The sequence below is a fragment of the Thalassomonas sp. RHCl1 genome, from assembly GCF_947387555.1.
In the GTDB taxonomy this organism is placed as follows: domain Bacteria; phylum Pseudomonadota; class Gammaproteobacteria; order Enterobacterales; family Alteromonadaceae; genus Thalassomonas.
This window is the reverse complement of sequence record NZ_CANDNZ010000010.1, coordinates 115343-230428: the sequence shown is the minus strand read 5'-3', so window position 1 is coordinate 230428 and position 115086 is coordinate 115343. Positions and strand designations below refer to the sequence as shown.

The following is a 115086-nucleotide window of genomic DNA, read 5'->3' as shown; positions in this document are numbered from 1 at the left end:
CACTGGAGAGGTGGCCGAGTGGCCGAAGGCGCTCCCCTGCTAAGGGAGTATAGGCTTTATACCCTATCGAGGGTTCGAATCCCTCCCTCTCCGCCATTGCGGACGCGTAGCTCAGCTGGATAGAGTACCTGGCTACGAACCAGGCGGTCGCAGGTTCGACTCCTGCCGCGTCCGCCACATTTTATGTGGTTATAAGAAAACCCGACCTATGGTCGGGTTTTTTTTCGCCTGAAATTTGTCTTTTTTGCCTCCTCAAAACGCATTGAATACTACCATACCTGTCTGTTGCTGCCTGCATCTGATAGGAGTTTTGTTAACCGCTTTAAAAAATATAAGTAGCCGCCTTTTGACAATTTTTAACTTTTATTAAAATTAATTTTTTTACTTTAAGAAAATTAATTTTATTATCCTATTGTTATGTATGGTTTTTATTGTTTTTGGCTTTGATGCCAAGAAGTTGACATTCAAATTGTTTTTATGTAGTTTTTATATCGAAAAATATAATAACAAAAAATTTACAATATCAGTTTCCCATCACACCCAGGAAAAGGATGGTAGTAGTTTTAATTATTTAGACTATCCGGATAAGTTGCAGTGGACGCAGCATCATTTTTATTCTTCCACGCTTCTTTTAGCACGAACAGTAGCCAGGCAATAGCGCCTTTCCGTTCAGCCTACCGATAAATCTTTTGCTCAGTCAGATAATTATTTTTACGCCGGTTTTAGGAAACTGATCTCAGTAGATTATTAGGCATAATTACAATAATAAATGGCATAACAAAGGTTTCTTTGTGACATAGGGATATATTGTCAAAGTGGGCTGTTGGGTATTAACGGTTCGCCATAAGGAAAGCATTATTGGCTTATATAATAAATACTTGCCCGGGTAAGGTAACAACAAACAACCTGAGTCACTGTATTTGTAGTTGTCATATAACCATTAAACAGGCTTTGATATGAAGTGGCAGAAAATTGTTAAAGATGAGCAGCAAGCAAAATGTAAATTGGCGCTTGAAAGCATTTTGCAGGAATTAACGGCAAAGCCCCTGGCCGAGAAGGATTTATCTTTATTTGGCGGTATTGGCGGAGAAGTGGTTTTCTTATGGCAGCTCGGATGCGCCTACCCTGAAATGCCGGCACAAGATGCGGTTGATGAAAGGCTTGATGCCATTCAAACAAACTTAGCGCAAATAGGCCACCAACCGGCGTTTAGCAGCGGACTTTCCGGTATCGGCTGGTTATTTGAATTTTTGCTGCAACAAGATGACTATAACGGTGAAATCAATGAAGAGCTGGAGCAGTTGCTTAAGCAGCATCTGAGCGAAAACTGGCAGGGAGAGTATGAATTTATCTCCGGTTTGCTGGGTTATATCACTTTTATCCAGCGGCGGGCACGGGGCACCCGGGATATAAGCCTGCTGCGACAAGCACTACAGCTGTTATTACAATATTCTACAGCCACCGCCGACGGTCATGCCTGGGAAACTTCTGTCGATTCTGTTTATAGCTTTAACAAGCAAGCCCCCGAGTTTAATTTAGGTCTCGCCCACGGCGTGCCCGGGGTCATTGCGGTATTAACTTGTGTGTGTCAGCACTACCCGGCTTTAAGGGCTGAGTTTGAACCTGTGCTGGCTTCTTGCTGTCAATGGCTGATGTCCCAGACTCGGGAAGAAAAAGAACCCGGCTCCCGTTATGCTTATTCCGCTTGCACCAACGGCCATACCCGATTGGGTTGGTGTTACGGTGACTTAAGCAATGCCCTGATCCTCGGCAGAGCCGGCAAATTATTAGCCGATGACGTACTCTTTCAATTCTCCCGCCAGTTGATGCTGGCTACCAGCAAACGTTTAGATGATGACTCGGGTGTGTTCGATGCCGGTATTTGCCATGGCAGTGCGGGAATATGTTTGATGTATCAGCAAGCCGGTGAACTGTTTGATGCGCCTGAACTTTTCATTACAGCCCAATATTGGCTGGATCATACTTTAGCGCGCTTTGAGCGCGATGGTCTCAACGGGTTTGATAAATACTCGGTGGCTGATGAATGTTATCTGCCCGAGTCAGGTTTACTTGAAGGATATACAGGCATAGGTTTATGCCTGTTATCAGCGTTAGGGCATTCATCCGACTGGTCGGAATGTCTGCTACTTCAATAAAGGATTTATACATGCAAAACAATTCGGTATACGCAGATAACTTTTTTCTTGCCCGCTCCCCTAAGTTTTCTTTTGAGACACTAACCCGGTGGCAAGGTGAACACAGTGAATTAGTACAAGCGTTAAAATCCTGGCTGGAGCAGCCGGGGGTGAAAGAGGCGCTTTATATTGCCAGTCCGTCATTATGCGAGCGGCTGCTGGAGTGGAAAGTCAAGCCCGGCAGTAAACAAGAGAAAAAGCTGATCCATTCGCTGGCGAAATATTTTATCCGCATGTGCTCGCGTCCGACACCGTTTGGCTTATTTTCCGGGATCTCCAATGGTGAAATAGCCGAAGAAAACCGGTTTGAATTACCTGCCGATTTAGCAAGCCGCCGCATTACCCGGCTGGATATGTTTTATCTGTCGTCAATTAAAGACTTGCTGGCGAAAAAGCTGGCGGACAAGCCCGGCCTTAAGGTGAAACTCAATACCAGCAGTTATCCGGTAGGGGATCAGCTTAGGTATATCGAAGCCTATCAGTCAAAAGATGCCCGTCATTACCGGCTGAGCTCGGTGGAAATCGATGACTGTATTACCTGGCTCCAGCAAAACTGTCAGCAGGTACAGCTATTAGGCCAGTTAAAAACAGACTTTAAAGCCTGCTTCCCGGAAGCCGACAGTGAAGATATCGATGAATACTTTGCTTCCCTGGTAGAAGAAGGGGTCTTGGTGCCGGAGCTGCTGTTATCGCTGACCGATCCCGAGCCGGCGGCCTTACTGGCGAAACAGCTGGTAGCGCTGGGAGAAGGTGAGCTGGCGGATGCGATAATGACGGCAGTACACAGGATAAATGAGATAGATAAGGCCAGCGGCGCCGAGATCGGTGACTATAAAGCTATTTATCAGCAACTCAAAGCACTGCCGTTTGAAGTGGAAGAAAGTAAGTTATTCCAGGTGGACTGGTTTAAAGGTGGTGAAAACCTGACCCTGTCTGAGTCGAGCACCCGGCAGTTGCTCGATAGCCTGACCTTGCTCCATAAGGCCAGTTACCGCAAAAACAATGCCCTGGAAACCTTTACCACGGAATTTAATAAACGCTTTGAAGGTCAGTTTGTTCCCTTAAGTTACCTGCTCGATGATGAATCGGGGATCTCCTATACCGATGATACCGGCTATGAAACGCCGTTGCTGGCAGGCTTGCAATTAATCGTCAATGGCGGCGAAGCTAAACTACCGGCAGCTAATGCCCTGGAGTCTTTATTGCTGGATAAAATTGCCCTGAGTGAGGGCAGTACTACCGAAGAGCTGAGACTCAGTAAAAAAGAACTGAAAAAATTGACCGCCGATATTAAAACCGTGCCGCAATTACCGGGCTCTTTTTCCGTGATGTGTTCTATGCATAACGATGAGCATGACCGGGAACAAATACATTTTCAGGGGATCTCAGGCCCGTCTGCCGGCAATCTGATGGGGCGCTTTTGTCATTTGGATGACAAACTGTATCAGAACGTGAAACAGCACTTAGAAAAAGAAGAAGCCCTACAGCCGGATGCGGTTTTTGCCGAAATTGTCCATTTACCCGAAGGCCGCCCCGGCAATGTTATTGCCCGGCCAAGGCTCAGGGAGCATGAGATTGTCTTCCTGGCGGATACCAGTTTAAGTTCGGATAAGCAGATCCCGGTCAGTGATCTTTATGTTTGTGTTGAAGGCAGTCTGGTGAAATTATGGTCCAAACGTTTAAACAAGCAAATCATTCCGCGCTTGTCTTCTGCCCATAATTATTCCAGCCGTAGCCTGGGGATCTACAAGTTCCTGTGCATGTTACAGCACCAGGAAGTCTCGGCGCCGAATTTTTCCTGGCCGGCAAGCCTGAATAATGTTGCCTACACGCCCAGGGTCAAACTCGATAATATCATTTTAGCGCCCCGCACCTGGCGCCTGGATAAAGCCGAGCTAGAGAAAATTAAGCCGGATAATGATTTTGCCGACAAGGTTCAGGCTTTGCTGAAGAAGTTTAATTTACCCCGGGTGGTGACCTATTCGGTTGCCGATAATGTCTTGACCCTGGATTTATTAAATCCCATCTGCTTTGAGATCTTACTCAGCGAAATTAAATATGCGCAGAAAGTGACGTTAAAAGAGTCCATCGTGCACGTTTTTCCGAGTCAGTTGCAGCAGCAGGGTCAGCATTTTGCCCATGAATTGCTGATCCCTTTTATCAATAAAAATACCCGGATCTCGCCCGTTTATGCCGATCATCCGGATCGCCAGCTGGACAGAAACGCCCGAAAGCGTAATTTTATGCCGGGATCGGAATGGCTGAGTATCAAAATATACGGCGGTAATAGCCAGGTCGAAAAGGCCCTGATTGAAAAGCTGGCGCCGGCCATGGCAGAGCTCAAGGCAAGCGGGGCATATGAGAAAAGCTTTTTTATCCGCTACGGCGATCCCGACTGGCATTTAAGGCTGCGCTTTTATGGCGCACCGGACAAGCTGATGCAGCTGGTATTACCCGCCTGTTACGCAGAACTTGATCCCCTGATCCAAAACGGTCAGTTAAAACGGATAGAGCTCTTTACCTATGACCGGGAAGTGGAACGTTATGGCGGGGCAACCTCAATGCCTTATGTTGAGAATATCTTTGCCGCCGACAGCATTACCGCGATAGAAACCGCCGACCTGACTGCGGAATATGATGAAACCGCGCGGGGTTACGCTGCAATTTTAGGCTGCGACCGCCTGCTTGATGATTTTGGCTTATCCATGCAGGAAAAGTATGAATTAATGGATGGCCTGCGCATAGGTTACGGTAAAGAATTTAATGAGAATGCCCGGTTAAGGAAACAGCTGGGAGAAAAATTCCGTGAACATGAACAAGTATTAAAAACAGCGCTGGTATCAGAAAACGATGATGCCCTGTTTAGTGAGATCAACAGCATACTCGAGCGAAGGAGTGAGCTGATAGCGCCGGATGTGGAAAGGATCCTGGCGCTGGACAAGGATGGAGTATTAGGCTGTGAAATTAAAACACTGCTTAATTCCATATTACATATGCATACGAACAGGATGTTTAAGGCTTACGGGCGACAACAGGAGTTGGTGGCATATGACTTTTTAAGGCGGTATTACCATTCAAGCCTTAAACACAGTTAGAAAACAACAATAAGGAAGAAAAAATGAAACTAACTTTGAAAAAAAAAGCAGTTAAGCAATTAAGCAATGACGTCAATCTGTTGCCTAAAAAAGAAACGGCCGCGATTGCCGGCGGTTTGGCTTCAGCGAACAAAACCATAGTGTCGGTTGTGCACAGTTGTGTTTGTAAGCCGAGTGAAGTTGACTGCTTTTAATTGATAATAAGGAATAAAAATGAAACTTACTTTAAAAAAGAAAAATTTAGCTAACCTTTCTAAAGACTTAAATGAATTGCCCAACGAGCAAACTAAAGACATTAATGGTGGGGCTGCGACCTTGAAGGATTGTGAGCATATTACCACCCATACCTATACCGTTGCCTGGGGAGATTGTGGGGTAGAGATGTAATCTTTACCTGAATGAGAAAAGCAGAAGCCTTTACCCGGCTTCTGCTTTTTTAATTAACCTTGGGCGTTTTCTTTTAAATAGCCGAACAGGTTTTTATAATGCTTGCCGGTTTTCTCGGCGGCTTTTTCTTTAGCGGCATGGCGTACCAGTTGACGCAACTTTTGTCGTTCCAACCCAGGATATTCTGCCAGCAGGGCTTCAATGGCATCTGCCCCTTGTTCAATTAATTCATCCCTGAGCTGTTCCAGGCGGACAAATTTGGCGGTTTCCTGCTGATGTTTGTTGGCCATCACGTCCATGGCCTGGTGGATGGGGGCCAGATCGGTTTCCGATAAGACTTTGGCAATATAACGGATGTGACGGCTTAAAGCTTCATGTTTATTCTGAATTTTATCCGCGAGCACCATGGCTTCCTGTAAAGTTTCCGTGAGCGGCAAGCGGCTGCGCTGATGTTTAGACATCTTTACCAGTTGCAGGGCAAATTCCTGCAACTGGTGCATTTCTCTTTTTATTTCAGATTTACTTTTCAGATCTTCATCTAATTCGTCGATATCGTGTGAAGAGTGGTGCATAATGTTTGTTATCAAAAGAAATAATGCCTCTAGTATACAACAAAGCGGTTAAGGCAAAAAACCTTAATCTTGGAATGCACTGTATGTTAGCGTGGCAGCAGGATAAAAATAACATCATGAGCGAATCAAACAGTCTTCTTGAACAAGTAGATCAGGTAAAAACACGTGTAGCTAAAGTGCTCGAACTCGCCAAGTCTTTAGGGGCTGACGGTGCCGAGGTTGCCATGAGCCGTCAGCAGGGATTAAGTGTCAGTACCCGCCTTGGCGATGTTGAAAATGTCGAGTTCACCAATGACGGTGCCCTGGGGATCACGGTTTATCAGGACGGCCGTAAAGGTAGTGCTTCAACCGCGGATTTATCCGAAGCTGCCCTGGCGAAATCGGTTCAGGCGGCGGTGGATATCGCCAAATATACTTCGGTAGATGATTGTGCCGGTTTGGCGGATAAAGAACTGCTGGCGATGGACCCGCCTGATCTGGATTTATATCATCCCCATGAAATGTCCACAGATCGGGCTATTGCCATCGCCAAAGAATGTGAAGATGCCGGCCTGAGCTTTGATAAGCGCATTACCAATTCTGACGGCGCGACTCTGGCAAGTTTTGAAGGCTTTAAGGTTTATGGTAACAGTCACGGTCAGCTGGTGGGTTACCCCAGCAGCCGCCACAGCCTCAGTTGCGTGATGATCGCCACTGACGGCGATGATATGCAGCGGGATTATGCCTATACCGTCAACCGTGACTTTGCCGACTTGGTGGACGGTAAAAGCATAGGCGAGCAGGCCTCAAAAGAGGTATTGTCGCGGCTGAACAGCCATAAGCTGTCAACGGCTAAAGTGCCGGTCATGTTCCGGGCGGATATTGCCAATACCGTTTTTGGCCATTTTATTGCCGCTAACAGCGGCGGTAATTTGTACCGTAAGTCTTCATTTTTGGTTGACGCCTTAGGACAGCAAATATTTCCCGAATTTTTATCTATCCATGAACGTCCGCACCTGGCCAAGGCCCTGGCGAGCAGTCCTTTCGACAGCGAAGGGGTGAAAACCACAGACAGGGATATTATTGTCAATGGCCAGCTGCAAAGCTACCTGTTAACCAGTTATTCCGCCCGGAAATTAGGTTTAACCACCACAGGCCATGCCGGCGGTATCCATAACTGGCTGGTAACGGCTAACGGCGGTGATTTCGATGCCATGCTTAAACAGTTGGGCACGGGTTTGCTGGTGACCGAATTGATGGGGCAGGGGGTGAATGTGGTCAACGGTGATTATTCCCGCGGCGCTGCCGGCTTCTGGGTAGAAAACGGCAAAATAGCCTATCCGGTGTCGGAAATCACCATAGCCGGCAATTTAAAAGACATGTTTAAAGGCCTGGTGGCGGTCGGCAGCGATACCGATATGAAAGGCAGCATACGCACGGGTTCATTGTTGATTGATGAAATGCAGGTTGCCGGTAATTAACCGTAAAGTTGCTCTTTGAACGCGCTTATATCGCAAAAGCCCTGAAGCATATGCTTCAGGGTTTTTTATTTACAGGATGTAATGTATGTCGTGATCGCATGGATGCGAGAGAGCGGTTCTGATTTTAAGCTTTATTGCAACAATAAGGTTGCGGTACCCAGGAAGGCAAAAATACCGACCACATCTGTGATTGTGGTCAAAATAACGCTGCCTGCCAACGCCGGATCTATGGAAAGTTTTTTCAACAGCAGGGGGATCACCACCCCGGCGATGCCAGCCACGGTTAAATTCATCAACATGGCGAAGGCTATTACGCCGCCGAGCATCAAATCCTGTTTCCACAGGGCAACAAAACTGGCAATAAGAAAGGCCCAAATGACTCCGTTTAAAAAGCCGACCGCCAGCTCCTTGTACAATAACGAGCGGGCGTTACTGTCGCCGACATGCCCCAGGGCAATACCGCGGATCACCAGGGTCAGGGTTTGGTTGCCCGCAACCCCGCCCATACTGGGTACCAGAGAATTGAGTATTGCCAGGATAGGTAAAATGCTGAGCAGTTCTTCAAACTGGCTGCTGACGGCGACGGCAAAAAGGGCGGTGATCAAGTTTACCCCGAGCCAGATTGAACGCTGGCTGGTACTTTTGATGACCGGGGCAAAGGTATCGGCCTCATCATCCAAACCCGCCATACTCATCATAGAATGTTCGGCATCTTCACGAATAATATCAATCACATCATCTATGGTGATCCGGCCGAGCAGGCGGCGATTTTCATCTACCACAGGGGCCGATAACCAGTCGTGGCGCTCGAACAGCTGGGCGACATCGGTTTCCGGCATATCGGCGGGCACGGCCTCTATTTCGGCGTCGATCAGGTTGGAAACCACGGTTTCGGTTTTGGCGGTGACCAGGGCCGACAGGGAAACGGCGCCGATAAACCTGTCATGGCGATCAACGACATAAAAGGAGTCGGTGGCTTCCGGCAAGGTGCCTTTGAGGCGCAGGTAACGCAAGATAACATCAACGGTGACATCGGGGCGTAAGGTGATGGTATCGGTATTCATAATACCGCCGGCGGTATCTTCGTCAAAAGATAACGCGGTTTCTACCCTGGCCCTGTCCTGGGAGTCCATCGAATTGAGCACTTCCCGGTAAACGCTGTCGGGCAGGGTACGTAATACTTCTGCCAGATCATCGACATCCATGCCTTCGGCAACGGCGGCGACTTTTTCCGGGCGCATGCTTTTGAGTATGCCCTTACGTACTTCCTCACTCAGCTCTTCAAGCACTTCCCCCTGGTTGTCGGGTTCGATCAGCTGCCATAATACCGGGCGGCTTTTGGCGGTGGAAGACTCTAAAATCAGCGCTAAATCATAGGGAGGCAGGTTGTGCAGTAATTTACGCACATAGACGAACATACCACTGCCAAGGGCCTCATTGACTTCTTGTAGCCGTTGCTGGTTAAATTCTTGCTCTGAAATTTCCGGCATATATCAACCCTGTGCCGTTTATGGAACGAATCTGAAAAATTATTAGATGAAAAATAGCATATAAATGAAGGGCTCTGGAAAAGCTTCAGTTTTGCTATTGCTGTGAAGTTTACCGTAATCGCGTTTTTTTTTCAGCTTTTTTATCGGTTTATCTTAAGTTGTCCGAGCAGAGTTACTCAGATTCGTCGAATTTATCCGTGATCAGCTGGCAAATACTCTGTAAAGCCTCTTTGGCCTGGCTGCCCCGGGTTTTTACCGTGATTTCTTTTCCCTGGCCGCCGGCAAGTAGCATCAGCGCCATAATGCTGCTGGCATCTGCCTGATTGTCTTCAAGCTCTAACATGACTTCGGCGTCAAACTCACTGCACAACTGTGCCAGTTTGCTGGCAGCCCTGGCATGTAAGCCGAGTTTATTGGTGATGGTGACTTTCTTCTCTAATACCGCCATTGTAGTCTCCTGGTTAGCGCTTACGCGGCTATTTCTTTGTTGGAGACGGGTGACAATAGCTCACCCGTTTTACATTGAATAATTAAGCGTTAGCTTGCTGTAGTACCGATATCCCCGTTGTCGAGGAAGGATTGCGCATCAAGCTGTTTTTGAGTGTTAGCTTGCTGTAATGCCAATATCCCTGTGGTGGGATTGCACATCATCCCGCTCTTTGCGAAAGTTATTCGCCAACAGCTCGGCAATATAGACAGATCTGTGCTTGCCGCCGGTACAGCCGATGGCAATGGTGACATAACTGCGGTTATTGCGTTCCAGATGAGGTAACCAGGTCAGCATAAAACTGTTGATTTGCCAGATAAATTTTGTCACCAGCGGCTGACTGCTGAGAAAGTCTTTTACCGGTTGCTCCAATCCGGTAAAACCTTTGAGATCTTTCTCCCAAAACGGGTTGGGTAAAAACCTGGCATCAAAAACATAATCGGCATCGGGGGGGATACCGTGCTTGAAACCAAAAGATTCAAACACCAGTACCATAGAGCCGGATTTCTTCCCTAAAATACGCTCCCTGACCAAGTCTGACAGCTGATGGGGAGAAAGCTGGCTGGTGTCGATAAATAAATCGGCCCGGCTCGATACCGGCTCCAGTAATTTTTTCTCCAGCGACAGCGCCTGATCCAGCGGGATATTGCGGCGGATCAGCGGGTGCAAACGCCGGGTTTCGCTAAAACGTTTGATCAAATCGGCGTCATTGGCATCCAGGTAAAGGAAATTCAGCTCCACCGATTTTGGCAGGTAATCGATCATTTCCGCGATATCGCCGGGTTCGTCCGGCAGGTTGCGGACATCCAGGCTGACGGCGACATTCTCGTAGTCGTTGATCACGGTATGGGTTAAGGCCGGCAACAGGTTAACCGGGATATTATCAACACAATAATAGCCCAAATCTTCCAGTACCCGCAGGGCGACGGTTTTTCCCGAACCGCTACGGCCACTGACGATAATCAGTTTCATCTTGGTATATTCTTATTTAGTGATTGGTGGCATGGCTGTTGAACAAACGCAAGCTTGTTGCCTGAGGCTAAGCAGGGGCGGGTACTGCTGATCATGACGTTCATGGATTAGTCCATTTGGCTGACAAGTTCAAAAAGCTCCTGATCACTCAGGCATTTCCTTACTTGTTTGGTAGTTTGCTTATTACTGAACAGTTTAGCAATACTTTGCAAGGTACTTAAATGATCTTTACAGCAATCTTCCGGGACAAATAAGGCAACAAAAATATCAACCGGCCGGTTGTCTATGGCATCAAAAGGGATGGGTTCTTGCGTGGTCAACAGCACAGCAACCGGGTGTTTGGCATTGACCAGACGGCCATGGGGGATGGCGATACCGTTGCCTATGCCGGTACTGCCCATCTTTTCCCGGTTCATCAGGCTTTCCAGTAATTCAAATTGACTGAAATCCGTCATCTTAACGGCCGCAACCGCAGAAATTTTTTCTAAAATGCGCTTTTTACTGCCAGCGGGGACTGCACACACCGTGCAGTCCAGGGTGAGGATATTTTGCAACTTCATAATGCTTAGTGATGGGTCATTTTACCTTTGTGTTTTAAGACTTGGCGATCGAGTTTATCAACCAGGTTATCGATAGCGGCATACATATCATCGTGCTGGGAAGAGGCATGGACTTCACCGCCGTTGAGATGTATGGTGGCCTCCGCTGTTTGATTTAATTTTTCAACGGTTAATACGACATAGACGTTGTTGATGTTGTCAAAATGTCGTTCCAGCTTTGCAAACTTAGTATTAACGTAATCACGTAATGAGGTGGTAACTTCTACATGGTGGCCTGAAAGATTAATTTGCATAAGCTTTATCCTTATAGATGAGGTTAATTAAAGTAAACTTTTACGTTGATTCGACGGCGGAATAGACAAAGACTCACGGTATTTGGCTATGGTGCGTCGGGCGACGTTAATGCCTTGTTCAGCCAGTAATTCGGCTATTTTGCTGTCACTCAAAGGTTTCGAGGGAACTTCAGCTGAGACGATTTTTTTAATCAGTGCCCTGATGGCGGTTGATGAACATTCACCTCCGTTTTCTGTGCTGACATGGCTGGAAAAGAAAAATTTCAGTTCAAAAATTCCTCTTGGGGTATGCATGTATTTTTGCGTGGTGACCCGGGAAATGGTCGACTCATGCATTTCCACGGCTTCGGCAATATCATTTAACACCATGGGACGCATGGCTTCCGGTCCGTATTCAAAAAAGCCCTGCTGCCTTTGTACGATACAGTTGGATACCTTAAGCAAGGTATCGTTGCGGCTTTCCAGGCTTTTGATAAACCACTTGGCTTCCTGCAGGTTCGAGCGGATAAACTGGTTATCATTGGATGACTTCATGGTACGGGACAAAGCTGCATATTGCTGGTTAATGGACAGCTTAGGTGCGGTATCCGGATTGAGCTCCACGACCCAGCGGCCATTTTTCTTCTCTACCGAGACATCCGGGATCACGTATTGGTCATCTCCCTGGATGATAGCATCGCCGGGGCGCGGGTTCAGTGACTGAATTAAGCGGATCACTTCCCTTAACTGATCTTCTTTTAACCGGGTTTTACGCATGATTTGGCGATAATCCCGGTTACCCAGTAAATCGATATAATCGCGCACCACCAGTTTGCTTTCTTCCAGCCAGGGAGTGGTTTTATCGAACTGATTTAATTGAATAAGCAGGCATTCCGAAATCGAGCGGGCGCCGACCCCGATAGGGTCGAACATATTAATACGTTTTAATACCGCTTCCACTTCGTCTAATTCAACATCTTCACCGCCGACGCTTTCCAGGACATCTTCGCTGCTGACGGTAAGGTAGCCGCTGTCGTCGATGGCATCTATGATGGCAGTGGCAATGGCTTCATCCGTGGGGGAAAACGGCGTTAAATCCATCTGCCAGCGTAAATGATCCTGTATCGAGTCCGTGGTTTCCCCCTGGTAGGTAAAGTCTTCCGACGGCGCACTGCTGGCGGGACCGGAAATGCCGGCGCTGAAGCTTTCTTCCCAGGTGGTATCCATGTTCAGTTCATCGGGAATATCGGATTTTTCCAGCGCTTCTGTGGTACTGATTTCATCTAGGGTCGGGGCCGCTTCTTCACTGCCGTCGCTGGGCGTCTGCTCTGTGCTCGCGCTTGTTTCGCTCTGGGTCGTAGCTGAATAGGCTTCTTCGAGATCATTGGATGAGGTCTCTTTTTCTGCTACCGGGGTTTCTTCCACTTCAAGCAGGGGATTGCTTTCAAGGGCTTCCTGAATTTCCTGTTGAAGATCTAGGGTTGACAGTTGCAATAGCTTTATCGCCTGCTGCAACTGAGGCGTCATGGTTAATTGTTGTCCGATTCGGAGCTGAAGTGTAGGGCGCATCTACGTCTTTTATCTTCCTGTTGTTTTAATCAAACGTTTGTTTTATTGGTCTTTAAGGAAAAAAGTCTCTGATAAAGAGGCAGTAACCCGGTAATATTCAACCAAAAATTCACGTCTAATCAAATAGTCTGTTAACTCATTAGCGGCATTGCCAATGTAGCGGCATAACTTATACCTAACTATAGCGTGAATTGCTCTCCTAGGTATACATCTCTTACCTGCTGATTTGCAAGTATTTGATCTGCATTCCCTTGTGCGATCAATTCTCCGTGGCTGACGATATAAGCATGTTCACATACATCCAGGGTTTCCCTGACATTGTGATCGGTAATTAATATGCCAATGCCGCGCTGTTTTAAATGTATTATTATCTTCTTTATATCACCTACAGAAATAGGGTCAACTCCGGCGAAGGGTTCATCAAGCAAAATAAATTTCGGATCCGCCGCCAGGGCCCTGGCTATTTCCACCCGGCGACGCTCGCCGCCGGACAGGCTCATACCGGTATTATCCTTGATATGGCCGATATTAAATTCTTCCAGCAGGTGCTCCAGTTTCTGCTCCCGCTCGACGGCGCTGAGATGTTTCTGGGTCTGCAGTATCGCCATGATATTGTCATAAACGGTTAACTTTCTGAAAATAGAAGCTTCCTGAGGCAAGTAACCTATGCCTTTGCGTGCCCGCTCATGCATAGGTGCTAAGGTCAGATCTTCGTCATTAAGGGTAATATTACCGCTGTCGTTAGTCACTAAGCCGACGATCATATAAAAAGACGTGGTTTTGCCTGCGCCGTTGGGGCCCAGTAAGCCGACGATTTGTCCGGAAGAGACCTCCAGGCTGACATTCTTCACCACTTTACGGCCTTTATAGGCCTTTGCCAGTCCTTGTGCGACTAAGGTTGCTTTGCTCATAGCTTAATTTTTATCTTTATCTTTGCTTTCGGGTTCTAATATCGTGGTCACACGTTCATTTTTATCACTTTCGGCGCTGAGCTGTTCGGTCAGGGTATTGTAGGTGATCCTGGAGCCGCTGACCTGGCTGTCTTGCTGGCGCAACAGGGCGTGACCGGAGATAGTGATCATATTCTTACCCGGCTCATATTTGATTTCGTCTGCCTGTAAATTGATCATGTTGCCGTCATCGAGCAACTGCTCGAAGGTGGCCGGGTTGCCTTTGGCCAGGTAGGTCTTTACGTCGCTGTCTTTTTCGCCGAATACCTGGACGATATCGGCATTGATCACCAAAGAGCCCTGGGTTATTTTGACATTATCCAGGTAGCTGGCGATCTTGTTTTTTAAGTCGGCGGCCTGGCGATCTGAGTCTATTTTTATTCTCTGCTCAAAATCCGCCTTGGCGGCGTTAACGCCCGGTACAGCGATTACCGAGCTCAGTAGCAGCAAACTAGCGGCTAGATTTTTCATAAATGGTCTGGACATGTTCAGTAAGTGTCATCTGTTTAGTGTTTAGGTCAATTATCAGCCCGGAGCCGTGCATAGTGAAATCTTTTCCTTTGATCACTACCGTTTGATCTGAGCTGATGATGTTGGTATTCAAATCTAATTCTAAGTATTTACAATGAATCTCTTTTACCAGACTTTCTGGTGCTGTTGCTAACAAGCGTACCCGATTTTCCAGAATAACCCTATTGTTATTATATAAAGTTGCTTCATTTGCACTGACTTTCCAGGGAGAAGATTCATTTTTCGGGTATAAGGTATAATCGGGGAATTCAAAATGGGTGAACTCCAGACTGGCATAATGCTCCATGCGTTGGGCATCGATTTTATGGGAGAGTTTACCGGAAATATCGTAAATATCGCTTTTCAGCGCTTCGGCGATAAAGTCCGGGATCAACTCGCTGTCGATGGCATCGGTTTGCTCCACCAGGGACGAGCGCCATTCGGCCACGCCATAGACTAAGACGCTTGATAAAAAAAAGATCAGCGCTAAAACCGATAATCGGCTCATACACTGGCACCTTTTGCCCCGGCCAGGCTGCCCTTGCTCAGCATGATGAGATCGCAGACTTCACGTACCGCGCCAAAGCCGCCGCGGGTAAAGGTGGTATAATCAGCGCCGTTCAGTACACTCGGATGGGCATCCTGTACTGCAATCCCCAGGCCGACATGTTCGATACAGGCCAGATCCGGAATGTCGTCGCCGATATAGGCGATTTCATCCAGGCCCAGTTCCTGTTGCTGTGCCAGGGCGGTTAATGCGGGAAATTTATCTTCTTCTCCCTGGATAATATGCCTGACATTTAACGCCTGCATGCGTTGGGTCACGATATTGGAACGCCTGCCGGTGATAATGGCAATGTCAACACCGCTTGCGCCTAATGCTTTGATGCCAAAACCGTCTTTAGTATGAAAAGCTTTCAGCTCTTCGCCGTCGTTGCCCAGATAGATACGGCCGTCGGAAAAGACCCCGTCGACATCACACACCAGTAATTTTATTTGCGCGGCTTTGTCCAGGATTTGTTTTTTTACCTGGCCGTATAAGGTATTCATTACAACACTCCCGATTTCAGTAAGTCATGCATATTCATGGCGCCGACAGGTTTATTGTTTTCATCGACGATGATCAGGCCGTTGATTTTTTTATCTTCCATTATCTTCAAGGCTTCTGCCGCCAGCATATCGCTTTGGGCGGTGGTCGGAGATATGGTCATCACAGAGGCGATATTATCTTGATGAATATCTATTTTATCATCAAGTATGCGCCGAAGATCGCCATCGGTAAATAACCCGGCCAACTGACCTTGTTTGTTGGTGACGGCGGTCATGCCTAAGCCTTTAAGGGACATTTCTACCAGGGCATCTTTAATAAAAGCTTTATCCGTGACCACGGGCAGGCGTTCATCCTGATGCATGATATCTCCCAGGCGCAGCAACAGACGTTTGCCTAAACTGCCGCCTGGGTGGGACAGGGCAAAGTCATCTGCGGTAAAACCGCGGGCGTTTAACAGCGCCACCGCCAGGGCATCACCCATTACCAGGGTTGCCGTGGTGCTGGAGGTCGGCGCCAGTCCCAGCGGACAGGCTTCCTGGGAAACCTTGATACAAACATGGGTGTCGGAAAGTTTTGCCAGGGTAGATAAGGGCTCGCCCGTCATGGCAATGAGTTTGCTGCCGATGCGTTTGATCACCGGGATAATGGCCAGGACTTCACTGGTTTCTCCGGAATTGGAAATACAAAGCACGACATCATCACTGGTGATCATGCCCAGGTCGCCGTGGCTGGCTTCTCCCGGGTGAACAAAAAAGGACGGGGTGCCGGTACTGGCCAAAGTTGCGGCTATTTTACCGCCGATATGGCCGGACTTGCCCATACCGATAACTATGACCCGGCCTTTGCAGTGATACATCAGCTGGCATGCCGTTTCAAAGCTGTCATCGATATATTGATCCAGTTCAGCCACGGCTTGCTGCTCTATTTTCAGGACATTTTTTGCTAATTGCTTAAAGTTTTTCATGGCACTTTTCTGGAGCCTGTTAGGGCTACGACTGTTATCAATGACTTAACTGGCTAAAAAGGATGTACTGGTAGGCAATAAAACAGCCCAGCAGTATGCCGCCTTTTGTCCGGCCTACCCTGAATGCCCCCCGCTGGCGGCTGAAACATAACAGGATCAGCAGCAGGGTGACGCCTAACATATAAGGGGCATCCCGGGTGGCGGCATGGCCATCAATGGCGCCGGGGGCAATGAGTCCCGGCAGGGACAATACCGCTAAAATGTTAAAAATATTTGAGCCGATAATATTACCCAGTGCCAGATCGTCTTCTTTTTTGATCAGGCTCATGATGCTGGCGGCTAATTCAGGTAAACTGGTGCCTATGGCAATAATGGTTAACCCTATCACCAGATCGCTGATGCCGAATGCTTTGGCAATAAATACCGAAGAATCCACCAGGAAATTGGCGCTTAACGGCAGTACCACGATGCCGACAACCAGCCATAAAATGGAACTGCCCAGGCTGACACCTTCAGGTACTTCCTGCTCGGCTTCGAGGATCATAGGGTCGTCTATCGGGTGATCTTTTCTTCTTTTTAAGGTGATCAGCAGTAAGGTGATGATGTAGGTGGCAAAACCTACCATTAAAATCAGGCCCTCGATAAAGCTAAGCTCATGGTCGTATAACATGGCATAAGCCAGGGCGGTAATGGCCAGTACCAAAGGGATTTCGCGTTTAATGGTTTTCGAAGACACTATCAGGGGCTGGAATAAAGCGGTGATCCCCAGCACCAGGGCGATATTGGTAATGTTTGAGCCGATGGCATTGCCTATGGCGGTATCCGGATTTCCTTGGAAGGATGCTGTGCCTGCCACCATCATTTCCGGTGCAGAGGAGCCCATAGCCACTATGGTCAGGCCGATCACCATAGGGGTAACCCCAAGATTTCTTGCTAATGAAGAAGCGCCAAAAACAAATTTGTCTGCGCTCCATACCAGGGCCACCAATGACCCCAGTAAGATAATTATTTGAACTAACATCTACGACTCCCGAATATCAGCCTAAATTGTCGCTGGTTGCAGTAAAAAAAAAAAGCAAAAATAGTGAATGAGGATAAAAAAATCCAATTATTAAAAGTTGTTAGTTAAAAAATAACCAATTATTGATGCTAACCGGGGATCTTACCCTGAAACCGCGGCAATTGTGACTTTTATTTTGTAACAACTGTCTTCGGGTGCCTATCAAACAAAACTTACAAAAATGAACAAAATCTTACATCAAAGCGACATATTTAATTACGATTTGCTGGTGCAGTAATTCTTGCTCTGGGGTAAAATGCCGCAAAAAATTTTTCACTAAGCTTGAAGTTAAGACCGAGAAGATGCCAAAAACTTTAGTTGATATTCAAAATATCACGTTTAAACGGGATGAACGTGTCATTTATGATGATATCAGTTTGTCGATCCCAAAAGGAAAAGTCACGGCGATAATGGGACCCAGCGGGATAGGAAAAACCACGCTGCTGCGCCTGATCGGCGGTCAGTTGAAACCGCAAAGCGGTAAGATTTTATTTGACGGCCAGAACATACCGGGGTTATCGCGTAATGCCTTGTATGAAACCCGTAAACGCATGAGCATGTTGTTTCAAAGTGGGGCCTTATTCAGCGATATGTCGGTTTATGAGAATATCGCCTTTCCGATGCGTGAGCACAGCCAGTTATCCGAGACCCTGATTGAAAAAATGGTGCTGATGAAGCTGGAAGCGGTTGGTCTGCGCGGCGCCCGGCATCTTAAACCCAGCGAATTATCCGGCGGTATGGCGCGCCGCGCCGCCCTGGCCCGGGCAATAGCCTTAGATCCCGAGCTTATCCTTTATGATGAGCCGTTTGCCGGACAAGATCCTATTTCCATGGGGGTCATTGTACGTTTGATCCGCTCTCTGGCGGATGCCCTGGGTTTAACCTCTGTAGTGGTTTCCCATGACGTGCCCGAGGTGATGAGTATTGCCGATTATATCTATATTATCGCCGAGAAAAAAATTATCGGTCATGGCACGCCGGAGCAGATTAACCGGCAAACATCGCCGTTAGTGCGCCAGTTTATTAACGGCGACTCCGATGGCCCGGTGCCGTTTCACTTCAATGCAGCCCCTTACCGGGAAGAGCTTATCGGCACAGGGGCGGGTAAATAATGAAACAAATACATTTTTTAGGACAACAAACGGTAAACCTTATCAGTGGCTTAGGTCGGGCAGTGATCATGCTTACCTCGGCCTTGATGCACAGACCAAATGTCAGAAAAGGTTTGCCCTTGCTGCTGACCCAGTTGTACGCCGTCGGGGTACAGTCACTGATTATAATCCTGGTCTCCGGGACTTTTATCGGTATGGTACTGGCGCTGCAGGGCTACACCATACTGGTGGGTTACGGCGCCGAGGCAAGTTTGGGGCCTATGGTGGCCTTGTCCTTGTTGCGGGAACTTGGACCTGTAGTGTCGGCGCTGCTGTTTGCCGGCCGGGCTGGTTCGGCGCTGACCGCGGAAATCGGTTTGATGAAAGCGACCGAGCAGTTATCCAGTTTGGAAATGATGGCGGTTGATCCGCTGCGCCGGGTGATTGCACCGCGCTTTTGGGCGGGCTTTATCAGTCTGCCGTTATTGGCGGCGATCTTCTCTATGGTCGGCATTTTAGGCGCCCATTTAGTCGGTGTTGACTGGCTCGGCGTAGATGGCGGTACTTTCTGGTCTGTGATGCAGGCGCAGGTGGACTTTCAGGGAGATATATTAAACGGGGTGATTAAAAGCCTGTTTTTTGCTTTTGTTGTGACCTGGATTGCGGTTTATAAAGGGTATAGCTGTGACCCGACCTCTGAAGGGATCAGCCGGGCGACAACCGCAACCGTAGTGCAGTCTTCTTTAGTGGTGTTGGGCTTAGATTTTATCCTGACGGCGCTGATGTTTGCAGGTTAATGGTCGCTTGATGCTTATTTGAAGAGCACTGGCTTGAGTTGATGAATTTTTAGAAAAACTTTTGGTTTATTGTTAAAAGAATTTGGGTGGATGACATGGTGTCAAAAAAAATAGAGTTAATGGTGGGCTTTTTCGTGGCCCTGGGCATAGTGGCGATATTGGTTTTGTCGTTAAAAGTGGCGGACAGCGGTATTTCCGGCAATGGCGAAACATATGATCTATACGCTAAATTTGATAATATCGGGGGCCTGAAAGTACGCTCTCCGATCAAAGTTGGCGGCGTAGTGGTTGGCCGGGTCAGTAATATTGTTTTGGATGAAGAAGATTATACGCCTGTGGTGACACTTAATATTTATGCCCAGTATAAGAATTTCTCCGAAGCAACCTCGGTCTCCATTCTTACCGCCGGTCTTTTGGGGGAGCAGTTTATCGGTTTACATCCGGGCTTTATGGATGAATCGGTAGAGACTTTGTTACCCGGTGACTTTATTGAAGATACTAAACCGGCCCTGGTACTTGAAGAGCTGATTGGTCAGTTCTTGTTTAGTCAGGGCAGTGATGACTAGGATTATTATGAAAAAATTTTTCGCGTTACTTCCCATGCTGGCAATGGCTGTCGGGCTTAGTGTCAGTGCCCATGCAAACAGTGGTCAGGTAGATAAAAAAGATCCCTATAAAATGATCCAGCAAGTGGCTGAGATCACCTTTAAGCGTTTTGCCGACGAGCAGACGCAAATAAGAAAAGATCCGAACCTGCTGAAATCTATCGTACGTGAAGAATTGATGCCTTATATCAATTATAAATATGCTGCCGGCAAAGTGATCGGCAAGCATTTCGCTAAAACCAGCAAAAAGGACCGCGCGGAATTTGTGCCGGCTTTTAAGGAATATTTAGTGACTTCCTATGCCCAGGTTTTTACCTTGTATAACAAGCAAAAGGTTGAGTTTGAACCGGGCAGACCTTTGGGGAAAAAGAAGATCGTTGCCGTAAATACCCAGGTGATAGAACCGGGGCGCGATCCGATCGATATTTCCTTTAAGGTACGTAAAAGCCGCAAAACCAACGAATGGAAAGCCTTTGATATGGTGGCGGAAGGGGTGAGCCTGCTTGACAGCAAACAGGCGGAGCTTAGCAGCCTGATCCGTCAGAAGGGGCTGCCCTATGTCACGCAAATGCTAAAAGAAAAAAGCCAGCGTAATATTGTCTTTAAATCAGAGCAAGGTTAACCTGTGAGCCAGATTGAATTTGCCCTATCGGACGAGGGCGGTACTTTGTCCGGGGAATTTACCCGTCATACAGTGCCGACTTTAGCCGATAATACTATTAAAAAACTATTAAAAAATGATCGTGCGGTATTGAATTTAAAAGCCGTTAACGGTGTCGATACTGCGGGCCTTGCCTGGCTGCTGGCTTTGGTTGAGCAGGCGGAAAAAGCCCATAAAAAAGTTGAGTTAACACACCTGCCGGAAGATTTGCTTAAATTAGCCAAACTCAGCGGTGTCGATCATTTTTTACCCATTACAGAGTGTTAGGAGAAAACCGTGGAAACTTCTGAAATTGAAAACTTGATCAATTCGGCCCTTGAGCTGGATGAGCTGCACGTAAAGTTCGACGGTTCGCAGTGTAAGGTGATCGCCGTTGCCGATATGTTCGGTGAATTAAGCAGGGTGAAAAAGCAGCAGGTGGTATATGCACCGCTTGCCCAGGTGATTAACGACGGTGTTATCCACGCCGTGACCATTAAAACCTTTACCACGTCCGAATGGCAACGTGAAAAAATGTTTAACCTTCCCCTGTAATTCTCCCAGATAAAAAGAACAGTATATTGGACTCATTTAAAATAATTGGTGGGCAACCACTTAAAGGTGAAGTCGCCATTTCCGGTGCCAAAAATGCCGCCTTACCTATCCTGATGGCGGCTTTGCTGTCAGAAACCCCTATTACTATCACTAACGTTCCCCGCCTCAATGATATCGATACTACGGTGAAGCTGCTAAGTCAGCTCGGCGCCAAGGTTGAGTGGTTAGACATCAATGAAGTGGTGATCGATGCCAGTGAGATCGATCATTGCCGGGCTTCCTATGAGCTGGTGAAAACCATGCGCGCCTCGATCTTGGTATTGGGACCTTTACTGGCCCGTTTCGGCCATGCCGAAGTTTCCCTGCCCGGCGGCTGCGCCATAGGCGCCCGTCCCATCGACTTGCATATCCATGGTCTTAAACTGATGGGGGCGGAAATAGAAGTGGACAATGGTTATATCGTTGCCCGTAACCAGGGAAGATTAACCGGCGCCACTATTTTTATGGACACTGTCAGTGTCACCGGCACCGAAAACCTGATGATGGCGGCTGCCCTGGCCGAAGGCACAACGGTTATTGAAAATGCCGCGCGTGAGCCGGAAATCGTTGATTTAGCCAACTGCTTAAATGCCATGGGGGCGAAAATCTCCGGTGCCGGCACAGATACCCTGACGATAGATGGGGTCCCCCGTTTGCAAGGGGAGCATTACCGGGTAATGCCGGATCGTATTGAAACCGGTACTTTCCTGGTGGCGGCTGCGGTAACCCAGGGGCAGGTGAAATGTTTAAATACCGATCCCGGTGCTTTGGATGCGGTATTAAGCAAGCTGCAGGAAGCCGGCGCCGAGATTGCCACGGGAGAAGACTGGATTGAATTATCCATGAATCGCCGGCCAACGGCGGTGAATGTGCGCACTGCACCTCACCCGGCATTTCCCACCGATATGCAGGCACAGTTTGTGACCTTAAATATTATTGCCGAGGGCACGGCGACCACGACAGAAACGATTTTTGAAAATCGCTTTATGCATGTGCCTGAATTGCAGCGTATGGGAGCCGATGTGCGCCTGGAAGGCAATACCGCCATCACTACTGGGGTAGATTCGCTGCAAGGCGCCCAGGTAATGGCAACCGATTTAAGGGCGTCTGCCAGTTTGGTGATTGCCGGCTTAGTGGCAACCTCGCCGACCCAGGTGGATCGCATCTATCATATCGACCGGGGTTACCAGCATATCGAAGATAAGCTGCAGGCACTGGGTGCCGACATTACCCGTATCAAAGGCAGTTGATCCAGGCTTGGCCAGGTTAAGCCCCTGACGATATCGGCCCCGGCAATTGCCGGGGTTTTTTGTATCTGCGCAGCGAAGCATGATATAACTTCAAGGCTGTAAATAAAGGTTAGAAAAGGAGCAATAATGATCATCACCGAAAGTTCGCGTCTGGTGTTACGTGTGGTTAACCTGGAGGACGCTTCCCTGATGTTAACCCTGATGAATGAACCTGCCTATCTGGAAAATATCGGCGATAAGCAAATTCGCACCCTTGATGATGCTGAAAATTACCTGAAATCCGGGCCGCTGGCGATGCAGCAGGAACTGGGGTTTAGCCTCTATTGCATTGAGCGCAAAGATACCGGGCAAGCCATAGGCCTGTCGGGATTAATCAAACGCCCCGGTGTTGAACATCCGGAAGTCGGCTATGCGATTTTAACCGAGCATTGCCGCCAGGGATTTGGTCTTGAATCGGTGGAGGCCGTGATAAAGCACGCCAGGGAACAGCTTAACTTAGCTGTGCTACAAGCTATTACCAGTGTCGATAACAGTGCTTCGGTAAATTTACTTAAACGCCTGGCATTTAACTTTCAGGGGCTGATCACTTTGCCCGGCAGCGATGAAGAAATTAACCTGTTTGAAAGAAAGTTAGCCTAGCCTAGGTTAACCGGCCGGGGGTTATTATCCTGTCTGCTGCCTGGCCCGCGAGTATAACCATCAATAAGTAATCTCTGGCTCTGACGGGCCAGTGTTTGCTCTTTCCAGACCTGTAATTCCGATGCATTGTAGCGATATCTTTACTCAAGATAATTTTTAAATTTGCTGCAATATCGACAGGAATCGAATAGATATTGACAGTTTTGTTATTTTGCTGTTAACTATCGCATAAATAGTTGTAATAAAATCTTACATTACAATTGAACACTGGAAGTTGCTTTAGCTTGCTGTACCTCATGGAAGAGTCAAATCAAATGTCGACCTTTCCATCTCGTCCGCTGCTTATCCAGGCAATAAAAATAAAAATAACAATCAGTCTGGCGTAGAAGTTCTTTTGTCAAATATCAGACTTTCAGCGCGCCATAAAGACCAGTTTAGAGTAGTAAGGAGACGCATTTTGTTCTCAGATTTACTGATGTCCTATACCTTGTCATTTACCTTCGGGAATGGGTTGTATTCGCAATCCTTGCCCGGTTGTCCACGTTTTAATCTGTTAGGGTCCAACCCGGTAAAAACCAGCCTGACGAACAGGCCTAAGTTTTTACTTTATTCTGGAAATATTTCCGGGTTTGCTTAGTCATTATTTAATTGAATCGAATCATGATAACAGTGAGCCGGTAAAAAATATTTAACAAAAAAATTCAATAATAAGAAATCTCTATGCTCTGGTTAGGCTTATGGGTTATTTAAGCACAGCCGGTAAAAAGAGTGATGAGATCCATTTGCAAGAAGTAAGGAGAGCCTCTTTTGCAAACTACAGCATTGACATCCTATTCGCTAACATTTCCTCAGTTAGATGTGTTTTTTCATCAGCAGCAATTGCCCGATTGCCCGTTGTATAATATTTGTGGTTATACCCGCTTAGCCGGAAAAATCGATATTGCTCGTCTGCAGCTGGCGTATCAAAAATTAAGCCAGGCGGCGGATATCTTTCGCCTTTACTTTGAACATACTCAAGAATGGCCGGAGCAAAAGCTTGCTGCAACTTGTGATGCACACTTAGCCCGGGTGGATTTTTCCGATAGCAGGGATCCCGAAGCCGAAGCAAAAGCACACCTTAAACTGTTGTTTGCCACTAAGTTCGACTTAAGCAAAGGGCCACTTTTTACCGGGCAGATTATCACCCTGTCGGAAAATGAACACTGGTTTGTAACCTTAGGGCATCATCTGGTTGTGGATGGCTGGGCCACCAGCCATATTATCAGGAAGCTGGGGGAAATTTATACCGCTTTAGGGCAGGAGACCGACGAGCAAACCTGGTCCGAAATATTGTCGATACCGAACTTTGTCGATGTTGTTGCCCAGGAGGCCAAGTACCAGCAAAGTGCCTCATATCGTAAATCAGCAAAATACTGGCTGGACAAATTTCAAACTATCCCCGAGCAGTTATTTACTGCACATTATCGCGGCAGTTTTGCTGCGGATCAGGTGGTGCCGAGTAAACGTCAGCATATCTTATTATCCCGGGAAAAATCCCGGCTGCTGCAGCACTTTTGCCAGCAGCAGGACACCAGTATCCAAGGGATCTTCCTCGGCCTGCTTTATAGTTATTTTTCCTCATGTTACGGTCAAAGTGATTTAGTGATAGGCACACCCGTGCATAACAGAACCAGCGCGGTACAGAAACAAATTATCGGTATGTTTGCCAGCATGAGTCCATTGCGTTTGGCGCTAAGTCGTGAGCTTACCTTCACCGAGCTGCTCAGGGCCATAGGGAAAATACAGCGGCAGGATTTTCGTCATCAAAAGTATCCCGTCAGCCACCTCAATCGCCAGTTGAAACTTTCCCGCTCAAGTCAGCAGCAACTGTTTGATCTTTGTTTTAATTATTTAAAGCTTGATATCAATGCCCGCTATGACGACTGCGAAACCTTAAGCCGTTTTATCGGCCATGGCTTTTCACAAATCCCGTTGTCGGTCAATCTGATCGAATTTGGCGAGCAGCAGGAGCTGGAATTACAGCTCGATTATAACCTGGCCTATTTCAGCGATGAAGAAGCCCTGTTACTGCTTAACCGGCTGGATTTCCTGCTGGAGCAGGTGTTATCGGATCCCGGGCAGCAAGTGTCTGCTTTAGATCATATGCCGCCGTCAGAATTAACCCGGCTGCAAAGTTATACTGCCTGTGAGGGCAGCGTAAGAGCCGAAAAAACCGCTGCCGAGCTTTTTGAGGCTTTTGCCCGCCAGCATCCGGGCGATACCGCCCTGGTTGCCGGACAAGATAAGCTGAGTTTTGCTGAAGTTAACCAGCAGGCCAATCAGTTGGCGCATTATTTAACCACCTTAGGGGTGGGGGTGGAGAGCCGGGTCGGGATTTGTACCACGGCGTCGGTGGAGATGATTATTTCTGTGCTGGCAGTATTTAAAACCGGGGCCATGTATGTGCCTTTAGATGCCAGTTTCCCCCAGGCCCGCTTAGATTATATGGTGCAGGACTCGCAGATACAGCACCTGCTGACCCAGTCGCAATACCTGCCGCTGTTTCAGAACTTTCCCCTGACCTTTGTCACCCTGGACAACAGCGAGCATAAGCAGAAAATCAGTGGTTTTTCCTGTGCCGATCTTGAGCGTCCGGCGGGGTTTACCATGTCGTGTCTGGCTTATTTAATTTACACCTCAGGCTCGACCGGGCAACCCAAAGGGGTCATGGTTGAACATCAAAATTTAATGCATTATGCCTTTGGCATCAAAGACAAGCATCAGCTGCCCCCGGGGATGAGCTACGGGGTCTTATCTTCCCTGGCCACGGATTTAGGCAATACTTCCCTCTATCTGGCGTTTATCAGCGGCGGCTGTCTGCATCTTTTGCCTGAGCTGGCGACTTCGGACAGTCACCAGTTTGCCCGGCACTTAAATCAGCAGCCAATTGATGTGCTGAAAATCACCCCGAACCACTTCGATGCCCTCTATGATGAAATGCTTTTTGAACAGGGCTTTCCCTGTCGTTTCTTATTCCTTGGCGGTGAAGCCCTGCTTGGACGGGTATTGTCAAAAGTCGACAAACTTAACCGGGAGCAGGCTTGCCAGGTGATTAACCATTACGGGCCAACGGAAGCCACAATCGGTTGCCTGACCCATGCCTTATGTCAGGAGCAAAGCTATATCCGGGTACCTATAGGGACGCCCCTTGCCAATAGCCGGGCTTATGTGCTCAATGAAGAGAAAAAACGCCAGCCGTTAGGTTGTGTCGGTGAGCTTTATATCAGCGGCGGCGGGGTAACCCGGGGTTACCTGGACCTGGCGGAGTTAACCCGGGAAAAATTTGTTGAAGGTTTCCCTGGCATCGACAGCCAGGGACCCCTTTATCAAACGGGAGATTTGGTGCGTTGTCTGAGCAACGGCGAAATTGAGTTTATCGGCCGCAATGACGATCAAGTGAAAATCCGTGGTTACCGGGTTGAGCTTGGAGAAATTGAAGCCAGGTTAACCCGGCTTAAGACTATCGAAGCGGCTGTGGTGCAGTTGCAGCAGGACGATTTCGGCGCCCGGCACCTGGTGGCTTTTGTCACTATGTCATCAGCTGCCGGCTCGGATATCAAGCTTAAGGAGTTACGCCTTGAGCTGGCGAAATTCCTGCCGGCCCATATGGTACCGGAACAGCTGATGGTGCTTGAGCGATTTCCGCTGATGGTGAACGGAAAAATTGACCGTAAAGCCCTGCCGAAACTCGACAACCAAATTAGCGACGATTATCTTGCGCCGCAAGGAGAAGCGGAAACTTGCCTGGTGCAGGTATGCGCCGAGTTATTGTCTGTGCCGGAGCAGGAATTAAGCACAGGGGCAAACTTTTTTGCCTTGGGCGGCGACTCCATTATTTCCATTCAGCTGGTATCTAGGATGCGGCAGGCAGGCTGGACCCTAACCGGAAAAGACATCCTGGATGCCCCGAGAATAAAAGACCTTGCCTTATTGCTGACGCCACTGGCGGATAAAGAGACGGTGGCGGAGCAGGGACCTGTTGAAGGGGACTTGCCTTTATTGCCAATTCAACACTTATTCTTTGGTGATGAAACCCAGCTGCACCATTACAACCAGTCGGTGTTACTGGCGATCCCGGCTACTTTCACCCCGAAACATGCCAAGATTTTTATCGAACATTTGTATCAGCGCCATGATGCCCTGCGCCTGGCATTTAGCGCAAAACAAGGACAATGGCAGGCAAGCCACCATGACTTTACCCGGGACATGCTTGAGCAGAGCGTGGAAGTCATTACTTTAGCCGAAGAGGACTTCTCTGCTTTAGGGGAAGTTGCCGACAGGATACAGGCAAGCTTGTCGCTGGAAGCCGGGGGTTTATTTAAAGCGGCTTACTTTATCAATCACAGCGGAGAAACCCGGCTATTGCTGGTGTGCCATCACCTGATCGTTGATGGTGTCTCCTGGCGGGTGATACTTGAAGATCTTGAACGGATCAGTGCCCAGCTTGAGCAAAACCAGGCGCCGGCGTTAGCGGCAAAAACCTCTTCGTTTAAAGAATGGGGTGAGTTCCTGCAAGCTTATGCAAAAAGCGAGCAGTTGTTAGATGAGCGGGAATACTGGCTGAACCAGGGAGCCGATCTGCCTGTTAAGCCACCCCAGGTGGAAAAAGAAGTGAATTTCACCACTTTGAACTTTTCGTTGGATGAACAGCTGACGGAGCATTTATTACATCATGCCGGTCAGGCCTATCGTACCCAGGTGAATGAATTATTGCTGGCGGCGTTGTTAAAAGCCCATTGCCAGTGGTCCGAGCAACTCTCCCTGACCTTAGATCTGGAAGGCCACGGCCGGGAAATCCAAGATACCGGTTTAGATCTTAGCCAGACCATGGGCTGGTTTACTTCCTTGTATCCGTTGAAACTTGCTACCGATACCCTGGACTGGCGTACTGTGATCACCCGGGTAAAAGAAACTTATCGCCGGGTGCCTCATCACGGCCTGGGTTTTGGCGTACTTAAATACCTGGTGCAGGACAGTGAACTGGCTAAACAGCCCAGACCTGAGCTGGTGTTTAATTACCTGGGGCAATTTGATCAGGTGGTGAACTGTGGCCATAAATTCTCTTTGCTCAACGAAAACAAAGGGCGTTCCATCAGTCCGAAACGGCGGCCGCATCATAACCTGACCCTTAATGCCATGGTGAACAATGCCTGCCTGCATTTTGATTTAACTTTTGACAACCAGCACTACGACGGCGATGCCATGGCGCAGCTGGTGCAAATATACAGCGAGGAATTATCGTGCCTGGTCGCCCATTGTTTATCTGATGATAGCGGCTGGCGCACTTTATCGGATTTCCCGCTGGCGAATGTCACCACCGGGCAGCTGGACAGCTGGCAGTCAAGCTATCCGATCCAGGACTTATACCCGGCAACGGCGATGCAGCAAGGGCTGATCTTCCATAGCGAACAGGACAAAAGCGCTTATGCCACCCAAAAACTGCTGACCTTAAACGGCTCTATTGAATTGGTCTATTTCCGTCAGGCCTGGCAGCAGTTAATCGATGATCATGCGGTTTTTCGTACCATTTTTGTCGGGCAGGATTTGGGCATGCAGCAGCTGGTGCTGACACATGCCGATTTGCCCTGGTTCGAGCAGGATCTTTCCCACCTGGATGAAGCTGAGCAGCAGGCGGTGATCGCCCGCTTTATACAAGAAGATAAACAACAGGGTTTTGATAAAACCCGGGCGCCTTTGATGCGCATCAGTATCTGGTATTTAGGCAAACAGACCTATCAGGTCTTGTGGAGCAGCCATCATGCCTTAACCGATGGCTGGTGTAATCCCCTGATATTTTCCGAAGTGATGGCCAGTTATCAGCGCCTGTGCCGGGGCGAGGCGTTGGTTGCCTCTAATTCCCGTCCTTATCGCGATTATATCGTCTGGTTGTTGCAACAAGACAGCATCGGGGCACAAGCCTTTTGGCAGCAAGAGCTTGCCGCATTGGAAGGGCCGACGCCTTTGCCTAGCGCACGCGATGCCGGTAATTCCCCCGGCTGTGATGAATTGTCGTTGAGCCTGACCCGGGAGCAGACCGGACAATTAAGCGAATTTGCCCGCTCAAACAAGGTGACGCTAAGCATAGTGCTGCAGGGGGCCTGGGCCTACCTGTTATCGGCTTATAGCAGAGAAAAATCCGTGGTATTCGGTACTACGGTTTCCGGCCGTCCGGCGCAGATAAACGATGTTGATAAGATGATAGGTTTGTTTATCAATACCATTCCGGTCAGGATCGACCTGGATAAGGAGCAGGATCTTCAAGCCTGGTTAAAAGACATACACCAGGGACAACACCAAAGGGAAAGCCATAGCTTCCTGCCCCTGACTGAGATCCAGCAAGCCTCCGGTTTTGCACCCGGCACACCTTTGTTTAACAGCTTATTCGTGTTTGAAAACTATCCGGTGGCTGCATTGTCAGAACATGTTTCGGGTAAAAAGGATATTACCTTAAGCAGCGCACAAAGCTTTGAAAGCAGCAATTATCAGCTGACCTTAGTGGCCCAGCTGGAGCAAGCATTGACGCTGAAGCTGACCTATCTTAAACAAGCTTTTGGTCCGGCGATGGCGCAGCAGTTATTGAGACACTATCAAGAGATCTTAATGGCAATGCCTGCCATGGCGGATAAACCGTTGGGCGCGCTGGCGCTGTTATCGGCGCAGGAAACCCGTAACCTGACCCGGGAATTAAACAGCAGGCAGGAAAGTTTTGCGGCAAATACCTGCCTGCACCGGATTTTTGAGCAGCAAGCAACACTTTTTGCTGATAATACCGCCTTGAGCTATGAGCAACAGCAGCTCGATTATGAAATCTTGAACCGGCAAGCTAATCAGCTGGCCCGGTATCTGCGCGATGTAGGGGTAGAGACGGAAACTTTAGTGGGGATCTGTCTTGATCGCTCGGCGCAAATGCTGGTGGCGATATTGGCGATTTTAAAAGCCGGCGGTGCCTATGTGCCGTTAGATCCTTCCAATCCGCGCGAACGCCTCGACTATATCATTGAAGATAGCGGCATCAACTACTTGCTGACGGACTCAGGGCAAGGGTTAGCCTGCGATAATTTATCCCGGATCAACCTGGATGAAACCGGTTTGCAGGTTAAGCTCCGGACTTACCCCACAGATAACCTGCCCGAGCTTGCAGAGCAAAATGGAGAAAACCTGGCGTATGTCATCTATACCTCAGGCTCAACCGGCCGCCCCAAAGGTGTGTTGGTGGAACACAGGCAGGTGATACGTTTATTTAAAGCCAGCGAGCAGCATTTTCATTTTAATGACGATGACGTCTGGAGCATGTGCCATTCCTATGCTTTTGATTTTTCCGTATGGGAAATTTGGGGAGCCCTGCTTCACGGCGGCCGCCTGGTGGTTATTCCACAGCGGGTCTCCCGTGCCTATGACGAGCTTTATCAGTTGCTGATAGCGGAAAAAGTCACAGTATTAAACCAGACCCCCTCGGCTTTTAGCCAGCTGAGCCTGGTGGATGAAGAGGTCGGCGGTGAGTTATCGCTGCGCTCGGTGATTTTTGGCGGGGAAGCGCTCAATTTAAACAGCCTCAAGCCCTGGGTGGCGCGCCACGGGGACAGTGCTCCTGAGCTGATCAACATGTATGGCATTACGGAAACCACGGTGCATGTCACCTACCGGCGTATCCTGGCATCCGATATCGAGGAAAACCAGGGCAGCCTGATTGGCCGGCCGATTGCGGATCTATCCCTGTATCTGCTCGATGAAGCGTTAAGGCCTGTGCCTGTGGGCGCCTGTGGTGAAATTTTTGTCGGTGGAGACGGTGTCAGCCGCGGCTATCTGAACCGGGACGAGCTGACGCAAGAGCGTTTTATTATCAACCCCTATAACCGGGATGAGCGTTTATACCGTACCGGCGACTTGGCCCGCTTCCTTGGCAATATGGAAATGGAATACCTGGGACGTATTGATGACCAGGTGAAAATTCGCGGTTTCAGGATCGAGCTCGGGGAAATTGAGCAGCAGCTGCTTAATCTGGAGCCGCTGCAATCGGCGTTAGTTTGTGTACATGGGCAAGAGCAAAAGAGCTTAGTTGCTTATGTAGTGCTTAATGAAAGTGCCGGTGTCTTGCCCCAGGATGAGGTGATAAAACAGTTGCGACAAGAGCTATCTGGCCTGTTGCCTGAATATATGCTGCCGTCCTTTTTTGTTGTGCTTGATGAATTTCCATTAACCACTAATGGCAAAGTCGATAAAAAAGCCTTGCCCGAGCCGGATAAAAGCCAACTGGCGCAAGACTTTATTGCCCCGGTTAACCCGATCGAAATCAAGCTGGCCAAGATTTGGGGGCAATTACTGCAGGTGGCCGCTGAAGAGATAGGTACTAATGCTAACTTTTTCGAACTGGGGGGACATTCCCTGCTTTCCCTGCGCCTGGTGGCAGAAATCAAGCAAAGCTTTGGCGCCGAATTAGCCATCCGGGATATTTTTGAAAATACCCGCCTGGCGCAGTTGGCACAAGTGATTGCCGACTCGGCTGAGCAGGGAAGGGGGTTACAAATTACCCCGGTGACCTCACCGGATAACCGCTTTGTGCTTTCCTTTGCTCAGCAGCGTTTGTGGTTTATTGATGCGATGGACGGCGGCAGCGCCCACTATAATATGTCCGGCACCCTGGATTTGTCTGGCTCCCTGGATATCAAGGCGCTGGAACAGGCTTTTGCCACTATTGTCGAGCGTCATCAAAGCCTGCGCACCTGCATCACACGCGATGAGCACGACCAGGTGGTGCAGCAGATCCGCCCGGTAGCAGGTTTTAGCTTGAGCCGCGTGGATTTATCTTCACTGGATGAGCCGGAACAAAGCCGCTTGCTGGAGCAGGAAATTACGCTTGCCGCGACTAAGGTCTTTGATTTGCAGCGGGACTTTATGCTCAGGGTCCAGTTAGTGTCTTTGTCATCGCAGCAACATATGCTTGTGGTTACTATGCATCATATTGCTTCCGACGGCTGGTCGATGTCGGTATTGATCAAGGAATTGAGCGCCTTATATAGTGCCTATCGCCAGGGAGAGGATAATCCGCTGCCGATGCTAACACTGCAATATACGGATTATGCCCACTGGCAACGCCAATACCTGCAGGGAGACGTGCTGGAGCAGCAACTCCTGTATTGGGAACAGCAGCTGGTGGATCTGCCGGTCGTACATGGCTTGCCATTGGATTATCCCCGGGGCGAGATGCAGACCTTTAACGGGAAAACCCTGGACACGATCCTGAGCCGGGAAACCCTGAGTGGATTAAAAGCCTTGTGTCAGGAGCAGGGAGCTACCTTGTTTATGGGTCTGCATGCCGCTTTTTCTTTATTGCTGGCGCGCTACAGTAATGAAACCGACATAGTAATGGGTTCACCGGTGGCAAACCGGGAGCAGGCGGAGATTGCCGATCTTATTGGCTTCTTTGTTAATACCTTAGTGCTGCGTTGTGACTTGTCGCAGCAGCCGGGTTTTAGCGACTTGCTTGAGCAAAGTAAACAAAACCTGCTGGACGCCTATGCCCACCAGCAAGTGCCGTTCGAACAGCTGGTAGAGCGGCTGCAACCCGAGCGTAGTTTGCAACACAACCCCTTGTTCCAGGTGATGCTGGTATTGCAAAACAATGAAGAGCAGGAGCTGGTGTTACCCGGACTTGAGCTGAATATGCGTCCGGGAGCCCGTGATATTGCCAAATATGATCTCACCCTGACAGTCAGTGAAAAGCCACAGGGGCTGGCACTGGCATGGGAGTACAATACAGATCTGTTTCAACAGGCGAGCATTGCCCGTATGGCAGAGCACTTCCAGCACTTGGTAGATGCTATCCTGGCAAGGCCGCAAACCAATGTCTTTAAATTACCTCTGCTCAGTGAAGACGAAGCCGAACAGGCATTGCTGGCTGCTCGTCAGGCACCTGAAAGTCGTGAGGCGCTTTGTGTCCACGAAATCTTCCAGCACCGGGTTGAAAAATCACCGCAGGCTATAGCCCTGGAGCTGGCGGATCAGCGTATAAGCTATCAAGCGCTTAACATCCGGGCAAACCGCCTGGCCCGTTACCTGATGGAAAACAGGCAGGTGAAACCCGACACCCTGGTGGGGATCTGCATCGAACCATCGGTAGACATGGTGGTAGGCATATTGGCGATACTTAAAGCCGGGGGCGCTTATGTGCCGCTGGATCCCGCCTATCCCGAGGCGCGCCTGAGCCATATGCTCAGCGATGCCGCGCTGGAAACCGTGCTGACGCATAGTTATCTGCAAACCCCTGTCACCCAGGCCCAGGCGTTATGCCTGGATGAGGAGGGCTTTTTAACCGGACTGGAACATTATTGCGATGAAGATATTCCGGTGTTAGCAACCGGCGTTGCCCCGGAGCACCTGGCTTATGTTATTTATACCTCCGGCTCTACCGGGCTGCCCAAAGGGGTGATGATCAGCCATGACAACTGGCAGGCCTATAGCCGCTCGGTTTCCCGGGATTACGGCCTCAAAGCGCAGGAAAAGGTACTGCAATTTTCTTCCATCTCCTTCGATATCCTGGTGGAAGAGCTGAGTTTGTCCCTGTTACATGGCAATACCCTGGTGCTGCCGCCGTCAGCCGATGTGCCTTCGGTGGCCGAATTCTGGCAAAGGCTGGATAAGCACAGGGTGACGATAGCGACGTTACCCACGGCCTACTGGCATCAGTTATGTCTTGATGACCAGTTGGCAGAGTCGTTAAAAACAACCGCCTTGGAACTGGTTATCGTCGGGGGAGAAGCCATCTCTGCCCGGCATTTAGGGCGCTGGCAGCAAGCATCAGGTGACAATATCCGTTTGTTAAACACTTATGGTCCCACTGAAACCACAGTGATCGCCAGTTACGCGGATGTCAGCACCCTAGCTCCGAATACCAGTATGATCCCCATTGGCCGGGCAAGTCAGGACAGCCGTTTGCTGGTATTAGATCAATATCTGGCCCCTGTGCCCGACGGAGTTGCCGGCGAGCTTTATATCGCTGGTGAAGGCCTGGCCCGGGGATATTTAAACCAGGCTGAGTTGACCGAACAGGCTTTCGTCAGTCTCAAAACCGGGGATAAAGGGGAAACACCGTTACGTTTATATAAAAGTGGCGACCTGGTGCGCCGTTTAGCCGACGGTAACCTGGCATTTTTAGGCCGTATCGACCACCAGGTCAAGATCCGTGGCTTCCGTATTGAGCTGGGTGAAATCGAGCATGCTTTAAAAGCCCAGGCTCAGGTCAAGGATGTGATTGTCCTGGCCAAAGAGGATGATAACGGCAATAAACGCCTGATCGCTTATTTGGTTTCGGATCAGACCCAGGTGCTGGTGCAAGAGGAAAATAACGAGCAGCGCCGGGAGTTTATCGAAGCGCTGCGACAAAACTTAAGCCAGAAGTTGCCGGAATATATGGTGCCGGCCGCCTTTGTCTTACTCGAGGCCCTGCCGCTGACCGCCAACGGTAAAGTGGATAAAAAAGCCTTGCCTGAGGCGGATATGAGCTTAGGGCAGGAGACTTATGTGGCGCCGAATAATGACAAGGAAGTGCGTTTAGCTGCCATCTGGCAGGAACTGCTGGGGCTTGAACGTGTCGGTGTTACCGATAACTTCTTTGATTTAGGCGGACATTCCCTGCTGGCGACGCAATTGTCGGCGAAAATACGCTATGAATTTGATGTCGAGATCAACCTGGCGGTTATCTTTAAACAGCAAACTATACGCCTGCTGGCCCGGTCGCTTGAAACATCAAAGACAAGTTTATTGCCTAAATTAGTCAAAGCGCCGCAGGGGCAGGAATATCGACTCTCGTTTGCCCAGCAAGGCTTCTGGTTGGCGGAGCAAATGACCGGGGCAAACAGTGCCTATAACATGCCGGCAGCCATTAAGCTTGGCGGCGAGGTCAATCAGGCAGCCCTTAAGCAAACCTACCGGGCGCTGGTGGCAAGACATGATGTCTTTCGAAGTGCTTTTGTGATCAATCATCGCGGTGAAGCAGTGCAAAAACTCTGTGCCATGGATGAATTGGCACTGGAAATTGAGGTGGTCCCCGTAGACGAGCAGGAGTTAACGGCAGCGATGCAAGCCCATGCCACGGCAAGCTTTGACCTGGCCAAACCACCTTTATTTAAATTGCAGCTGTTGGCGCTGAGCAATGGTGAATTTATTTTGCTGGCCAAGTTGCATCATATCATTGCCGACGGCTGGTCCGTTGCATTATTGATCAAGGAGTTTAACCGCCTTTACCTGGCTTATAGCCGGGAGGAAATACCTGAGCTGACCCCGCTTGATTACCAGTACCAGGATTACAGTGCCTGGCAGCATCAATGTTTCAGTGAGCCGTTAAGCGAGTCCGGCGGTGAAATGCTTGATTACTGGTCAGGGCATTTGTCGGATGCGCCAAGGTCTTTACCTTTAGCCCTGGATTTCCTGGCAGACGATGAAAAACCGTCTCTGAGAAAAACCGGGTCTTTGAGGTTAACCCGGGAGCAAAGCGAACAACTGCAGGCTTTTGCCCGCGGTGAAAATGCCACCTTATTTTCCGTGTTGCTGGCGGGGTTAAATACCCTGATGGCAAAATGGACGGGAGAGCAGGATGTGGTGATAGGCACGGTCGTGGCCGGGCGGCACCAGGTCGAACTGGCATCGGTTATCGGCTGTTTTATTAATGTCCTGACCCTGCGTACCCGCTTGAATCCACAGCAGCAGCTGATCGATATTGTCAGGCACACCAATGAGGTGGTGGTGAATGGCCTGGCCAACCAGGATTTGCCGTTTGACTTGCTGGTGGAGCATATCAATCCGGAGCGTACCGGCAGTCAAAACCCGTTTAACAACGTCTCGCTGCGCCTGCAAAATATCAAGGAAGAAAACCTTTCCCTCGATGGCTTGGCGATGGAAAACCTGGAGCAGGATCTCAGCGCCGGCGGCACTCAGCTGGACCTGATGTTTGAAGCCATCGAACGCCCGGAGGGGCTGGAGCTGGTTGTCCAATATGAGGGCAAGTACTTTAGCGAACAGACCATAGCTTTGCTGCTGGCCAATTATCAGGACATCTTGTCGGTGATGGTGACACAGCATGCACTAAGCCTGGATGAGCTTAGCTTGAGTACTTCCCTGGCGGAGCAGATGCAGAGATCTGCGCAATTATTCCCGCAGTTTTATCTGGCGGCAAGTTTTACCGCCGAGCCGATAAAAGAGCCGCTGATGTTTTGGGGCAAAGAGTTTAATCAGGCACTTAAGGTGGATTTTGCCCCTTATAACCAGGTATTCCAGGAATTGCTCAATCCCGATAGCGAGCTGGTGAAAATCTCCCATGGCTGTGGTGCGATTTTGTTTCGCTGGCAGGACTGGCTCGGGGCCAGCGGCGATGAACTGGCCCTGAATGCGTCACACTTTTTCGGCGCTTTGCAGCAGGCGCTAAGCAGGATAAGCTCACCTTTGATCCTGATGGTGTGTCCGGCATCAAGCGCCCTGCTCGAAGACCTGGAGTTTGTCGAGCAATGTCTGGCGCTGGAAGCGAAATTAGCTGAGCTGGCACAGGCGCAGCCGATGTTAGATCTGATTTTACCTGCCGATGTATTCGAGGCCTATCCGGTATCGCAAACCCTGGATGCCTTTATGGAACAGGAAGCCAGTATCCCCTATACGCCAGAGGCCTATACCGCCATGGCAACAGCTTTATACCGGCGTTTCAGCTGCCAGGGGCGACGTCCCTATAAGGTGATTGTCCTCGATTGTGACAATACCTTATGGCAGGGAGTGTGCGGTGAGGTCGGTGCCTTAGGGGTGGAGATCAGCGGTCCTTATCTGGCGTTGCAGCAGTTTATGCTGGAGCAATACCATCAGGGGGTGGTGTTATGCCTGAACAGTAAAAACAACCCGGAAGATGTCCAGCAAGTTTTTGATCAACATCCGGATATGTTATTGACCATGGAGCATATCGTGCTGGCGAAAGTGAACTGGCACGCCAAGTCGGAAAACATCAGGGAAATAGCGGCTGAGCTTAATCTCGGCCTGGACAGTTTTATCTTTATTGATGACGATACCATGCAATGCGCTGAAGTGCGCAGCCGTGTGCCCCAGGTATTGACCCTGCAGCTGCCGGCAGATACCGGACGTATTGAGCAGTTTTTAGCCCATAGCTGGGCTTTTGACCGCGTGACATCCTCCGGCATGGGAGCGGAGCGCAGCCGCTATTACAAGGCGGATCAGCAAAGGCAGCAACTGCAACAAAGTCATTTCGACTTGTCGGAATTCCTTGAGAGCCTGGAGCTGAACATAGAGATCCAGCAGATCGGGGAGCGGCATATTCCAAGGGCTTCGGAGCTGAGTCTGCGCACCAACCAGTTTAACCTGACCACACGCCGTCACAGTGAAGGCCAGATCCGTGATTTTATCGCCAAAGGCCAGCTCGGCTGGAATGTCTCGGTGAGTGATCGCTTTGGTGATTATGGCGATGTTGGCCTGTTGCTGGCACAGGTGGATCAGCAAAGCTTGAAAGTCACCGACTTTATGCTCAGTTGCCGGGCGATGGGGCGTGGTGTTGAACATGCCATGGTGCGCCATCTGGCGTCGGTTGCCAAGCGGCTGTCCCTGGTGTCGGTAGACCTGCTTTACCACCAGTCGAAGAAGAACCTGCCTGCCTTAAACTTCCTGCAAACCCTGGGGATTGAAGGCGGGGGAGCTGAGCTGGAATCCTGGTCTTTAACAACGGCGATGGCGGAGCAGGTCGATTACCTGCAGGCCAGCGGGCAGCAGGACAATAGCGCAGAATCCGGCGCTGATAAAGCCGGTGCCGACAAGCCGGCAGAAAAAGCCGCTACTGCCGGGTCGGCCATGCCTGAAGTGGTGATCGATTATCAAGGCATAGCAAATTCGCTTGCGGATATTTCGGCTATCCAGGCCAGGGTGGAACAATTTGCCTTGTCTATTAACCGGGCTGTCGGGGTATTTGCCGAATTTGTGCCGCCGGTAACCGAAGTGGAGCAGAAGTTATGCCAGCTGTGGCAAAACCTGCTTGGCCTGGAACAGGTGGGCATAAAAGATAACTTCTTCGAACTGGGAGGAAACTCCTTGCAGGCGACGCGCTTGATCGCCCAAATCAATGAAACTTTCAATATCGTGCTCTTGCTGGACCAGGTCTTTAAAGCCCAGTCCATTGAAATGCTGGCCGGTATTATTGAGCAGCAGTTACTAATTTTAAGCGTGCAATCGGCTGACGATGGCACACTTTCAGAAGACGAAATGGAATTAACGATATGACCCCGGTAGTAAACTTATTAACCACTCTAAAAACGTTACAGATCAAACTAGCCCTCGATGAAAAGGGTGATTTAGTGGTCAGGGGGGATAAAACTGCCCTTACGCCTGCACTGGTGGCCGAGATACGGCAACATAAGCCGGAGATAGTCAACACTTTGCGGCAAAATGCCGGCAGTAATGCTCCTGCTATTACCCGGGTGCCTCGGGGAGAGCAACCGCTGGCACTGTCTTTTGCCCAGCAAAGGTTGTGGCTGCTGGATCAAATCGACGGCGGCAGTGCCCATTACAATATTACCGGGGCGCTGAATTTATCGGGAGCCCTGAATATTCAGGCGCTGGAGCGCAGTTTTGATGAGATCATCAAGCGCCATGAAAGTCTGCGCACCAGCTTTGCTGAAGAAAACAACCAGGTGGTCCAGCTTATCCGCGAGGTGGGAACTTTTAAACTGACCAGATCGGATTACTCGGCGCTGGCGGGCCAGGAGCAGGCACAGGCGGTCAAGGAGCAGGTTGCCCTTGAAGGCAGCAAAATATTTGATTTGACCCGGGATTTAATGCTCAGGGTACACCTGATCAAATGTGCCCCGCAGCAGCATGTGTTAGTGGTGACCATGCACCATATTGCCTCGGACGGCTGGTCGATGTCGGTGCTGATCAAGGAGTTTTCTGTTCTTTATGACGCCTATAGCCGTGGGCAGGCCAGTTCCTTGCCTGCATTGGAGGTGCAATATGCCGATTATGCCCATTGGCAAAGGCAATACCTGAAAGATGAAGTGCTGGAGCAGCAGCTAGGCTATTGGCAACAGCAGCTGGCGGATCTGCCAGTGGCTCATGGCCTGCCACTGGATTACAGCCGGCCTGCGGCCCAGAGCTTTACCGGAAAAACTGTCAGCAGCCGCTTGGGGCGGGAGTCGCTTACGGCATTAAAAACCTTGTGCCAGGGCCAGGGGGCAACCCTTTTTATGGGCCTGCATGCCGCCTTCTCCGTGTTGCTGGCGCGTTACAGTAATGAAAGCGATATTGTTATCGGCAGTCCGATTGCCAACCGGGAGCAGCAGGAAGTTGCCAACCTGATTGGCTTTTTTGTCAATACCTTAGTGCTGCGTAGCGATTTGTCACAAGAGCCGGGGTTTGCTGGTTTAGTGCAGCAAAGCAAGCAGATGCTAACGGATGCCTATGCCCATCAGCAACTGCCGTTCGAGCAGCTGGTGGAACGGTTGCAGCCGGAGCGGAGCCTGCAGCACAGTCCGCTGTTCCAGGTGATGCTGGTGCTGCAGAACAATGAACAGCAGCGGTTGGTATTACCCGAGTTGACCTTAACGGCGGTTGCCGAGGAAAACGAGCTGGCCATGTTTGATCTTACCCTGACGGCGGAAGAAAAAGACCAGCAGCTGGTATTGCACTGGGAATACAACACGGACTTATTCAAAGAACAAAGCATCACCGCCATGGCGGCACATTTTGAAGCTCTTGTGGCGGCCTTGCTGGCACGGCCGCAAGAAAATGTCTTTAAACTGCCGTTTATCCCACAAGAGCAGGCCGGACAACAGCTTAACCCGGGCCGGGTGGAAAAAGGCGAACCCCTTAGTATCCATGAGGTATTTGAACTATGGGTGCGTAAGCAGGGACAGGCGGTAGCCCTGGAGTTTGCCGGGCAGGAACTAAGCTATGGGCAATTAAATGCCAGGGCGAACCGCCTGGCCCGTTACCTGATAAACCAGCAGGGGGTAAAACCGGGTCAGCTGGTGGGTATCTGTCTTAAGCGCTCAATCGATATGGTGGTGAGTCTTTTAGCTGTGCTTAAAGCGGGCGGAGCCTATGTGCCGCTCGATCCCGGTTACCCCGCGGAGCGTTTGGCTTATATGCTAACAGATGCCAAGTTAGAGATGGTATTAACCGATAGCACCCTGCAAACGCCAATCAGCGGGGAGCAGGCGGTATACCTTGACCGGGAAGCGGTGACCACCTGCGTTAATGATTTTGAGGATACAGATCTGCCGGCATTGGCAACGACCTCTGCGGCAGATGATCTGGCTTATGTTATTTATACCTCCGGCTCTACCGGGCAGCCTAAAGGGGTGATGGTCAGTCATCAAAACTGGCAGTCATACCGGGCCGGTGCGGCGGCAGAATATCAAATAACCGCCAATGATAAGCTGGTGCAGTTTTCTTCTCTTTCCTTTGATATTTTGGTGGAAGAGCTGACCCTGTCATTACTGAGCGGCGGCACCCTGGTGCTGCCCGAAAGCGATCAGGTGCTGGCACCGTTTGAATTCTGGCAACTGGTGAACAGGCATCAAATCACCCTTGCCAGCTTACCCACGGCCTACTGGCACCAATTGGCCGAAGAAGAAATGTTGCCCATCCGGGTGCATGATACTTCCTTAAGGCAGGTGATTGTCGGCGGGGAAGCGATTTCTCCTGCGCATCTGGCGCGCTGGCAACAAAGCTGTCAACAAAAGAATGGGCAAGAGATACGTTTGTTAAATACCTATGGCCCGACAGAGGCGACCGTGATTGCCAGCAGCTTTGATGTCACCGCTTTTGACGGCGGGGACAAAGCCATACCTATCGGTAAAGCCTTAAGTAACAGCTCACTGGTGATTCTGGATAAACACCAAAACCTGGTACCTGAGGGGGTGATAGGCGAGCTTTATATCGGCGGAGAAGGCTTGGCCAGGGGTTACTTAAACCAGGCGGAGCTGACTGCAGAAAAATTTATCCAGCATCCTTTTGCTAAGACTTCGGGAGAGCGTTTGTATAAAACCGGCGACTTGGTGCGCTGGCTTGATAACGGCAACCTGGCGTTTGTCGGACGTATCGATCATCAGGTGAAAATTCGCGGCTTTCGTATCGAGCTGGGAGAAATTGAGCAAAAGTTAAGGGAGCATTACGCGGTGCGCGACGCCCTGGTGCTGGCAAAAGAAGAGGAAGGGGGCAATAAGCGCCTGGCCGCTTACGTTGTCACCGCAGGTGAGCAGCATCCGGATATGATTGCCAATTTGCGTACCTGGTTAAAACGAAGCTTACCCGAGTACATGTTGCCGGGGGCTTATATGCCGTTGGCCGCCTTGCCGCTCACGGCAAACGGCAAACTGGATGTGAAAGCCCTGCCTGAGCCTGTTTGGATGCAAGCCGGTTTTGACTATGTGGCACCGGTATCGGCAACCGAGCAGACCTTGTGTGAGCTGTGGCAGCAAGTGCTCGGCCTGGAAAGAGTCGGGATAACCGATAATTTCTTTCATCTGGGGGGCCATTCCTTATTAGCCACGCGCTTGCTGACAAAAGTTAACCAGGTATTTGCCCTTGAGTTGCCCATGCAAGAGATTTTTAATCGGCAAACCGTATCTGAACAGGCAGCCTACCTGGATGAACAAATCCAGCTGAATAAATTACTCTCGGGAGAGCTGGCAATAGAAGATCTCAGTGATGAAGAGTTAGACCGTTACTTGGCGCTGCAGACAGAAGAATAATAAGAATAAGGAAAGCATAATGGAGCAAACTCCAAGCCAGGCGTTAACCCTGGAACAAAAGCGTGAATTATTAAAAAAACGTTTGGCCAAAACTAAAGCGGCCAAACCTTCGGTGCCCGCTATCACCAAGCGGCCCGATGCTCAAGACAGAGGCTGTGTCTTATCTTATGCCCAACAAAGGTTGTGGCTGCTTGAGCAAATGGACGGCCCGAGCGCCCACTATAACTTGCCCGGGGCGCTTAAATTATCCGGACAGCTGGACTTTTCTGCCCTGGAAAATGCCTTTAATGCCCTGCTCGAGCGCCATGAAAGCCTGAGAACGAGTTTTGCCGAAGATGAAGCCGGAGAGGCGCGGCAAGTGATCCGCCCGGTTGACCGCATCCGGGTGACCCTGGAAGACCTGTCCGCTTTGGCATCCCCGGAGCAAGGAGAGATGTTAACAAGCTGCATTGCAACAGAAGCGCGACAGCCTTTTGATTTAAAAAATGATCTGATGCTCAGGGCGAAAGTGCTGAAGTTGTCGGACAGCGAGCATGTGTTATTAGTTACCTTGCATCATATTGCCGCCGACGGCTGGTCGATGTCGGTACTGGTTAAAGAGTTCAGCGCTTTATATACCGGTTATCAGCAGGGTCAGGCGACGGTGCTGCCGCCTCTGCCAATCCAGTATGGCGATTATGCCCACTGGCAACGCCAGTGGCTGCAAGGGGAAGTGCTGGATAAGCAACTTTCTTACTGGCAAAAGCAGCTGGCACAATTACCCCAAGTGCATAATTTACCCCTGGACTTTTCCCGGCCCAAGGTGCAGACCTTTGCCGGTGAGGCGGTGGAGAGTTTTATCGGGCAGGGGCCGCTGGTTAAGCTGAAAAACCTTTGCCGGGAGCAGGGGGCGACCCTGTTTATGGGCTTGCATGCCGCCTTCTCCGTACTGCTTGGCCGTTACAGTAATGAAAATGATATTGTTATCGGCAGCCCGATAGCCAACCGGGAGCAGGCGGAAGTCGCCGGACTTATCGGCTTTTTTGTCAATACCTTGGTGTTGCGTTGCGATTTGTCTGCCGGTCCCGGCTTTAAAACCCTGTTAGGACAGAGCAAACAAATGCTGCTCGATGCCTATCGTCATCAACAGGTGCCTTTTGAGCAGATCGTTGAGCGTTTGCAGCCGGAGCGTAATTTACAGCACAGCCCGTTATTCCAGGTGGTACTGGTATTGCAAAACAATGATGAAACCGGGTTGGAGTTGCCCGGGTTGAGCCTGACACCGATGGCACAGGAAAAAAGTCAGGCCAAATACGATCTAACCCTTACGGTTGAGGAAAGTGAGCAGGGATTAAGCCTGGAATGGGAATATAACCGGGATTTGTTTAAGGCGGACACTATCAAAGCCATGGCCTTAAGCTTTGAGTTATTAGTCGATGGCCTGCTGAATGAGCCGCAAGCCAATGTCCTGGCCTTGCCTGTTGTCGGGGAAGCAGGACGTCAGCAACAGTTGCTTGACTGGAATAACACTGCCGTTCCTTACCCGGATAGCCTGTGTATTCATGAATTATTTGAAGCGCGGGTGAAAAAAGCTCCCGGGGCAACAGCCCTGATCCTGGCAGATCGGCAGTTGAGTTACGGTGAGCTTAATAGCCGGGCAAACCGTCTTGCCCGTTTCCTTATCGAACAAAAAGCGGTGAAACCGGATACCTTAGTCGGGATATCTTTAACCCGCTCCTTTGATATGCTGGTGGGGATTTTAGCAATCATGAAGGCCGGCGGCGCCTATGTGCCGTTAGATCCCGCTTACCCGAGTGCCCGGCTGGAATATATGGTTGCGGACGCCGGTTTACATTACGTGTTAACCGAAAAAGCCCTGACGGAGCAGCTTCCCGTCGACAGCAGCCAGTTGTTGTGTCTGGATGATGAAGCTATGCTGGCGGAGCTTGGCAGCTATAGCAGTGACAATATTCCCTGCGTTTCCCTTGGTCTTAGCTCGGAAAATCTGGCTTATGTTATCTACACATCAGGCTCCACCGGGCAGCCCAAAGGTGTGCTGTTAGAGCACAGGGGCTTATGTAATTTAGCCCTGGCGCAAATCCAGGGGTTTGCCATTGCCCCGACCAGTAAGGTGTTGCAATTTGCTTCCATGGCCTTTGATGCTGCCACATCTGAATTTTTTACCGCATTGGCCCAGGGGGCCAGTTTAGTGTTGCTGACGGAGCAGGTGGTGAAATCACCGGAAGCATTAAATGCCCTGGTGGCTCAAGAGCAGATCAGCCACGCCACTTTACCGCCTGTGCTCTTGCCTCATCTCGATGTTAATGCCTGGTCTTCGGTTGAAACCTTAGTGGTAGCCGGGGATGCCTGTGCCAAGGGAGACGCCCGCAACTGGTCTGCAAACAGGCGCTTTATCAATGCCTATGGCCCTTCGGAAACAACGATTTGCGCTACCCTGGGCAGTTTCGGGCCACAGCAGGAAAGTCTGCATATCGGGCGGCCGATAAATAATACCCGGGCTTATGTGTTAAATGCCCAGGGGGCGCTTGTGCCTGAGGGCGTTGCCGGGGAACTGCATATTGGCGGCACCGGGCTGGCGCGGGGGTATCTCAACCGCGAAGTCCTTACCGCGGAAAAATTTATCGAACTTGATCTGGAGGGTAAAGGCGATAAACAACGTTTATATAAAACCGGCGATCTGGTGCGTCAGTTGCCAGACGGCAATCTGGAGTTTTTGGGGCGTATCGATCATCAGGTGAAAATACGCGGTTTCCGCATTGAGTTGGGGGAGATAGAGCAGGTCCTGGCTGCATATCCGCAGGTGCTTGATGCCCTGGTACTGGTGACGGAAAGCGAGCAAGGGGAGCCGGCACTGGCTGCTTACCTGGTGCTTGAAGCTTATAGCAGTTATGGCGAAGGCGAGCTGGCAGGTTTGCAAGATGCCATTAAACAGCAGCTTCAGCAGCAGTTACCCGCCTTTATGATCCCGGCATTTTTTGTGCTTTTGGAAAAAATGCCGTTAACCGCCAACGGTAAGGTGGATCGTAAAGCCTTACCTGACGCGAAAAGTGGCCGGGTAATCTCTGCTTATCAGGCGCCAAGTGGCGAGGCCGAGCTGGCTTTGGCACAGATTTTTGCCCGCTTGTTGGACGTGGCAGTAAAAGAGATCAGTGCCAGTGCCTCTTTCTTTGAATTGGGAGGCCACTCCCTGCTGGCGGTACGTCTGGTGTCCGCCATCCGTGAGCACTTCAGTATAGAAATGCAGGTTAAAGACGTTTTTGAAGCCCCTGTGCTTGAGGTGCTGGCGCGGCGCATTCTGGCGACAGAAACCGGAGTTGTCAGAAAGCAAGTCAGTGCAGTTTCCCGGGATAAAAAAGTATTACCTGTTTCCTTTTCCCAGCAAAGACTGTGGTTTATCGATCAGATGGAAGGGGGCAGCAGTCATTATAATATGCCTGCCGCTTTCACCGTCAAAGGCAAGTTCGACCTGGCGGCGGCGGAGTCGGCCCTGGCGGCTATCATTCAACGTCACCAGGTGTTAAGAACGGTATTTGCTGACAGCGGCAGCGGGGTCAGGCAAGATATTTTACAGGACTTTGATTTTACCTTGGAGCATATCGACCTGAGCAGCAGCTCCGGCGAGCAGCAAGCACAATTATTGAGGGAAAAAATTAATCAGTTGTGCGGTTATGTTTTTGATCTCAGAACAGACTTAATGCTCAGGGTAACATATTTGACACTGGGCGCTGATGAAGGTGCCCTGGTCTTTAATGTGCACCATATTGCCGCCGACGGCTGGTCTATCGGTGTCTTATTACAAGAGTTCAGCCGGTTATATCAGGGAGCTGTGTCGGGGCAGGCGGCAGCACTGGAGCCGTTAACGCTGCAATATAGCGATTATGCCTGCTGGCAGCATGATTTCTTGGTTGGCGATGTTCTTACACAGCAACTGGATTATTGGCAGCAGCAGTTAAATCAGCTGCCGCTGGTGCACAATTTACCGCTGGACTTTGAGCGGCCGAAAACCCAGGGCTTTGCCGGGGCAACAACCACGCAACGTCTTGATTCCGGGCTATTAAAGTCACTGCAGGCCCTGGCGCTGGAGCATAATATCACCCTGTTTATGTTGTTGCACGGCGCTTTCTCCCTGGTATTGTCCCGTCACAGCAACAGCAGCGATATAGTGATCGGCACGCCGGTGGCCAACCGGCTGCAAAAGGAACTTGAACCCCTGGTGGGCTGCTTTATCAATACCCTGGTACTCAGGCTTGATTGCAGCGCGCAACAAAACCTGACGGACTTTTTCGCCCGGGTAAAAGCCGTCAACCTGGAAGCGCAGCAGCATCAGGATGTGCCTTTTGAACACCTGGTGGAGCACTTAAATCCGATACGGGATCTCGGTTATTCACCGCTGTTTCAGATCATGTTTACCATGAATACCACCCAAAGCCAGGAATTTACCCTGGGGGGCATAGCGTTCACGCCCTTGGAGGAAGACAAGGTCGAGGCGAAATACGAACTTACCCTTAATGCCATCGAGAGTGAAGCCGGGTTGGAGCTGGTGTTTGAATATAATACCGACCTCTTCAGCGCAGACCGTATTCAAGGGCTGGCACAGAACCTGACAATCCTGCTTAAGGATATGCTATCCACACAGAACACCGATGTCGGTCGCCTGGCATTGCTTAGCCCGCAGCAGCAGGAGTTTCTGCTGGCACAGTTAAATAATACCGCCAGGGGTTATCCGCATGTGGCGGCTATCCATCAGATCTTTGAGCAGCAAGTGGCGAAGACGCCTAAGGCCACTGCCATTATCTGCGAAGGGCAAAGCTTGAGTTACCGCGAGCTGGATCAGCAGGCGGAGCAACTTGCCCATTATCTGAAAAATCAGGGGGTGGGCCGGGATGTTCTGGTGGGGCTTTGTTTAGAGCGCTCTTTTGAGCTGGTGATCAGCCTGTTGGCGGTGCTTAAAGCCGGAGGTGCCTTTGTGCCTTTAGATCCTGCCTATCCGCAGCAGCGCCTGACTTATATGCTTAACGACAGCGGCCTTAAGCTGGTATTAAGCCAGTCAACACTGATACACAAACTCGGCGATTATGCTTATGACATTGTGCTATTGGATGATGAAGACACCAGAGCAGACATTGCTGCCTGTACAGTGCAGGAAAATGCCGCTGCCTTGTCTGCTTCGGCGGCGGCGACTGATTTGGCTTATGTGATTTATACCTCAGGTTCTACCGGACAGCCGAAAGGGGTGGCGGTAGAGCACGGCGGTCTGGTCAACCTTAACCGGTTTGAGTTGGAAGATTTCCAGGTGGAAGCAAGCTCACGTGTGCTGCACCTGGTGTCTTTTAGTTTTGATCCCGCCATCAGCCATATGTTTATTTGCCTCAATGCCGGGGCTAGCTTGTACCTGACGGATAGCCAAAGGGATCTGTCACAGTTTATGGCCGATCACGATATTAGCCATGGCATTTTTCCGGCGGCGCTGCTGGCGGCGCAACGTTACCGGGAGCTGCCCAAGCTGAAGGTTATCGGTACCGGCGGGGAGCATTGCCCCAGGGATATCGCCGATTTATGGGTGAAAAACCGCACTTATTACAACCTGTACGGACCGACGGAAACCACAATCACCGCAACCCGCGCGCGCCATCAGCATAAAATTGACAGCCACACCATAGGTTATCCTCTGGCCAATGTGCATTGTTATGTGTTGGATCCGCTGCAGCAACTGCTGCCTTTTGGCGCCGAAGGAGAATTATATATCGGCGGGGCCGGGCTTGCCCGGGGCTACCTGCATAAAGAGGCCTTAACCGCAGAGCGTTTTATTTCAGCGCCCTGGTCGGGGGAAAGGTTATACCGTACCGGGGATTTAGTACGTTATCAGCAAGACGGCCAGATTGAATACATCGGCCGTATCGATGATCAGGTGAAAATTCGCGGCTTTAGGGTCGAGTTGGGGGAGATAGAGCACCTGCTGGCGAGCCAGCCGCAAGTTAATTCTGCGGTTGTGCTGTTGCGCGAAGATACCCGGGATTTGAAACAGCTGGTTGCCTATGTCACCTTAGAACAAATGGATCAGGAGCCGGCCCGGGTAAGGGAAAGCTTGAGGCAAAACTTATCGGCGGCCTTGCCTGAACATATGGTGCCTGCCGTGATCCAGATACTCGATAGCATGCCTTTTACCACCAATGGTAAAGTTGACCGTAAAGCCTTGCCTGTGCCCGAGAACCAGGAGCAGGAATTCTTTATTGCCCCTGAAACGACTGTGGAAAGTCGCCTGGCGGCTATCTGGGGGGAGCTGTTGGCAATCGATGGCGAGCGTATTGGCCGTAATGATAACTTTTTTGCCTTAGGGGGCCATTCCCTGCTTTGTGTGCGCCTGGCAGCGGAAGTTAATGATGCTTTCACCCGGGAGCTGACGGTTAAAACTATCTTTGAATATCCGGTATTACAGACGCTGGCAGAGCAGATTGAAAAAGATGCTTTGGATGTTCAGCAATTGGCGCCTGTTGCCATCGAGCGCAACCGTCAGAGGTATGAGGCTTCCTTTGCCCAGCAAAGGTTATGGTTTTTAGATCAGATGGCAAGCGACAGCAGCCAATATAATATCGCCAGTGCCTTCAGCTTGTCCGGGACCTTTGATCTTGTCTGTGCCGAAAGTGCTTTTAAGCAAATCATCAAACGTCATGAACCCCTGAGAACGGTTTTTGCCAGCGACGGCCATAAACCGGTACAAATCATTAAAGAAGATGTCGATTTTTCTTTAAAGGTTATCGATTTAACCGCCATGGATGCCGGCGGGCAAAAGCAGCTGGTGTCGCAGGCGATCACCGATGACAGTGAACTTTCTTTTGACCTTAGCCGGGAGCTTATGCTGCGGGCCAGGGTATATACCCTGTCGGCAAGCGAAAGCGTGCTGTTATTGAATGTCCATCATATTGCCGCCGACGGCTGGTCTATGGGCATTTTAGTGAATGAGTTCGTTCATTTTTACCAGGCGGCGCTGGCGGGAGAAAGTGCTGAACTATCTCCGCTGAGTCTGCAGTATGTTGACTTTGCCCACTGGCAAAATAGCCAGCTGAGCGAAGCGCATTTAGCACCGAAAATTCAGTTCTGGCTGGATAAATTACGGGATATTCCCCAGGTACACGGCTTGCCGCTGGATCAGCCGAGAAAAGAGCTGGAACACAGGCAGGGAGCTCAGGTCAGCCAGATCATTCCCAGCGCGCTGACGCGGAAAATGAAAGATTTTAGCCTGAACCAGCAGGCGAGTTTGTTTATGACCCTGCAGTCGGCCTTTGCCGTACACCTGGCCCGCTGGAGTAATGAAACCGATATCGTTATGGGCTCCCCCAGCGCCGGGCGCAGCCAGAAGGCTTTTCACGGCCTGATTGGTTTATTCCTCAATACCCAGGTGTTCAGAACAGATCTTGGCGATAACCCAACCTTTATTGAATTGTTAGCAAGAACCAGGCAGGAACACCTGCTGGCAGGGGATTACAATGATGTGCCCTTTGAGTTACTGGTGGAGCACTTAAACCCGGTCAGGAGTTTGAAGCATACCCCTGTGTTTCAGGTGTTGATCAATATGAACAATACTCCGGGCACGGACGTCAGTTTGCCGGGATTGAACTTTTCTTCTTATGAAGAGGAAAAGGGCTTTGAAAATAAATATGATCTCACCCTTTATATCAACGAGTACCAGGAGCTGGGAGAAGAGCTGATCCGCCTTGATTGGGTGTACGACAGCGGATTGTTCAATGCCGAACATATCGAGCTGGCGGCCCGGGAATTTAATGCTTTGCTGACGGCCCTGATGCAGACGCCCCAAACATCTGTGTTTTCCCATGCCTGGTCGGCGGCGGCAAGTTGGCAACGCCTTCCCGAGAGGGACGGCCCCCGGGAAATGTTGGCAGAAGGGGAGGTGGAAAATATTCTGTCCCTGTTTGAAGCCCAGGTGGCCAGGGTAGGAGATAGCGACGCGGTCGTGACCCAAGACAGCAGGTTGAGTTACCGGGAATTAAATCAGCAGGCCAACCAGCTTGCCGCCCTGTTGCAGGATAAGTATCACATAGGCCTGAACAGCCGGGTGGCTTTTGCCATGACACGTTCGGTTGATCGTGTGGTGGCTATGCTGGCGATATTAAAAGCCGGGGCGGCATATGTGCCGTTAACGCAGGAGCTGCCGATAGCGCGTATCGCCATGATGCTGGAGGACTCTCAGGCATCTTTGGTGCTGACAGATGTTAAGACCTCTGCCTGGGCGGCTGAGTTCACCTCCCTGGCGGAAGTGCTGGTGATAAACGATGAAACTGTGCTCGCGCAGCGCCAGGCTTATCCGGGTGAAAACCTGGCATGTCCGGGCATTGGTGAGCAAACCCTGTCCCATATGATCTTTACTTCAGGTTCAACCGGACGTCCCAAAGGTGTTCTGGGTAACCACGGCGCACTTTATAACCGGGTCTCCTGGATGCACCAGGCCTTCCCTTATCAGCAAGAGGAAAGAGCGGCCCATATCACCTCTATGGCCTTTATCCGAGGCGTGTGGGAACTTTGGGTGCCCCTGTGCGGCGGGGTAGCGTTAGAATTGTTTGAACGGGATGTGGTCAAAGATCCAAAAGCCTTTTTACAGCAGTTGGCGCAGCGCCGGGTAACCCGTATGGTTACCGCACCTTCTCTGATGCGGGCAATAGATGCCTACCTGAGAGTAGAGCCGGAGTTTTCGGCCCGGTTGTCTTATTGGTTTGTCAGCGGTGAGGCGCTGGCGACTTCGCTGGCGCACCAGTTTGTCGAGCGTTTGCCAGAAACACAATTTGTTAACCTGTATGGTTCCACCGAAGTTTTATCCGATGTGCTTTATTACGGCGTTACCGGCCTCGAAACCCAGGCTTATGTGCCATTGGGGCAGGCCATTTCCGGTGTGGCTACTACAGTGATTGACCGCAGCGGTAACCCGGTGCCGCCGGGCATGGTCGGTGAGCTTGTGGTGGTGGGTAAAAGCGTCACTTTAGGTTACGCCGGTTTGCAGGAGTTAACCGAGCAGCAGTTTATCAACACCCCCGCCGGGCGTGGTTACCGCACCGGGGATCTGGTGCGGATAACCGGGCAGGGCCAGGTGACTTATCTTGGCAGGATAGATCACCAGTTAAAAATCCGCGGTTACCGCATTGAACTTAGTGAAGTGGAAAGCCATTTAATGCAGCTGCATTTTATCCAGGATGTGGTGGTGATGCCTTATGGGGATGAACCGGCGTTAGCCGCGTATTTTACCCTTAAGCAGCCGGTATCTGTGGATGAAGGCAATATCCAGTCGCTGATCCGTACCGAGCTAAGCACCCGCTTGCCTGCTTATATGTTGCCGTCGGTCTTTATTTCGCTTAAGGAATGGCCGTTAACCCCTAATGGCAAGGTAAACCGTAAAGCCTTGCCTGAGCCTGATCATGCCCATCTGGCGCAGAATTATCAGGCGCCTGAATCCGAGGGAGAGAAAGCCCTGGCGGCCATCTGGTCTTCCCTGCTGCCGGTGGACGAGCAGGTGCTGGGACTTAAGGCGAACTTTTTCGAGTTGGGAGGACACTCGCTGTTGTCGGTGCGCCTGATTGCCGAGATTAAGCAAGCTTTTAATAAAGCGCTGGCGGTACGGGATATCTTTGAACATCCGCTGTTGGGGCAACTTGCCGGGCTGATTGCGCAAACACCTCAAATGCTGGATGGCGGTAAAATTAAGCCGGTAAGTTCCTTGCTTAAGCGTTTGCCGACCTCTTTCTCCCAGCAAAGGTTATGGTTTCTGGATGAGATGGACGGCGGCAGTGCCCATTACAATATTCCTTTCGCCCTTAAGGTTGAAGGAGATTTCTGTCCCGATATTGCCCGGGAGGCTTTTAACCGCATCGTTGCCCGCCACGAACCGCTGCGTACTGTGTTTAGCAGCACTGAGGGCGGGGAAGCGATGCCAATCATCATGGAACAGGCGGAAATCAACTTCGCCCAACATGATCTCAGCGACTTAGCGTCACAAGAGCAAGATAACCGGCTGCGGCAGTTGATCAACGCAGATCAATCGGGACACTTCGATTTATCCCGGGATGTGATGCTCAGGGCCAGTTACCTGAAAATAGCTGAAGGTCAGGGAGTGCTGCTGATTAATGTGCATCATATCGCCTCTGATGGTTGGTCTACCCGGTTGATCATCAAAGAATTTTCATCCCTTTACCGCGCACTGTCTGCCAAGGAAAGCCCTGAGCTGCCCGAGTTGGCATTGCGCTACAGCGATTATGCCCATTGGCAGCGCCACTGGTTCAGCGAGCATGTGCTGAAAGACCAGCTTAGCTATTGGCAGCAGCAGTTAACGGGATTACCTCAGGTACACCATCTGCCGCTGTCGGGTGCTCGTCCGCAATATCAAACCTTTGCCGGGGAAGAATATTCCTGGTCGCTTAGCAGCGAACTGTCGCAAAAATTAAAGCAGTTTGCCGCAAAGCAGCAGATCAGTTTGTTTATGTTATTGCATGGCGCTTTTTCCCTGGTGATATCCCGCAACAGCGGCGAATCGGATATCGTTGTCGGTACCCCGGTGGCGAACCGTCAGCAAAAAGAACTGGAATCCCTGGTGGGTTTCTTCGTCAATACCCTGGTATTACGCCTTGATTGTGCGCCGGAATTATCCCTGCAGCAATATCTGGAGCAGGTAAAACAAGTGAACCTGGATGCCCTGGCGCATCAGGATACCCCGTTTGAATACCTGGTGGAGCAATTGCAGCCCGAGCGCAGCACGGCTTATTCTCCGTTATTCCAGATCATGTTCTCTATGGATACCAATGAGGATGTCAGCCTGACATTGCCTGAGGTCTCCTTGAGCCTGATCGAACCGGAAGAGGTCAGCGCTAAATTTGATCTGACCTTAAATGCGGTGGATATGGGGCAGCAGCTGGCCTTTGATTTGGAATATAACAGTGACCTGTTTGCGCCGCAGCAGATACAGCGGCTGGCCCAGCATATGAATGTCTTGCTGGAAAATATCGTCAGTGACGATAGCCAGCTGCAAAGGACGTTGCAGGATATGCCTGTATTGCCCCACCAGGAGCAGGAGTACCTGGTGCAGACCCTTAACCAAAATGCCGACTTTGACAGCCTGCCACTGGCGATTCACCAGTTGGTTTCACAGCAGGCACTCAAAACCCCGGATAATACCGCGCTGTTTTGCCATGAGCAGGGATTGAGTTACCGGGAGTTAGAGCAGAGATCTAACCAATTGGCCTATCACCTTTGCCAGCAAGGAGTTGAGCCGGACAGCCTGGTGGGCATTTGTCTTGAACGCAGCCTGGATATGATGGTATCCCTGTTGGCGATATTAAAAACCGGCGCTGCCTATGTGCCCCTTGATCCCGCTTATCCGGCAGCGCGTTTAGCTTATATGATGCAGGACAGCGGCATGCAATACCTGGTTACCCGCTCGGATATCCGGGTGCTGCCTGAGCTGCAGGAGATCACAGCGATATGTATCGATGAAAACAAGATACAGCAGCTGTGGCGCTCAGGGGAATGTGAGGGAGAGGTTCCTCAGCAATGGCGGCCTGACAGCTTAGCCTATGTGATCTATACCTCAGGTACGACCGGGCAGCCTAAAGGGGTGATGATAGAACAGAGCAGCGCCAGCTTGCATGTGCAGGTGATGAAGCATTATTTGCAGCTTAAAGAGCAGGATAATGTTTTACAGTTTGCTTCGGTAAGTTTTGATACTTTTATCGAGCAGACCTTTGCGGCATTAGCCACAGGTGCTTGTCTGCACCTCAGGGATGATAAGGTTTGGAGCAGCGAAGACTTCTATCGTTACAGCGACCGCCATCAGATCACGGTGACGGATTTATCTCCCGCTTACCTGATGGAATTACTGCGGGAAAGCGATCTTTCATCCCGCTACTGGCAGCAAAGTAGTTTGAACCGGGTTGTGGTCGGGGGGGAAGCCCTGCCTTTGGGTATCCTGTCCAGATGGCAGCAGTTAGGGTTGGCAGATACTTGCCGCCTGTTTAATGCCTATGGCCCGACCGAGGCAACCATTACCAGCAGTATCAGCGAAATAGATGTTGCCCAGTCCGGGGTGCCGATAGGAAAAGCCTTAACCGGCAGAACCTTATATGTACTGGATGAAAACCTTCAACTGGTGCCGTTTGGCGCTACCGGTGAGTTATATATCGGTGGTCCCTGCCTGGCCCGGGGTTACCTTAATCAGGCACAATTAACCGCCGAGCGCTTTATCAGCTGGGATCTGCCAAACGGGCAGGCTATACGCCTGTACCGCACCGGTGACAGGGTACGTTATCTGGCCGACGGTCAGCTGGCTTTTGCCGGGCGTGTTGATGAGCAGGTGAAAATCCGCGGTTTCCGTATCGAGCTGGCGGAGATAGAAGAGCAATTATCTCTGTTAGCCGAGGTTAACAGTGTTGTGGTGCTGGCCCGTGACGATGGCGATCAGCCGACGCGACTGGTAGCTTACTTGCTGCTTAACGGCAACGGGGATGATAATCAGGCCATTGAGGGAATTCGAACCGAATTGGCCAAGGTATTGCCTGCTTATATGTTGCCTTCGGTTTATATGGTATTGCCGGAGTTTCCTTTGATGCCCAATGGTAAGGTAGATAAGAGCGCCTTGCCTGAGCCAGAGCAAAATGCTGCTGACGGAGATTACCAGGAGGCAAACAACGAAACCGAGTTGATTTTAGTGCGTTTATGGAGTGAGTTGCTTAATCAGGAGCAGGAAACCTTAAGCGTCAATGCCAACTTTTTTGCCCTGGGGGGAGATTCTATCTTATCCATCCAGCTGGTATCAAAAGCCCGTCAGGCGGGTATTACCTTAAGTGTGAAGGATATTTTTGAATTCCAGAGCATACGGGCACTGGCGGCCAAAGTGAAAACCAACAAGCAGGTGCTGGCGCCGCAGCAGGCGGTAGCAGGGGAGCTGGCATTATTGCCGATCCAGCATGACTTTTTCAGCGATGAAACCGAGCTTCATCACTACAATCAGTCGGTGCTGCTGGCTTTGGATACACAGCTTGATCCCGGATATCTAAGGCAGATGATTGCCGCTTTATACCAGCGTCATGACGCGCTGCGTTTGCGCTTTGAAAAGGCAGACGACGGCTGGCGCGGCTATCACCAGGCCTTTGATCAGCAGATGCTGGACTCGACCCTGGAGTTTCAGTCGCTACCCGGGGAGGACTTTAGTGCCCTGACGCCGTATGCACAGCAGGCGCAGTTAAGTTTGTCTTTGTCCGACGGCCCTATGTTTAAGGTGGTGCATTTCACTAATAACAGTAACGAGAGCCGGTTATTGCTGGTTATTCATCACCTTATGGTAGACGGGGTGTCATGGCGTATTTTGCTTGAAGATGTGGATACATTATTATCAAGTCAGGATCCGACACAGCCCAAGGTATTGGCGGATAAAACCTCTTCTTTTCAGCAGTGGGGGGCGTTTTTGCAGGATTATGCGCAAAGCGAGAGCTTGAAGCAGGAGCGCAGTTACTGGCTTGAAACTTTATCTGTGCCGCTGGCGACTTCGATTGCTCCATCTGGTTCTGACCCTGAAGCGCTTGCCGGGCAGGCACAGTTGGCCAATGCCGGTTTTGAACTTACGCAGGAGTTAACCGGGCAATTGTTAGCGCAATCGGGACAGGGAACACGGCTGTCGATCAATGAGTTGCTTATTGCCGCGCTTTGGCTTGGTATGCAGCGCTGGAACGGACAAGCCGCGCTTCAGCTTGATTTGGAAGGGCATGGCCGTGAGTCTTTGACTGAGCAATTGGATTTAAGTCAGACGGTGGGTTGGTTCACTTCCCTTTATCCGCTCAGGCTGAATGATGGCCATGGTGAAGGTAATCTGGGACAGCTGGCGGCCAAGGTGAAGCAGGCCTATCGGGAAATTCCCCATCACGGAATAGGTTATGGCATCTTAAAATACCTAAGCCGGGATGCCGCATTTGCGAACCTGCCTGAGTCGGCGGTGTTATTTAACTATTTAGGCCAGTTTGACCAAGTGACCCGGGATAATGACGGTTTATCGGTGGCGGGTGAAGATGTCGGTTTAGCCATGAGTGAAAACAGGCGACAAACCCACGAACTCACTATCAATGCCCTGATTTCGTCGGCCTGCTTGAAATTCGATCTTGGTTTTAACCTGGCTCAGCACAGTCAAAGCTCAATTGAGCAGCTGTTGGTGTTAATCAAAACTGCCTTAACTGAGCTAATTGATTTTCAAGGGGAAATGCCGGAGGGGCTTGAAAGTGAAAGCTTGGCGCTAAGCCCTGTAGAAGCCGGGGGGCAAGCAAATGATGAGGAGTTAAGCGCCTGTGTTATTAAGCTCAACCAAAGCCAGGCACAAACCAATATCTTTTGTTTGCATCCCTTAGGCGGTACCGTCAGCTGTTATGCCGATTTAGCCACAGAGGTTGAAGACCAGGCGGCTTTCTATGGTATTCAAACACCGGCACTGGCAACTGAGCTACGTTTTTTAACCATAGAAAGCCTGGCGGCTTATTATGTTGAAGGCATCATGTCTGTACAGGCCGGCGGTCCTTACGTGCTTCTGGGCTGGTCACTGGGAGGCTCGCTGGCATATGAAGTAGCAGTGCAGCTGGCGGCCAGGGGGCAAGAGATTGCCTATGTGGGGCTCTTTGATGAAGCGCCTGTACTTGGCTCCACAGATGCCAAGCCTGCCCTTTGGTATCAAAGAATCAAAGGTCTGTTTGAAGATGAGTTTGACTGGTCACCAATCGAGGCTTGTAGCCAGGATGCCGGGATCGCTGCTCTGGTGCAGCAGGCCATGACCAATGGTTTTGCTCCTGATGGTATTGAAGCCGAGGTTATGAGTCGTTACTTCCGCTATCTGGTTGATACCAGTTTGGCCCTTAACCAGTACCAGGCAAAATCTTCGTCTTTGCCGTTGGAGCTGTTTAAGGTGGCTAAGCCGGTATCGGAAAATAATGCCCTGGTCGATTATGGCTGGAGTGACATCAGCTCGGGTGAAATCGAGGTTGTTGATGTTGAAGGCAAACACAGCGATATGGTGAAGCAGCCCTATGTCAGCTCTCTGGCGCAGCGGTTAAAACAGTCTCTGGAGAGGTTAAATAACCAGACCGAAATCGTGATTTAAAATGGGTAACAGCGCTATGCGCGCTGTTTATCCCGGCTGGTTATAGCGGCTTGTTTGTTCATTATTTCGGAGAGGCTTCGGGCAATGGATAAGCAAGCTAAAAGTTGTAAAAACAACTTTTTTTGAAGTTAAATTAAGGTGTCAAAATGATACAAGAATTAGTAAAAAAATTTAAAGGACCTTTTATTTGGGCAACCGTTTTCAGCGCCCTGAGTTCGATATTAAGCATTTCCCTTATTACCCTAGTTAATGAAGGGGTTAACGCCGCTTCCGAAGATGATCTCAGGGGCCTGGCGGGGATATTTCTGCTGGCTCTGCTTGGTATGCTGGCCATAGGTTTCTTTTCTCAGTGGTTGCTGGCTCAACTAGGTACTTCTTTAGTGTATAAAATCCGCTTGATTCTGCTTAAGCGGGTACTGGGTGTTAATTATGAAAACCTGGAGCGTATCGGTGGTCACAGGGTGCTTGCAACCGTGACTACAGATGTTGCCAGCATTGCGGAGTCCCTGTCGATAATTCCGATTTTTGCCGTGAATTTTGCCACTATTTTAGGTTGTTTTACTTATCTAGGGTATTTGTCTTTTCCTCTGTTTTTAGTTTTGTTTACTATTTTATTCCTGGGGGCGGGGTTATCTACGATGATCATGCGCAAGGGGGAGAAATGCTTTACCGAATTAAGGGAGCAAGAGGACGGTTTGTTTAATACCTTTAAAACCCTGGTGGATGGCAGTAAAGAGTTAAATATCAACCAGCACCGCCGGGATTTTTTCTATAAGGATTTAGCCACCCCTAACCTGGATCAGGTTAAAAGTGCGGAAATGAGTGCCAACTTTTTTTGGATTCTTAACCAGAACTGGGCGGGCTCGGTATTGTTTCTTGGCCTGGGTTTGCTGGTTTATATCGGCAGCCTTGTTGTTAAGGTGCCCCATGAGGTGCTAACCAGTTTCGTGCTGTTTATGATCTATTTGATGGGACCTATAGGTTTTGTGATGCGCTCTTTCTCTTCGGTGTTTAAAGGGAAAGTCGCTTATCAAAAAATTCAGTCGTTAAACTTATTTGAGCATGAACAAGTTGAGCAAAGAAGTGCTGTACAGGAAAGGTTAAAGGACTGGCAGACACTTTCAGCTAAAGGGCTCTGTTACAGCTACCGGCAAGAGCAGGAAACGCCTTTCTCCATCGGGCCGATAGATTTTAGTGTGTCTCAGGGAGAAGTGGTTTATATTCGCGGTTCAAACGGCAGCGGTAAGTCAACTTTTGCCAAAGTGCTGGTGGGCTTATACCAGGCACAAAAAGGAGAGTTACGCCTGGGGGATAAGTGCATAGACAAAGATAATATCCAGTGGTACCGCAATCATTTTTCCACGATATTTTCTGATTTTTACTTGTTTGAACATATTTTGGATAAGCACGGTGCCTTGGTCGAACAGGCTGAAGTACAGGCACACCTGGAAAAACTGCAGATGGCGGATAAAGTGTCGGTCAGGGACGGTAAGTTAACCATGACTACTTTATCTCAGGGGCAGCGTAAAAGGCTGGCGATGATACTGGCTTATGCCGAAGATGCCGCCATTTATTTGTTTGATGAATGGGCGGCGGATCAGGACCCTTATTTCCGCGACTATTTTTACCGGGAACTGTTGCCTGAGCTTAAGAGCAGAGGAAAAACCGTGATAGTTATCAGTCATGACGACAGGTATTTCCACCTGGCGGATCGCATGTATCAGTTTGATAGCGGTACGGCGGTATTGGAAAATCAGGAGCAGCCTCAGGAGCAGTTTGCGTAATAGCAGTGGGTATTAACTTGGGCTGGTTCTGTAGTTTTATTGTTAACAGGACTAGCCTTAGTTGTTTTGCTTTCAGAGTTTATTAATCAAGCTAGTTATTACTGAGTCTTCTCTGCAATAAGGATTAATTTTCTGTAAATAGTTTGAATGATGTGGTTAAGAACTTTGAAATTAAAGAGCTTTATGGGGGATAATAGAGCAATCAAGTAGATGGGCGTTATTGAGCCGTCTACATAATAAGCTGTTAGGTGTTTTCAAAAGTCATGACGAAATCTGATTTTTTAGATATTCAAAAGTCTATAGCAACCAAAATTAGAAATGGAACTTTAGTTTATGCTGGGCTTTCTTTAATAGTCGTTGTGCTATCTTCATTTGCGCTTTCTAATGGTTTTGTTTCCGAAGAACTTAAACTTTTAACTATCAGTGGAGTTATAGCTGTAACTGTGATTAGTCAAGTTTTAGCTTTAAAACGGATTCGTAAATTAAATAAAAGTATTAGCTTGGATTGTGATAGTTGTAAATCACAGATAAGCGCTGAAAAATTAGTTTATGTTGTTGATAATGGCATTTGTCCATTATGTGATAAATCCCCTTTCTGCTCCTAAACCCCCTAACAAGTGACTAGGTTACGGAAAAACTTCCGTTGTACTCAAATTTTTTGAAATATAAGTGTTATGTGCTCTTGGAGGCTTAACGGCATTAATAAATTTTTAGAATATTTTGCTATCTCAATCGTAGGTTTTTTGCTGTTAGGTATCTCTTTGGCACTGTACATAAATGATTATCAGCGTTGGTCTTTGGCTGTGTCAGCTGCATTCGTTTTGTATACTTCAGAGCATGTGTTCAACTTTACAAACAGGTCTAAAAGTAAAGTCGCAAAAATTGTGGCAGGCACTATTTTTCATCAACTGTTTTCTTGGCTGATTCCGATGGTCATTATTTTCATCATTTGCTTGGGTGTATCAAGCACTTAACAAATGACTTTATTGTTAACTCTAACTTTTAAAGCACTTAATTTAATTCGTTTATCGTAAAGAGAATTATACTTACTCCCTGTTTCGTTAAAGCTTATCGGGCTTAAGCTCCCGGAGTTTTCCTGCCACGGTTGATTTGCTAAACCCCTGCAATAATGTATTTTTGATGATGATCACCGGCAGGCTTCGTAAATTTTTCGCTTTGAGTAATTTGGCAGCCGCCGGATCTTTGCCTATATCCACGGTTTTAAATGCTACCTCTCGCTGCTGCAAAAATGCCATTAGCTCAGTGCAGGCATCACACCAGCTGGCGGTATAAACCACTACAGGAAGGTCATCAGTAACACCAAAGGAGCTGTAGTTGCCATAGGTTCCCCTGGCATGGATACGTTCATCGGCTTGGGCGTTATAGCCCCACAGCGTTATCAAGGCTATAGCGGTAAGGTATAAGGAAGAATTTACCAAGCGTTTGTTCATGGCATATCACCTGAAACAAGCAATGCCATTAGTATATATGCTGAGAGCTATTTGTGTTTTGCCTTCCTCTCTTATTTCTTCGGCGCTTGGCATTGCTGCCTTATAATAGCTTTGAGTTTGTCGGGGAGTATGGTGCCGATGAAGAGCTGTTCAATAACCTTCCTCTCAATATCGGTGTCTTGTTTGCGGATGGAGTAATGCTTAACCAGGTGCTGCTTTGAATGAGCCGCTGATATAAATAGGTGCTTAATGATTTTTCTGTTGAAGGCATCGCCCGCAGTCTTCAACGGGCGATATTGTCTAGATTTTTGCTGTTTAACTGCGTGCCAGGGTCGGGTATAAATGCAACAAACAGCCTCTGCCGGCAAAGGTCAGGCGATAGGTTGGTTCGTGCTTATCCCCCGGGGCATTGGTTTGCTCTAAAATGCCTTTCTCGATTAAAAAATCCAGCATAGTCGTGGAAAGTTCGCCGAGTTTGGCTTTGGCACAAATATCCATTTTGGTGGCAACGCCCTTAAAGGAATATAAGGCGCGCATGACCATAGCTTCGGCATCCGACAAGGTCGGAATTGGGCCGGTATAATGAGGGTACTGGTCTTTGGGGAATTTGCCGCAAATGCGCTTATAAGATTCCTGGATCGCCCTGACGTCTGTATCTTTATCGCCGGTGAGTTCATAGGAGTGAAACACGCCGGACTCTTTGTTGATAAAGTCGACTTTTGCCAGAAAAATCGGCAAGCCGCAATCCTGGGCAACATGGTAAAAACCGGTTTTCCATTTGCTTACCGGACCGCGGGTGCCTTCCGGGGTAAACAGGAAAAACACTCTTTGGTCTTTATGGCGCTCAACAAATTCCTTGATCAGTTTTACCTGTCCCTGGCCGCCGGCAGAGCGGTTGATGGGGATAGCCCCCAGCCACATAATAATGCTGCCGACAACAGGCACTTTGCACCAGCTGTCCTTGATGGAAAAATAGATTTTAACATCGCATAAGATCGCCGCCGCCAGGGCATAAATAAAATCCCAGTTGGAAGTATGGGGCGCGGCAATGGTAATACCGGCACCGTTTGGCGCAGAGGGCGTGGTCTTCCAGCCGGATAATTTAAACCAGAGGCGAAAGATGAATTTTAATATGTATTTCACAAAAAAACCGTCAAAGATGGTTTTGTCACGAATTTTAAGGGTACTGCTAGCCATAAAAAATTGTATAACCTAAAGAGATCAGACCAATGAACTTGCTTACTATAACATATAAAAAGCCGGCCGCCGTCAGATATAAATCAAACGCGGGTCCAATAAAGGTTACAAGCCGTGTATTTGAGGTGATGATGAAAGAAATTCTCAGGGAAAATCAAGGATTAGCCAGAATAGTGGTTTATTAATAAAAGAATAATGAAAAAAGCTGCCTGTCGCTACACCTTAGCTATTGCTTAGGAGAACATTGACAGGCAGTGTAACATACTAAAATTATACTCTGCTTAAATATAAAATCAGATTCGTTAACAAAGTCGGGAAACTATTTGAATACCGTCAGCTATATTTCGTTATGGTATTCGCTGTACTCTTCTTTAGATAAGCGACCATTTTTGTCCTTATCCCATTTTTCAAAAGTCATCGCCAGTACCGAGTCTGCACCTGCTTCATCCAGGGTGACAAAACCATTTTTATCATGGTCTAAGGCGGCAAACTTTTTATGGCTGTCCATTGCATATACCTTGGCGGTTAGTAATAACGCTGTTAACAGAAAAAATGATCTGGTTGTTTTCATGGTATGCTCCGTATGTGTTTTTTAATCCGCTTTGTAGCGGATTAATCGTCCTGCTAACAGCTTATGAAGCTTGGATATAGGCGGTATATTCTTCCTTGGATAATTGACCGTCCCGATCCTTATCCCATTGTTTGAAGTTATTGGTAAGCTCGGTATCGCCGCTGGCTTCACCCATGGAAATCATACCGTTTTTGTCACTATCAAGCTGGCTGAAGTTGTCTTTGGCTTGAGTGGCGTTTGCCGCTGTGGTCAGTGAAAGTGCTGCTGTTGCCAGTGATAAGGTCATGAATAATTTTATTGCTTTCATATCTACTCCAGAATGTTTTATCTATTTTGCCGGGTGTTGCTTTCCCGGGTATAAGCCGTTTGCTGTAAAACTTGTCAGCGTCATCACAAGTTGTTGATGCTACCGATATTTTCAGGTTCAGCGCCCGGTTACTCAGGTATATATCAATATCGATGCCAGAAATGATTAAGTCTTAATAATCAGTGGTTTATATTGCTAGGCGCTGTTTTTGGCCTGAAAGTCAGGGTAAAACCTGTCGTCATATGGCAACAGGTTTTACTATCTCCTATTAAAGTCTTTTGTTTTCAGTGTGTTATGGTGTTTCTTTTTGGCGACATCCCGCTAGAGACCGCTACTTTTCGGTGGCTGAGCTGAGTTTTTCCACGGTGGCTTTTTACCGGAGACATATTATCGGGCGGGAATCATGAATCCTAAATTTGCGGCAATAGAGGCAGGTTTTCGCTGAGTTTGAAGGGGATTTGTCTGGCATCTTATCCGTTAGTGAGTAACCGGGTGTTAGCCCGGGTTATATGCCGGGAGGAGGTGAAACCTGCCGGTCAGTTTTTTCATTGAACGAGAGAAGGAAAGTGAAGGTGAGTGACTTTAATAAAGAAACCTTTTTACAGCAGTTGTCCGATGTCCAGTTTTCATCAGATGTGCAAAACAGTTGGAATATTCTGGAAGCCGGTGTGCTGGAGCATGCTAAGTTAATCCATCAAAAGCGGGTCGACAATTGCCAGGGAGGCTCAGCCTTTAACGACTGGTGGCAAAGTTGTTGTGAGCTATTGGCGCCACGGCAAATGGTGATTAAGGGGCTGGACTTTGAAGGTAAGGAAGGCGGCGAATATATTGAGTTATTCAATAAAGGTCCTTTGATCCTGGATTTGGCCGGTTGGCGTATCAATGCCGGCAGTGACGGCCAGGATATGATTTTCCCTGAAAATACCCTGTGTTACCCGGGAAAAAGCCTGCGTATCTACACAAATAAAGCCGGGGAGCTAAGCTTTAACTCCAAGCAGGCGGTATGGAACAACAGAGGTGATGCCGCCTTTTTATTCGATGCTTCAGGAGAGCTGGTTTCCTGCTGGCGATATGGCGCTAAAGCCTATGACGCGGTGGAGATTGCTAATATCTGTTTTGACGGCAAGGAAAAATATACCGAGGCAGACGAATATGCCGAGCTGGCGAACTTAAGCAGCGGCTGGCTTGATTTAAGCGGCTGGCAGCTCAGCGCCGGTAAAGAGCAGAATTTTACTTTTCCCGAAGGAGCGGTGTTAAAACCCAATGCCAAGATTAGGGTTTACACTAATCATGTTGATCAGGAAAGCGGCGGTTTCTCTTTTAACAGCCCCAGGGCCATTTGGAACAATAAAGGCGATACCGGCAAATTGTTTGACTATAAAGGCAATATCGTCTGTGAATATAGCTATGGTGCGGCTAAGTAAAGCGCATCCCGCCTGCCGTGATTTGGGCAGGCGGAAATTCCCGGCAGCATCAGACAGCGGAAATAAACATGCATAAGAAAAACAGTGAGCCCCTTTACGCCATTTCTCCCGAAATTGAACAAGTGATACATGATGGCCAGAAACTGCTCAGTTATATTGCCAGGTGCGGTAATACCCGGTTAGACCCCGAAGTGACTGAAGTTATTATTAATGCCAAACATCAGCTGGGTAAAAAAGAATGGAGCTCGGCAGATGAAACGTTATTTTTAGTCAATTATGACAAACTGGCGGAAGTGGTTTATCCGGTAACGGTGGAGAGCCTGGATGCTATTTTACCGGAAAAAATGCTGAGCCAGACCCCGGAGGGGGAAAAGAAGAAAGGTATGTCTGGCCACTCGGGCAAACGTCCTGTCACCCGGGCTGAAGCAGCCGTTGCCTGGTATCGGCGCTATACCCTGGTGGCTTTGATTTTGCTGTTATTGACCCAGGTTTATCACCTGTTCGGTAAAGATCTCAGTACTAACCTGCACGACATTTTTAGCGAGAGAGAAATGAATCAGGCGGCATTAAGCAAGCTTGAAACAGACAGCCAGGAAGCCGGTGTATTAGCCGATAAGGTAGAGCGTCTTAACCAGCAGCTCGATGCCAACTACAAACTTTTGATGATCTGGAATCAGATCTGGTCACTGGGCGGTACTTTCAGTGATAGCCTGCCACGTTATTTCCAGAGCAAATATGAACTGACAAAAAAATCCCTGTCCCGCGATCTAGAAGCGAACGGCGACAAGCTCGATACCCTGGAATTAGAGCGCAGCCTGCACCAGGCCCGTATTTTGTTTTTTGAAAACATCCTTGCCGCCGATGCCATTTTACAGGTGTTGCAGGGTTATATTTTACCCTTAATGTATGGCCTGCTTGGCGCTTTTATTTTTGTGCTGCGCAGCCTGATGCGGGAAATCAAGGCCCTGACCTATACCTTTAGCAGTGAAATAAAATACCGGCTGCGCCTGACCTTAGGCGCCCTGGGAGGCATGGTGATCGGCTGGTTCCTTAAGCCGGAAGAAGCCAATGCCTTAGCCTCGCTGTCCCCGATGGCATTGGCATTTTTGATGGGCTATAACGTCGATGTACTTTTTTCCCTGATGGATAAGGTTATTGGCAATATCAAGCAGTCTATCGGCAAGCCGGATAGCGGTCAATCAGCTACTCCTCAGCCAGCTTCATCCCCCGGGGCTAAAGCTAGCCAGGCAAACAGTTAAGTTTATTGTTCTAACCAGGTTTTCAGTGCAAGGAGTATGGCTTTGGCCGGTCATACTCCTTTTTTATGTACAGGATGTACGGTCAGTTTGCTGGCTCCCGGCGCAAACCTGGTAGTTAACTCCCGGCAAGCGACACCGGCAAATCTCTGAACTGCTCCTGTTTGAGTTCCCGCTTTTTCCCCGAGTTTCCCGTTATTGCCAACCCTACAATAACTAAAAATTTCCCAGAAAAGAGAAAATACATGGATCTTGCCGCTAAAGCCGCTCAGAGCAGCCAGGCCCCTAAAATTAGCCAGGCCAGCCAGGTTAAATCGGGTAGTGAAAATGACTTCTGGTCTTCGGTAGAACTTGAGTGCCAGGCCATGGTGAAACATGCTTTTGCCAAAGGTCTCAAAGTGCCGGTAAAAGTGACCAAAGCCCTTCACCAGCAAAGTCTTAATCCTCAAGATGAGGGCAGGGCCGAGCAGTTGACCCAGATCCATAACCAGCTTTCCGAGTTGGTATCACCGGCAAAACCCGTCACTATTATGCTGATGGCAAAAGAAACGGAAAAAGCCTCGCTGTTTTTGTTTCTCGGGCGGGTGCCGTTGATCCGTAAAATGATGATGGTGGCGATCTTATCCCTGGTGGTGCTGATTGCCCTGAGTTTGTCCAGCTATATCAATAATGAAAACATGGTGACCAGCATGTTTGATATGGAGGGCACCCGCCTCTTGTTTGTCCAGGCGATTCTACTGGCCTCCGCCGCTATCGGTGCTTCTTTTGCCGCTTTGTTTAAAGCCAATTCTTATGTGACCGCAGGTTGTTACGACCCTAAATATGAAAGCTCCTACTGGGTGCGCTTTGTGGTCGGGCTTATTGCCGGCATTATTTTGACCCAGTTGATCCCCCTTAACCTCGACAGTGTTGCCCGTGTCGCAGGAGGTGCCATGGGCAATGCTAATGTTGACGGGCAAGGTGAAGCTTCCGGTGTCAGTCATGCAGCGTTGCGTATTTCCATGGCGCTGGTGGGGGGCTTTTCCGCCAACCTGGTGTACACCATTTTAGACCGCACCGTTGAAACCATAGCCTCTTTTGTTTCTCCATCGACTAGCGAAGATCCGCAAGAGTTGAAGCAGGCGTTGGTTAATCAGTTTAACCAGGAAAAAATCCAGCTGGTCTCTGAGCTCAGTGCCGAATTAAGCAAGATACAGCAACAGGTGATGGCGAATGAAGAGATTAGTCACAGTCAAATACAGCAGCTGCTGAGCCAATATCAGCTGTTTTTAACCTCCAATGAAAGGACCCTTTAATGAACAAAATCTACTGCCCGAATAAGGCTTTATGGCTGCTGTTGGCGATGACTTTTTTATTGTCCGGCTGTGCGCTGCAGCTGGTGTCTGACTATGACGAAAAATCCCTGGAGAGTATGGAGCGTGTTGCGCAAAAGGTTAACCGCTTTTATCTCGGGCTCAGTTATAAGGCTAAAGATGAGCGCCTTTTCAAAGCCAGCCATTCCGCTTATCTGAATATTGAAGCCGATCTTGAAGCGTTGCAAAACCGTCAGATGATCCGCCCCATGAATGAATTGACCCTAAAGCAGGTGGAGATCACCCTCAAGCTGTGGCGAGAAGACAGACTACGTCATAAGGCGGCGGATAGTTTATCGGACTTTTTAATCAAGCGCCGCAAGAGCCAGTATCAAAGGTTGTTTCTGGCGATGATCAAAGGGGAAGAAGCCAAACAAAAAGTTACCGCTGACGGGAAAAAAATATAACGGCTTAATTATGCCTGACACCAACAAAAAACGACATAAGGAAAGAGCATGAGTATAAACATTAGCAAGGTATTTAAAGATATGGCGAACATAGCCGGACAAAGTTTACAGGGGGAAGGCGTCGAGCTTGGTGATGAGTTCAGTTCGGTTCTGGAAAGGAATAAGGCCTCTATTGCTGAGCTGGTAGAAGCCCGTACTTGTGGCGATATCAATCAGGAAGACTTTGATGTGGAAATAGCCCGCGAAAAAGAGGTATTACAGGCCGAGCTTATCGGATTGGAAATTGCCGGTAAAGCGGCGGTGCAAAAAGCCGTAAACAGTGCGATGAATGTATTGTCGTCGGCGGTTTCCGCCGCACTGTAATTTCAAGCTTGCTGCCTTAAAACCCGAAACTTTAAGGCAGATACTTTCTATCAGTACCGCAGGGACGCCGGTCATTTTATTCTTAGGCGAACAAAAAATGACAGCAGAGCATATCAAGAGCGGTAAAACTCGTTCCCGATTTTTTTCTTTCAATATCAAAACCGTACGTACAAAGTTGCTGATGGCGGCCCTGGTGCCTTTTTTTGCCATTTTGGTTTTGTTTACCAGTACCTTATATATCCTCGATGAAATCAACCAGGCCGTTGACCGCATGTACCAAAAACGGATAGTACCGACGGAAAGTTTAAAAGTCATTGCCGATAATTATGCGGTGCGGGTTATCGATGCGGTTAATAAGGCCAATGCCGGCATTTTTACCGCAGAGCAGGCCTTGATGCAGATAAACCAGGCTAAATACCTAATTGCTCAAAAGTGGGGAGACTACCTCGATTCCGGCTTAAGCGGCCGGGAAGTGCAGCTGGCCAATGAAGCGAATGTGTTATTCACCCGCGCCAACAGCGCGATTGAAGCTATCGAGCAAAAACTGGCATCTTTTTTGGGGGGAGTTAAAGGTGAGCTTGATGATATCGACGGCCCCTTATATGACGATATTGATCCCATCAGCGATAAAATCAGTGAATTGATCCAGTTGCAGCTTGAGCTTGCCGGTCAGGAGCGTGAACATATCAAGCTTTGGTATCAGGAGTCCGTTGCCGCTTTTGTTATCGGTGGCATTATTATTCTGGTGTTGTTATTGGCCTTAAGGTTGATGATCAGCCGATCTGTGATTGTCCCGCTGAGTTCGTTGCGCAGCACCATGGAAAAAATTTCCCGTCATTCGGATCTGACGCTGACCACTAAGATTAGCAGCCGGGATGAAATTGGTGCCATGGCATCAGCTTTTGAATCTATGCTGCTGAAAATTAGCAAATTGATCTTTGATATCACCTCAGCGACCGAGCAAATAGCCACAGCGGCAGAAGAAATGTCGGCGGTCAGTATGCAGACCAATGAAAATACCAGGCAGCAACAAACACAAACAGGGCAGGCAACCTCGGCTATCAGCGAAATGTCGGTGTCGGTGCAGCAGGTTTGCCAGTATGCCATAGACACCAATGAAGCGAGCTTAAGCGCCAACGTTCAGGCACAAAACGGTTATCAGGTGGTACAGCAAACTGTTTCGGGGATTGATGAACTGGCGGCGATAGTACAGCAGGCATCCGAGGCGGTGTACAAGGTTGAACAGGATACCCAAAGCATAGGAGTAGTGCTTGAGGTGATCAAAGGCATCGCCGATCAAACCAATTTACTGGCGTTAAATGCCGCCATTGAAGCTGCCCGTGCCGGCGACTCCGGACGGGGCTTTGCCGTGGTGGCAAATGAAGTCAGGGATTTGGCGCAGAAAACCCAGCAATCCACAGAAGAAATCCAGCAAGTGATCGAGCGTCTGCAATTTGGCAGTCAATATGTGGTGAAAATCATGGATAAAGGAGAGGTTAGCGCCCGGGAAAGTGCCAATCAGGCACAACAAACCAGCCGGGCATTAACCGAGATCAGCCAGTCGGTGGCACAGATCACCCAGATGAACGGCCAGATAGTCACTGCCGCCAAAGAGCAAAGCCAGGTTTCGGAGCATATCAATGAGCATATTTGCCTGATCAATGAGCTCACCGGGGAGACTTCCCGCGGCGCCGGACAAGTCGAGCAAGCCAGTCTGGATTTATCTCGTCTGGCCTGTGATTTACGCGCTATGGTCAATATCTTTAAGGTCAGCTAAGCCAAGTCTCCGCCGGGGAATTCCGGCTTTATTTCCCTGTTTTTACTGCACCACCAGCCAACAGATATCTTACCGTATTTTCCCTTGTTTTCCCCAAGAGCCAGGCCCCCGGGATCATTAAGCTGGGATCGGGAAATTTCAGCGAAAAATCCTGAGAACAGACGAGCTGCTCTTTGCCAACTCAAGCTGGTTGGGAGAGGACATTGATGGGATAAACCTGTGCCAAAAGTGACGCAAAAATCGCCGGTGCGGGGAGCAAATAAAAGGTAAAAATGATGGCGAGAAAACAACCAAGATCTGAATTTCAGCGGGACATAGATGATGTATTGACGGAAGGCATCAATAATAACCGGGGGGCCCGGGAATTTATTTTAAAAAACACTGCCAGGATGGCCAAGGAAATAGAACAGCGCTTTGGGCCTGAACTGGTCCAGGTTTACATCAAGGGTAAATCATCACTTAAGCTGATGAAGCTAAACTCCGTGGAAGCAGACTCCAAAGCCGAGCAGGATGAAGAACAGGGCTGGAGTGACTTTGATAATCAGATCATTATCAACCCTTATCTGCCGCGTGCCTGGTGGTATGAAATCTTTAACCAGATCCACTGTTATTTGCGCGATGAATACCTGCCTTCGGTTCGTGATACCTTCAAGGTAAAAGAAGCGGTGCAGGGGGGCAATGACTACCAGGCATCCCATATGGCAGAAGTGTCGTTCGGTGAAAAGCTGCGCCGGAAAATCGATCTATATGGCCCGGAAACCGTGTTAAGGCATGCCCAAAAAATGCAGAGCCATGTCATGTTGTGCTTAGGTAACGAATATCTGCACCCGATCAACTTTTTTGATAATACCCGTACCGTGTTTGGTAAAAAACCGGATGAAGACATAGATTTTATGTCGGACGATTTTTCCGAAGCCAATAACTTTTTCCCGCCTTCGATCGTGGTGCTTAAAGGAGAAGACGGTAAAAAAGTGAAATCGGACTCTTCAATCTGGATCAACTGCTCGATCAGTAAGTTCTTGCTATACCGCTTGATTGTACGCTACAGCTCTCCCGGAGTTAATTTCAACGGTGAAAAATGCCGGGAAGATATTAACGGTGAGTCCGGAAAATTCAGGGGCGAGGTTATCGATATTTCCATACCGCGCCGGGAAAGCGAAGAAACCATCAACTACTGGTCCCGATTTAAAGACGATCTCTACCCCCTGGTTTCGGAAAATACCTACCTCAGGGAGCTGGTGAAAAACAATACCCAGCCGCAGCTGGATCAGATGAAGGCACTCCGTGTACCCGGCTGGGACTACCAGCTGCAGGAAAATATCATCATGTTGCATGAGGTATTAACCTATAGCAGCGGCTCCGCCCATAAATTCTATAAACGTCTGCAGCGGGCCTGGCCGGCGCTGACCGCAATTGAAGTTTCGTCCGAGCAGGATGAGGATAGCCGCTTGAATTCTAAGTTATTCAAACATATCGGAGAACTTGAACAGCATTACGGGGCGGATTATCAGCAAGATGCCATCAAATCTTTTTATAAACAATTAGCCTGTACCCTCAGGGAAGATTATTTCTGGGACGTGCTGGATAAAGAGTCAAAACAAGCGCTGGTCGTGGATTTTTTACCGAAAATCGGCCAGCAAAAAAATACCCACAGCGACCACATTGAAGACATCTTAAATAAGTTTAATGTCAAAAAGAAAGAGCCGACAGAAAAAACCGCTGCCACTTATATTCTCAATCATGCTTTTAAAGATCAGACTGAGATTGAAAACTATAAAGAACTGCTGCGCCATCTCTTTATCGTCCGGGAAAGCAATAGTGCTTTTGGTACCAGATATCATCTCGATATTACACAGATCTTTCGTATCAACAACTTCCGTCTGGCGCTGGAAGAGTGCTGCACCACAGGAAAGAAACCGAAAGAAGTGGAAGTTGAACTGGGTAAAGAATATGACCCTTACTGGTATACCGGGGACAGCAACCCGGTGGATATGGACAGTCTGGACAACAGCTCAGGCATTGAGTTACAGCCGTTAACCAAAAAGGTTAAAAAACAAAGCAGTTTGTCTGAGTTATCCGAAGGCCAGCAAAAGGGCTACGGCTTAAAAGGCCAGTTGACGTTAAAAGATGTGCTCAGTACCAGTTTGGATGTCAACCAGGAATATATTCAGCTAAGCCCGAAAAACGAGCTGAGCAGCATAGATGAACATGAAGAGCCGGCGGCCAGCTGTTACTTCTGCGGTATTTTAAGTTCCAGCCTGGACTTGTCGCTGCGCATGAAATTATTTGATGTCAACAAACTCGGTCTGGAGTATTTCTTCCCTGTGGTGAACCTTTATCTTAAATGCACCAAAGGGCAATGGGAGAAAGTTAAACTCGCTTATAAGATCCTCAAGGAAGAACACCCGGATCCCAACCAGTTTATCTGGGAAGATAAGACATTTGCTCCCCATAAGATTCGTGTCATTTTTATCGACAGCGAAGATCTGAAGCTGGCGACGCTACATGACAGTACCACGCAGGATCTGGAAAAGGATTTAACCACACAGCGGGTGAACGATCGCCTGAGCATTAATACCTTAGCGCAACAAAGCGATCACTTTTATCAATGTCTCGCCGCCATGAATGCCCGTCTGGTTGAACCTTATAAAAGCCTTAAACGCGAGCAGGAAAAGGATAACCAGGCGGTTGAGCGCTATAAGCTGGATCCATTGCGCAAAACCGAGATAACGGCGCGCCAGGCCCACCTGAAAACTCTGGAGCAGCAAATTACCGAAGTGGAAGCTCATCTGGCGCCGCTCAAAGAAATTTTCGAGCATTTCTGTGTCTTGAAAAAGCTGATTAACAAGGCTGATAAAAAAGGTCATATCTATGACTTGCTGAAAGATTTAAACAGCAAAAACAGTCAGCTTGCCCAAAAGGCTGATGAGATCGACGCCTTGATTGCCAAGTATATCAATAAAGATAAAAAGAGCAGTGTAAAAACCGATTATGAAAAATTCGCCATTACTGCCGAGCACTGCGAAGCGCTGGCACTGGCGGCGAAAGAATTACGCACCCAGATCACCGCCTTGCTGGTGAACCCGAGAAATGATCAGGCAGTGATCATGAAACGTTTGGTTAAACAATCGGAGAGCCTGAAAAACAACCAGGAGCGGCTGATTTTCTCCCGTGAAAACAATGACCGCAGGGTGATTATTGCCGGCCGGGCTTTCCGTATTTTGCGCGAACCGCAGATTAACCAGTATTTCCATTATTACATCGGAAAAACCCGGGACTTCTATCTGCTGCACTGGCTGGATCATAAAAGGGTCCATTACAAGTCCAATATCACCAACTTCAGAACGCAATTATCCCGCTGGATCGACATGCCCGTCGACAGCAAAGAAAACCGTGATACCCACTAAAAAAGAATTGAGGAGATTTAACTTATGGCTAAAGGCAGAACGGCATTTCAGCGGGAAATAGACGATACCCTGACTGAGAATTTTAATAACATACCTGAGGTAAGGTGCTTTCTTTTAAGCAAGATTGCCAAACTGATCAAACATCTTGAAGAGAGCTACGGTGACGATATCCGTATCTTTATCAAAGGTGGTTCGTCGCTGAACATCATGAAAAAGGTGGTTTCGGATATCGACCCGACCAAGTGGAGTGATTTTGACAACCAGATCATCATCAACCCCAATTTGCCGGTATATCGCTGGTACCAGATTTTATCTGAGGTACACGGTTATCTGAAAGAAGAGTATATGCCCAGGTTTCAGCAGGACTGGGAGGCATTTCTCACCTGCAACCGCAAGGAGCTGGACGACTTTCAGCAAAAGGGTTTAAAGCTGTTTAAAGGCAAGCTGATTGAAAATAAGATTTTCGATTATCCGACGCTGAAATTTACCATGAGCACGCCGCCTGCCCCGGAGCAGGAAAAGAGCAGCAAAGCACCGGAGAAAAAACAGGATAACGAGCCCAAAGCGCCTTTGCCTAAGGGGCAAAATTCTTTGCAGCAGGAATCAGAGCTGCAATCGGTGCAGCAGTTGGTTGAGCCTGAAGTGGAAGTAAAACCGAAAAAACAGGAATACATCCTTAACCTGGCGCTGGAAAAAGGCATACAAAGCAATATTGTTTTTAATTCCGGTATGGCGCTGCTGCATCCTTTGAATCACTTTGATAATGCCATGATGATCCCCGAGATCTCCGGCTCTATCTTAAAGGTGCTGGAGCAGCAGGGCCTGCATCAGGATGAAGTATTTTATAATGCCTATTTCCCGCCGGCGCCTATGGCCATGGATGTCAACCAGACCGCCAATGAAAACCCTTATTCCAGTTCGATTTTGATCAATACCTCGATTTCAAAATTTTTACTCTACCGGGTGGTGGTGCGCTACCGCACTAAGGACTATCACTCGGACGGTACCCCGAAACTGCTTGCAGACGGCGAATATGCCTTAGGCAAAGAGCAAAAGGTAATCGACAGCCGCAGTATCGTCAAGTTCAGGGGCGAGCTGCTCGATATCAGTATTCCAAGGCGGGATTCCTACGAAACCATACAGCAGTGGATGCAGGTAAAAACCATGCCTTTGCTGTACCGTCCTGGGGAGGGACATAATGCCCTGTGGGTGAATGTGCCCGACTGGCGTTATCAGCTTAATGAAAACGTGCTGTTGATCCTCGAAGTATTCGGCAATATGAGTGGCTCCCCCCATAAGTTTTATAAACGGGTAATGCGCGGCTGCAATGCGGTTGAAGCCATTTACCAAAGTTACAACAGCCGTTTTGACCAGACGCAAATCAAGACGCTGGAGCAGAAAATAATTTCAGACAATTTTAAAAAGGCCTTTAATGCCCTGCTTCAAAATAAGGAGTTAGAGTTTTTAACGCCGCTGGTGGTGGACCTGTTTAATGTTATCCAGGACGATTATTTATGGAAAAGTATCGGCCCTGCGCTGGCGGAATTTAAAGCCCTGAAGTCGGTGGATATCGAGCAGCTGATTGGCCAGGATATTGCGGCGACCTTAAAGGAGAACTGGGATAACCTGGCCCATAAAAATCCGGATACCAGCTCCAGCGATACCTATGACGCCATTTTGATCAAGGAAGTGAAAAACAAAGACAGCAAACACGGCGACCGCAACTATGAGAAAGCGAAAAATATGCTCGGCTTTATGAAGTTGTATGAGGATGTGCACCAGCAGTTCAAGGTGCAGCTGGAGTTTCTTGATCAGGCAAAATCATGCAAAGATATCTCTATTGTCAACCGGTTAAGGCAAACCATAGAAGAGTTGCCTTTCGTGGAAAGCTGTACCTTCTGCGGCCTGTTAAGTTCGATGATTCATATGAAAAGCATTACCGGTAAAGGCTTGTTTGATTACCATTATCCTTTTGTCGAATTGTTTGCCATCAGCGAGGATAAAGAGGCGGTGGCCAAACTTATCCAGACATTGAATAAAACCATGTCCGGCTGCCTGGCCAAGGAATACATTCCTTTCGATAAAGGGGATGTAACCGCACTGCCCAGTGTCCAGCTTTATTATGCCGGTTTTGACCTGCCGATCGTGATACGTTTTATCGACAAGCTCGATGAAAAAGAAGCTTATCGCGGCGCCAAGGTGTTTGAAGTTAATGAACTGGAAATCACCAAAAGGCTCAGGGCGCTGCGACTGTCTATTTCCGGCACCCGCAAGCAGCTGGTACATGTTTTTGATCAGCAAAATCTCAACAAAGAAGCCCTTGAGCGCAAGCTGGAACAGGACCGCCAGCAGGTCAACGAAATCATAGACACGGCAAATGTCAACAGTTACCAAAAGCAGCTGTTACTGACCTTTAACCATCTCAGCAGCGCCGAGTTTATCGGCCAGGACGGGGTTTACCGTATTTTACTGGCGCCGGAAGCCATTAAACATATGGATCTGAAAATTGCCTATACCGCCAGCTTCTTCCAGATGCACTGGTTGGATCACCACAGGGTGGAATACAAAAATACCGTAACCCGCTTCCCGCCCCAGCGCATAGATATCGGCAGCGGCGACGTCAATATCTACTCGAGCCTCAATACCTACAAGGCGCCGATATCTTACTCGTCGATTTCAAAAAGTGACTTTTCCAAACCTGTGGTGTATGTCAATACCACGGCGGACCAGGCTATTCTTGATATTGCCCGGGACAAAAGCTGGTCGAACATCGGCGGCGATATCGCACCGCTGCTGATGTCCCAGATGTTAGGTTTCCCGATTGAAGTGGCTTCGGCGGCAAGCCCGGAAGATGTGTTGCTTGGTCGTTTAAGGCAAGTGCACCGCTTTGACCAGCGCCTGGCACAGGATTATAGTCATACCCCCTTTGCTGTCCCTATGCAGCCATTAAGTCTTGCCGGTGTGCCTCAGGCCATGACCGGACCGGCACCCCAGATATTGACCTTGGCAAAAATAGGCAACCACTACTGGGTGCGCGAGCCGGACGGCGGCCTGACCAATATGCCCCGTGACGGCAACTGTTTTTATCATGCTATCTTGAGCTATTTTGTCAATAGCCCGCAAAAAACCACAGATAATTTACGGGCAGCATTGTCGGATTATGCCAATCAGCAACACCTGATAGTGCAGGGTAATACGACGCGCCTGCAGTATATTATTGATAATATCGGCGCGATAGAAAACAGCTTCCGCCCCGTGGTGGGCTACCAGGAAGTCGCTATTCGTGACCGGGATGCGGTTTACCGCGGATTGATCCGCAACCTTAAGGCTTATCTGGTGGATGATCTGGCACAACGGGTGATAGTGGAAGACCAGCTCAGGGTACATGAGATCCTGCGGGATATAGACGCTGTACATAACTGGGATAACCATCGCCTTAATTTGATAGCGGCTGCCCGTAACTTTGCCCTGAGCGGCAACCGGCCGCAGTCTAACACCCTGCCGACGGATAATGAATTAGGACTTGTTTAGTTGTCATCCTGGTTTCAGAAAGTAATGGCTTATTTGGATAAATAAGTCATCAACAGCCTTTGCTAAACCTGGCAAAGGCTGTTTCTAAGTGTAAAGTTTCCCTTCTCGTTTATGATATTTTCTAATCTATTGGACCACGTCATAACTTTATATCGGGTTTATGGCTAGCTATAAACAGATGTTATCGTATTTTGTTAGAAATCGTTTACCTTTAGCTAATGAGGTTTGAATAAATCTTCACACAGATCACAAACAAAAAATTGTTTATTGTCACCGCATTTTATAAAACCGGTAGCACCGGCACGGATCTGCCAGTCGCATATTTGGGCGTTGTATTTCATCGTGCCTTCAATATAGCAGGGAGCATAATTGTAATGATCATGAATTACCTTATGTTCGACTTGCCTGGCCCTGATGAAGAACTGCTTTGCTTGGTAATGGCTTAGGTCAACGTCAGAGGGACGGCAGCTTTTAATGTCATCTGAGTTAAAATCGGCAACGTATACATCTTCAAAGCTGTTGTTAGAGCTTGGCTTGTTGGCACAGGAAAAAATCAACAAGAGCAAAAACAGGCCTGCCAACTTAATTTTTATTTCCATTTGACTGTACTCGCTTCGCCCGGGTTTTTATATGAAACTTCAGGGTGTTTGTATACATCATCAGAGGATAGGCTGAAGTGATGATAAAGTTCGTCTAATAGCCATTGCAGAGATAACAGTTGCAGCGGTGTTACGACTTCATACGTTTTATCGTCAATATGCTTGCCGACCAGTTCTATGCCGATGGAGTCACTGTTAACCGGATAACGGTCCGGGTATGATTTGGCTCGTTCATGAGCGTTTAACGCCTTAATTCTGCTCCCCCAAGTCATGGCAAGGATTTTAACCATTTCAGGAGTTTGACAATTGTCTTTATTTATTTCCAGACACTTTGATTTTATTAACCGGCCTACATGATAACAACGTTTCGCCATACTCGCCGTTTGATATATTCCCCCGGTTTTATCAATCAAGAAATGTGCGCCATTACCGCCTGTTCGATATCCATTAAAAGTATGCCGGGCAGTAGGGGCATCTGTTTGATGGACGACGATGGCATGGATATCTTTTAATGTGCCATGTTCAATGCTTTGGAATCGTTTGTGGGTAATTTTAGGGTCTATCAGCATTCCATCTTTATCAATACTTGACATAGTTAATCCTTTAAATTTGTCAGTGTATAAATTATAGGGGGAATTTTATCGATGATTAAAGCATTAATAAGCCAAAGTTAATCAGGAGCTGTTTCATTGCCGGTGATATTTAACAACTCTTTCCAAGGCTATTAAATATAATGTATTGTACTTTTTAATTGATGGCGGTTCTAAATTAAACCCTGATTAAGCCAGCCATTTGCCTGTGTCTTCAGTTCCCGCTGAAACTCCTATTTTTTCATTTTCCTGACCAAGTGTTTCTACGTTAAGCGCAATAAGCTGCCTTTACGTGCTGTTATCGGGGGAGACTATTGTGCCGCTTATTCATCTTTTTCGGGCTGGGGCTGAAATAAAACATTTTCATTGGAGTTATGTCGCTAAGAAGATTTTTATTTTGCTACTGCCCCTTGTATATGCCGTTGTCCGTTATAACCTGGCTGCCGGTGTAAGCTGGAGCCAGTTACCTTTGTATATCCTCAATAAAGCATTGTCGATGTCATCGGTATTGGCTTTGTTGTTTGCCGCCCGGGAGGGGCTTAAAGGCCGCCGCGAGCAGGCACGTGATTTAGCAAAAATGGCCCTGCATTGCGCCCTGCTGCACGTGTTGCTTACCCTGATATTATTACCGGCTGGATATTACCCCAAGCTTTCTCAGGTACTGCTAACATCCGGCGGCGGGCAGGTGCTGCAAATGGCAAGTTTCAGTACCGTCGCCAACCTGGCTCTATTCTTCGGCCTGCTGTGCGCTTATTTGTTTTTTGTGATCAGCGCCGGGTATTTTGCCGGTATGCTGCAAAAACGGTTATTGCAATATTTGCAGATATGCGCTCTGGCCTATCACTTACTTTTTCTCGGCGCTTATTCCTGGTTCACGCCAACTTCCTGGCCCGGCTATTTGCCCCCGGTGACTTTGTTGAGTTTTATTTGCGTGTTGTTGCTGGCTTTTTTACTGCAAAAAGGCTGGCAAAAGCGCTGAGTTTATTACCGTCTTGCCAGCACTTGGTTGATTCGCTTTAAGCTTCCTAGCTTTGCCTTAAAACTTCGTTGATCCCGCCAATGCTTAAACCCTTTTCCCTTATATGCTGATGGCATTAATAACAACAAAACGTTTAGCGCTTATGCCTGCTTTCTTTTAGCGATTGCAAGGCTGGAATAAGCGCGCCATCAGCTATCAAAATCAGAGGATAAGGTATGAAGGATAAAGTGTTATTTAAGCACCTGTTTGTGTGTACACTTTTGGTGAAATTGGCGGCTTTTCCCGGTCGTGTTAAGTCTTGTATTAAGCTGTGCTCTGCCAGTGTCTTGCTGGGAGTTTTCTTTTCTCCACTGCAGCTTGCGGTAGCAGCGGCGTCGTTTCCCGAAGAAAAAGCGTTGGTGCAACTGACGCAGGCCTTAGATGAGGTCGGCAAAGTGGTGGTGAATCCTTATCCGGCTAAGCCGGCTGCGGATAAGCTGGGGGATTCTCCGCTGGAGATCCACGGTTATATCAAGGCCGACTTTATTTATGATCTGGCGGGCAAAGGGGACGATGTCATCAATTATCAAAATATCTCCCTTGATAGCAATGTCGCTGAGGGTCATGTGCGTTTTCATGCCCGTCAGTCGCGTATCAATATCAAAAAGTCCTTTGCGACCCCTTCCGGGGCGTTAGTGGTTTTTGTTGAAGGGGATTTTCTTGGCAGCGGCGGCAACGAGCTGTTGACCAATTCTACGGGGTTCCGTATTCGCCATGCGTACGGCAGCTGGGGTAACTGGCTGCTGGGGCAAACCTGGTCAACCTTTGTTGATGTCAAATCCTACCCGGAAACCATAAACCTGGGTAATGCCGCCGGACAAACCTTGCTGCGTCAGCCTATGGTGCGTTACAGCACTTCTTTTGATGATTTTAAGCTGATGACCAGTCTGGAAAACCCGGAGACAGATCTTAGCTTTGCCGACGGCACCGATAACGCTATAGAGCAGGACAAACAGCCGGACTTTATTCTGCGGGGAATGGTGAATAAATCCTGGGGGCATGTCTCGCTGCAGTATGCCCGGCGGCAGTTGGCGGCTTTTGAAGAGTTAGATGGCCGGGAAGAAACGGCTAAAACCTCGGGATATGCAGTGGCTGTCACCGGTAAGTTCAAACTCCCGGGGCAGGACGATATCCGTTTTTCATTGGCTTCCGGCAAGGGGGCGGGCCGTTATATTCAGGAGTCTACCAATGCTGCCGGCGATCTTTACCTCGATGCTGATGACAAATTGAATTTGTCCGCCAATGACAGCAGCGGCGGTTACCTGGCGTATCGCTACTGGTGGAATGATAGCTGGCGCTCTAATTTTGCCCTGGGCTTTGCCCGGGTGGACCATAGTAATAGCGGGAAAAAATACCGCTACGACACTTACCTGGCCAATCTTCTGTATCAAGTCAATAAGCGCTTTTTACTCGGGGTGGAATATGCCTATGGCGAGCGGGAATTAACCAGCGGCAATGAGGTGTTTAGCGGTGAAATCAAACGCCTGGAATTTAGCGCCAAATACAGTTTTTGATCTTTTGCTTGTTTGTCGGCCAGCCCGGCCAGAGTTGAAACCTTGAATGTTTGGATGTCCTGATGAAGTTATTTGAACAGGCCACGGCGTTATGCCGCCGTGGCGAGCCGCTGATTTTTCGCCTGACCCATACCCTGACGCCGGTGTTATTGGTGTTGATCCTGGTATGCCTGGTGGCCAGCGCCTGGTTTTATAACCAAAGGCAGGAGTGGCTGGCGCAGCAGCAGGAAATGTCGCTGAAAAAGGCGCGAAAAGCGGCCTATCAGGCGGCAAATGAGATAGATAAAACGCTGAAAATGGTGGAAAGTGCGGCGCGCTCTTTGGCGTATGAACTGAATGCCGGGCGCACCCATATCGGCAACCTGGAGCAGCGATTGCGGGAGCAGAGCAAAAATACCCCGCTGATTTTCGGTGTCGGCGCCGCCTACCGCCCGGAAGTGCTAAAAGCCTTTATGGCCGACCAGCAGGCGTCAGGTGAAACTCTGCCTCTGCTGGCCATGCGCGGCGGGGCAACCTCCTGGGGCACGTCCGGCTGTACTACGCCTGAGTTGCAGCCTTATTTGTTTGCCCCTTATTTAAGGCGTAACGATCAAAATAACCGGCAGCGGGATTTGGTGATGGTCAATAAGGCTTATGACTATACCTGTGGCGATAAATTCTGGTATCTCTGCCCTTTGGGATTAGATCCGGTAAATTGCCCCAAACCCCAGCTCGACAGCTGGCAGGAGCCTTATTTCGGCCAGGCGAGCCAGCGTATGGTGGAGGAATTCAGCCTGCCGTTTTATGCCCCGCAAATGCTGCAACAGGACGGCCAGCCAAGCGGCAGTGTCTGGGCCAATATGTCGCTGCGCGACTTTAAAAAGCTGATGGCGTCGATGAACTTCGGGCATTCAGGTTATGGGTTTATTTTATCCCCCAAGGGCAAGTTTATTGCCCATCCGGATACCGATTATATTAAAACCGCCCGCACCATTACCGCCGAGCAGGTGGGCGGCGGTGACGATCTCTATGCCTTGTTCAGTCAGGCCATCGCCTACGGCACCCGGGTGGGGGAGCATATCGACCCCTTATCCGGCAATCCGGCGATCTGGGTGTTTGAGCCTATCCACCGTACCCAATGGGTATTGGGGCTGGTATATCAAAAACAGGACTTGCTCGGTCACCCCAAGGTTGAGCGTTTGCAGCTGATTGCCATCTCCTTGTCGCTGATTGCCCTGGGGCTGTTCTTTTTTCTGCTGATGGTACGCTTGTTTTCGCCGCCGGGAAAAAGGCGCTGGTGGAGTTATTCCTGGCTGGTGGCGCTGTTTTTGTTTATTGCCATAGCCAGTGCCTGGCATACGGTGATCCACTATCCCATTTATAAAGACGGCAACAGTGTCAGCCTGGACGGTTACCGGGGGGAGGATACGGCAGCCACACAGCAAAGCCATATGATCATGAGCGAGTGGCAGGTTGAGCAGTTCCAGCAGGATATCAGCCGGGATAATAGCGACCGGCATCAGCTAAGCGGTATCGGACCGGTATTTATTCCCACCGGGGTGTTTATCCAGTCGCTGAATTTTGTCGATGCCAACAGCGTTAAGCTCACCGGCTATTTGTGGCAGAAACTGCCCGCAGATGCCGAAGGTTGTACTTTGCCTGAGCAACAGGGACCGGATTTACCGCGGCGCAAGAAAAATAAAATCGGAGCGCAGGAATTGGGCTTCTGGGTGCGTGACGATCAGGAAAAGTGCCAGCAAATTTCTGCCGGGGTGATTTTCCCCGAAGCCAAAGATATCGACAGCGCTTCTCCCTGGCCGTTTCTGGAAAGTTATCGCCATGCCTCGCCGGACGGCGGCCTCACCGTTGGCTGGTATTTCGATATCCTGCTGCGCGAGCGTTTTGGCTACCAGCTTTATCCTTTTGATGTTGAAAATGTCTGGCTACGCATGTGGCACCGGGATATCGGTAAAAATGTCATCCTGACCCCGGACTTGTCCGCCTACCCCGGTTTTAATCCCGTGTCCCTGCCTGGGCTGGAAGCGGATTTTGTTTTGCCGGGCTGGCAGCTGGTGTCGTCGTTTTTTGACTACAAGGCCCATGGTTACCGTACCAACTTCGGCTTAGGGCATGTCGAAGCCAAGCAAAATTTCCCCGAGCTGCATTTTAATATCATTTTAAAGCGCCGTTTTCTCGGGGCCTTTATCGGTAACCTGATGCCGTTGTTGGTGGTCTCTGCCGTGCTCTTTGCTTTGGTGTTGAGCACCAGCAGGGAAGGGCGGGTGGAAGTGCTGGGTTTCAGTTTCTCCGGCGTGCTTGCTTCGAGCAGCGGTTTGCTGTTCGGTGTGTTGATCGGCCATACCGAGCTGCGTGCCGCCCTCAAGGCTGCCGGACTGGTGTACCTGGAAAGCTTCTATCTGATCATGTATCTGATGCTGCTGCTGGTGATCTTAAACGCTTATATTTTTGCCAAATATCCTCACTGCAAGTTAGTGAAATGGTCGGATAACCTGCTGCCGAAACTTATCTTCTGGCCGCTGTTATTTTGCCTGATCCTGATCGTTACCTTGCATCAATTTTATTTATCTTTTTAAGGAGGGAGAACATGGATTTTGTTAACGGTTTTCGCCAAGCTTTTTGTTTGCCGGTTATATTCGCCTTATCGGTGTTACCAGCCTACGCCGGGACAATAACGGCGGCGGATAACAAGTCTTTAACGGCCATTCCGAAAATTTTCAGTCATGCCATTAAATACCAGGAGCGGCAGCTGGTGCTGCACGATGAAGAAAAAGGGCTAACGTACCCGTTAAGGGAAGAAAAGCCGGCTTATCTTTTGGCGCAGTTTACCCGGGCCATCAGCGGCAATAAACAAGGTTTAACATTCGATTTTACCGCCGGAGACAATACCGTCAACGGCACCTTGTATTTCGGTTTAATCGATACCAAAAACAGCCGCTACCCCTTGCCGGTTTATTTTAAAAAAACGGCAGAGATCATCGACGGCAAAGCCGAGGTAAACCTTAAGCAGCTCAGCGGTAAATACGATGCCACCGGCTGGCGCAAGTCAGGTCAGGGAGAGCTGGGTTACCGGGTGGTCAATAACCGCGGGCAAATGATTTTTGACGGCCAGGTCTCTTTTCTCTATCAGGGGGGAGAGTTCAGGGAAAGTTTAGGCTTTATCCAGACCCCCAGCATACACAATATTACCGCCACCAGTGCCGTGCTGGCGTTTGAAACTAATTTTAACAGCTCGGCTACTATCCGCCTCAACGGTAAGATTGTCGCCCAACAGGGGCCGGCGCGCCGTTTTGAAATTCTCCTGAATAATTTGCTGCCGCAAAGCAAATATCTCTACCGGGTGGAAATTTTTGCTGCCGATGAGAAAAACGGCCAGGTTTATCAAAATATCCGCCGGGCGTCTTTTTCCACGGCGCCGCTGGCGGGTAGCCGGAAATCTTTTACTTTTGCTTATGCATCAGACTCCCGCAGGGGCCAGGGGGGCGGAGAGCGGGATTTTTTCGGGGTCAATGCCTATATGCTGAAAAAATTGGCGGCGCTGGCGCTGTCACAAGATGCGGCATTTTTACAATTCAGCGGCGATTTGATTGACGGGCGCAGCAACTCCATCGGCGAGCAAAAACTCCAGTACCGCAACTGGCAGCAGGCCATTGCGCCTTTTGCCGCCGAGCTACCGGTTTATGCCACTATGGGCAATCATGAAGGTTTGTTTTACACCTTTGAAGACGGCAGTGCTACCGGCATCAATATCGACCGGTTTCCTTTTAGTACGGTTTCGGCTGAGGCGGTTTTCGCCGATACCTTTGTTTTACCTGAAAACGGCCCGTTAACCGAGGATGGCGCAGATTACGATCCTGATGTCAGCACATTTGGCGACTTTCCCCCCTATAAGGAAACGGTGTACTCCTTTCGCTACGACAATGTTGCCATGGTGGTGCTCAATTCCAATTATTTATTTTCCCGCTCGTTTAAATACTGGTTTGCCAAGCAGGGGAAATCCGGCTCTTTGCTGGGCGGCGGCGGTCTGCACGGTTATATCATGGATCAGCAAATGGCCTGGCTCGAGCAAACCCTGCAGGCCTATCAGCGCGATGACACCATAGATTTTATCTTTGTCACTCAGCATACCCCGGTGTTTCCCAACGGCGGCCACAAAAGCGACGGCATGTGGTATTACGGCAGCAATACCCCCAGGCCTCATCTGGGGGGAGTGGGGGTTTCCCGCGGCATTATCGAGCAGAGAAATAAGCTGCTTGGCCTGATGGACAGGCACCCTAAGGTGTTTGCCCTGCTGACCGGCGATGAACATAACTATGCCCGTACCCTGATCACCCCGGATTCCGATATCCATCCGCCGGGATTGGAACCTAAAGAGAAGCTGCTGACCCGGCCGCTGTGGCAAATCAATAACGGCGCCGCCGGAGCCCCCTATTATGCTCAGGAAAAATTACCCTGGTCGTCGGATGTGGTGACCTTTTCCATGCAGCATGCCCTGGTGCTGTTTCATGTCAGCGGCAAGCAGATCCGGTTAGAGGTGTTGGATCCCGACACCCTCTCCCGTGTGGATTAAACCAAGGGCTTTCGCTACCTGCATGTTCGAACAATGGCTCTGTCGAGCTTAAGTGTGTCCAGTAATTAACTATGGCGTATTAAATGACTTCAATAAATCAACAACTATTAACCACCCTGACCACGGCGCCGATATTGGATCGCCTGTGCCGCGCCGATATGGCGCGTTTACTGCCTTATGTCGAGCTAAAAGAGCTGGCTCCCGAAGAGGTTTTATTTAACCCCGGCGATGAGGCGGATACCCTGTATTATATCCTGGGCGGGGAGCTGACCCTGCATTCGTCGATGCCGTCGGATATCACCTTAGATCACGGCTACCTGGGGGAAGAGTTATTGCTTAACCGCGCTACCTATACCGGCGGCGCGAAGGCCAATAGCAGCGGTTGCCGGCTGCTGGCGTTTCATGGCGAAGATGCCAAACGCCTGCTGTCCCAGGACAGTACCATGATAGATTTATTCCTGGCCTCCTATACCCGGCATCACGACCAGGAACCCTGGGAAGTGGACTTAAACAGCGAGGGGAAAGTACAGGGGAAAAAAGGCCTGATCACTTTGCTGGGCTGGCTGCTGGTGTTTACCGTGCCGCTGCTGGTGTACTTTCTCACGGCGCCGCTGGATATCACCGAAAATGCCCGAACCTTTGTTTCCGTGTTCCTGGTGTCCATTTTTATGTGGGCCTTTAAGCTGGTGCCGGATTATGTCGCCGGTATGCTGTCGATCCTGGTGGTGCTGGTGCTGGGCATTACCCCCAGCGACGTGGTGCTGAGCGGCTTCCAGTCGTCGGGCTTTTTTATGGCCATGAGTATTTTTGTGCTGGCGGTGGTGATTGTTGATTCTGGGCTGGTGTACCGTTTGTCTTTGCTGCTGCTGAAACTCACTCCCTGTTCGACCTTTTTTTACAACTTGATGCTGACCCTGATAGGGCTGCTGTTTACCCCTATTTTACCTTCCGCCAATGGCCGGGTCGGTTTGATTTCCCCTTTGCTCAAAGATCTGCTGTCGTCGCTGAAATTTACCGCCCAGGGGCGCGATGCCACCCGTATGGCGCTGTCGGCATTTTTCGGCGTCAGTTTGTTTTCATCGATCTTTTTAACCTCCAAGGCGATTAATTTTCTGGTGTTTACTATGCTGCCGACCCAGGTGCAGGACAGCTTCCAGTGGAGCGACTGGGCACAGGCGGCGGCGATCACCGGGGTCACCCTGTTCGCCCTGTTTATGGTGCTCAGTTATTTACTGTTTAATACCGATAAACATCCCGAGCTGGATAAGTCGCAGATCAAGCTGCAGCTGAATATATTGGGACGTATGAGCCTTAAAGAATGGGGCGCAGTGTTTGGCGTCTTGCTTTTGGTGGCGGGCATAGTGACTACTTCCATCCATAAGATCAAACCCGCCTGGATTGGCCTGGCGATCATGTTTATTTTCCTGGCGCTGGGATCATTATCGAAAAAGTCTTTTCGGGAAAAAATCGACTGGCCGTTTTTATTTCTGCTCGGCACCCTGATAGGCCTGACCCGGACCTTGAATTACCTCGGCCTGGATCAGTTGCTGGCCAATAAGCTTTCCGGCTTGCAGCAACTGATGACGGATAACTTCTATTTATTCGTACTGGTGCTGTTTGGCGTGATCTTAGTACTGAGAACCGCGTTGTCTACCATAGCGACGATCGTTATTGCCTCGTCGGTATTTTTGCCGCTGGCCAATATTGCCGGGGTTAATATGTGGGTGGTGGGCTTTATTATCCTGACCTTGTCGGAGGCGTTTTTACTGCCTTACCAAAGCACCTATTACGTGTTGTTTAAAGGCATCAACAGCCCGCAGCCTCTTTATCACGAGGGGGCCTTTTTACGATTTAATATCTGGATGACCTTATTCCGCCTGTTTGCGGTATACGCCTCGATTCCGGTGTGGCGCGCCATGGAGATTTTATAATGAGCAGTAGAGTGAACAATGTTTTTAAAATTTGTTTTTTTATCGGTTTGGTGTTGTACCTGATCTGGGAAACCATCCAAAGACCCAGGGTCTTGGTGGTGCAAAGCTATACCAATGAGTTTTCCTGGACCGAAGATATCGATCATGCCATCCGCCAGGTGCTGAACAAACAGCTCTATGACGTGCGTTATTATTATATGGATACCAAAAACCATTCCGATGCCAAGTTTAAAAAAATTGCCGGCTCGCTGGTGAGAAAACAAATTGATGACTGGTCGCCGAATGTCTTGATTGCAGTGGACGACAATGCCCAGAGCCTGGTGTCCACCTGTTATGTCGATATAGAAAAGCTGGAGTTAACCGAACAGCAACTGGCCTCGTTTAAAGCCGACTTTCCGGACTTTGGCGACTGTTTCGATAATCATTCCGAGATGATGGTGATTTATGCCGGGGTCGGGGCCGAGCCGAAAGATTACGGCTTCACCGGCCAGGATCATATCGGCGGTATTATTGAGCGCATGGATATTCCGGCGCTAAGGGATACCCTGGAGATGGTGAAAGCTGGCCTAGATAAGTCTTCGCTGAAGATCATTGCCCCGGTGGATAATTCCACCACCAGCCATTACAACATTAAAAATGCCTTCCGCTCTTTGTCCGAGACCTTGGCGCCGCTGGATATCAGTTTAGAGCATAAGGTGGCGGTGACTGCCGAAGACTGGCAGCGCAATATAGTAGAGGCCAACAAGCAGGGGGATCTGTTGTTATTTACCCTGTATCACACGGTGCGCTGTGAAGCTAATGATGAGGCCAAGCGACTCTCCCCCCGGGATTTAATTCAATGGACCATGGCCAACAGCGAAATCCCCTCCATCGGCGCCTGGGGCTTTTTTGTCGAAGACGGCGGCTTGCTCTCCATCGGCGTTTCTCCCTTTGAGCAGGGCACGGTGGCGGCGAATATGGCGGTGGATTATCTCGAGCGCGGCATATTGCCCGGACAGCAGGATGTGAAAACCACCCAGCAGTCGATCATTTATATGAGGGAGCACAGGGCGCAAAAGCAGGGCTTTGATTTGCCTATTATTTACCGTAATTTCTCCCGGGCGACAGAAAACTATATCAGCGAGTGCAATGCCGCCCTCAACGAATGTACTGCCGGTGAGCATAAAGTGCCGGACTTGCAGCGCTACTGTCAAAGTTGAGGCGAAGTTTGAACAAGATTGTCCCAAGCAAGGGAATGCCGGATATGATCGCTAAAATAAATGAATTGCTGAAAGTAACTTTTTTCTTGTTATTGAGTGCTTTATTAATCTGGAAGTCGTTGCAGCGGCCACGGGTGCTGGTGGTGCAAAGTTATGCCAATGACTTTTCCTGGACCCGGGAAATCGACAGCGCCATCAGCCGCACCCTGGCCCCCTGGAATTATGAAGTGCGCCACTTTTATATGGACACTAAAAAACACTCCAGTGACAAGTTTAAACAGCAAGTGGCCCGGCGGGTGAAAAAGCAGATAGACAACTGGTTGCCGGATGTGCTGATTGCCGTTGATGATAATGCCCAAAGCCTGGTGTCCGGGTGTTATGTTAATCTTGCGGCGCTTGAACCGGCTGAGGTGCTTAAGCTCAAGCAGCGTTTGCCCGCCTTGGGGCAGTGTTACCGGGGGCATGAAAAAATGAAAATTGTTTTTGCCGGTGTTGGTGCTGAGCCGAAAGATTATGGTTTCAGCGGACAAGCCCATATCGGCGGCATACTCGATCCGGTCGATGCGACGTTTTTAAGCCTTAGCCTGTTGGAGGTTAAAAACCAGCTGGCAAAAGAACAGCTGAACATTATTGCCCCGGTAGATGATTCTGTCACCAGTACATTTAACCTTAAACATTCCCTGCGCGAGCTGGCCCGGGCATTAGAGCCGCTGGCGATTGACATCAAATATCCTGTGACGGCGACATTTGCCGATTGGCAACAGCAGATACAACAAGCCAACCGCCAGGGAGATTTGCTGTTATTTACCTTGTACCATACCGTCAGGTGCCGGGCAGATAAGGGAAGCAAACGTATTGCGCCCCGGGATCTGATCCAATGGACGCTGGCCAACAGTGAGGTTCCGGCGATCGGCACTTATGGATTTTTTGTTGAAGACGGCGGTTATTTTGCCTTGGGAGTTTCGCCGCTGGAGCAGGGCAGCGAAGCCGCGAAAATGGCGGTGGATTATCTCGAACTTGGCATCTTGCCCGGAGAGCAGCCATTGCGTACAACCCATCAGTCTATTGTTTATATGCGCGAGCACAGGGCCAAAAAACAAGGATTTGACTTGCCTGCGGTGTATCGTAACTTTGCCAGGGCTACCGGCAATTACCTCAAAGATTGCCGGCAAGAGCAGGGAGCATGCCGGACAGTCCTGGTGCCTGATTTAGATTTATATTGTCAAAGCTAGTCTCATGTGGCGATGCCGTGCTAACGGCATTTATTTCCCCGCGTTAACCGTGGCTTTTACCAAGCCACTTTGACCTTGGCTGTTACACTGGTTGCCGTTTGATGAAGTATTCCTACCTTAGTCGTTACCTTATTTCGCAATACGCACTTCGTCAGTTTTTTTCGATGCCTAGGAGTGTTTATGTCTGAAAAAAAATCAACAGGTTACCATACCGTTTATGAGGCCCTGGGCCATAGTTACCGCACCTTGCTGGAAAAAAATGCCTTACCCGGGCGCAAGGACAACAATGTTACCTTCAATTTAAGCCGCAGGGCGGGCATTATTAATCTCTATCCCGAGCTTGCCGAGCCAAACCGGGTGTTTTGGCGCTGCGATCCCCGCTCACCCGAGCAATTACAGCAGCAATTGCAGTTGCCGGTGAAAAAGACAGGCTTTCGCTGGTTTGGCGGCGGCCTGGAAAACGGTGTTGACCGGCAAAGTATTATTGGCTTGTCAAAAACCATCCCGGGGGCGCTTTTTTATCCCAGTTACCCGAATAAGGGTCAGGCAAAAGTTTACCTGTACGCAGTGGAGCTGACCGGCGGCTATTGCGATCTCGACCGGATGCAAAGGCAGGTACACAGGCTGATTAATCCGGATGATAACGGGGTGATAGACAGTTATTATCCCTACGACCCCCGGGGTAAGGGGGAGCACGGTTGGTGCAGCCCCAGGCAGCTATATGGTGATGTCGCCACAGATAAACTGCCCTGGCATGATGTGGTCGGTTGCTGGCAAATCGAACGCAAGCTGCTGTTGACCCGGGAAATCAATATCCGGGCCGGGGTTCGGATAACGAGTCGGCAGGCGACAGGACAACAGGTGTTGGCCTACCACTCGAAACAGGCACAACAGCAGTTTGAGCTGTGGTTTAAGCAGCAGCTTGACAGCCATTATTACTCGGCCGCCGGCATTATTAAACTCAAGGGTAAGGCGCCGGAAAATGCCAAAGAAGCAGAAGCTTATTATTACCAGCGTCACTGTGGCAGCTGCCCGGCTCATTATTCGCCAGAGCATGCTTTGTCCAACAAACAAAAGGGCTTGCTTAAACGCTGGGCCGGGTCGGCTAACAAGGGGCGGTTCAAGCGGCAGGGCAGCCTGAGTTTTGTCTCCCGACAAGCCTATATCGACGGCTTTGAGTATTAACCGGTTACTTCGTAATTTCCCGTGTTTTACTGACATTTAACTGCTTTTTTGCCGATAAATATTGCTGTTTCTGCGATGAAAGCACCGATTATCCCATCCTTGTTTCAGGTTAAGGTTTAAGCCTGAAAAACAAGCATTAAGGAAAAATTATGTCACCTTTAATCAAGGAGTTAGTAGCCGAGCATCTTGAGATAACTCAGGCGCTGAATAGGGTAAAACAGTTAGGTGTTCAGTCACAGGAAGGGCGGGATACCTTGCTGGCGGCGAAAAAAGGCTTATTGGCACACCTGGAAAAGGAAGACCGGCTGCTATATCCGGCATTGAACCGGGCGGCGCAAAACAATGACAGCCTTAAGCGTACTTTAGCGGTTTTTGCGGCGGATATGGATCAGGTCTCAGGCAGCGCCCTGGCTTTTTTTGATAAATATGCCGCAGACAGTTCCGGTATAGCATTCGCTAAAGACTTTGGCGGATTATTTGCGACCTTAAGCCAGAGGATCCGTAAGGAGGAAAATATCCTTTATAAAAAATATGATGAAGTTAGTGGCTAACTTCATCAACTTTCTATTAAGTAAAATATTCCGGTTGCCGAAAATCATCGGACAAGAGGTCATGACTTTACTGATTAATGCTTAGCTTACGCTTATTCGAAATCGAAGTCTGTCTTTCTCGTGCGGTAACCGGGTTTAACCAGGATTTCTAAATAGAAAGATTCCAGCTTTTGCTGCTCGGCTTCATCGATATACTTGTTGATTTGTGACAGGTGGATAACACTGGCCTCTTGCTCTGTAGCGCCGTATTTGCAATCAAAGTCCCAAAAATCGACATCGTCAGGCAAGGTTTTGTTGCGCTCTCTTTTGATGTACTTTTTCACCTCATACTTTATCGAGTCGACCAGTCTGGCAAGCTTGAGTTTAGGGTGGCTGAGCTTAAATGTCTTTTTCATGTTTATCCTGGGGGTTATATAACAGATTCCGGTTTTTACCGGGCATAGCCGGTATTTTACGTGAAATAACCTGTGTTAGCGACAACCGTTGGCTTTTAATCTTACTTATTGTGCCTTAGCTGCTTGTATCACAAGGTTTTGCTGTTTGTGCTTTTGAATACCTTCTTATCTTTCCTGTATTTCACGGTATTTTTGCCGGTTTCTGACGAGTCTCTGCCTGCCGCTAAAGGTACATTAGCTTGCACCCGGGGAGTAGTTACTCCGGGTGTTATCAAGCCGGTTACCGCTTGCTTAGCGGTACGTTACTTCACCGGTTTGGTGTCAATCAACTTCACTCCCTAAAAGTCGATTGTTGTTGTGGGAATAACATGGTTTGTAGCTTTAGGCCGCATGGGCTTAGGGTTCATGTATTCCCACTTTTTTCCTCTTTTTACATTAGGGGTGAAATATTTTGTCTATATATAAGATGATCAGATATCAGGAGTTTACTCATGGCGATTACCCAAGGATTATTAACTTATGAAGCCGAAGGCATGGAAGGAGGTCCGTATCACAGCCGTAAGTTGCATGTGCCGGGTGATACTTCCGGCCTGACCATAGGGCGTGGTTATGATATGAAAGAGAAAAGCAGTGAGAAAATCAGTGCCGATTTAGTGGCTGCCGGGGTCGAATCACAGCAGGCCAAGCTGCTTGGCGGGGCAGCGGGCCTTAGCGGCAAAGAGGCCAAAGATTTTATCGAGAAGCACGGTTTAAGTGATTTTGAGATCTCCATGGATTCACAAGAGGTGCTATTTAAGCAAACCTATGATGAGCTTAGCCGGGACGTTGAGCGTATTTGCAGTAAAGCGGATTGTGTGGCGGCGTACGGCGCGGTTGACTGGCCGGGGCTTGATGAAAAAATCAAAGATGTGCTGATCGATCTCAGGTATCGCGGTGATTATACCCCGGGCAGCAGAAAACTCATTCAGGCTTTTGTTGCCGCCAACGATCTCAATGGTTATAAACAAGCGCTCACCACTCGGGAAAACTGGCCAAACGTGCCTGAAGATCGTTTCAACCGCCGTATGGCTTTTCTTGAAAGCTAATCCTTCTTGATGCCCGGGATGAGTAGCGAAAGCTGCTGCCCGGGTTATAACTCTTCTTTTGTTTTCTGTATCCCGGGAAAGCTCGGTGCTTGGTAGTAATCTTTTGATTTTTACTGCTTTCGTCGTGGCGAATGAGGAAGTGACTTAAGCATTTCCTCACAGCGGATATGATGATGGCAAAGATTATTGGCCGGTGGTTTTTGTGCTGCTTTCAATCTTGCTGCTACCGTCGTTAATAATGACTTTAGTGTCGCCGACGGCAAACTCGGTGGACTTAGGTTTATTCATTTGCTGGGTCATCTTAGTGTTCATTTCTTTGATTAATTCGAAAAACTCCTTGGTTGATTCCTGCAGCACATTAAATTGCCTGGCGTGCTCGGTGATTTCCTGATTTTTCATTCTTTCGTCCAGCTCCATTCTGGCCAGGGTGACGTCTTTTTCATGCTGGTATTGCTGGCTTCGCTCTTTACGTTCGTTTTCCCTGTCTTTGACGGTGGGATCTTCTTCTTTGCCTACAGAGGCATCGCGGATCACCATGATTAAGGCCATTACCACAGGGGCTATCATGCCGACTACAGGCGTGAATGCTGCTTCGCTGAGAAAGAAACCTGAAAAGCAGGTGATAAGTACTAAGACTACTGTGGTTGGCATTGCCCACTGGCCGACTATGATGGCAACCCGGTTGCTGGTTGGTGAGTCACTGTTTTCCTGGTCGCTTATTTCGATAAACTCATAATCTTCAAGATTGAGCTTTTTCTTGTTATTGGCATTGTCTGAGGTTGTTGCTGGTTCTACTGAATTATCCATCTTCATTGCTGCTCCTTTTTCAAACTTGTTTATGGCTGCCATTAAAGGTCAGTCCCCATCAAGTTAACGGGTGGCAGGGGACGCAGACTAGGGCAAATAAGCTAAAAGGCAGGGGAGCTTTTTGTCGGTATTTTTTATGCCGGCAAAGGGGATTTTTTTCGTAGGAACCACCGAGTCCTGATAATAGTCCTTTGTTACTTTACAGGTTCCATTTTTTTACCGGTAGCTCACCTTTATGAATGCATACAACTTTTTGTCTTTTGTTCAAAACGAATATGATTTTGCCCGTGCCAATGGCATCTTGTCTGAAATTAACTTGAAAAATTGCTGGAAGCACTGGATGACAGCCGAGTTGGTGCATGTGTTCAATCAGGCTGATGCGCTTTTTGAGCTGCAAACGGATGTCTATTACCCTGCAATAAAAAGCCCGGCAATTAAGCCAAATGATCAGGAAAGTGCGGAGTTTCTGCGTTACCAAAGCGGAAAAGTGCCGGAGACAGTAAAAGAAAAGCGCCTGGCATCAAGGTGTGATTTCTCGGTGAAAACACCGGATGGTGAGTCTTATTTTGAGATCCGCTGCGGCAATAAAAGCGTGTTTTCCAAAAGCAAAGACCTGCTTAAGGTTGAGTCGGATATGGAGCGTATAGAAGCGATGAAAAAGGCAAATCCGGGCCTGAATATTACCGTGGTCTTTGCCTTTTTCGGCGCCTTTGAAAGCAAAGAAATTGAAGCCTTTAAAGCACTGGATAACAGCAGCCGGTGCAGCTATTTGCTCGACTCGGCTTTAACTGGCAGCAGTAGTATTTCCAGGCTGTGCCAGATGCAAAGAGCCGGCAAGCCAAGGTTATGCCTGGCAGCTTATTCGGTGTAAATGCCGGTAAAACTTCCGTGGGAAAAGCCGAGTCAGGGGCTGGCATTTGTCCCATAGTTTCATTTTATTGATTGTAAAAGGAAACTATTGTGGCAAATATGCGCAAGGTATTGGTTCAAATAGGTTTATGTATCGTTTTTTTACAGCCTTATAAAATTTTTGGTTATGAACAGCCGCCAGCGGCAGAGATGGGGGATTTGACTAAAAGCAGCGAGGTTCAGCTCGGTCTAACCAGCAGCTACCAGGGGACAAATAAGGCGGGAGTTAATAGTGAAGCCTTATATTCCCTTGACCTTGAGCTGGAGCAGCATTTCGATAACTTCGGCGTTTTTCTCTGGCTGGAGCACAGCAGCGACCCTAAGGCAAACGGGGTAAGTGTTAATTTTGAAAATGCCAATAGCGATGCCGGTACAACCTCGGGCAAAGTCAAAGGGGATATAACCACCGGGCGCAGTCAGATTTCAGCTTTTTATTTTTTCGGTGATCAGGATGCCCTGGGGGAGCCCGGCTGGCAACTTGGCCTGATGGAAGTTTCAACCCTGATCGACAGCAGTGAAATTGCTAATGATGAAACCAGCCAGTTCCTCTCTGCCGGTTTGGTGAATAACGCCACCATAGCTTTTCCCGATTATGCCTTGTCCGGGCGGCTTCAGAATTTGAGTGCTTTTGACAGCTTAGGTTACCGCCTGGTACTGAGCAGCGCCGCCGGTCTTGCCGAAAATGACGGCAACTACAGTGATTTACTGTCCTTAAATCCCGGCAGTAAAGGTGTTTTTGCGGCAGCCGAGCTGGTACACAGCGGCCGTAGTCACCAGGCGGGGTTGGGCTATTGGAAAAACAGCGCCGATGATGTGCAAGCTTACGGGGTTTACCTCAGCCTGGATTATCTAGGTTCATACGGAGATATCAATGTGCGTTACGGTCAGGCTTCGTCATTGTTAGATTTAGCGCAACAGGGGGATGCCGCCTGGCCCAGCCAGTTTATTTCCCTGAGTTTTGAAACAAAAATCAATACCGGTGCGCTAAACCCCGGGGTTTTAGGTTACGGCATGAGCTTTACCCGCTTCGACGGGGCTCATCAGCAGATTCAGCGCGAATGGGAGGTTTATTACCGGCTACCGCTTTACAAGAACCTCTATTTAACGCCCTCTATTCAGCGGCGGAATCTGATTGATGATGACATGGGGCAGCAAAACTACTGGTTACCGACAATACGCCTGGAAGTGTATTTATAACAACGTCTTCATCTATCCCCGATAAAAGCGAAAACAGCAAAAGTGCCCGTTCAAGCCCGGTGCTTTTGCTGTTTTTTTTGAGCTTTCATTTTTCATTCAATCATTTGCGGTTTGCCGAAGTAATAGCCCTGGACATAATCGGCGCCAAGCCATTGGCTTAACTGGTATTGTTCCCTGGTTTCCACGCCTTCGATAATGACTTCTTTTTGCCAGTGATGGAACAGGCTGATCAGTTGTTTTAACTGCATACGCCTGTTTGGCTGGCGGTTATCGGCCTGAATAAAGGCCTGGTCAAGTTTGACTATCTGGGGAGAAAACTCCAGCAGCCGGTAAAAATTGGAATAGCCATAACCAAAATCATCGATGGCGAGCTGGCAGCCACTTTCGCGTATGCACTTTAAAGCCTCAAGCATATCTTCAGGTTTTGTGCTGAGTTCGCCTTCGGTGATTTCTATCACTAACGGGTAATGCGGCGGCCGGTGCAGTGCCTTGATCGCCTCCATTGCCTGGGAGGACGCCAGTTGCTGGGGCAGCAGGTTGATAAAAAGCTTTTGCCCCCGGGAGCGGATTTTATCTGCCAGATCCAACTCTCGTAAGTTGTCGATAAGTTCTTGGTGATGCTGGTGAAAAAGTTGCGGCTCCTGGTTGAAGTCTTGCAGGTTTAAGTGACCGCATTGCCTGAGTAATACCTCGTAACTGACCACGGCTGCAGAAGCCGGATGAAAAATGGGCATTTTGGCAAAATGAATACAGGGCATAGTAAAAATCCTTCTGGTGAGGGAGCAGGAAAGAGCGCAACTAATGGCTGCGGACAGGCTGTGGCCATTTAAAAATGTTTCTGCCGGGTGTTAACGCCTTTGCTGGTAAGCGTTTATCAGCAATGAATAGTAAGTGAGGTCAATATAATGAAGTAGGGAGAAACTAACTTGGGGGAAAGCAGGTGATAAAGCCGGGAATTTTACGATCTGAGTTTGTTGAGGCATTTTTTCATCCCGGCATGAAGGGAAATTTATCTATTTTTTGCAAAAAAAACACTGCTTTGTTTACCTTGAAAATGTCATGCAAAAAGGTAAACTTGCCCGAAAAATTAAGCAGATATCATATCTCGACGTTGCTGCAAAATGCTGTTGTTAACCATCGGTGTTAAGCATAAAAAATACCAGGAAAAATTTAATGAAGAATATAGTGTTTATATTGTTGTCTCTGTTGCTTGTTGGCTGTACATCAAGTTTGTCTTTGGAGGTAAAGCCTGAACTGGTAAAGCAATTCAAACATGAGCCTAAACCTACTGAGTTGGAAACCCATGTTTATGTGATCAGGGGGCCGGCCTGGGAGGGAAGTGCTCACGGCCTGGAAGTTGGCGTTGGAGATAAGCGGGTATCTTATCTTAAAAATGGAAAGTATGATCTGATCAGAATGGGCTCAGGATTCAATACGTTATATTTATCACAATTTGGAGATACATTTCATTTTAAACGCATAGACAACAGGAAAGGTGAAATATTATTTTTCTATTTTAATCCCTACACAGGAGAGTTTAACGAAGTAAGGCCTGCGTTGGGTAAGTCATTGGTGATGCAAAGCAAGCTAACGCCTAAAAGGTCATTACGAGGCAGGGCGGAGTATTACAACAATGCTTTACTGAACCCTTGGATAATGGGACTGAAAATTAAGTCACAAGAAAAAGCGATTGAAAAGAAAGCGAGCAAAGATTTTGCCTTGTTAAATATTGCCAGACCCAGCACTGAGTTTAAAAAACTTGAACTGGCTATCTGGTCGAATGGCAAGTTACTCGATGTTGTTGGTGGGGAAGAAGTTAGTCAAGTTTTACTCCCGGAAGGAAAACATACGCTTTATACCTATATCAATGGTTTTTCTCCGTTAGAAATTGAAGTTGAGAAAGGGAAAACTTACTACGCGAAAGTTGAAATTGAAAGGAGGCCGTTGAAGCTAATTTCTAGATGGACTGCTTTTAATGCCGCAGATCTGGACCGTTTCTATGATGTAGCGTTTTCTGGATTATCTTCTTTAGAAATTGACTCTGAACAACTTAACAAGCCTGCTAACAAGTACAGAATTGAGGAAGCAGAAAAGTATTTAAAATCGGATGCAAAAAATAAATATTACCCCAAAGTTGTTATTTCTGCAGATATGGGCATTTAAAGGAGGTTTTAGCTAATGGCATTTGTTTTAAAAAGGAGTTGGACAGTTACGGGTGGCCAAAATAGAGGTTACCGGCATCAGGCAAGGCTTGGCTATCTAATTCATCGGGATTATATCAATTAAGGAAAATCAAAAAATGAATAAAATGTTTTTATCAGCCACTTTCGCGCTGGCCCTGTTTGCCTATCCGGTAAATGCCGAATCTCCAAGCAAGAAGGCAGCTATTGAAGAGGTGTTTGTCGTGATGGGGATGGACAAGCAAATCTATGGCGGTTTTGAAGCCATGATGCTGACGGTTGAGCAGCAGGCAGCCCGTCTTCAGCTCAATGGAGAAGAAACAGAAGAGCTGAAGAATATATACAGAAACTGGTTCGAACATGATATCGACCGGGTAAAAATTAAAGCTGAAATGGTTGAACTGTATGCCCAGACTTTTAGCGAAAAAGAAATAGCTGAGCTGCTCACCTTTTATAAATCGCCAACAGGTCAGAAGCTGTTGGAAAAGTCTCCTGAGCTGATGAAGCTCGGGGCGCAAATTGGTATCGAAGAAGGGCAGTTAAAGCAGCACCTGTTAATAGAAAGAGTACAACCTTTCATCGAAAAACATACTAAATAACACGTCTATATTAAGGCCATTAACTGCGTACTGACATGCTTGTTAAAAAAGACCATGAGACTGTTGTTTTAATTTGTCTGATGGTCTTGGTTAAAGGCTGGTTTAAGATTAGCTTGTCGAAAAATAAAACATACTCAATATTTGGCTGTTCACGTCAACTTAGTCACCACTCGTCTTAAGGAAATACTGCAACAGCCTAAGGCTGGCACAGCTAAAATTTCACTTACCCGGCAACCAGGCCAGTAAAGGTTGTCTGGCGTTTGTTGTTATTTGTCAGGCTCAATTGTCTCCTGACACAATGTTGTCAGGAGTGCTGTGGGATACTTAAAAACATAATAAATGAACATATGAGAGTATCATGGAACATCGAGTTGAGTCTGCAGTAAAAATTAACGCAACTGCCGAAAAAGTATGGGAAATATTGGATGATTTCGGCGCTGTCGAAAAGTTTAGTTTCGGTTTGCAAAAGTCACCGATCATAGGTGACAAACAGTCGGGCTTAGGAGCCAGAAGACATTGTGTTTTTCATGACAGCAGCAGTGTGCATGAAGAAATTGTTGAGTACGAAGAGAACAAAAGCTTTAAGGTGGTGCTGAGTGAATTTTCAATGCCGCTGAAGAGTATGTATGTCAGTTTTAGGGTTGAAAAGATAAGTGATACAAGCTGTGAAGTGTCAATGGAAATGGACTTTGTTGTCAAGTTCGGTCCGCTTGGCGCGTTAATGGGCATGGTGATGATGCGCCCTATGATGAAAGGGGTCCAGAAAAAAATGCTTTTCGGTTTGGCCTACCATGCCTTTACCGGCAAGACTGTTGGCAGTAAGCTGCCGTCAAGTGCAGAGTTGGCTCCGGCGCTGGCCTGATAAGCCAGGGCAAAGGTAAGCATTAAGCCGTGGTTAATCACGGCTTAATGCGGTTTAAACAAGCCCGTTATTACGGGGCTGGTGTCAACTTTTGGCTCTCCAGTCTTTTTTGTTAGCTTGGGGTTTTAACAGCTTATGGGCTTCGAGTGCTTCGGTGATCAGCTTTCGGGTTATCCAGGCAACACTCCTGTCATGTGTTTGGGCTAACAGGCTAATTGCGTCAGCCGTCTCTGAATCCACCCTGACGGTTATTACGATAATTTTTTTCATGATAGACCCTGATGTATGTTTTCATTAAGGTCCGTCTGTTGCAAAAGGAGTTGTAATAAGGCTTGAGTGCTGCGGAGGAGGTTAATATTCTTGCCGGCGGTTAACCTGTACTGGCAAGCCGGGTTGTGGTGCCTTTTGGTGAAAAGGTTTGTTAAAAAAACTTTAGCCGAGTTTAACTCTGGCATATCATTATGTGTAGCCATTATGGATAACCTAACTATCTATTTTGGTTAGCTATCTCTGAGTGTTTCTGCACTCAGGGGTAGCGGCTGTTGTTTATTTATATATATGTCAGCTTTTGAAGTACCTCTCTGGGTTCGTATTCCATCATCAAGTTATAGTAGAAAATGCTGGATAAATCGACAGTTTAGGGGGTATTCAGGTTAAATATTGGGGATTTTTTTTTATCTTTGAACGGCTAAAGAACTCCCGGGCGGTAGCGGTTGTAACCTTATGATATTTAATTGTTAAATTTCTGGTCAACCATTTTTCTTAAGCGGATTAGCTTGGGTAATCCTTAAGTATCTGGGCCGATTTCTGGCCGATGTCGGCATAGCTTTCCGCACCTTTTACCATGACCTTTTGTGCTTCTTCTATCACCTTGCTGTATTTGGGATCGCCGGTGGCCAATAGTTGCGACAGGGCGACACCTATCGCCGTGGTGGTGATGGTGCTGAGGTTACGCAGATTGTCTGAAGCATCCTGGATGGCAATAGCCGTGGATTGCGCCACCGATTGCTGGGCTTTGGCAAAGGCTTGGTTATCAGACATGGCGGCAGCCCCGGGTTATGGAGATAGGGAAGAGTCCGGACACGGCTAGCTGCCTCCCTGTGCCAGGATTAATGCGCAGGAGGAGGAAACAGAAGCATTGGTTACGGTTTGCATGCTTTGCTGTATTGTGATGGCGTTTTGCATCAACAAGCCCACGGTATCGGCCATGCTGGCTTCGCTGAGCTGGCTGATGATTTCATTGACCTCTTGCATGTCCTGTTCAGGCATCATAATCCCTTAGTTTTTATTGTTGTTTTGTTGTTTGTTAAAGAAAACAGATACCCGGTATTTGGGTACCTGTTTATTTTACGCTAACTCAATAGCCTTAATCTTTCTCGATAACACCTTCAGCGGCGCGACCGAGCACGGCACTGCCGATGGCGGTCAGGGAATTAATGCTCTGAACCGTTGCCGATTGCATGGTAATGCCGGCCTGTTGCTGGGCCGAAGTGGCGTTAAGGCTGGCATTGGAAATCGCCAGTCCCATGCTGGTGTATAAGTTGCCCATTGCCATGGCCGGGGCCTCGGCGACAACCTTGGTATTAACCTGGGTTAGTGAATCGGTAATTTGCTCGTTTACGGTAGTAGCCATATGGTCTTCCTTTTGTTGTGGTTGAACTTTATCTTTGTCTTAAACACCGGTGTTAACCTGTGCCCTGGTTGATGTTTTCCATTTGCTGATTAATCGCCGCCATAGACTTCTCCAGCTGTTCCTGGACATTGGCCATCAATTCTTCCACCTGGGTATTGATCTCGGTGGCCTGTTCAAAAGGCTTGAAGGCATCCATGGTTTTTTGGGTGGCATCGATCAGTTCCTGGGTTTTTTCCTGTTGCTGCTCGGTAAAGGCCACTATCTTGCTCAGTGGATCGTCACTATCGGCTGACGAAGAAGTTTCGCTGGTCATTGCTGTTCTCCGTTGGCATTGTCAGTGCTTTGCGCCTCCTGCGCCGGTTTTTCCTCGTTGTTTTTGCCTTTTAGAAAGTTAAAGACGTTAAGCCGTCTTCTTTTTTTTTCCGGGGCGGTCTGTTCATCGTCTGATGCTGCTTCGGCATCTGCCTCCGGCTCCTGCTTTTTCGCGGCTACCGGGGTAGCAACTTGCAGCAGGCGTGCACAGGCATTGGTGATCGAAGCCGATGTCGTCATTTGCGAGCTTTGCTGGTTGGTTATGGCATTGTGCATCGACAAACCTAAGGTTTCGGCAAAGGTTGTTTCCACCAGCCCGGTGGGCTGGGCAGAAAAAGATGGTGCAGACGACTGGGGTCTTTTCTCTTCAGGCTCTGCGGTGTTGCTTGCGGTATCACTCATATTTTGCTCCTCCATGTGTGTTTCCTCAACGAGCAGCCAAAGCGGGTCGTCACCGGAATAATTGATGCCCAGAATAAGGAATAGCGGGGCAAATTAATCGGCGGATTTACTGCCAAACTAAGGCAAATCTATGGAGTGAAAAAGTAAACTGTCGGCGCTTTTCCGGTATTTTTACGTTTTTTCCCCGATTGTTGGTTAAATATATGGTTTGAAAATGCTTTTATGGGGTAATGACCAGGTTGCAAGCCGGGAAAAACGGGCTGGGGCAGTGTGAATTTAGCTTGGTATTTTGTGATGCCTGGCGGCAAAACAAGCGGGGAAAAGCAGCCGGTATTTCAGTCATGGTTTCACCCGGGAAAAGCTGTCAGCGGCGCTAATGGCCTGCCGACCGGGGAGTTTATGACTGAAATCTTGAAACCTGTCTGTCCGGCATATTGCCTGTTGCTGGTAACGCCGGCTTATTCGCTCTCATATAAAACGGTTGCAATTTTCTCCCCCACAGTACTGAAGTTTTCTGCTCCGCGGGTCACGACACTTTGCGCTTCCTTAATGATATTGCAAAACTTATCATCCCCGGTTTCGATATACTGTGACAGGGCAACACCTATGGCTGTGGTGCTTAAGGTATTGAGGTTGCGCAGGTTATCTGTGGCATCCGACAGGGCCAGCGCAGTAGACTGGGCGATGGACTGTTGCGCATTTTCAATCGCCGTTTGTGCCGGCTCAGGTATAGTATTTGTGTTGCTCATATTGATCCCACCAAACTGGTTGTTTACGTTAAAAGCTGATTGTTATTGTCTGTTATAAGGAGAAGCCTTTATTTGCCGGTAAAGGCGAAATAAAGGCTTGGTTGGGAAAACTTCCCGTCTACTTAGGCATCTTTTTCGATGATACCTTCGGCGCTGCGGCCGATCACTGAGCTGCCGATAGACATCAGGGAGTTAACGCCCTGTACAGTCGCTGCCTGCATAGTGATTTGCGCTTGTTGCTGGGCAGCTGTGGCGTTGTGGGCAGAGTTGCCTAATGCCTGGCTGGTAGACAGCAGCAGGTTGCCTGTTGCCATTGCCGGCGTTTCGCCAACAACTTTAGTGTTAACCTGAGTAACTGAGTCTGTGATTTGTTCATTAACTGGCATAATATTTCCTTTACTATTTTAGATTGAAGTGTTGGGCAAGCAGGGCTTGCCCGTCAGACCAGGTCTAGCCTTAGTCTTTTTCGATAATGCCTTCAGCACTACGGCCGATAACTGAGCCGCCGATAGACATTAATGAGTTAACACCTTGCACTGTTGCTGCCTGCATGGTGATTTGTGCCTGCTGCTGCGCTGCTGTGGCATTGTGCGCCGCATTACCTAATGCCTGGCTGGTAGACATTAGTAAGTTACCCATGGCCATCGCCGGAGTTTCACCTACAACTTTGGTGTTTACTTGTGTGACTGAGTCGGTAACCTGTTCATTTACTGGCATAATTTTTCCTTATTTTATCGTTGGTTGATTAGTTATATTTTCAGGGTATTCAGGGAACGAGTCGGGCATTAACCTTTCTCGATAATGCCTTCAGCACTGCGACCGACAACTGAGCCGCCGATAGACATTAATGAGTTAACACCTTGTACCGTAGCGGCCTGCATGGTGATTTGCGCTTGTTGCTGTGCAGCGGTGGCGTTATGAGCGGCATTGCCCAGCGCCTGGCTGGTAGCCATTAGCAGGTTACCCATGGCCATGGCCGGAGTTTCGCCGACAACTTTAGTGTTTACCTGAGTGACTGAATCAGTAATTTGCTCGTTAACTGGCATAATGTTTTCCTTGTTTTAACATCAAAGTAATTTGATTTTTTGCTATGAAATGCTCATCGCCGGGCGATGAATCTTTTGCCGACAAAAGCCGTGGCAGGTTGGCTAAAAAACCTGGCGACGACCTTTGTCAGCGAAAGTCGGTTAGCCTTTTTCCAGAATCTCTTCTGAACCACGACCGACAACGGCGCTGCCGGTTGCCAATAAGGAGTTCACTCCCTGAACGGTGGCGGCTTGCATGACGATCTGACCTTGCTGGTTAGCGCCGGTGGCATTAAGCGCGGAAGTACCTAATGCTTGTCCGGTAGACATCAGCAGGTTACCTGTGGCCATGGCCGGTGAGTCGCCGACAACCTGGGTATTTACCTGGGTAACTGAGTCCGTGATTTGATCGTTTACTGGCATAATATTCTCCTGTTTATTTACTGTTCGTTCTGGTGTTGCACTGACAACTTGCTGTTATTCAGGGCCTGATACCTGCGCCTTACCCTGCGGGCATCAGCCCGGAATTATTTTTTGGCATAAGCGGCGCCTAATGCCTGTAACATCCCGGCACATACCGATGTGCTGGTATTGATGATCATGTTGTGTTGCTGCTGGGCAAAGGTGGCATTATGGGCAGCGTTGCCCAGTGCCTGGGCCGTTGCCTGCACCAGCATAGATCTTGATATTGCAGGGGCGTATTGACTGACAAGTGCGTTACATACATCGCTTGGTGATTGGTCACTCATATCCTTTTCTCCCCGTGTTTAAGATGGTGAAATGGTATAAGTTTGCTTTGGTGAGATATCGGCTTATCTTACGGATAAATGCTGTAAACCGGCTAAGTTACTTTATTTGCTTAAAAAAGTTCGAATAACCCGGTGCTGACCGGGTTATTTTTATGTTCAGGATGAAGGGTATGTCTTGAGTTCATGCATGAACAGGAAAGACGATAGCTTGGGGGCAAAAGTTAATTTACCGGTGGCCTGGCATGGCTGAGGGCGCTTTTAAATGCCCTTGGGGTGCAGTCGGTAAAACGTTTAAAAGCTTTTTCAAAATGGCTGATATCGCCAAAACCGGATTTTTCGGCAACGTCACTGACCCTGGCCAGGGGGGTGCTGATAAATAATCGCCGGGCTTTTTCTATTTTCAGCTCGGTAATGATTTGCTTATAGCTGTTGTTGAGCTGGCTTTTAAACAAGGCGCACAGGTGGGAAGCGCTGATGCCCAGCTGGTCCGCCAGCTGCTGCAAGCTCACTTGCGAACAATAATTCTCGGCGATATAACACAGGGCTTGCTGCAGGGCCGGGTGCAAATCATCAAAAGCCTGGTGGTTTTTATTGATGATTTGGGTGATTAAGTCGGGGATGAACGGTGATTTTGCTCCCGGCCCTGAGCCGGCTTTATTTGCTGCGGGCACCGTTTTGCTTGTGGCCTTGTCTGGTGCTGGCCTCATCTCCGGCGCACTGTGATGCAGATCTGTTAACTGTATCGGGTTAGAGCCAGCCAAGGTTAATAAGCGGATAAGCACACGTTCGAGTTGTTGATAATTGCCCGGCCAGTGATAGCGGCAAAAGGCTTCTTTGACGTGCTCACTTAAGCTTTGCTCCGGATACAGGCGATGGCGGTTCATTAACTTTTCTACGATTTCGGGAATATCCTGTTTTCTTTCATTTAAAGGGGCAAGCTGGATATTCAGGTAGTTAAGTTTGAGATAAAGCTGGCGAGAAAACTCCCCCGATATCACCTGGCGTGTCAGTGAACGGGTTGTCGAAATCAGAAACCTGATGTGTTTTTCAGTTTTATCGTTAACGCTTTGTTGTGCCTGTATTAATTGTGTCAGCAGCAACTGTTGCGGCAAGGGGAGTTCATCTATGGCATGGAGAAAGAGGCTGCCGCCGCGTCCCTGTTCGAAGCAGCGGCTGATATTTTTTTCAAAGGCGCTCAGGCAGGGGGTTGAGCAGTCGATTTCAATAAAAGGCTGGTGCTTTAGCGTGCTGTTGTAGTGGATGGCGCTGGCGACGGAAAGCTTTTCACTGCCGAACTCTCCGCGGATGATCACCGGACAGCGTGTGCTGGCGGCAATTTCAATAAAAGCGTCCAGTTTCAGGGTGTGATCGCTGTAAGGGGTGATATTAACGGTTTTTCCCAAATAATGATTGGATAAGGTTGTTGCCTGGTAACGTTTAATGATCAATGCCAGTTTTTTGGTGACGCAGTTGAATTTTTGCAGCTCACTCCGGGATAACGTTTGCGGTTGCACCAGGTGAAGCATGCCTATGCTGGTGTTGTGATAAATAATCGGGAAGCTGGCATAGACGGGGCGGCTTTTCCGGGAAGACGGCGGTAATACCCGGGTTTTTTGTGCAAGCATGCCGCAGGTATAAACCTCAACCCTGGCGCCGGTGATCTTGTTGGCAGCTAAGGTGGCATTGATATTCATTGTAAGCAGATCCGGTATTTGGCACGGAGTTTTTGGGGGCTGTTGCATTACTTTAGGCTCCTTGTATTTCTGGTTTTGGCCTTGAGTCCTTTTGTGGTGAAGGTTTGCAGCGAGGGGCTGGTGATTGCCTGACTCCCGGGACTTGTTATTGTTGTTTTTTGGGAATTTCGGCTTAATCCGGGCTGAGGTATTTTCCAGAGGTGCGAATGCTGTTGGCCGGAAAATGCCGTCAGTTGATGATGTTACGGATAATGATAGGCTTTAAGAAGCTTAGTGGTTTGTTGTCTGAAAGAGCAGCTGTCGAAGCGGCAGGGATTGCTTGTTTGCAGCAGTAGGTCTGGCTGTTCAATAAGCCCTTGCGCAAAATCTTCACCGGGTCGGTATAAAAATGGCAAGGGCTTTTTCTGCTTGCTGTTGTCAGTGGATAAAGGTTTGATGATTGAATAAAGCATGTATATCTCGACTTTGTTGCTATCGATAAAGCAAGAATGCGCTTTCATGGTATTTTTACTAGTAAATAACGGACCAGGTTTAGCACAAAAACGACGGCGGGCAGGAGAGAATGTTATTAACTGTTAACAGATGTTCTTTTTCATGTCGGGGGCTTGTGCTTGTTGGAAAAATGCTTTAGTCCATTTCTGCCTGAGTCGGTTGTTATCGCGGGGCGTCGCCGGGGTTGATATTGGGGAGAGCGGTTGGTGCTGTCAGCGCCCCGGCCGTGAGCTGCGGGGCGTGACTGGCCTGCTGGAGTTAAGTATTGCTGTTCTTATATTCTCTTGGTGTCATCTGGGTGTAACGTTTAAATATTTTTTCAAAATGGCTTAAATCGCCAAAGCCGACATCAAGCGAAACATCGGTGATCCTGGCATGCGGGCTGCTGATAAAGATCTGCTTGGCCCGCTCGATTCTCAGCTCAGACACTATCTGTTTGAAACTTTGCTTTAAGTAGAACTTAAACAAATAAGATAAGTGGGAAGGACTGATAAAGGCATTTTGCGCCAGCTCGGGCAGGGAGATGCTGTTACAGTAGTTTTCTGCCAGGTATTTCAGGGCTTTTTGCAAACCGGTATGCAAGCGGGAAAACTGCTGATAGTCTTTATTGAGCAGGCAGGGGATCAGCTCAAACGGCAGGGTATCTGCGCTGCTTTTGGCGGTTAATGCTTGCGAAACCCGGCTGGTCAACAGTTCCGGGGCATGTTTTTCCAGCTCGCTGCGGTTGATCGGGTTGGCGGAGCTTAAGGTCATTAACCGGGCGACGACCCGTTCGAGCTCGGCATGGTTGCCCGGCCAGTGGTATTCCGAGAGGATTTTTTTTACTTCATCGCAAAAACCCTGCTCTTCGAATAATTTATATTTCTCCAGTAATTTCTCCAGGATAAAGGGGATATCTTCCTTACGCTCATTCAGGGAGGGGATACGGATCGCCAGGAAATTGAATTTTTCATGCAAGTGCCGGGAGAATTCGTTATTTTTGATCATTTCTGTCAGATCCCGGGTGGTGGACACCATCAGGCGGACATTGGTGACATTTTTAACTTTAATACCGGATAAGCCGGGCTCTGTGCTGGCGGCCAGCAGCTCGGTTAACAGGTTTTGCTGCGGGAAAGACAGCTCATCGATGCCGTGCAGGAAGATGCTGCCCCCCTGGGCTTTTTCAAAGCTGATGATGAGGTTACGCTGAAATTCTTCTGTGCTCGGGGTAGAGCAGTTGATTTCGATAAAAGGTTTATACCTTAACTGGCTGTTGTAGTGGATGGCGCTGGCGACAGAGAGCTTTTCACTGCCAAATTCGCCGTTGATGATCACCGGATAGGACGTACTGGAGGCTTTTTCAATAAAAGCATCCAGTTTGAGTACGTGCTCGCTGTAGCCGGTTAAGGACAGATCTTTGCCCAGAAAGCGGCTCGATAAGGTCGTTGCCTGATGGCGTTTGATCAACAGGGCCAGTTTTTTGGTGATAAAAGGCAGATGGCTTTCATCATATTCCTGGGGCTGCTGGGATTGGTGCAGGTGCAGATCGCCTATTTTAGTTCTTTGGTAGAGGATCGGATAGGAAATGCCCGGGTTCTTCAGGGTTTGTCGTCCTTGCCCGAAAGTAAAGTCCAGCGGGGTATCCGTTTGGGTATGTAACTCTGTTTTATATAATTGAATTGCCGCATCTTTAAAATTTGCATTACTCAAAGTGGAGTTAATTTGTTGCATTAGAGGATGTTGGTTGGCGCAAGTATTTCTTGTTGAAGAAAATTCTAAAAAGTCAGGCATGAGTAAGGTTCCATTTATTACTACAATTAAATTGACGTCGAACAGAAGCAGATGGGTAACTTGGCGCCGGGATTAGCCGGGAGTTGACTGAATACTGCAAATAGACAGGTTGAGTTTGATGTCACCTTGTTTATTGTTTTAGTTGTTCACTATAAGTTATACATCTACTGCAATTCGGCACTGCAAAAACTAATGTCTAAATTAATTGATAACCAAGGGCATTAATCGGTCTAATGTATGGTTAAATCAGGCATTATTATGGGAGTCATTTTCTATGATGCCGGTTTCGTTCATTTGCATCTTTTAGCCATGTAAGCCTGTTGTTTATCACTCATTTTTTTTTACTGCTTTTCCATTAATGGTGAGGGCTTAATTAATTAAGTTTGCCTCCTTTTTAGTCTGTATTGTTGAGGAAAAATTCATTTTATTATTGCCTGGCTGAACCGGGAGTGCCCCTCGGGGACTTTATTTCGCTTGTTTGTAGGTGCTAACTTTCCGTAAATCAGAGGGATAACCGTGATAAATCCGGGGGGTTAAATTATCTCCCGTCACCTTGTGTTCAAACACAAGGAAAGCGTTTCCAGGCGATAGCATCACACTACCTTATTTAGTGCTTTGGGGGTATTACCATTTATTACTTTGGGCTTATTTTACCAATGCAAGTGTAAGGGATTTATTGGGAGGAAATAAGGAGATGAATGGCATCATGAAAAGTTTTCATTTTGCCATCAGCAAAAACGGCTTAAATCATTAAGCCGTTATTTTTTCGATAGGGCTTAGTCCTTATTGCTGGGCCAAGAGTGCCATCCGGCTTTGATCCATCAGGCGCAGGTTTTCCACCTTGTAGGGGGCTTTAACGCCGGCATCCGCCAGGATAGTTGTATCAAAGTTGAGCGCGACTTTATGGCTGCCGGGCTCGAGGTAATAGGCGGAGCGGCTTAACATTACCCGGGTGAGTTGTCCGCGGCTGTCGGTACCGGAAACCAGGGCGCTGACTTCGTAGCGGCCTTCACTGGCAACTTCTAAGGCGACCAGGGCCTGATCGTTAAGCACCTCAACTGCACCTGTCAGCTGTGCGGTTTGCCTGGCCACGGCAAAAGCAACTTTACCGTTGCGTTTTATCCGGGTGCCGTTATCGGTTGCCTGGGAGCTCAGGTGCAATTCATATAACTTTCCTAACGGCGCCGTTTCGAGTCCCTGCGGTACTTCCACCCGGTACTGACCGTCTTTTACCGCCAAGTTAACCGGCTGCTTTTCACCGGAAGGCAGTTTAATGAAGGCCTGATGAGAGCTGTCGGCTAATACCTGGTCATCGCGGTAGATACCGGCATTAAAGTGCAGGGTTTCACCGCTTAGGTAACTTTGCTTGGGCAGGGCCACTTGCAGTTTATGGGCCGAGCCTTTTTCTTTGACATTGATGATATAACGCTGGTTATTATCCAGGGCCTGGGTCACTCTGAGGTTAAACTTGCCTGCTCCCAGCGTCTTGTTTAATTTTACCGCGCTGGAGTTGGGGAAGATGTTGGCCGTTGCCAGCTGCTCTTGGGTGACCGACTGGCTAAAAGGGCTGCTGAGCTTGTTGTTATCTTTGCTCAGCTCCAGGTGTGCCGGATCTATCGATTGCATGGCGCTATCAATGGCGGTGCTTCTTTTGCCCGATAAACGGATCAGCGCCCCCGGTTGGCTGACGCTCACGGCTATGCCGCGATTGAGCTCTTTGCCGCTGACTTCAAACCAATATTCGTCACTGCTGCTGTTATAGGCCTGCGGCGCCAGTTTCAGCTGGCTGTCGGCGCTGATTCTCTGGCTGTAATGTACTGCTTGTTGTTCTACTTTGTGCTCGGGTAAAGCGATGGTGACTAAGTCTTGTTCCGTTGTTTTTACGCTGTCGCCGATTTTTACTAAGGAAGAAGCACTCAGTTGCCCACAGAGCATGATGCTGGTTGCACTTAACAGACCGATGGTTAATTTAGATAATTTCATTTTTGTCCCTTAGATATCGTTTCTTATTATTTTGTCCAGGCTAAAACAGGTGCGGCGGCTTTGCTGGTGGCTGAGCGGCTCCCTGCCGTCGGTTTTGTCTTTGTCTTTAAACCAGGTGGTGCCGGCGGCGCTTTGGGAAGAACAGTTTAAAAAGCCGTCGGAGCAGGAATCCAGCCAGTTTTGCGTGGTTTCCAGTGCGACCTGGTTTTGGTAACCGCCGCAGTAACTGTCGCTGTCCCAGATGGCCGAGTCGACATCTGAGCCGACCACGGATTTAAAGGTGGATGGCAGGCTCGGGCGTCCGCTGGTGCCGTAAAGCCAGGTATCGTTGTAATAAGCCATCCAGCTTTCCTGTTGCTGTATGACTGCATCCGAGTCGTAGCCCAATAACCAGCCCAGGGTGGACTCAAACACATTGCCTTGTATCGCCGCATCCGCGAGCGGGGTGCCGCCGCTGGAAGGGGCAAGGGCGATGGTTTTACTGACCTTGTTGATGATGCCGGGATAGCGGCTGTCGTAGGTGGGGTTGGATAAAATCCAGCGGGCGACATTGCCGCCGTTGGAGTGGGTGATCAGGACCAGGTCGGTGATATTTTGCTGGCTGATAAAGCTGTTGAGCTGGTCTGCCAGGCAGCCGGCGGCTTTTTCATCCCACATGTATTGGTCAAAGTCACAGTTGATCACTGTGTATTTGCTGGCATCGGCTAAGCCCTTGTTGACAGAATTAACAAAGTCTCCGGTCCAGTAGTCATTGTAGGCGTCGGTCTGGGAGCCTGTGCCGTGGACAAAGGCGAGTCCCTGGGTTGCGTATACCGGACTGGAGGCCAGTAGGCAACCTATGATTGCTCCTGCTGTTTTTTTCAACATTGTCTTCCTCGTTGCATTTTCAATAATTTGTAATTGTTTGTTTTTATATGTTTTATTTTTATATTTGCCACAGGTTTGAGGTCAAACCTCTTACCTGTGGTGCTAGAGATTTTTAGCATTAATAAATGGCAACAACAAGGGAAATCTTGTTTGTTTTTTGATCTGTTGTGGGTTGTTATTTGAGCGTATGTATTAAGTATTCACTCTAATGGCTGGCCAGTTCATCAGTGGCGGAAGGTGAAGAAATTTTATTTTTTGACCCCTTGTTTGATTGCCGGAAAAAAACGGGCTGAATTTTTTTCCTGGCTGATATTTTTCGGATGAAAATTTATACAGGTTTTCGGCCGGTAATTATTGCCGGGGCGGGGGATTATCGGAATTTTCGTAAAACCGTAATTTAAGGTTTTGTTTTAGCTGGTGAAATGGTATTCCTAATAACTAGCAACTATAGTGAAAGTTATCATTAATAGGGACGATTCAGTAGATGAATAATAATACCAATAAGGTGCTAGCAACCATTGGCGTTTGGCTGTTTACCGTTTTTTCAAGCTTTGCCGGTGATGAAAGCCGTGCTGTGAGTCAATTTTCTCAGTGGACAGATACCCCGACAGCCAGTCTATTTTCCTCTGCGTCCGGCAAAAGCCGGCAGCTCAAAGCCGATATTGTCCCGTTAAGGCAATTATTACTGAGCGGGCGGCAAGATATAGTGATCACTTTGCCTTTACCCGACGGTTTGCAAGCGGATTTTCGCTTAACTCCGTCCCGGGTGACGGCGCCCGGCCTGTTGGAAAAATATCCGGCTATCCGTACCTTTAGCGGCTATCAGATTGATAAGCCTGCCAATCATGGCCGCTTTGATATCAGTCCCCGGGGATTTTACGGTATGTTTCGTTATGAGGGGGAGACGGTTTATATCGATCCTCAGGGAAACAATAGCCTGCCGGGAGATGAGCGTTATGTCAGCTATAGCCATAAAAACAGGCAAATACCCGCCGCCGGGCAGATGCCCCGTTTTTCTCCGAAAAAAGAGCCGGGGCAAACAAGTGCAAAACTTGCACTTTTAAACCGTGAAAACCAGATCCTGCAGGCACAAACCCGGATGAGAACCTACCGCCTGGCGATCTCTGCCACCGGTGAATATACCCAGTATCATGGCGGCACCAAGGAATTGGCGCTGGCCGCCCTGGTCACTTTGGTCAACCGCCTGAATGTTGTTTACCAGCGGGATCTGGCGATCTCTCTGGAGTTGGTGGCGGGCAATGACGCCATTATTTACACCGATGCCGCCAGCGATCCATTTGCCAACGACAGTTTCGACGGCGGTTTAAACACCGCGGTGATCGATGAGGCCATCGGCAGTGACAATTATGATATCGGCCATGTGGTTAATACCGATGGCGGCGGCCTGGCCGGTTACGGCGTGGTGTGTAACGGTTCGCGTAAAGGCGACGGCATTACCGGCAGTCCTTCCCCCGAGGGAGATGCCTTTTATATTGATTTTGTCGCCCATGAAATCGGTCATCAGTTCAGGGCGGATCATACCTTTAACGGCCTGGCCGGTTCCTGTGATGATAACCGTGAAGCCGATGCCGCCTATGAGCCCGGCAGTGCCTCTACCATTATGGGTTATGCCGGTATTTGCACTAACCAGAATCTGCAATCTAACTCAGATGCCTATTTTCATACCCATTCTATCAGCCAGATCTCTGCCTTTATCACTTCCGGGGTTGGCAGCAACTGCGGTACTGATGAAGTGCTGACCAATAATGATCCGGTTGCCGATGCCGGAGCGGATTACAGCATACCGGCGCAAACCCCTTTCATCCTTAAAGGCAGTGCCAGTGATGAGGATAGTGGTGACAGCCTGAGTTACAGCTGGGAGCAATATGATCTCGGCTCTGCCAGCAGCAATGTTAATCAGATGGTGGATGACGGGCAAAGGCCGTTGTTTCGGGCCTGGTCGCCGGTTTCGGACAGCAGCCGCACTTTTCCGCGGTTAACGGATGTCCTCGACGGTGAAACCACGATAGGTGAAACTTATGCCACTACCAGTCGGGAGCTGAATTTTCGCCTGGTGGTACGCGACGATAACGGCGGGGTATCCACCGACAGCATGACGGTCAATGTTATTGATACTTCAGAGGCTTTTGCTGTGACCGAACCGGGTGCCTCAAGTCAGTGGACCACGAGTATCCAGCAGGTGAGCTGGGATCCGGCATCGACTTCGCAGGCACCTATTAGTTGTGATGTCGTCAACATTGATTTGTCGGTTGACGGCGGGACAAGTTTCTTCACCACCTTACTGGAAAATACCGCCAATGACGGCAGCGCGGAAGTGGTCGTGCCCAACCTTAACTCAAGCCAGGGGCGGGTAAGGGTTTCTTGTGTTGATAATATCTTTTTTGCTATCAGCGCGGGGGATTTTAGTCTGGAGATCAGCGACAGCGTAGAAGAGCTGATCATTGTCGGACAAGAGGTTTTGAATATTATTGAAGACGGCAACATTACTTTGACGACAGCGCATTTTACCTATGGCGGACTCAGTGCCGACAGTATCCGGGTGCTGGAAGGAGAAAATTATAGTGTTGAAGGAAACAAGGTGTTGCCCGATGCCGACTATAGCGGCGAACTCAGTGTCGGTGTGATCGCTTCGAGGGGTAATATCGACAGCGAAACATTTACTGCAACCATCTCGGTCACTGAGGTCAATGATGCCCCCGAGGGCAATGATGACAGTTATACCGTCAACGAAGACAGCAGCGCCAATGCACTGGATGTGCTCGCCAATGACAAAGATAGCGACAGCGGCGACAGCTTGTCCCTTGATAGTTTTGTTTACAGTGGCAGCGGCTCGGTCAGCATTGTAGATAATAAATTGAGTTATTCGCCCGTTGCTGATTTTACCGGCACTGATAGCTTAACTTATACCTTGAGTGACTCGGCAGGAGCCCAGGCCTCGGCAAATGTCACCATAAGTGTCAGTGCGGCCAGTAGCGGCGGTGGCGGCTCTTCGGGAGGGGCTGCTGCCTGGTTATTGTTTTTACTTGCTTTACTAAATCTCAGGAGCTTGAGAGCGGGGGCTGAATGAAATCGTTGATAGTGATTCTTTTCGTTGGATTGTTATCCGGGTGCAGCAAAAGTAATGTGGCGGGGCCGGTGGAAAAAGCACAAAGTAACGTGGCGCAGGCGATAGAACAGGCGCTGAAAAATCAGGATTTTCGCTTATATGCCAGTACCGGACGTAGCCTGGTATTACCGGGGATCAGCGGCGCCGGGCGAAAAAAAGCGCTGGCATTGTGCGGCCATAAACCGATGAAGGGCACGGGGGATGTGATCAAGCAGGAAAAGCAAAGGGGGGAGATGAAAAAAAAGTTTGCCTTTATGGCGGAATATAACCGCAGGATGCTGGAGATCTGTCAGCAAAAAAAGGGCAAGGCATAGAATAATAAAAACAATTTTCTCAAGTTTATTGCCGGAATTGTCGATAGATAAGAAGCAGCATCAGTTATCTAAATTGTTATTTAATAATTAATGCTATGTTATAGGAAATGATTGCTTGGATAAAATTGTTGTTATTGTTGGAAAATTTGCAGGTTTTAGTGTTGTTGTATCGTAAAATAAAATATAACTTGGCTAAGTCACTAATTATTATGGCCTTAAGTTAGCCTGTTAATCAGGGAACGAATTAAACAACTTTTTTATTACCTACCTTTGAGGATTTTTGATGAAATATTTACCGTTATTTTTATGCTTGTTTGTGGGGGCCAATGCCCAGGCTAAGACCAACTGGTCAGATTTTAGCTTAACTTATTTGAATGGCAGTAATTATGAGTTAGGGGATGAACATAGAAAGGTATATACCTTTGAACATGTTGCCGGCACCACCTGGGGCGACAGCTTTTTGTTTGTTGACCGCCTGGAATCCGATAACGGTGATAATGAAACCTATGCCGAGTGGCAGCCCCGTTATAAGCTTACTGATCTGGATAACGGTGTGGTCACCAGCCTTTACCTTGCCGGTATGGTGGAAATGGACTCGGTTTCCCCCAAAGGAGGAGAGGGTTTTAGTTTTACCAACTACCTGGCGGGGTTTGGCTCAGACATCAAAATTCCCGGCTTTGATTTTTTCCAGGCCAATGTTTACCACAGAGAAAATGAATTAGGCGACGATAACTATCAAACCACCCTGGTGTGGGGCTTGCCGCTGGGGGCGCTTTATTTTGACGGTTTTATTGATTATGCCTCAAGCAATGATGAACTTGCCACCAGCTTTAATATGACGTCCCAGTTAAAATATGACGTTGCGCCACAGCTTGGCCTGACATCAAAACTTTATTTCGGGGTCGAGTACGTGTACTGGAACAATAAATTTGGTGTCCAGGGCGTTGATGAAAGAAATGTTAACTTACTGGTTAAATATCACTTCTAAGATCAGTTCTGCTACCTGTTAGTTGTAGCCATGATTGCCGACAGGATCGGCAATCATCATTATGCTGTTAGGGATGTAAGGAAAACTGTCATGCTCCAATTAAATATTCGCCGTAAAGTTGTATTAACCACTTTAATTTTCATGGTGCTGGCAATCCTTTTTGTCAGTGTTTTTGCGCTCAGATCCAGCCATTCGATTATTCTTGAAGGGACTTTGGAGCGTGAATTACCTGCCGCGCTGGGGGAAGTTGCCAACAAACTCGATGCCCAGTTGCTATTGCCGATCACGGTATCACAGGTCATGGCCACTAACAGTGATTACCAGCAATTTATCCGCAGCGGCGAAAATGAAGCCGAACATGGCAAAGTCGCCGATTATCTGACCCAGATTAAGAATGAATTTAATTCCATTACCGCTTTTTATGTCTCCGCCAGAACCGGGCAGTATTTTACCCCGGACGGTTTATTTAAAACCCTGTCAAAAGATAGCGATAAAGATCAGTGGTTTTACGGCTTTATGCGCAGCGGACAGCAATATGAACTCAGTCTGGATATTGATGAAGCGACCCAGATCCCGACCTTGTTTATTAATTACCTGATGAAGGTCGACGGCAGTCCCAGCGCC

Annotated in this window: 83 protein-coding genes and 2 tRNA genes (1 of these 85 running past the window's edge); 47 read left to right on the top strand and 38 right to left on the bottom strand. The window is 48.8% G+C overall.

Annotated features, from left to right (window positions below; all coding sequences use genetic code 11):
• Positions 1-4: 4 nt before the first annotated feature.
• From QL234_RS24020 to QL234_RS23995, 6 genes are all read left to right on the top strand, one after another.
• A tRNA-Ser gene (locus QL234_RS24020) sits at positions 5-96 on the top strand.
• Between the two features lie 4 nt (positions 97-100).
• Positions 101-177 (top strand) — tRNA-Arg (locus QL234_RS24015).
• A 779-nt stretch (positions 178-956) separates the two neighbouring features.
• The gene (locus QL234_RS24010; protein WP_281560295.1) at positions 957-2156 is read left to right on the top strand and encodes a lanthionine synthetase LanC family protein; all 1200 of its coding nucleotides are present in this window, start codon (positions 957-959) and stop codon (positions 2154-2156) included.
• Between the two features lie 11 nt (positions 2157-2167).
• On the top strand, positions 2168-5290 hold the full coding sequence (locus tag QL234_RS24005) for a lantibiotic dehydratase (protein ID WP_281560294.1): 3123 nt from the start codon (positions 2168-2170) through the stop codon (positions 5288-5290).
• Positions 5291-5313: 23 nt separating this feature from the next.
• Positions 5314-5484, top strand: a complete 171-nt coding sequence (locus QL234_RS24000) for a hypothetical protein (RefSeq protein WP_160298205.1) — start codon at positions 5314-5316, stop codon at positions 5482-5484.
• A gap of 19 nt (positions 5485-5503) precedes the next feature.
• A complete protein-coding gene (locus QL234_RS23995) occupies positions 5504-5677 on the top strand; it encodes a hypothetical protein (protein ID WP_281560293.1) in 174 nt (57 codons plus the stop codon).
• Positions 5678-5730: 53 nt separating this feature from the next.
• On the opposite strand, the gene yjgA is transcribed toward QL234_RS23995, so the two are convergent.
• A complete protein-coding gene (gene yjgA, locus QL234_RS23990; protein ID WP_348650731.1) occupies positions 5731-6264 on the bottom strand; it encodes a ribosome biogenesis factor YjgA in 534 nt (177 codons plus the stop codon).
• A gap of 68 nt (positions 6265-6332) precedes the next feature.
• On the opposite strand from yjgA, the gene pmbA reads away from it, so the two are divergent.
• The gene (pmbA, locus tag QL234_RS23985; RefSeq protein ID WP_281560292.1) at positions 6333-7709 is read left to right on the top strand and encodes a metalloprotease PmbA; all 1377 of its coding nucleotides are present in this window, start codon (positions 6333-6335) and stop codon (positions 7707-7709) included.
• 131 nt (positions 7710-7840) lie between these two features.
• On the opposite strand, the gene mgtE is transcribed toward pmbA, so the two are convergent.
• The 12 genes from mgtE to QL234_RS23925 form a co-directional block, all read right to left on the bottom strand.
• Positions 7841-9199, bottom strand: a complete 1359-nt coding sequence (mgtE, locus tag QL234_RS23980) for a magnesium transporter (RefSeq protein WP_281560291.1) — start codon at positions 9197-9199, stop codon at positions 7841-7843.
• 172 nt (positions 9200-9371) lie between these two features.
• Complete coding sequence (locus QL234_RS23975; protein ID WP_281560290.1) at positions 9372-9647, bottom strand: HPr family phosphocarrier protein; 276 nt, start codon at positions 9645-9647, stop codon at positions 9372-9374.
• Positions 9648-9803: 156 nt separating this feature from the next.
• Positions 9804-10658, bottom strand: a complete 855-nt coding sequence (gene rapZ / locus QL234_RS23970) for an RNase adapter RapZ (protein ID WP_044830459.1) — start codon at positions 10656-10658, stop codon at positions 9804-9806.
• 107 nt (positions 10659-10765) lie between these two features.
• The gene (ptsN, locus tag QL234_RS23965) at positions 10766-11218 is read right to left on the bottom strand and encodes a PTS IIA-like nitrogen regulatory protein PtsN (RefSeq protein ID WP_281560289.1); all 453 of its coding nucleotides are present in this window, start codon (positions 11216-11218) and stop codon (positions 10766-10768) included.
• A gap of 5 nt (positions 11219-11223) precedes the next feature.
• Positions 11224-11511: a ribosome hibernation promoting factor gene (gene hpf, locus QL234_RS23960; protein WP_044830457.1), complete on the bottom strand. Its 288-nt coding sequence runs from the start codon at positions 11509-11511 to the stop codon at positions 11224-11226.
• Between the two features lie 27 nt (positions 11512-11538).
• Positions 11539-13059, bottom strand: a complete 1521-nt coding sequence (locus tag QL234_RS23955) for an RNA polymerase factor sigma-54 (protein ID WP_281560288.1) — start codon at positions 13057-13059, stop codon at positions 11539-11541.
• A gap of 179 nt (positions 13060-13238) precedes the next feature.
• The gene (gene lptB, locus QL234_RS23950) at positions 13239-13970 is read right to left on the bottom strand and encodes an LPS export ABC transporter ATP-binding protein (protein WP_281560287.1); all 732 of its coding nucleotides are present in this window, start codon (positions 13968-13970) and stop codon (positions 13239-13241) included.
• Between the two features lie 3 nt (positions 13971-13973).
• Positions 13974-14480: a lipopolysaccharide transport periplasmic protein LptA gene (lptA, locus tag QL234_RS23945; RefSeq protein ID WP_281560286.1), complete on the bottom strand. Its 507-nt coding sequence runs from the start codon at positions 14478-14480 to the stop codon at positions 13974-13976.
• Positions 14461-15027 (bottom strand): LPS export ABC transporter periplasmic protein LptC, encoded by a 567-nt coding sequence (gene lptC / locus QL234_RS23940; protein ID WP_281560285.1) that lies wholly within the window; start codon positions 15025-15027, stop codon positions 14461-14463. The genes lptA and lptC overlap by 20 nt, the downstream gene beginning before the upstream one ends.
• Entirely contained in the window at positions 15024-15569 is a 546-nt protein-coding gene (kdsC, locus tag QL234_RS23935; RefSeq protein WP_281560284.1) for a 3-deoxy-manno-octulosonate-8-phosphatase KdsC, read from the bottom strand. Before kdsC ends, lptC begins: the two co-directional genes overlap by 4 nt.
• Positions 15569-16534, bottom strand: coding sequence for a KpsF/GutQ family sugar-phosphate isomerase (locus QL234_RS23930; RefSeq protein ID WP_281560283.1), 966 nt, complete (start codon positions 16532-16534; stop codon positions 15569-15571). Before QL234_RS23930 ends, kdsC begins: the two co-directional genes overlap by 1 nt.
• Positions 16535-16571: 37 nt before the next feature.
• Entirely contained in the window at positions 16572-17555 is a 984-nt protein-coding gene (locus QL234_RS23925) for a calcium/sodium antiporter (protein WP_281560282.1), read from the bottom strand.
• 341 nt (positions 17556-17896) lie between these two features.
• On the opposite strand from QL234_RS23925, the gene mlaF reads away from it, so the two are divergent.
• The 13 genes from mlaF (at position 17897) to QL234_RS23860 (ending at position 59499) form a co-directional block, all read left to right on the top strand.
• Complete coding sequence (gene mlaF, locus QL234_RS23920; protein WP_281560281.1) at positions 17897-18706, top strand: phospholipid ABC transporter ATP-binding protein MlaF; 810 nt, start codon at positions 17897-17899, stop codon at positions 18704-18706.
• The gene (mlaE, locus tag QL234_RS23915) at positions 18706-19482 is read left to right on the top strand and encodes a lipid asymmetry maintenance ABC transporter permease subunit MlaE (protein ID WP_281560280.1); all 777 of its coding nucleotides are present in this window, start codon (positions 18706-18708) and stop codon (positions 19480-19482) included. Before mlaF ends, mlaE begins: the two co-directional genes overlap by 1 nt.
• A gap of 95 nt (positions 19483-19577) precedes the next feature.
• Complete coding sequence (gene mlaD / locus QL234_RS23910; protein ID WP_281560279.1) at positions 19578-20048, top strand: outer membrane lipid asymmetry maintenance protein MlaD; 471 nt, start codon at positions 19578-19580, stop codon at positions 20046-20048.
• Between the two features lie 7 nt (positions 20049-20055).
• Positions 20056-20709, top strand: coding sequence for an ABC transporter substrate-binding protein (locus QL234_RS23905; RefSeq protein ID WP_281560278.1), 654 nt, complete (start codon positions 20056-20058; stop codon positions 20707-20709).
• 3 nt (positions 20710-20712) lie between these two features.
• Positions 20713-21015, top strand: coding sequence for an STAS domain-containing protein (locus tag QL234_RS23900; protein ID WP_281560277.1), 303 nt, complete (start codon positions 20713-20715; stop codon positions 21013-21015).
• A 9-nt stretch (positions 21016-21024) separates the two neighbouring features.
• The gene (locus QL234_RS23895) at positions 21025-21282 is read left to right on the top strand and encodes a BolA/IbaG family iron-sulfur metabolism protein (RefSeq protein WP_044830446.1); all 258 of its coding nucleotides are present in this window, start codon (positions 21025-21027) and stop codon (positions 21280-21282) included.
• A gap of 26 nt (positions 21283-21308) precedes the next feature.
• Positions 21309-22571 carry a UDP-N-acetylglucosamine 1-carboxyvinyltransferase gene (gene murA / locus QL234_RS23890; RefSeq protein ID WP_281560276.1) on the top strand — a complete coding sequence of 421 codons (1263 nt, stop codon included), beginning with the start codon at positions 21309-21311 and terminating at the stop codon, positions 22569-22571.
• A 126-nt stretch (positions 22572-22697) separates the two neighbouring features.
• Positions 22698-23210, top strand: coding sequence for a GNAT family N-acetyltransferase (locus QL234_RS23885; RefSeq protein ID WP_281560275.1), 513 nt, complete (start codon positions 22698-22700; stop codon positions 23208-23210).
• A gap of 807 nt (positions 23211-24017) precedes the next feature.
• The gene (locus tag QL234_RS23880; RefSeq protein ID WP_281560274.1) at positions 24018-38507 is read left to right on the top strand and encodes a non-ribosomal peptide synthetase; all 14490 of its coding nucleotides are present in this window, start codon (positions 24018-24020) and stop codon (positions 38505-38507) included.
• Positions 38504-41980 (top strand): amino acid adenylation domain-containing protein, encoded by a 3477-nt coding sequence (locus QL234_RS23875; RefSeq protein WP_281560273.1) that lies wholly within the window; start codon positions 38504-38506, stop codon positions 41978-41980. Before QL234_RS23880 ends, QL234_RS23875 begins: the two co-directional genes overlap by 4 nt.
• A gap of 19 nt (positions 41981-41999) precedes the next feature.
• A complete protein-coding gene (locus tag QL234_RS23870) occupies positions 42000-57110 on the top strand; it encodes a non-ribosomal peptide synthetase (RefSeq protein ID WP_281560272.1) in 15111 nt (5036 codons plus the stop codon).
• A 146-nt stretch (positions 57111-57256) separates the two neighbouring features.
• Positions 57257-58894: a cyclic peptide export ABC transporter gene (locus QL234_RS23865; RefSeq protein WP_281560271.1), complete on the top strand. Its 1638-nt coding sequence runs from the start codon at positions 57257-57259 to the stop codon at positions 58892-58894.
• 263 nt (positions 58895-59157) lie between these two features.
• A complete protein-coding gene (locus QL234_RS23860) occupies positions 59158-59499 on the top strand; it encodes a hypothetical protein (protein ID WP_281560270.1) in 342 nt (113 codons plus the stop codon).
• 456 nt (positions 59500-59955) lie between these two features.
• On the opposite strand, the gene QL234_RS23855 is transcribed toward QL234_RS23860, so the two are convergent.
• From QL234_RS23855 to QL234_RS23840, 4 genes are all read right to left on the bottom strand, one after another.
• On the bottom strand, positions 59956-60345 hold the full coding sequence (locus tag QL234_RS23855; RefSeq protein ID WP_281560269.1) for a glutaredoxin domain-containing protein: 390 nt from the start codon (positions 60343-60345) through the stop codon (positions 59956-59958).
• Between the two features lie 315 nt (positions 60346-60660).
• Positions 60661-61542, bottom strand: a complete 882-nt coding sequence (locus tag QL234_RS23850) for a 1-acyl-sn-glycerol-3-phosphate acyltransferase (RefSeq protein ID WP_281560268.1) — start codon at positions 61540-61542, stop codon at positions 60661-60663.
• A 337-nt stretch (positions 61543-61879) separates the two neighbouring features.
• Positions 61880-62113 (bottom strand): hypothetical protein, encoded by a 234-nt coding sequence (locus QL234_RS23845; protein WP_281560267.1) that lies wholly within the window; start codon positions 62111-62113, stop codon positions 61880-61882.
• Between the two features lie 61 nt (positions 62114-62174).
• Entirely contained in the window at positions 62175-62420 is a 246-nt protein-coding gene (locus QL234_RS23840) for a hypothetical protein (RefSeq protein ID WP_281560266.1), read from the bottom strand.
• A gap of 572 nt (positions 62421-62992) precedes the next feature.
• Between QL234_RS23840 and QL234_RS23835 the strand changes: the two genes are divergently transcribed.
• The 8 genes from QL234_RS23835 to QL234_RS23800 all read left to right on the top strand — a co-directional run bounded on the left by QL234_RS23835 (position 62993) and on the right by QL234_RS23800 (position 75937).
• A complete protein-coding gene (locus QL234_RS23835; protein ID WP_281560265.1) occupies positions 62993-63844 on the top strand; it encodes a lamin tail domain-containing protein in 852 nt (283 codons plus the stop codon).
• A gap of 68 nt (positions 63845-63912) precedes the next feature.
• Positions 63913-65103: a hypothetical protein gene (locus QL234_RS23830; RefSeq protein WP_281560264.1), complete on the top strand. Its 1191-nt coding sequence runs from the start codon at positions 63913-63915 to the stop codon at positions 65101-65103.
• A gap of 242 nt (positions 65104-65345) precedes the next feature.
• Positions 65346-66395, top strand: a complete 1050-nt coding sequence (locus QL234_RS23825) for a hypothetical protein (protein ID WP_281560263.1) — start codon at positions 65346-65348, stop codon at positions 66393-66395.
• Positions 66395-66859 (top strand): hypothetical protein, encoded by a 465-nt coding sequence (locus QL234_RS23820; protein ID WP_281560262.1) that lies wholly within the window; start codon positions 66395-66397, stop codon positions 66857-66859. Before QL234_RS23825 ends, QL234_RS23820 begins: the two co-directional genes overlap by 1 nt.
• A gap of 48 nt (positions 66860-66907) precedes the next feature.
• Positions 66908-67222, top strand: a complete 315-nt coding sequence (locus QL234_RS23815; protein WP_281560261.1) for a hypothetical protein — start codon at positions 66908-66910, stop codon at positions 67220-67222.
• A gap of 97 nt (positions 67223-67319) precedes the next feature.
• Positions 67320-68999, top strand: coding sequence for a HAMP domain-containing methyl-accepting chemotaxis protein (locus tag QL234_RS23810; protein WP_281560260.1), 1680 nt, complete (start codon positions 67320-67322; stop codon positions 68997-68999).
• A 272-nt stretch (positions 69000-69271) separates the two neighbouring features.
• The gene (locus QL234_RS23805) at positions 69272-72406 is read left to right on the top strand and encodes a hypothetical protein (protein ID WP_281560259.1); all 3135 of its coding nucleotides are present in this window, start codon (positions 69272-69274) and stop codon (positions 72404-72406) included.
• A 24-nt stretch (positions 72407-72430) separates the two neighbouring features.
• The gene (locus QL234_RS23800; protein WP_281560258.1) at positions 72431-75937 is read left to right on the top strand and encodes an OTU domain-containing protein; all 3507 of its coding nucleotides are present in this window, start codon (positions 72431-72433) and stop codon (positions 75935-75937) included.
• A gap of 215 nt (positions 75938-76152) precedes the next feature.
• On the opposite strand, the gene QL234_RS23795 is transcribed toward QL234_RS23800, so the two are convergent.
• Together QL234_RS23795 and QL234_RS23790 are read right to left on the bottom strand one after the other, a co-directional pair.
• Positions 76153-76536 (bottom strand): hypothetical protein, encoded by a 384-nt coding sequence (locus QL234_RS23795; protein WP_281560257.1) that lies wholly within the window; start codon positions 76534-76536, stop codon positions 76153-76155.
• The gene (locus QL234_RS23790) at positions 76527-77129 is read right to left on the bottom strand and encodes an N-acetylmuramoyl-L-alanine amidase (RefSeq protein ID WP_281560256.1); all 603 of its coding nucleotides are present in this window, start codon (positions 77127-77129) and stop codon (positions 76527-76529) included. Before QL234_RS23790 ends, QL234_RS23795 begins: the two co-directional genes overlap by 10 nt.
• A 394-nt stretch (positions 77130-77523) precedes the next feature.
• Between QL234_RS23790 and QL234_RS23785 the strand changes: the two genes are divergently transcribed.
• From QL234_RS23785 to QL234_RS23745, 9 genes are all read left to right on the top strand, one after another.
• A complete protein-coding gene (locus QL234_RS23785; RefSeq protein ID WP_281560255.1) occupies positions 77524-78105 on the top strand; it encodes a hypothetical protein in 582 nt (193 codons plus the stop codon).
• 215 nt (positions 78106-78320) lie between these two features.
• A complete protein-coding gene (locus QL234_RS23780) occupies positions 78321-79658 on the top strand; it encodes a DcaP family trimeric outer membrane transporter (protein WP_281560254.1) in 1338 nt (445 codons plus the stop codon).
• 62 nt (positions 79659-79720) lie between these two features.
• Entirely contained in the window at positions 79721-82231 is a 2511-nt protein-coding gene (locus QL234_RS23775; RefSeq protein WP_281560253.1) for a hypothetical protein, read from the top strand.
• An 11-nt stretch (positions 82232-82242) separates the two neighbouring features.
• A complete protein-coding gene (locus QL234_RS23770; RefSeq protein WP_281560252.1) occupies positions 82243-84225 on the top strand; it encodes a metallophosphoesterase in 1983 nt (660 codons plus the stop codon).
• Positions 84226-84308: 83 nt separating this feature from the next.
• On the top strand, positions 84309-86156 hold the full coding sequence (locus QL234_RS23765; protein ID WP_281560251.1) for an SLC13 family permease: 1848 nt from the start codon (positions 84309-84311) through the stop codon (positions 86154-86156).
• Positions 86156-87355 carry a hypothetical protein gene (locus QL234_RS23760; RefSeq protein ID WP_281560250.1) on the top strand — a complete coding sequence of 400 codons (1200 nt, stop codon included), beginning with the start codon at positions 86156-86158 and terminating at the stop codon, positions 87353-87355. The genes QL234_RS23765 and QL234_RS23760 overlap by 1 nt, the downstream gene beginning before the upstream one ends.
• Positions 87356-87399: 44 nt before the next feature.
• Positions 87400-88587: a hypothetical protein gene (locus tag QL234_RS23755; protein WP_281560249.1), complete on the top strand. Its 1188-nt coding sequence runs from the start codon at positions 87400-87402 to the stop codon at positions 88585-88587.
• Positions 88588-88767: 180 nt separating this feature from the next.
• Entirely contained in the window at positions 88768-89772 is a 1005-nt protein-coding gene (locus QL234_RS23750; protein WP_281560248.1) for a hypothetical protein, read from the top strand.
• Positions 89773-89921: 149 nt separating this feature from the next.
• Positions 89922-90323: a hemerythrin domain-containing protein gene (locus QL234_RS23745; protein ID WP_281560247.1), complete on the top strand. Its 402-nt coding sequence runs from the start codon at positions 89922-89924 to the stop codon at positions 90321-90323.
• Positions 90324-90415: 92 nt separating this feature from the next.
• On the opposite strand, the gene QL234_RS23740 is transcribed toward QL234_RS23745, so the two are convergent.
• Positions 90416-90718 (bottom strand): DUF6172 family protein, encoded by a 303-nt coding sequence (locus QL234_RS23740; protein ID WP_281560246.1) that lies wholly within the window; start codon positions 90716-90718, stop codon positions 90416-90418.
• Between the two features lie 491 nt (positions 90719-91209).
• Here QL234_RS23740 and QL234_RS23735 point away from each other — a divergent pair, with 491 nt between their 5' ends.
• On the top strand, positions 91210-91803 hold the full coding sequence (locus tag QL234_RS23735) for a pesticin C-terminus-like muramidase (RefSeq protein ID WP_281560245.1): 594 nt from the start codon (positions 91210-91212) through the stop codon (positions 91801-91803).
• 183 nt (positions 91804-91986) lie between these two features.
• Here QL234_RS23735 and QL234_RS23730 read toward each other — a convergent pair whose 3' ends face one another.
• Positions 91987-92610, bottom strand: a complete 624-nt coding sequence (locus QL234_RS23730; protein ID WP_281560244.1) for a hypothetical protein — start codon at positions 92608-92610, stop codon at positions 91987-91989.
• 235 nt (positions 92611-92845) lie between these two features.
• On the opposite strand from QL234_RS23730, the gene QL234_RS23725 reads away from it, so the two are divergent.
• On the top strand, positions 92846-93481 hold the full coding sequence (locus QL234_RS23725) for a hypothetical protein (RefSeq protein WP_281560243.1): 636 nt from the start codon (positions 92846-92848) through the stop codon (positions 93479-93481).
• An 89-nt stretch (positions 93482-93570) separates the two neighbouring features.
• Positions 93571-94716 carry a hypothetical protein gene (locus QL234_RS23720; RefSeq protein ID WP_281560242.1) on the top strand — a complete coding sequence of 382 codons (1146 nt, stop codon included), beginning with the start codon at positions 93571-93573 and terminating at the stop codon, positions 94714-94716.
• Between the two features lie 92 nt (positions 94717-94808).
• Here QL234_RS23720 and QL234_RS23715 read toward each other — a convergent pair whose 3' ends face one another.
• The gene (locus QL234_RS23715; protein WP_281560241.1) at positions 94809-95474 is read right to left on the bottom strand and encodes an EAL domain-containing protein; all 666 of its coding nucleotides are present in this window, start codon (positions 95472-95474) and stop codon (positions 94809-94811) included.
• A 415-nt stretch (positions 95475-95889) separates the two neighbouring features.
• Here QL234_RS23715 and QL234_RS23710 point away from each other — a divergent pair, with 415 nt between their 5' ends.
• The 3 genes from QL234_RS23710 (at position 95890) to QL234_RS23700 (ending at position 98357) form a co-directional block, all read left to right on the top strand.
• Positions 95890-96879, top strand: a complete 990-nt coding sequence (locus tag QL234_RS23710; RefSeq protein ID WP_281560240.1) for a hypothetical protein — start codon at positions 95890-95892, stop codon at positions 96877-96879.
• A 136-nt stretch (positions 96880-97015) separates the two neighbouring features.
• On the top strand, positions 97016-97495 hold the full coding sequence (locus QL234_RS23705) for a DUF2059 domain-containing protein (protein WP_281560239.1): 480 nt from the start codon (positions 97016-97018) through the stop codon (positions 97493-97495).
• A gap of 358 nt (positions 97496-97853) precedes the next feature.
• On the top strand, positions 97854-98357 hold the full coding sequence (locus QL234_RS23700; RefSeq protein WP_281560238.1) for an SRPBCC family protein: 504 nt from the start codon (positions 97854-97856) through the stop codon (positions 98355-98357).
• 84 nt (positions 98358-98441) lie between these two features.
• On the opposite strand, the gene QL234_RS23695 is transcribed toward QL234_RS23700, so the two are convergent.
• The 16 genes from QL234_RS23695 to QL234_RS23620 form a co-directional block, all read right to left on the bottom strand.
• Positions 98442-98627 carry a ribbon-helix-helix protein, CopG family gene (locus QL234_RS23695; protein ID WP_281560237.1) on the bottom strand — a complete coding sequence of 62 codons (186 nt, stop codon included), beginning with the start codon at positions 98625-98627 and terminating at the stop codon, positions 98442-98444.
• Positions 98628-99128: 501 nt separating this feature from the next.
• On the bottom strand, positions 99129-99398 hold the full coding sequence (locus tag QL234_RS23690) for a hypothetical protein (protein ID WP_044830414.1): 270 nt from the start codon (positions 99396-99398) through the stop codon (positions 99129-99131).
• 45 nt (positions 99399-99443) lie between these two features.
• On the bottom strand, positions 99444-99629 hold the full coding sequence (locus QL234_RS23685; RefSeq protein ID WP_152646438.1) for a RebB family R body protein: 186 nt from the start codon (positions 99627-99629) through the stop codon (positions 99444-99446).
• Positions 99630-99723: 94 nt separating this feature from the next.
• Positions 99724-99990 (bottom strand): RebB family R body protein, encoded by a 267-nt coding sequence (locus QL234_RS23680; protein WP_281560236.1) that lies wholly within the window; start codon positions 99988-99990, stop codon positions 99724-99726.
• Positions 99991-100042: 52 nt separating this feature from the next.
• A complete protein-coding gene (locus QL234_RS23675; protein ID WP_281560235.1) occupies positions 100043-100303 on the bottom strand; it encodes a hypothetical protein in 261 nt (86 codons plus the stop codon).
• Positions 100300-100704 carry a RebB family R body protein gene (locus QL234_RS23670; RefSeq protein ID WP_281560234.1) on the bottom strand — a complete coding sequence of 135 codons (405 nt, stop codon included), beginning with the start codon at positions 100702-100704 and terminating at the stop codon, positions 100300-100302. Before QL234_RS23670 ends, QL234_RS23675 begins: the two co-directional genes overlap by 4 nt.
• A 458-nt stretch (positions 100705-101162) precedes the next feature.
• Positions 101163-101453 carry a hypothetical protein gene (locus QL234_RS23665; RefSeq protein WP_044830410.1) on the bottom strand — a complete coding sequence of 97 codons (291 nt, stop codon included), beginning with the start codon at positions 101451-101453 and terminating at the stop codon, positions 101163-101165.
• A gap of 122 nt (positions 101454-101575) precedes the next feature.
• The gene (locus QL234_RS23660) at positions 101576-101839 is read right to left on the bottom strand and encodes a RebB family R body protein (protein WP_044830409.1); all 264 of its coding nucleotides are present in this window, start codon (positions 101837-101839) and stop codon (positions 101576-101578) included.
• A gap of 70 nt (positions 101840-101909) precedes the next feature.
• Positions 101910-102170, bottom strand: coding sequence for a RebB family R body protein (locus tag QL234_RS23655; RefSeq protein ID WP_044830408.1), 261 nt, complete (start codon positions 102168-102170; stop codon positions 101910-101912).
• 68 nt (positions 102171-102238) lie between these two features.
• Positions 102239-102499 (bottom strand): RebB family R body protein, encoded by a 261-nt coding sequence (locus QL234_RS23650; protein ID WP_044830407.1) that lies wholly within the window; start codon positions 102497-102499, stop codon positions 102239-102241.
• 141 nt (positions 102500-102640) lie between these two features.
• A complete protein-coding gene (locus tag QL234_RS23645; protein WP_281560233.1) occupies positions 102641-102901 on the bottom strand; it encodes a RebB family R body protein in 261 nt (86 codons plus the stop codon).
• Between the two features lie 104 nt (positions 102902-103005).
• The gene (locus QL234_RS23640; protein WP_084692416.1) at positions 103006-103227 is read right to left on the bottom strand and encodes a RebB family R body protein; all 222 of its coding nucleotides are present in this window, start codon (positions 103225-103227) and stop codon (positions 103006-103008) included.
• Positions 103228-103448: 221 nt separating this feature from the next.
• Positions 103449-104921, bottom strand: coding sequence for an AraC family transcriptional regulator (locus tag QL234_RS23635; RefSeq protein WP_281560232.1), 1473 nt, complete (start codon positions 104919-104921; stop codon positions 103449-103451).
• A 750-nt stretch (positions 104922-105671) separates the two neighbouring features.
• Positions 105672-107183: an AraC family transcriptional regulator gene (locus tag QL234_RS23630; RefSeq protein WP_281560231.1), complete on the bottom strand. Its 1512-nt coding sequence runs from the start codon at positions 107181-107183 to the stop codon at positions 105672-105674.
• 783 nt (positions 107184-107966) lie between these two features.
• Entirely contained in the window at positions 107967-109166 is a 1200-nt protein-coding gene (locus tag QL234_RS23625; protein ID WP_281560230.1) for a DUF4785 domain-containing protein, read from the bottom strand.
• A 9-nt stretch (positions 109167-109175) separates the two neighbouring features.
• Positions 109176-110033 (bottom strand): hypothetical protein, encoded by an 858-nt coding sequence (locus QL234_RS23620; protein ID WP_281560229.1) that lies wholly within the window; start codon positions 110031-110033, stop codon positions 109176-109178.
• Between the two features lie 484 nt (positions 110034-110517).
• Between QL234_RS23620 and QL234_RS23615 the strand changes: the two genes are divergently transcribed.
• From QL234_RS23615 to QL234_RS23600, 4 genes are all read left to right on the top strand, one after another.
• Positions 110518-113121 carry a reprolysin-like metallopeptidase gene (locus tag QL234_RS23615; RefSeq protein WP_281560228.1) on the top strand — a complete coding sequence of 868 codons (2604 nt, stop codon included), beginning with the start codon at positions 110518-110520 and terminating at the stop codon, positions 113119-113121.
• Positions 113118-113474 carry a hypothetical protein gene (locus tag QL234_RS23610; RefSeq protein WP_281560227.1) on the top strand — a complete coding sequence of 119 codons (357 nt, stop codon included), beginning with the start codon at positions 113118-113120 and terminating at the stop codon, positions 113472-113474. The genes QL234_RS23615 and QL234_RS23610 overlap by 4 nt, the downstream gene beginning before the upstream one ends.
• A gap of 283 nt (positions 113475-113757) precedes the next feature.
• Positions 113758-114462 carry a nucleoside-binding protein gene (locus QL234_RS23605; RefSeq protein ID WP_281560226.1) on the top strand — a complete coding sequence of 235 codons (705 nt, stop codon included), beginning with the start codon at positions 113758-113760 and terminating at the stop codon, positions 114460-114462.
• 90 nt (positions 114463-114552) lie between these two features.
• On the top strand, positions 114553-115086 hold the start of the coding sequence (locus QL234_RS23600) for a methyl-accepting chemotaxis protein (protein WP_281560225.1). The gene runs 1389 nt beyond the window's last position; the window shows 534 of its 1923 coding nt (coding positions 1-534); the start codon lies at positions 114553-114555; the stop codon falls past the right edge of the window.

What these genes read in the sequence shown, in the direction of transcription:
- hpf (WP_044830457.1), bottom strand. Translation starts at nt 11,511, where the DNA reads ATGCAAATTAATCTTTCAGGCCACCATGTAGAAGTTACCACCTCATTA.
- lptA (WP_281560286.1), bottom strand. Translation starts at nt 14,480, where the DNA reads ATGAAAAATCTAGCCGCTAGTTTGCTGCTACTGAGCTCGGTAATCGCT.
- QL234_RS23800 (WP_281560258.1), top strand. Translation starts at nt 72,431, where the DNA reads ATGGCTAAAGGCAGAACGGCATTTCAGCGGGAAATAGACGATACCCTG.
- mlaE (WP_281560280.1), top strand. Translation starts at nt 18,706, where the DNA reads ATGAAACAAATACATTTTTTAGGACAACAAACGGTAAACCTTATCAGT.
- QL234_RS23660 (WP_044830409.1), bottom strand. Translation starts at nt 101,839, where the DNA reads ATGCCAGTTAATGAACAAATCACAGACTCAGTTACTCAGGTTAACACT.
- lptB (WP_281560287.1), bottom strand. Translation starts at nt 13,970, where the DNA reads ATGAGCAAAGCAACCTTAGTCGCACAAGGACTGGCAAAGGCCTATAAA.
- QL234_RS23870 (WP_281560272.1), top strand. Translation starts at nt 42,000, where the DNA reads ATGGAGCAAACTCCAAGCCAGGCGTTAACCCTGGAACAAAAGCGTGAA.
- QL234_RS23820 (WP_281560262.1), top strand. Translation starts at nt 66,395, where the DNA reads ATGAACAAAATCTACTGCCCGAATAAGGCTTTATGGCTGCTGTTGGCG.
- QL234_RS23715 (WP_281560241.1), bottom strand. Translation starts at nt 95,474, where the DNA reads ATGCCCTGTATTCATTTTGCCAAAATGCCCATTTTTCATCCGGCTTCT.
- QL234_RS23675 (WP_281560235.1), bottom strand. Translation starts at nt 100,303, where the DNA reads ATGACCAGCGAAACTTCTTCGTCAGCCGATAGTGACGATCCACTGAGC.
- QL234_RS23740 (WP_281560246.1), bottom strand. Translation starts at nt 90,718, where the DNA reads ATGAAAAAGACATTTAAGCTCAGCCACCCTAAACTCAAGCTTGCCAGA.
- pmbA (WP_281560292.1), top strand. Translation starts at nt 6,333, where the DNA reads ATGTTAGCGTGGCAGCAGGATAAAAATAACATCATGAGCGAATCAAAC.
- QL234_RS23810 (WP_281560260.1), top strand. Translation starts at nt 67,320, where the DNA reads ATGACAGCAGAGCATATCAAGAGCGGTAAAACTCGTTCCCGATTTTTT.
- QL234_RS24010 (WP_281560295.1), top strand. Translation starts at nt 957, where the DNA reads ATGAAGTGGCAGAAAATTGTTAAAGATGAGCAGCAAGCAAAATGTAAA.
- QL234_RS23710 (WP_281560240.1), top strand. Translation starts at nt 95,890, where the DNA reads ATGAAGAATATAGTGTTTATATTGTTGTCTCTGTTGCTTGTTGGCTGT.
- QL234_RS23780 (WP_281560254.1), top strand. Translation starts at nt 78,321, where the DNA reads ATGAAGGATAAAGTGTTATTTAAGCACCTGTTTGTGTGTACACTTTTG.
- QL234_RS23650 (WP_044830407.1), bottom strand. Translation starts at nt 102,499, where the DNA reads ATGCCAGTTAACGAGCAAATTACTGATTCAGTCACTCAGGTAAACACT.
- rapZ (WP_044830459.1), bottom strand. Translation starts at nt 10,658, where the DNA reads ATGAAACTGATTATCGTCAGTGGCCGTAGCGGTTCGGGAAAAACCGTC.
- QL234_RS23995 (WP_281560293.1), top strand. Translation starts at nt 5,504, where the DNA reads ATGAAACTTACTTTAAAAAAGAAAAATTTAGCTAACCTTTCTAAAGAC.
- QL234_RS23670 (WP_281560234.1), bottom strand. Translation starts at nt 100,704, where the DNA reads ATGAGTGATACCGCAAGCAACACCGCAGAGCCTGAAGAGAAAAGACCC.
- QL234_RS23630 (WP_281560231.1), bottom strand. Translation starts at nt 107,183, where the DNA reads ATGCCTGACTTTTTAGAATTTTCTTCAACAAGAAATACTTGCGCCAAC.
- QL234_RS23875 (WP_281560273.1), top strand. Translation starts at nt 38,504, where the DNA reads ATGACCCCGGTAGTAAACTTATTAACCACTCTAAAAACGTTACAGATC.
- kdsC (WP_281560284.1), bottom strand. Translation starts at nt 15,569, where the DNA reads ATGAATACCTTATACGGCCAGGTAAAAAAACAAATCCTGGACAAAGCC.
- QL234_RS23860 (WP_281560270.1), top strand. Translation starts at nt 59,158, where the DNA reads ATGACGAAATCTGATTTTTTAGATATTCAAAAGTCTATAGCAACCAAA.
- QL234_RS23730 (WP_281560244.1), bottom strand. Translation starts at nt 92,610, where the DNA reads ATGGATAATTCAGTAGAACCAGCAACAACCTCAGACAATGCCAATAAC.
- QL234_RS23745 (WP_281560247.1), top strand. Translation starts at nt 89,922, where the DNA reads ATGTCACCTTTAATCAAGGAGTTAGTAGCCGAGCATCTTGAGATAACT.
- QL234_RS23930 (WP_281560283.1), bottom strand. Translation starts at nt 16,534, where the DNA reads ATGAAAAACTTTAAGCAATTAGCAAAAAATGTCCTGAAAATAGAGCAG.
- QL234_RS23885 (WP_281560275.1), top strand. Translation starts at nt 22,698, where the DNA reads ATGATCATCACCGAAAGTTCGCGTCTGGTGTTACGTGTGGTTAACCTG.
- QL234_RS23825 (WP_281560263.1), top strand. Translation starts at nt 65,346, where the DNA reads ATGGATCTTGCCGCTAAAGCCGCTCAGAGCAGCCAGGCCCCTAAAATT.
- QL234_RS23760 (WP_281560250.1), top strand. Translation starts at nt 86,156, where the DNA reads ATGAGCAGTAGAGTGAACAATGTTTTTAAAATTTGTTTTTTTATCGGT.
- QL234_RS23845 (WP_281560267.1), bottom strand. Translation starts at nt 62,113, where the DNA reads ATGAAAACAACCAGATCATTTTTTCTGTTAACAGCGTTATTACTAACC.
- lptC (WP_281560285.1), bottom strand. Translation starts at nt 15,027, where the DNA reads ATGAGCCGATTATCGGTTTTAGCGCTGATCTTTTTTTTATCAAGCGTC.
- QL234_RS23865 (WP_281560271.1), top strand. Translation starts at nt 57,257, where the DNA reads ATGATACAAGAATTAGTAAAAAAATTTAAAGGACCTTTTATTTGGGCA.
- QL234_RS23680 (WP_281560236.1), bottom strand. Translation starts at nt 99,990, where the DNA reads ATGGCTACTACCGTAAACGAGCAAATTACCGATTCACTAACCCAGGTT.
- QL234_RS23690 (WP_044830414.1), bottom strand. Translation starts at nt 99,398, where the DNA reads ATGTCTGATAACCAAGCCTTTGCCAAAGCCCAGCAATCGGTGGCGCAA.
- QL234_RS23925 (WP_281560282.1), bottom strand. Translation starts at nt 17,555, where the DNA reads ATGTTAGTTCAAATAATTATCTTACTGGGGTCATTGGTGGCCCTGGTA.
- QL234_RS23610 (WP_281560227.1), top strand. Translation starts at nt 113,118, where the DNA reads ATGAAATCGTTGATAGTGATTCTTTTCGTTGGATTGTTATCCGGGTGC.
- QL234_RS23855 (WP_281560269.1), bottom strand. Translation starts at nt 60,345, where the DNA reads ATGAACAAACGCTTGGTAAATTCTTCCTTATACCTTACCGCTATAGCC.
- QL234_RS23605 (WP_281560226.1), top strand. Translation starts at nt 113,758, where the DNA reads ATGAAATATTTACCGTTATTTTTATGCTTGTTTGTGGGGGCCAATGCC.
- QL234_RS23795 (WP_281560257.1), bottom strand. Translation starts at nt 76,536, where the DNA reads ATGGAAATAAAAATTAAGTTGGCAGGCCTGTTTTTGCTCTTGTTGATT.
- QL234_RS23815 (WP_281560261.1), top strand. Translation starts at nt 66,908, where the DNA reads ATGAGTATAAACATTAGCAAGGTATTTAAAGATATGGCGAACATAGCC.
- QL234_RS23775 (WP_281560253.1), top strand. Translation starts at nt 79,721, where the DNA reads ATGAAGTTATTTGAACAGGCCACGGCGTTATGCCGCCGTGGCGAGCCG.
- QL234_RS23840 (WP_281560266.1), bottom strand. Translation starts at nt 62,420, where the DNA reads ATGAAAGCAATAAAATTATTCATGACCTTATCACTGGCAACAGCAGCA.
- QL234_RS23750 (WP_281560248.1), top strand. Translation starts at nt 88,768, where the DNA reads ATGTCTGAAAAAAAATCAACAGGTTACCATACCGTTTATGAGGCCCTG.
- QL234_RS23755 (WP_281560249.1), top strand. Translation starts at nt 87,400, where the DNA reads ATGATCGCTAAAATAAATGAATTGCTGAAAGTAACTTTTTTCTTGTTA.
- mlaF (WP_281560281.1), top strand. Translation starts at nt 17,897, where the DNA reads ATGCCAAAAACTTTAGTTGATATTCAAAATATCACGTTTAAACGGGAT.
- QL234_RS24000 (WP_160298205.1), top strand. Translation starts at nt 5,314, where the DNA reads ATGAAACTAACTTTGAAAAAAAAAGCAGTTAAGCAATTAAGCAATGAC.
- QL234_RS23665 (WP_044830410.1), bottom strand. Translation starts at nt 101,453, where the DNA reads ATGAGCAACACAAATACTATACCTGAGCCGGCACAAACGGCGATTGAA.
- QL234_RS24005 (WP_281560294.1), top strand. Translation starts at nt 2,168, where the DNA reads ATGCAAAACAATTCGGTATACGCAGATAACTTTTTTCTTGCCCGCTCC.
- mlaD (WP_281560279.1), top strand. Translation starts at nt 19,578, where the DNA reads ATGGTGTCAAAAAAAATAGAGTTAATGGTGGGCTTTTTCGTGGCCCTG.
- QL234_RS23735 (WP_281560245.1), top strand. Translation starts at nt 91,210, where the DNA reads ATGGCGATTACCCAAGGATTATTAACTTATGAAGCCGAAGGCATGGAA.
- QL234_RS23640 (WP_084692416.1), bottom strand. Translation starts at nt 103,227, where the DNA reads ATGAGTGACCAATCACCAAGCGATGTATGTAACGCACTTGTCAGTCAA.
- QL234_RS23830 (WP_281560264.1), top strand. Translation starts at nt 63,913, where the DNA reads ATGCATAAGAAAAACAGTGAGCCCCTTTACGCCATTTCTCCCGAAATT.
- QL234_RS23975 (WP_281560290.1), bottom strand. Translation starts at nt 9,647, where the DNA reads ATGGCGGTATTAGAGAAGAAAGTCACCATCACCAATAAACTCGGCTTA.
- QL234_RS23765 (WP_281560251.1), top strand. Translation starts at nt 84,309, where the DNA reads ATGACTTCAATAAATCAACAACTATTAACCACCCTGACCACGGCGCCG.
- QL234_RS23635 (WP_281560232.1), bottom strand. Translation starts at nt 104,921, where the DNA reads ATGAATATCAATGCCACCTTAGCTGCCAACAAGATCACCGGCGCCAGG.
- QL234_RS23955 (WP_281560288.1), bottom strand. Translation starts at nt 13,059, where the DNA reads ATGCGCCCTACACTTCAGCTCCGAATCGGACAACAATTAACCATGACG.
- QL234_RS23705 (WP_281560239.1), top strand. Translation starts at nt 97,016, where the DNA reads ATGAATAAAATGTTTTTATCAGCCACTTTCGCGCTGGCCCTGTTTGCC.
- QL234_RS23620 (WP_281560229.1), bottom strand. Translation starts at nt 110,033, where the DNA reads ATGTTGAAAAAAACAGCAGGAGCAATCATAGGTTGCCTACTGGCCTCC.
- QL234_RS23615 (WP_281560228.1), top strand. Translation starts at nt 110,518, where the DNA reads ATGAATAATAATACCAATAAGGTGCTAGCAACCATTGGCGTTTGGCTG.
- QL234_RS23655 (WP_044830408.1), bottom strand. Translation starts at nt 102,170, where the DNA reads ATGCCAGTAAATGAACAGGTTACCGACTCAGTCACACAAGTAAACACC.
- QL234_RS23905 (WP_281560278.1), top strand. Translation starts at nt 20,056, where the DNA reads ATGAAAAAATTTTTCGCGTTACTTCCCATGCTGGCAATGGCTGTCGGG.
- QL234_RS23645 (WP_281560233.1), bottom strand. Translation starts at nt 102,901, where the DNA reads ATGCCAGTAAACGATCAAATCACGGACTCAGTTACCCAGGTAAATACC.
- QL234_RS23770 (WP_281560252.1), top strand. Translation starts at nt 82,243, where the DNA reads ATGGATTTTGTTAACGGTTTTCGCCAAGCTTTTTGTTTGCCGGTTATA.
- QL234_RS23805 (WP_281560259.1), top strand. Translation starts at nt 69,272, where the DNA reads ATGATGGCGAGAAAACAACCAAGATCTGAATTTCAGCGGGACATAGAT.
- ptsN (WP_281560289.1), bottom strand. Translation starts at nt 11,218, where the DNA reads ATGAAGTTGCAAAATATCCTCACCCTGGACTGCACGGTGTGTGCAGTC.
- QL234_RS23790 (WP_281560256.1), bottom strand. Translation starts at nt 77,129, where the DNA reads ATGTCAAGTATTGATAAAGATGGAATGCTGATAGACCCTAAAATTACC.
- mgtE (WP_281560291.1), bottom strand. Translation starts at nt 9,199, where the DNA reads ATGCCGGAAATTTCAGAGCAAGAATTTAACCAGCAACGGCTACAAGAA.
- QL234_RS23700 (WP_281560238.1), top strand. Translation starts at nt 97,854, where the DNA reads ATGGAACATCGAGTTGAGTCTGCAGTAAAAATTAACGCAACTGCCGAA.
- QL234_RS23685 (WP_152646438.1), bottom strand. Translation starts at nt 99,629, where the DNA reads ATGATGCCTGAACAGGACATGCAAGAGGTCAATGAAATCATCAGCCAG.
- QL234_RS23695 (WP_281560237.1), bottom strand. Translation starts at nt 98,627, where the DNA reads ATGAAAAAAATTATCGTAATAACCGTCAGGGTGGATTCAGAGACGGCT.
- QL234_RS23625 (WP_281560230.1), bottom strand. Translation starts at nt 109,166, where the DNA reads ATGAAATTATCTAAATTAACCATCGGTCTGTTAAGTGCAACCAGCATC.
- QL234_RS23725 (WP_281560243.1), top strand. Translation starts at nt 92,846, where the DNA reads ATGAATGCATACAACTTTTTGTCTTTTGTTCAAAACGAATATGATTTT.
- QL234_RS23850 (WP_281560268.1), bottom strand. Translation starts at nt 61,542, where the DNA reads ATGGCTAGCAGTACCCTTAAAATTCGTGACAAAACCATCTTTGACGGT.